Raw genomic sequence first — 115343 nt, 5'->3', positions numbered from 1 at the left:
CCGATGACGGCGACGCCGAGGGTTCCGCCGAGCAGGCGGGTGGAGTCGTTGACGGCGGATCCGACGCCGGCCTGGTCCGCTGCGACCGCGCCCATGATGGACTCGGTGGCGGGTGCGGACGTCAGGCCCATGCCCAGGCCGTAGACGACCATTTGAACGGCGATCACTTCATAGTCGAGCGTCGGGGAGACGTCGCTGGCGAACCAGAAGTAGAAGAGCGCCTGGAGGGCCAGTCCGGTTGTGACGACCAGCTTGGTGCCGACGCGGACCGCCAGCCGTGTGCCGATGGTCGATCCGACGGCAACGGAGACCGCGACCGGGAGCAGATGAACGCCGGCGGACAGTGGGCTGTATCCGCGGACGAACTGGAAGTACTGCGTGATCAGGAAGATAATTCCGAGCAGCGTGAAGTACGCGATGGTGACCGAGGCGCTCGCGGCGCTGAAACGCATGTCCTTGAACAACCTCACGTCGAGCATCGGTTCGAGAGCGCGGCGCTCGGCAGAGAGGAATGCGATCAGCAGGACCAGGGCGCCGGCGAAGCCGCCGAGCGACGCAGGGGATGCCCAACCGCGGTTCGGGGCCTCGATGATGGTGTAGACGAGCAGCCCCATGAAGCCGCTCGACAGGCCCAGACCCGCAGGATCCAGGGGGCGCGGGACCAGCTTCCGTGCCTCTGGGACGCACAGCGCCACCAGGACGACGACGACCGCGGCCACCGGGCCCAGCACGTAGAAGATGCTCGACCAGCTGTAGTGCTCGAGCAGGAACCCGCCCACGATCGGCCCGAGTGCGATGGCGATGCCGGCCGTGGCGCCCCACAGGCCGATGGCCAGCGCCCTGTCCTTGCGGCTGGTGAAGGTCGCGGTGAGAAGCGCGAGGGTGGCCGGGAAGACCATTGCGGCGCCCAGTCCCATCACCGCTCTGGCCGCGATGAGCTGCGCCGAGGAGCCGGCAAAGCCGCCGGTGAAGCTCGCCGCGCCGAACACCAGCAGGCCGGCCATGAGCATGCCCGTGCGGCCGAACCGGTCCGAAAGGCTCCCTGAAGTCAGCAGCAGCGCGGCGAAGACGAGGTTATAAGCGTCCACCACCCACTGCAGTTGCGTGTTGGAGGCTTCCAACTCCCGGGACAGCGTGGGGAGCGCGACATTGACCAACGTGGTGTCGAGGTTGATCAGGAAGGAGGCCAGGAGGAGCGCGACCAGCATCAGCGCTCTCGAGGGTGTACGAGTCGTGTACCTGTGTCGCTTCATCGGGCCGGGTGTCCCGCGATCGTCTCGTGATAGGTCTTCCCGCTGCTCATCCTGAGCAGCCTGGCGATGCGTCGCTTGGTCAGAGCGGTTGCGATCAGGTCGCCGATGCGGGGTGACAACGCCTCCCCGAGGAGCAGCATGTTCGCCATGCGTGGCAGCACGACTCGCCGCTTCCCCTGCCGGACCGCGGCCACCACGGCTCGGGCCACTTCGTCCGCCGACAGCGGCGTCATGTGCCGGAACGGGGGCGGCATCTCCGCCTCCTTCGCCTCCCGCAGCAGGTCTGTGGCGGTGAGCGCCGGACAGATCACCGATACGCCGATCCCACCGCCTGCCACCTCCTGACGGAGGCTGTCCGAGAAGGCGGAAACCCCGTGCATCACGATCGCGTACGAGCCGAATCGAGCGAACGCCTTGCGCCCCATCACGGACGACATGTTCACGATCGCTCCAGAACCCTGCCGCCGCAGCACCGGCAGCACGGCCTGCGTCACGTTGATCATCCCGAAGAGGCTCGCCCGCATCGTCTGACGAACGTTGTCTTCGAATGCCGCCGACTCGACAAGGCCCACCTTCCCGATCCCGGCGTTGTTCACCAGCACGTCGATCCGACCGAACCGAGCCACTGCGGCGTCCACCAGGGCCGTCACCGCTTCAGGTGAGGTCACGTCCGTCGGGACGGACAGGGCTTCCGACCCGAGAGCGCGAACTTCATCCTGGACCCGGGCCAGCTCCTCGGCCGAGCGGGCCGCAAGAACCAGCAGAGCTCCCTCCCGGGCGAACGCCAGCGCAACGGCTCGGCCGATTCCCCTGGATGCACCCGTGATCAGTACGACCCGGTTCACGAAGGAGTCACTCATGACAATCCCTCTCTTGATGTATATACAACAAAGGTGGACAAGGCGAGGCCAAGGGCCGGCCCGCAGGCGTCATGCGCCTGGCGGGTAACCCATTCCGCTCGCAATTTCCTGGACAGCCGACACGCCGGACCCCAGAAGCTGGGCGGCCTGTTCCTGGGCCTGCCGCCAGTCCGGCATCACGGATTCGATCTTGGTTCGGCCTGCGCCGGTCAGGACCACTTCGCGCATGCCCTTCGCGTCGGACGCCGCAGCCTCGATCCAGCCCTGTTTCAGCAGCAGTTGCAGGTTCCGGCTGACCGTGGACCTCTCCAGCTGGAGCACCTCACCCAGCCTTCCCGGCGGGCAGGGGCCGACCTTCCCCAGTGCGGCAAGCAGGTTGACCTGGGCAATCGTCACCCCGTGACGCTCAAGGGCGCCGTCGTAGAGGCTGGTGACTGCCCGGCCTATCAACCGGATACGCACCGCCAGGCAGTCCTGCACGATTTCATCGACCGAGGTACTCACCCCTCCAATGTTGTACCTACATCAATCCCGCGTCAAGCGCTCCGGGGTGAGGACCCTCGTGGCCGGGAAGGCCATCCGCCCCCATCAGAGTCCCGAAGGATGACGGGAGAGCCGTCGGCATCACTCGCTGCGCCAGGACTCCAGCCGCTGCGCGATCGTGCGCAGGTCGGCTTCCTGGGCGCGGACCGCTTGGGCGAGTTCGTACAGGTCGTCGTCCTTGGCCTGCAGTGGCTGGCTGGAGACGTGCATGTACTGGCTGGTGCAGGCCCAGCCGATGACCAGGTTGTAGTCGGTGAAGGGCCGCAGCAGCAGCGCGGTGTGCAGAAAGGTCGCCGCCCGGGCGGCGGGCTCCTCGTAGTACAGGATCCCGCGTTCCCGCTCGAACTTGTGCCGGTCGGCCATGAACCCCAGGGCGCCCCAGTCCGCGATCGGCACGTTCAGCGGGGAGATCGCGGACTGGATCTGCAGCACCCAGCCGACATCGACCCGGATGACAGGGCTCACCGCAGTCCTTCAGGGAAGTGTGCCGCGACGCCGGGCAGGATGCGTGCGGCTTCGGCGACCGCTCCTTCGACGAAGGCAAGCCTGTCGGCCTCCTCCACCGTCACGTCGTGCACGTGCTGCTTCAGGCTCCGCCCCGTCAGAGCCGCTCGCGCACGCAGGCGGGCCATCTCTTCTTCGCTGAATTCCACGTTGAGTGCAGGCATGCCCCCAAGGTACCTGCCTCGGTACCACCACGGGTACCCGATCGCGAAGGACCGGGACACGGGTGTGCGGAACTGGTCGATTGCCGCCGAGGCCGAACAGGGCAACCCTGCAGGGGGCGGGCGTGGGAGTGACCGAACCCGTGGTGCCGAGGAAGTGTGCAGCGTTGCGGACGCGGCTCGGCCGGCCGACTGGGGACCTGTCAGTGAGAGGCGGTCCATCGAGGGGCGACACGGGCCCAGGCGGAGTCCCACTGGGCGAGGTTGTGGCGCTCCAGCCTGCGGCGGACGTAGGCGTATGCGGCTGTGCCGAGGAGGGGGACGGCCATGGCGCCAAGGACGGCGCAGCCGACGGTGCTGTCACGGACCTGTCGGGTGGTCAGGGGCGCGTCGGTGATCCTTCCTTCGGTGTCGACCCATACGCGGATGGTGCTGCCGACGGCGAGAGCGGGGGCCACGTCCGTCTTGGCCGTGCGGCTGCGGCCATGAGGGTCGGTGAAGCGGACGGTGACCGGGTACAACGCCTTCTTCGCCTCGTCCGAGCCCGGTTCCGGGTGACGGGGGGCATCGTGCACGAGAACGGCGGAGGTGTCGTGCCGGGTGGCGTGCTGGTGCCGAGCGGAATCCTCGTAGTGGCGGTACGCGATGTCGCCCACGAGGAACGTGGCCAAGGGAGTGGCGGCCAGGACGGTGAGGAAGAGTCCGACGGCGATCCACGCCTGTGCGATGTCGGTGCGGCGGCGCAGGGGGTTGCGCCGCCATCGCCACCACAGCACGCGCGGGAGCTGTTCGGGAGGGTCTGCCGGGGGTACTGCGCGGGCCACCGTGTCTCTCCTTCCGTAGGACGTGGCCACCTCGCCTGACGTTTGCCGGGGGGGGCTAGAGGTAGTGCGCCGCGTCAGCATCGGCGCCGGTGACGGCGATGGCGATGGCGGAGGGGTGGGCGTGGGCGGCCTGCAGGAGGCGCGCGGCGCCGCGGACGGCCGCGGTGTGCGGGGCGAGGACGGGGTGGAGGGAAGCGTGCAGCCGGTCGGTGAGGTGGCCGGTGATGTCGGGTTCTAGCGCACCGCCGCCGGCGAGGAGCGGGCCCCGTCGGAGGGCGTCGAGCGTCTGGGAGGTGTGGTCCTGGTCCAGCATGCCGCTCACCATGACGGCGACGGCGTCGATGATCCGGGCGGGCGGGGTGTGGCTGTCCAGGTCGCTCGTGCCCAGGGCGGTGCAGCGGGCGTCGGTCACCGCGCCGTCGACGAGGAGCGTGACCTCGGTGAGGTGAGCGCCGATGTCCACGACGAGCAGGGGGCGGCCCAGGTCGGCGCCTGCGGCCACGGCCACGGCACGTGCGGTGGGCACGGTCAGTGCCTCTGCGCGGTAGGCGACGCCGCCCAGTACGGGCGTGGTCAGGATGAGCAGGGGGCGGCCGGCCCGGGGCAGGCGGTGCCCGAGCAGCCGGTCGAGCATCCGGGCCGTTCCGGGGGTGTCGACGATCGCGCCGCGCTGAACGGGGCAGGTGGCGTGGACGCCGGGCAGGGTGATCGTGGGCACGTCGAGGATCGTTCGCCGTCCGGACGTCCAGACACGGGTGCGGGCGCTGCCCAGGTCGAGGGCGATGCCGGAGCAGCGCAGGCACCAGGGCCACGAACGGTGCCGGGCGGCGGCCACCGAACGGCTGGGCGGGGTGGTCATCGGCCGGCCTCCCTGACCTGTCGGCACCGGGCGCAGTAGCGGGCTTGCGGCACGATCATGAGGAGTTCGCGGGCGATGGGTCCGCGGCACAGATGGCAGGTGCCGTAGCGGCCCTGGTCCATCCGCTGGAGGGCGGCTTCCACGTCGGTCAGGACCAGGCGGGCGGAGGCGGCGAGCTTGTCGCGCACCTCGAGTTGGGAGGCCGTCGGTCGGGCGTTCGGGGTGTCGGCGCGGGATGTGGCGGCGGCCGAGAGCTGGTGGAGCTGTTCCTGGCGGAACAGGCGTTGCTCGTGCAGGTTCTCGCGCAGTGCGGCGAAGTCCTCGATCGACAGAGTCGTGGCATGGTCGTCGATGGTCCGGTGGTTCACCAAGTCACCCCCTGGGCAGGGCGTAGGAGAGAGGTCGGAGGGCTGCCGGTCAGGCGGCGTCGCGCTGGCAGGGGACGCAGTACGGCGTGTAGGGCAGGATTTCCAGGCGCTCGACAGGGATGGGCTCGGCGCAGGCGCGACAGATGCCATAGCTGCCGTCCCGGACGCGGGCGACGGCGGCCTCGACCTCGGTGAGAACACGCCGGACGGTGTCTTTCTGCGCGGAGATCACCTGTTCCTCCGCGTTGGGCCGGGCTTCCTCGATGGCCCGTAGCTGAGTGAGACGTGAGGCGCGTTCCAGTTCGAGGCGCTGGAGGGCCTCGTGCGCCGTCAGCCGTTCGCGACATGTCTCGGCCTGAGGAGTTTCGGCCCGGGGAGTTTCGAGCGACATGGTCGTTCCTTCTTCCAGTGACAGGTGGGTGTCTCCACCGTGGCCGCAACGGACCGTGAAACCCATCGGGCGCGATACCCATCTACGGCCTCGCCCAGGGCCCATCCCGGAGTGGCGGGGCGGACCGGGAAATGGGCATTGGAGCCCATCGACGCCGGCAAGGCCAGGAGGCAGCCTGGACAACAGGCCGGTCAGAACCAGAGAACGCAGCTCACGCTCGGAGTGCGCGGTGACCGACAGTAGATGCACAGCCGCGTCCCCATGGAAAGGCGTCAACCCGGTGTCCCTGTTCTGGCGGATCTTCGCGCTCAACGCGGTCGTGCTGGGAAGCGCCACCGCGCTGCTGCTGTGGGCCCCGGTAACCGTCTCCGTGCCGGTGTTGCTGACCGAGGCGGTCATCCTCCTGGCGGGTCTGGTCGTCATGCTGGTCGCCAACGCGGCCCTGCTGCGGATCGGCCTGGCCCCGCTCGACCGGCTCACGCGGCTGATGACCACCGTCGATCTGCTACGCCCCGGGCACCGGCTGCCGGAAGGGGGCCGTGGCGAGACCGCTGAACTGATCCGCACCTTCAACGCCATGCTTGAGCGCCTTGAGCACGAACGGGCCTCCAGCAGCGCCCGCGCCCTGTTCGCGCAGGAAGCGGAACGACGCCGTATCGCCCAGGAACTCCACGACGAGGTGGGCCAGAGCATGACCGCGATCCTGCTGTCCCTGGAGCGAGCTGCCGACGAGGCGGACGAGCCGCTGCGCGGTGAGCTGAGGCAGGTGCAGGAGATCACCCGGGGGAGCCTCGACGAGGTGCGCCGTCTGGTACGCCGGCTGCGGCCGGGCGTGCTGGAGGACCTCGGGCTGGTCAGCGCCCTGACCTCGCTGACCAGCGAGTTCGCCACCCACGTGGGGCTGCGGGTGGTGCGCCGCTTCGACACCGGCCTGCCCGTGCTGGACCAGCAGACGGAACTGGTGCTGTACCGCGTGGCCCAGGAAGCCCTGACCAACGCGGCCCGCCATGCCGAGGCGGCCCGGGTCGAGGTGAGCCTGCACCACACCGGTGAGGCGGTGGTGCTGGCCGTAGCCGACGACGGCCGCGGCACCGAAGTCGCCCGCGAGGGGGCGGGGATCCGCGGAATGCGCGAGCGGGCCCTGCTGATCGGAGCCACGCTGGACGTCACCTCCCACCCGCGGGCCGGTACGACGGTCCGGCTTGTCGTGCCCCTCAGGAAGCAGCCATGACCATGCCCGACACATCCGTGATCCGAATCCTCCTCGCCGACGACCACGCGCTGGTACGTCGTGGCGTGCGGCTCATCCTCGACCGGGAGCCGGACCTCGAGGTCGTCGCCGAGGCGGGGGACGGGGCAGAGGCCATCGAACTGGCCCGGACCCACGAGGTCGACCTGGCGGTGATGGACATCGCCATGCCCCGGATGACAGGTCTGCAGGCCACCCGTGAGCTCGTCGCGCTGAACCCCGGTGTGCGCGTTCTGATGCTGACGATGCACGACAACGAGCAGTACTTCTTCCAGGCGCTGAAGGCCGGAGCCAGCGGATACGTGCTGAAGTCCGTGGCCGACCGCGACCTTGTGGCGGCCTGCCGGGCCGCGATGCGTGACGAGCCCTTCCTGTATCCGGGCGCGGTCAGTGCGCTGATCCGCAGCTACCTCGACCGGGTCCGCAACGGCGAGGAGCCGCCCGAGCAGGTGCTGACCGTGCGTGAGGAGGAGGTCCTCAAGCTCGTGGCCGAGGGCCACTCCTCCAAGGAGATCGCCGAGTTGCTCTTCATCAGCATCAAGACCGTCCACCGGCATCGGGAGAACCTGCTGCGCAAGCTCGGTCTGCGGGACCGGCTGGAGCTCACCCGCTATGCGATCCGCGCCGGCCTCGTCGAACCCTGAGCGCACCCGAGGGGAAGGGGGGAGGGGGATGGCCCTGCGCTCAGAGCACTGCTTCGAGCCGTACCGCTTCGAGCCGCATCGGTTCGAGCAACACGGGGCCGAGCACCGCTTCGCGCCTGCCGTGTCCCGCGTGCGCGGCCGGGTCCCGGTTGTGCTCGCTCTCCTGCTCGCCGTCGCCGTCACACTGTTGGGTCCGGTCGGCCTGGGCGGTTCGGAACCCAGTGCAGTCGGCGGCGGGGCGCTCGCGGCCGACGCGCGGTCGGCGAACGGCGAGTCTCCCGCGGAGAACGCGGAGAACGTGGATCCGGCTCTTACGACTGCCGCGGTCCGCCATCTTGGGGAAGCCACCGGCGAGCGACATGCACCGCCGGTCCCCTTCCAGGGCGCAGGGCCTCGCCCGGAGGTCGGTTCGCTCCGGCCCGCGCGGCCCCCGGTCGCGGCCGAAGACCCGCCCGTGTCCGGACACCCGGCACACCGGCACGGGGTGCGCGCACCCCCTTCGCCCTCCGGCATCTGAGTCCTGCTCTCTTCCCTTTCCTTTCCCGACCGCAGCCCTGTAACGGCCGCGGTGTGCCTGCCGGAGGCCGTTGTGACCCGCTCCGCGCGCATCAGAGGCGTGATCGCCCTGGTTGCCGTTGCCCTGTCCCTCTACGTCGCTCTCACCGTGCCCGTCCACCTCGGACTCGATCTGCGGGGCGGCACCCAGATCGTGCTGGAAACCCGCCCCACCGCCACAGCGGATGCCGACGGTGATGCCACGGACCGCACCGTGGAGGTGCTGCGCGGCCGGATCGACGCACTCGGGGTCAGCGAACCCACCATCGCCCGCTCCGGCAGCGACCGGATCATCGTCGAACTGCCCGGCGTGCAGGATCCCCGGGAGGCGGCCGATGTGCTCGGCCGCACCGCCCAGCTCACCTTCCACCAGGTGCTCGGTACGGCGGCCACCGCCGACGACCAGCCGAATCCCCTGCCCAAGCGGCCCCGCGAGCAGGTGATGGCCGACGAGTCCGGCCGGCTTCTGCGCCTAGGGACGGCCTCGTTGACCGGCAAGGACGTCGAGAAGGCGGCCGCCCGCTTCGACCAGCAGGGCGGTGCGGGATGGCACGTCAACGTCGACTTCAGGGGATCAGGCGAAACGGGGTGGGCTCGTCTGACGGGCGAGGCAGCCTGCCACGCGGCAGGAGACCCGGGCCGCCGCGTCGCCATCGTCCTGGACGGGAAGGTGATCTCCTCGCCGCAGGTCGATCCGTCCGTCGCCTGCGGGTCCGGCATCAGCGGCGGTGCCACCCAGATCACCGGTACCTTCGACGACCGCGAGGCCAAGGAGCTGGCCCTGCTCATCAACGGCGGCGCCCTTCCGGTGCCGGTCGAGACCGTCGAGCAGCGCACTGTCGGCCCCACCCTGGGAGCCGAGGCCATCAAGGCCAGCGCCTGGGCCGCCGGCATCGGCACGGTGGTGACCGCGCTGTTCATCATCGCCGTCTACCGTCTTCTCGGCGCCCTGGCCACCGTAGCGCTGGCCTGCTACGGCCTCATCTCCTACGCGGCTCTCGCGGCCCTCGGTGCCACCCTCACCCTGCCCGGCCTCGCCGGCTTCGTGCTGGCCATCGGCATGGCGGTCGACGCCAACGTGCTCGTCTTCGAACGCGCCCGCGAGGAGTACGCCTCCGGTCACCGTCCCACCCCCCGGTCGTCGCTGACCTCGGGATTCCGCAGCGCCTTCAGTGCCATCGCCGACTCCAACATCACCACTCTCATCGCCGCCGGCCTGCTCTTCTTCCTCGCCTCCGGCCCGGTCCGCGGCTTCGGCGTCACCCTGGGCATCGGCGTACTCGCCTCCATGCTGAGCGCTCTGGTCATCACCCGCGCCCTCGCCGAACACGCCGTCGGCCGCCCCGGGTTGCGCCGCCGCCCCCACCTGACGGGCATCGCCCACACCGGCGCCGTCCGCAAGCGCCTCGACCGCACCAGCCCCCATCTGATGCGCCACCCACGCCGCTGGTTGGCCGCCTCGGCCGCCGCCCTCGCCCTGGCCGCCTCCGGTATCGCCGTGCGCGGCCTGGACCTCGGCGTCGAGTTCACCGGTGGCCGCCTCATCGCCTACACGACGCCCACCCCCGTCGACGCCGACCGGGCCCGTGGCGCCCTCGCCGACGCAGGGTTCCCCCGTGCCGTCGTCCAGACCTCCGGCGCACACCAGCTCACCGTCCGCACGCCTCACCTGAGCAACGACCAAGCGGCGGCCGTCACCTCCGCTGTCACCGACCTGGCGCCCGGGACCGACAAGGTCCGCGACGAGGCGATCGGGCCCAGCCTCGGCAAGGAGCTGCGCCACAGCGCCCTCATCGCCCTCGCCGTCGCCCTCGGCGCCCAACTCGTCTATCTCACGGCACGCTTCCGCCTCCTGCTGGGGGCCTCGGCAGTAGCCGCCCTCGCCCACGACGTCGTGATCCTCCTCGGCGTCTTCGCCTGGCTGGGCAAGCCCGTCGACGGCGTGTTCCTGGCGGCGCTGCTGACCGTCATCGGCTACTCCGTCAACGACTCCGTGGTCGTCTTCGACCGGATCAGGGACATGGCCCGCCGCGTGAGCCCAGGTGCCTTCGCCCGCGTCGCCAACCAGGCCCTTCTGCAGACCCTGCCCCGTACCGTCAACACGGGTATGGGCGCCGCGTTCATTCTCACCGCACTGGCCGTCCTCGGCGGCGACTCCCTGACCGACTTCGCCCTCGCCCTCCTCATCGGCTGCGCGGTGGGCACGTATTCCTCGATGTTCACAGCCACCCCGCTGGCCGTCGAGCTGCACAAGCGTCGTACGTAGGAGCCGGTGCCGAGCGGAATTTGGTGCTGTCGCGTGAGGCACCGTTTCGATCTCCCAGTGCCGTCCGCCGTGTGCGCAGGCCCCGTTCCAGCAGCCGGGCAAGACGATCTCAAGGCGACGCGTCGAAATTCTTTTGGATCTCGCGGCAACCCTGTGCGGTTCCTGTGGCCACAAGGAGGTGGATTCGATCACCGCGGTGATCGAGCCGGCTCTTTCTGATGAACGGCTGCAAGGAGAACACCCCCCATGAGAAACCCCACGAACGGCGGGCGGCACCGTCGGCGATGGACCGCGACCGGACTGGTGCTCGGTGTGCCGGCCATCCTCGTGCCGTATCTGCTGTTCGCGCAGGAGGACTCGCAGGCGGCGACGGTTGACGACGACGCCTACTACCGGCTGGTGTCGGTGCGCAGTGGCAAGGTGCTGGACGTCGACGGGTACTCCACGGCCGACGGCACCAGGATCCAGCAGTGGACGGACCAGAACACCGCCAACCAGCAGTGGCGGCTCAAGCCTGCCGGGGGCGGCTACTACGAGCTGGTGAACCGAAACAGCGGAAAGGTGCTGGGTATCAAGGGTGGTTCGACGGCCAAGTCGGCCGCCGCCGAGCAGCAGACCGACAGTTCGGCCACCTCACAGGAGTGGCGGATCGATCAGCCGGGCGCATCGGGTGCCGTGACCCTCACCTCCCGCAGGAGCGCCCAGGTTCTGAGCGTCGAGGGCGACTCGACGGCCGAGGGCGCGGCGGTTGTCCAGGCACCCGGCACGGGTGGTGCCGGGCAGCGGTGGAAGCTGGTGAAGGTGGCTGGGAGCGGGGCGCGGGCGGCGGCAGCGGGCGCCTCGTATGTGTGGAAGAACGCCCAGGTGGTGGGCGGGGGTTATGTCACGGGACTGGTGTTCAACCCTCGGGAGAAGGGGCTGTTGTACGCGCGCACCGACATGGGTGGCGCCTATCGCTGGGACACCGGGGCGCAGCAGTGGATCCCGTTGACCGACTGGGTGGGGGAGGAGGACTGGAACCTGCTGGGCATCGACTCGCTCGCCACCGACCCCGTCGATCCCAGACGGCTCTACCTCGGGGCGGGCACCTACACCAACGACTGGGCCGGCAACGGCGCGATCCTGCGCTCCACGGACCGGGGCCGCACCTTCCAGCGCACCGATCTGCCCTTCAAGGTAGGCGGCAACGAGGACGGCCGCGGAGCCGGCGAACGGCTCGTGATCGACCCGGCGGACCACCGCACGCTGCTGCTCGGCACCCGCAGGAACGGACTGTGGCGCAGCAATGACTACGGGGTGACATGGGGTCAGGTCTCGTCCTTCCCCGTCAAGGACGGGGCCGGCAGCGGCGGCGGCATCTCTTTCGTGACGTATGGCACGGCCGGCAGCAGGACGATCTACGTCGGTGTCGGCGACAAGTCCACGTCCCTGTACCGCTCCACCGACGGCGGCACCAGCTGGAAGGCGGTCGCGGGACAGCCCACGGGCGAACTGCCGCAGCACGGCGTGATCTCCGGTGACGGTTCGCTGTACGTGACGTACACCAATGCCCTTGGGCCCAACGGCGTGACCGCGGGTTCGGTGTGGAAGTACACGCCGGCCCGCGGGACGTGGAAGAACGTCTCCCCCTCCAGTGGCTCCTACGGGTTCTCCGGTCTGGCCGTCGATCCACGCAAGCCTTCGACGGTGATGGTCACCACCCTCGACCGCTGGTGGCCACAGGACGAGATCTACCGGACCACCGACGGCGGTGCGACCTGGAAGGCACTGGCCGACAAGTCGGTGCGCAACGCCTCCGCCGCTCCCTACGTCGGCACCCACACGGGGCACTGGATGACCGCCTTGGCCATCGATCCCTTCAACTCCGGGCATGTGCTGTACGGCACCGGCAACGGCATCCTGCGCAGCAAGGACGCGGACGCCTCCGACAGGGGAGGCACCAGCCACTGGAGCATGGGCGCCCGAGGCCTGGAGGAGACCGCGCTGATGGACGCGATCGCCCCTCCGGGCGGCGCCACCGTCATCACCGCCATGGGCGACCAGGGTGGCTTCCGGCACGACGACCTGACCAAGGTGCCCGCCGGGCGGCTGAACAACCCGCTGATGACCAACAGCACCGACATCGACTTCGCCCAGGCCAAGCCGTCGACGATGGTCCGCGTCGGAAAGGGTGGTGAACAGGACGGCGCCTACTCCACCGACGGCGGACGCACCTGGCACGGCTTCAAGGCGGAGCCGGTGGCCGGCGCTGACAGCGGCCGCATAGCGCTCGCCGCGGACGGCTCCGTCATGGTGTGGACCGAGGCCGGCCAGGCCCCGTATCGCTCGACCGACAAGGGGGCGAGCTGGTCGCGGGTCGGGGGGCTGGACACCGAAGCCGTGATGGTCGCAGACCGTTCTGCGGCGAAGACCTTCTACTCACTGTCCGGCGGCACGCTCCACGCCAGCACCGACGGCGGTGCGACCTTCACTGCCCGCGCCTCCCACCTGCCCAACGGCCGACTCACGGCGGCCCCCGGGGCCGCCGGAGACCTGTGGATCTCCGGCGGCGACAAGGGCCTGCTGCACTCCACCGACGGCGGCCGCACGTTCACCACGCTGAGGTCGGTGACGTCCGCCTCCGCCCTCGGCTTCGGCAAGGCCAAGCCGGGCACCGGCTACCAGGCCCTCTACCTGATCGGCACCGTCAAGAACGTCACGGGAGTCTTCCGCTCCACCGACAAGGGCGCCACCTGGGTCCGCGTCAACGACAAGGCCCACCAGTGGGGCGCCATCGGCGCGGTCGGTGTCATCACCGGTGACCCCGACATGTTCGGCCGGGTGTATGTCGGCACCAACGGCCGCGGCCTTCAGTACGGCACCCCGTCCTCCTGACCCACGGGCCGCCGCCGCCCCCCGGGCACGACAATCGAGGGTTGACGCCGACGGCTCTGCCCCGACCGCACGACCTCACACAGGCGTCGCGGTCGGGGCCGAGGGACGCAATCAGCGCATCGCACCGAACACGGAACGGGCTCGTGAGCCCGGACCGCACTCCATGCCGCTGTCTACAGCGGCATGGCACCTCGCCACGCGAAAGTCCCGCGCCGCGGCGGGCGTTGGACTCTCGCGCCGAGGACCGCCGACGCTGTTGCCGACCATCGGCGACGGCCGCCCCTGTTCGCTGCGCGTCGGGGGTATTCGTGCGTCTGCGCTGCGCGGACACACCACTGGCGCTTGGCCCGTCGGCCCCGGCCGCAGCCACGGCGGTACCGACTCCGCCGTGGCTGCCCCGGCGGGCGCCGTGCGGAAGGTTTTGCCCAGGAGTCGGGCCCCGGCTTTCGCCCAGGAGTCGGGCCCCGGCTCTCGTCCTCGCGACAGCTCAAGCCGGGACGAACTGCCGCACGGCGGCCCGCGCAGTGGCATCTGTGGCCAATACCCGGCTGCATGCCGCGCGCTTGTTCGGTGCGAGGAGCACTCGTGGAGTCCGTTGTGCGGCTCACCAGCGGATTTCGTCCGGGCGTGCGAGATGATCACTCGATCGTGAGTTCTTCCCTGCAGGAGCCGGGTGCGGCGCGATTCTGGGCCGGACGGCGTGTGACCGACGCCGCTCGGACGTGGAGGGGAGAAGGACGGGCATGACGCAGGCAGCGGGTGGCCGTGAGGGCCTGGACGAGCAGGTGGTGCTGCTGGCGGCCGGAGCGGCCGATCTGGCGGTGAGCACGCTGGGGTCGGTTCTGGGGACGGTACGGGGACTGCTGCGCCGCTCGGACGTCGCGGATCTGGCCGCAGACGCCGAGCAGGACCTGAAGGCGCGCGGCCGGATCGCCCTGGATCGGTGCGCCACCGTTCCTACGGCCTACTTGGAGATCCTCGCCCAGCGTGCCCTGTCCCGGCGGGCCGCTGGTGATGTCTGAGCAGTGGGAGCCGGCCGCGTTCAAGAGCCGCGTCGATGCGATGGTGCGGGATTTCGTCGCGCGGGAAGCCGATCACCTGACGGACATCGACCCTGCCCTGGCGCCGGTGGCCGAACAACTGGAGGCGGCGGTCGCGGAGGGCAAGCGACTGCGGGCGGCGTTTTGCTACTGGGGCTGGCGGGCGGCAGGGCAGCCGGACAGTGACGCGTTGGTGCGGGCCGCGACCTCCATGGAGCTGGTGCATGCCGCAGCGATCGTGCACGACGATCTCATCGACGACAGCCCGTTGCGGCACGGCCGGCCCACCGCGCATGTCGCGCTGCGCAGGGCGGTTCGTCGACGCCCGCGTGCCGTCTCGGCCGCCAGGTCGCTGGCGATGCTGGTCGGGGACCTGCTGATGTCGCTGGCCGGGCAGATGTTCGCCACCAGCGGTGTGCCCGCGGCGTACCTGACCCGGGCTCGACCCTTGTGGTCGGTACTGGCCCGCGAACTCGTCGCGGGTGAGTGCCTGGAGATCCTGCACACCGGAGCCGATCCGGACACCGCGAGGTCGCTGAAGGTCATTCGGTACAAGACCGCCAAGTACACCGTCGAACAGCCTCTGCTGATCGGCGGCTTGCTGGGCGGGGCCGGCGAGCGGCTGCGCGAGGGCTACTCCGCCTACGGGCTGCCGTTGGGCGAGGCGTTCCAACTGCGGGACGACCTGCTCGGCCTGTTCGGCGATCCGGGACAGACCGGCAAGGCCAACGCCGACGACGTGCGCGCACATCGCCCCACCGCCCTGTTGTCGGAGACCTGGCGTATCGCCGACAAGGACGAGAGGGAGCAGATGCGGGCTGTGCTCGGCCGACGCGACCTGGACACCGGCGGCTTGGACACGGTCCGGGAGCTGATGCGCCGGCTGAAGACACCCAACCGCATCGAGGACATGATCTCCGCTCGGGTCGAGACAGCGCTGGGCGCTCTGCACGAGCTCGACGTTCCCGCGCACGCTGTCTCCGCCCTGACCGCACTGGCGCACACCGTGGCGCTCCGCCGGTCCTGACCTCCCGCACGGGGGCGGACAGTCCGCGGCCCGCGGTGACCGACGCCCCGCCTCGCAAGTGACGCCACGTATCCACGTATCCAAGGAGTTCCGCCATGACCTGCACCGAGGCCTCGATGGACGTCCTGCGGCAGGCCGGTGACGACCTCGCCGATGCCGTCGTCGCCGAGCTGTTCGAGCGCGGGGAAGTGGGCAAGTTCAACACCCTGATGCGCTACGTCTCCACCGCCGGCGCCCCCCTGCCCGACGGACTGCCCGACGTCGCACGCGAGTACCTTCAGGTCACCAGCGTGCCACCGGCCTGGGTGGACTGGGCCGAGATGGAGAAGGCCCGGCTGTTCTTCATCGACAACAACGTGCACATCTCCACCGCGCTGTCCTTCGCCTCCATGCCCGCCTGCTACGTCGTCCCACACGTCGCGAAACTGCTGTCAGCCACCCACGGGCTGAGCTACCCGTCCAAACGGATGGCGGAGACCGGGCAGTTCACCGTGTACCTCATGCAGCCCGACGCCTTCGAGGTAGGAAGCCGGTTCATCCCCGCTGCACAGAAAGTCCGTCTGCTGCACGCCTCCATCCGCCACCACCTCAAACGGGAGAACCGCTGGGACACCGCAGCAATGGGGACGCCGATCTGCCAGGAGGACATGATCGGCGGGCAGATGTTCTTCTCTCTCCTGGTGCTGGACAGCATGCACCGGCTCGGCATCCACATGAGCGTCGAGGGAGCCGAAGCGTACTTCTACGCCTGGCGTGTGGTCGGCGCGATCCTGGGGATCGACCAGGACGCTGTCCCCAAGTCCCTGGAAGAGGCCCGGCAGTTCCTCGACCTGTACATGGTCCGGCACATGGGACCCTCCGACGAGGGCGCCCGCCTGACCCGGCAACTGATCGACCTCTACGAGGAGGTCGTGCCCGGCACTCTCTTCGACCCCCTCGTCTCCGCCCTGATCCGCTACCTGATCGGCGACACCTGCGCCGACTGGCTGCAGGTCCCCCGTACCTCATGGGACACCGTCGTCAAGACCGTGCCCCACCTGCTCGGCGTGCTGGAGACCATCGAGGACCGCTCTCCCCTCGGAGCCTGGGCGCTGGACCGCCTGGGCCACCTCACCAGCATCTTCGAGTTGTCCTCACTCACCCGCGGACGCGTCATGCACTACGCCATCCCCGAACAACTGAAGCAGGACTTCGGCGTCCGCGGCACCCTGCGACGAACAGACCGGTGGACACCGCCCACGGCCACCGTCTGACCAGAGCTGCAATGTCCGAGCGGAGATTCGCTCTCTTTCGCCGCCGACGCCGAGCGTGGTGTCGATATGTCGAACCCGCCTGCGGCGTCCGGCGTTCAGCCTGCAGCAGGCTGCTCTGCTCCCGGCTCCGAAACCCGTGGCCATGTGCAGCGGCACCCGAAGGACGTGTGAGCGGGGGAGCTCCAATGGTGGCCGGCCAAGCAGCCGACGTTACCAGGCTGCCGTGGCTGCAACGCCCCGGTGAGCCATGAACTGGACACCTCACCGATGGCGCTGTGCGGCGCGTACGAGCGCGGCTACATGCGGGCGGAGGGGGAGGGGGGAGGAGTCACCACGCTGCGGTTGCCGGCCGCCGAATGAGCCACCGTGGGGCGCGATGCTGGTGAGAAGCAGCCGCGTTGCCACACAGCGGCTGGTGCTCAAGGGCTGACGGACTACCCTGGCCAACCCGTGATCAGCCGCTTCTCGTCGAGGAGGACACAGTCCTCACGCTAACGTGAACGGGTGAATCAGCTCTGGGCGTCGTTGATCGGTGTCGTAATCGGCGGAGGCATGTCCTACCTGGGCCAATTCACCACTGCACGCCAGGCCGCCCGCACCGAGGACAAGCGCCAGGCCACGCAACTGGCCGAGGCCCGCCGTGCCGAACGACTCGACGTGCTAAGGGAATTCATCGAGCTGACACAGCAGGGCATCCGCCTCGCCGAGGACCGCTACGAGGCACCCGACTGGTCTTCCGGCGGCACACCCGAGTGGCTCACCGCCGCGCGGGCCCTCATTGAACGCCTCTGGATCTGCGAGCGGATGATCCTGGTCCTCATCGGCCCGGAGCTCTATCAACTCGCCTGGAATTACGCGGGTGCGGTGAACCACGTCCTCTGGGAGGACCTCGGCGGGCCCGAAAGGGCATGGGACCACTTGCGCGGGCCCATGAACGTCTTCCTCAACGCCGCCCACGCGAAGCTGGGTTGACCCGGCCTCAAAGCGGTTTCTTCCTCCCTCTCATCCCGCCCCCCCCAACTGTCAGCAGCTTGAGCTGCCCCAGTCCCTCACCTGCGCCCGGCCGTACGCACCTGTGCTCGGCTGGGGGCATCAAAGATTGAGGCTCAGGACGCGGTCGACAGCAATCTCGATGACGACCAAGTCCAGTGGTTCGGGCGGCTGCGCGCGGTAGCGGTGGGTGTAGCGACGGACCGCCTCGGCAAGGTGCACGGGATCGTCGGTGACGGTGGCCCGCCCTTCGAGGGTGACCCAGCGGAAGTCGTCCGCCTGGCAGAGCGCGGTCCGGGCCTCCGGGCCGCCGGCCAGCACGTTGCGCGCCTTGCGGGCTCCCGCCCGGGTGGTCACCCGGGCCAGGCCGGTGGCGGTGTCGAAGGTGAAGCGGACGGGGGTGACGTGTGGGGTGCCGTCGGGGCGAAGGGTGGTGAAGGAGGCGGTGTGGGGACGAGTGAGGAACGCCCTAGCGGCGGCCGGGAGTTCGACTGTCGCCCGGTTCACTTCTTCTTCACGCCTTCGTTCCAGATCAGCTTGGCGATGTTCGGTTTCACGGCCGTGGTGATGACGCCCATAGCCGTGCGGACGTACTTGCGTTCCTCCAACTCGCGCAGCATGCTCGCGGCGAGGTCGGAACGGGCGGTGAAGACACCGTCAGCGCTGGTCTCGCAGGCGTGGTAGTCCGTGACGACAGGATGCTCAAAGAGGCCCGAGGGCCGGACGAGGGTCCAATCGAGGTCTGCCTGGCGGATGACGGCCTCCATACGGCGCATGTCCTCGTGGAGGGTGCGGCCCAGGCGTCGGTTCACCAGCGGGTCGAGCACATGATTGAAGAAGTGCGCGCCGGTGGGACGCCAGTTCGGGTCGGCGATGCTCGAACTGACGGCGAGGAGCCGCTTGATGCCGTGTCGGGTCATGGCTCCGGTGATGGCTGTGGCACTCGTCGAGTACATGGTGATGGGCTCCTTGCTGAACCGGGTGCCGAGCGCGGACAGGACGGCGTCCGTCCCGCCGATCGCGGCGTCGACCGCTGCCGGATCGGTGGCGTCGGCGACGGCCACGGCAAGACCGGGCCGCGGGGAGAGGGAACCCGGCCGGCGAGTCACGGCGACGACCTCGTGGCCGGCGGCGAGGGCCTGGTCGGTGAGGTGGCGGCCGGTCGGTCCGTTGGCGCCGAAGACTGCGATACGCATGATGTCTGGTCGTCCTTTCACATGACACTGGGAACGCCCTTGACTGTGCCGATCACGCAACGCAGGCTCAACGCTGATGAATAACGCCGCCCCCGCCCCTGCCCGCACCCGAGGCCGACCCCGCGGCAACCCGCCGACCCGCGAGTCGATCGTCTCGGCGGCCCGCACGCTGTTCCTCGAGCGCGGATACCGGGGCACCACGGTGCGCGCGGTGGCCGCGGTCGCCGGCGTCGACCCGGCGCTGATCGCCTACCACTTCGGCTCGAAGAAGGGCCTGTTCGCAGACGTGATGCAGTTCCAGTGCGCCAATGCGCTGGCGGTGGACGACGTCCTGGGCGGAGACCCGGCCACCCTTCCCGACCGCCTCATCGACGCGGTGACGGGCTTGTGGGAAGACGCCGACTTCCTGCAGCTCACTGCTCAGGGCGACGAGGCCGCCGAAGTGATCCGTGAATACCTGGAACGCGAGCTGCTGGCCCGGCTTGTTGAATTTCTCGGCGGCCGGGACGCGACTGCCCGTGCCACGGCCGTGGTGACGATCCTGGGCGGCCTCATCTACACCCGCTACCTCAATCCCCTCCCCACCCTCGCCGCCCTCAGACCGTCCGAGACCCGCCGCGTCCTCACCCCTGCGCTGCGCGCGGCACTGGCCCCCAGGCCGCACACCGCGGCGCCCACCGGACCAGGTCGTCGAGGCTCGGCGCACCCCGTCTGAGGTCCCCGTCCCTGACAGACCCAGCCCATAGGATCGACGGGTGATCAATCTGGTGGTGCGTGGAGACAGCGGAAAGGCCGTGGCCCGCGCCGAGGCCGGTGTGGACTGGATATTCGGCTTCCCGGACTTGAGCGCGACGGAGTTCCCGATGCTCTGGCGCTGACTCCGTATGGGGGCGCGGTCTTCAACCAGCGGCAGATTCCGCTGCTGCTGGCCGAGCTCGACCGGCTTCCCGCTGCCTGCGCTGGCGAATGGGTCGGGCAGGCCCGCGAGTTGTGTACCTGTATGTGTGGTTCGTCGGCGACTGATCACGGTAGATCTGCCATCAACGCCCTTTTCAGCATTGCTGGTTGGCCCAGTGACTGCCAGGCGCTGTGCCGCTCTGGAGCCACGCTCGCGCGTACGACCTCTTCTGACGGTTTGCTGGCCGCGCGCTGCTTCAAGAGGGAGACCAGATCGTCATCGGCGAAGCGCCTGGCGGAGGCTGCCAGGCAGAGGGCATGGTCGACCTGGTCGAAGCCCGAGGACGGTGGCGAGTTCGTCGGTCCGCCCGTCGTGGGGCGTATGGGACGCGGCCGCCTCATCGGCTGGGCCAACCCCGCCCCCACCGCCAAACCTCGCACCTCGCCCACCTTCCGCTGCCGCGTCTTCTGGCTGATGCCCCACGACCGCGACAGCCGGCTTGACAGCGAAACCGCCAAGAGCGCCCCCTCTGCGACCATCGACCCCTGCACCCTTGAACCCCGCGTGCAGGGCTGCAAAACCGAACGCGCTTCCCAGGTAGCCACCCTCCCGCCGGTGACGCGTTCCAATCTCAACATGGCGATGCGTTGTACCCGTCAGGTTTGCATTTCACGTGTCGGCATCATTCGTCGACGTCGCACGGTCTTTCGCCGCGGGTGACGTGCCTGCTCACACTGCTCAGATAGGTGCGCTTCAGGGTTTCGAGATCGGCCGTCGTCTTGGTGACCGTCGCCGCCAACAGCCCGCCGAGACCCAGGCATGTGCTGATCAGCACGTACCAGGCGAGCCAGCGCGCCGGGCCGTGGCCCTCGATGGCCGCCCAGAGAAAAATCAGGACCAAGGCGGACACCATCAACACAGTTCCAGTCAGCCAGACCAGGAGAACAGCCACTCCCAGCCTGACGCCGGCTCTGGTTTCAGGTGCCAGTACCGTCTGCGTCTCAGGCAGGGGGACGCCGGACTCGGCGGCGGCGAGCTGCGCATCGGCCATGCCCTGCGCTTTCCGCACGGAACGTTCCATCTCCAGGAACCCGAGGGTGAGCAGCAGGGCAAGCGCGGCCGAGGTCATAGCCGCGTAGTCGTCTGACATGCGCAACCGGTCCTCGTCGAAGACGGCGAAGACCAACGAAATGCCAGTGGTCAGCGCGCAAACCCCCGCCGTGATCCACCACCGGGTCCGGAGCACGCATTTCAAGAGGTTGAGCACCGGCCCATGCTCTTTGCGCAGTTCGCTGATCGGCAGGGATCGGATCCCTGCCCGTCGTCGAGGGGACAAGTCCGTCATCGGTTCTCTCCGGAGAGTGTGTTCGAGCGCTGGCGGGTGCACTGAGCGAGGACGAAGAAGGCATACGAGAGAGCTCACCACGGGTCAGTAGCGTGGACGAACAGAGCCATCGACTTCCCGGCAGAACCGCCGTAATTGTTCTCCACCTGCGGCATCCCCGACCCGTGCTCGTAGCGGCGACAGTTCTATAAGCGCCCAGGGATAACCGTAGTTGGAGGCTTGCAGGGCAGACTGCTCGGCTCCGTCCCGGCCCCCCTTCGTACCCTGGTCGCCCATCAGGCTGCGCAGTACGTCGGTTCTCCAGCCCGGACCGCTTCCCAAATGCTTCCTGCCTCGGCTGCCTCAAGAAGCAGAACCTTGGCCCCCTCATCGTCCCCGTGGGCGCCGACCAGCTTGCCGGTGTGGTCGAAGACCTCGCCGTGGACGGGCTGCCGGCCGTGGACGACCGCGCCCGGGGGAGGAGGAGCTGTGCGAGGCCCTCGCCCGCCTCATTGGCCAGCGGCCTGCCGTCCCCCTGATGCCTGGTGCCTGGCCAGCACGCCCACGCCGCGCCCGCATCGCGTTCCCCGACGCTGCTGCCAAACAGCTCCAGAACCTCACAGCGAGGCGGAGCTTCATGTCCTGGACCGCGCCCTGATCGTCCTCTCCATCGCCCACGACGCCACCATCAATCCAGGGGTGGTCATCGGAGTTCGGCGATTGCGGTGAGAGGGCCGGGTAAGGGTTCGTGGGGTCCGGGACCGGCCTCACCCTCGACATTCCCACATCTTCCTGATCAGCCGAAGCCAGATAATGCGGCGCAGTCGGCCGGATGACAGGACACGCTGTTGCAGTGAATCAGGTTCAGGAGATCGTGGGACTGGTCGGCGGTGTGCTGCGCCAAGATGTCATCGGCACATACCTTCACGGCTCCTCTGTGCTCGGTGGACTCAGGCCGGCCAGCGACGTGGATGTGCTGGTCGTCTCCCGGCGGAGAATGGACGAGGAGGAGCGACGGGCACTCCTCGGTGGACTGCTGCGCATTTCCGGCTCCCGAAACAAGGTCCGCCCAGTCGAGCTCACCGTGGTCGTCCAGTCCGAGGTCAGGCCATGGCGGTATCCACCGACCGGCGACTTCCTCTACGGGGAGTGGCTGCGCGCCGAGTACGAGGCCGGTCAGGTCCCTCCCGGAGCCGATGCCCGATCTGGCCCTGCTGATGACCATGACTCTGTCCGGTGACCACCCCCTCACCGGTCCGCGCCCCGCCCAGGTCCTCGACCCGGTGCCGCAAGACGACCTGGTCCGGGCGAGTGTGTCGGGTATCCCGGGCCTGCTCGACGACCTGGACAGCGACACCCGCAACGTTCTGCTGACCTTCGCCCGCATCTGGACCACGCTCGCCACGGGCCAGATCAAGTCGAAGAACGCCGCCGCCGACTGGGCCCTCGCGCGGCTACCCGTCGAACACCGCCCCGCCCTCGAGCACGCCAGGCGGCTCTATCTCAACAGCCACTACTCCGAAGAGAGTTGGAGTGACGCATTGCGGGCGCAGGTGCGTCCGCTTGCGGACCGGGTGCTCGATGAGATCGACCGGCTGCTCACCCCCACCCCACGGGCGTGAAGGCCGCTGCCCGCAGTCCCTCAAGATGACCCTGACCGCTATCCACCTGGATTCGACCGAGCCCTCCATCATCCTCTTTCACGACGTGACCACCTGCCCCCGGGAACGTAAACGGCTTCAGTCGGGCAGTCCCAGCTACGCCGAGGACCTTGTCCGGTACGCCGAGGACCTTCTCCGGCGCAATCCGGTCGCCGGCATGACCGTTGCGCTTCCTTTCGCCCATGCCTTGGCTCGAGTTCGCGCATCGTGTTACGCGTCGGTTCCCCGCAGCCCCGCGTGAAGATGCACTTGACCGCACCGAACGTCGACCCTTCACGGCCTGGCGACGGCTGTGAGGGTTTCTTAGCCCAACTGTGACGTTGAGAATGCGATTTGGGGGCATGCGAATCCGGCACAGTCCATGCGGGCGTCCGGCAGGAGGAGCCAGTGGCCGGTCATGAGGTGTACGTCGCCAGCGCGGTGTCGGCGGTGGCAGCGATTCTGCTCGCGCGGTGGTGCCTGGCGGGCCGAGACAGAAGCCCACGTACTGTCGCCGCGTACCGCCGTGCCTCACGTCGGGCGACGCTGAGGGCTGCGTGGCGCATGGGCTCCGGCGCCCCGGCCGGGCGGGGCCTGTCGGCGGCTGCGCCGTGCGCTCAGCGGGCGGTGCAGGAGGCCGAAGACCTGATGCACGGCTATTGGCGTCAGATCAGTCCCCTCTACCTGTCCCAGCACGACGGGCATCAGCACTGATACTCCGGAGTCCGACCGCGCAAACGGGAGCGTCCCGGGACAAGCGGACGCCCCCGGGCGGGGTTGCGCGGCGGGCCGGAACGGGTATCCGTCGGCGGTTCGGGCACCCGAGATGTCATGCACGGACAACATGCGCGTCCCGCCAGCAGCAGTCTCTTCGGCCAGTCCACAGTTGGGACAGCGCCGCCCGGTCACGAGGGCGCGAAGCACTCACGCCGAGGCCGGCGCACCGGCCGCCTGCGTCGCCGCGTCCTCGCCTACCGGGCAATCGATTTCCTGTCCACGCACATCCCGGACACCCCCGGCCCTGGCGACGAATGCCTTCTCCTCGTGCACACCCGCCAGGTCGTCGGCCAGGTCCGCTACCGAATCTGTACTGACTGCGCCCGGGCCGTCATCAACACCGTAGCCATCGATGAGCGCTTCCACAGCACCGGCCTGGGCACTCGCGCGCTGTCACATCTACGGTCCCGGCACCCGGGACTGACCTGGCGCAGCACACTGCGCAAGCGCACCACCCGTGATCTCCTGCGGCGGATGCGCATTCCCACAACCACTTCTGCCACGCCCTGCACCCACGCTCACCAGACACTCTCTGCCCCCGCAGGCCCGACACTCGCCGACGGCTGACCCCAACGCTCAAGGGTCACAGCGCACGGTGGGGAAGGGAACCCCTCACCGGGGCCCGCCTTTGCGGGCAGCAAATGAGCCAAGGCCTGTTTCGGAGTGCAGCTCAGGCTGAGCGACCGGTCGAGAGCTTGACGTACAGCACCACGCCATGTGGCGGGAGCCGGCATGGGGGAGGGGTGGCAGGGCATCCGAGGTCAATGGGTGGGCTGACCGCGCTTTCGGTGCCGCCCGTCGACGTCGAGACCCTCTGAGGAGTGAGAAGGTGAAGGGCTTCCGCAGCTTCATCTTGCGCGGCAACGTGGTCGACCTGGCCGTAGGCATCGTCATCGGGGCAGCGTTCACGGCCGTGGTGAACGGCTTCGTCAGCGCCTTCCTGACGCCACTCGTCGGGCTGGCCACGGGCGCCACCGGCGACATGAGTCACAAGACCTTCACCGTAGGCGCCATCAAGTTCCCCTACGGCACCTTCATCAACGCGGCGATCAGCTTCCTCCTCCTCGCCGGCGCCCTGTACTTCCTGGTCGTCCTCCCGATCAACAAACTCCACGAACGCCTCGCCCCGCACCAAGACGTCCAAGCCCCCAAACGGGACTGCCCCGAATGCCTCAGCCCCGTACCCGCCCAGGCCCGACGCTGCGCCTCCTGCACGGTCTCCCTGCCTGCCCTACCCGTTCAGGCCGGAGAGACGACGCAGCGCGCAGGGTGATCCGACCTCCATGGCTCGGCCTGGGGTGCCGGGCCCCGTCGCGAGCACGCCTGTGGTGACCGTACGCCGATTCCTTCCAGCAATTCGCCGACCGTGGCCCCCCGGGCACAGCGGAACCCCCGACCAGGCAACCGACCACGGCCGATCAGCGCACTGGCACGCCCTGGGGTCGCTGACGATGGGGTGGCGGTTGCTGCCCGGGAGCTCGGGCGGATGGCGCTTTCGCGCGGGGATGGCTCGGGGCGTACTGACTGTCTGCCATGCCCGAACGCCGGGGTTCGCACGCGGACCGGGCGGGGCCGGATCGGACAGCGATCCACGAGTTCTTCGATGCCGGCATCCTCAGGGAATCCGTCCAGGCCCGCTGTCGAACGTAGAAGTCACCGCTTCACCGGTCCGTTTCCTGTCGGCGAAGGCCATCGAGGATGACGTTCATCAGGGGCCGTGCCGTTGATCCCCATGTCTCCTGGTCGAGCCGGCCGAGGTAGGCGATGAGGAGGAGGACCCCGTGGGCGTCCACGTCCGTGCGGAGGGAACCGTCCACTTTCCCGGCGTCCAGCAGGTGAGCGAGGGCGCCTTCGATGGGGTTGTGGCTGTGGGTGACGAGGTCCTGCCACGCCGTCGGCTCGAGCGCTGCCAGGACGCCGCGCTTGACCTCGGCGTAGTCGATCACTTGGTCGAGCCAGCGGCGCAAGGCCTCTACGGGTTCATGTTCCGCCAGCAGAGCGGGGGCGGCGGTCACGAGTTCTTCGACGTCGCGCTGGTAGACCTCGGCGAGGAGCGCTTCGCGGTTGGGGAAGTGCCGGTAGAGCGTTCCCTGCCCCACTCCTGCGCGCTTGGCGATCTCGTTGAAGTGGACGTGGTGGGACTCGGTGAGGGCTGCGCGAGCGGCCTCCACGATGCGGGTCCGGTTCTGCGCAGCGTCCGAACGGCGTGCCGGCGCGTTCATAGGCCTCTCCTGACGTTCCGCCCCTGACAAGTGGACACGTGTCCGGTACGGTGGTCACGTAGCGGACACGTGTCCACTTTACTTGGAGGCAGTTGTGCTCTCTCTTCAGGGCAAGATCGTCGCTATCACCGGTGCGAGTGGCGGCATCGGCGCAGCCACGGCCCGCCTGCTGGCCCAGCGTGGCGCCGCGGTCGTTCTCGCAGCGCGCAGCAGCGACCGCATCAACGCCATAGCGCAGGACATCCGGGAGGCGGGAGGCCGTGCTGGCACGTGCGTCATCGACGTCACCAAGGCCGAGGACCTGCAACGTCTGGTATCCAGCACCGTCGAACACTACGGCCGTATCGATGTACTGGTGAACAACGCCGGCATCGCTCCGATCAGCCCGCTGGCCGCTCTCGACACCGAAGGCTGGTCGGCCATGATCGATGTCAACCTTCGGGGCGTGCTCAACGGCGTCGCTGCCGCGCTGCCCGTCTTCCGCGAGCAAGGGTCGGGCCACCTGGTCAGCATCGTCTCCGTGGCGGGCCTGTCCGGCGTGTCCCCTTCGATGGCTGTCTACGCCGCGACCAAGAACGCGGTGCGCACCGTCCACGAGGGACTGCGCACGGAGTCCACCGACGGGGTGGTGCGCACGACAGCCATCTCGCCGGGATACGTCCGCACCGATCTCGCCGACTCCATGCCGGACCCGGACATCCGCGAGCAGACCCGCAAGACCATGGACGCGGTGGGCATTCCTGCGGCGGCGGTCGCCCGCGCGGTGGCCTTCGCAATCGAGCAGCCCGACGATGTCGAGATCGGCGAGATCAACGTTCGCCCCACCGTCCAGGCATGACACGTGCTGTCACTGGTCACGTGAGACGGCTCCCAGGCGCCGACGCAATGCCCTGTCCGGCGGCCCGCGGTTTCGTAGGCGTGCGGGGACATCCAACGTTCGCAGGCGTCAACGGCCAATGCCGCAGCACGTTTGCGTGGCGTCCGGCCTCTTCTAGAGGGTGCTCTGTGCCGGTTCCCAGACCGAGCAGTCGTGCGCGAAGAGAACGCGCCGTGGGTCGAAGTCGGCGAGTCGCTCCAGCCAGTGCGGATAGGCGGGCAGCGGCTGCTCCACGCCGTGAAGCGCCGCTTGGCGGGCCAGTTGGTCGGACGCGAAGTGGGAGGCGAAGTCGTGCGCCTGGCCGGCGAGGACTATCGTGCCGTCGGCTTGCCGCAGGACCAGCGACTGATGGCCTTGGGCGTGCCCTGGTGTTGGAATGATCCAGACGTCCGGCCAGACCTCGGCCTCACCGGCGAGTTGCTCGTAGGACGCGGCAGGGAAGTCGATCAACTCGTCGAAGGTGTAGTCGCCGTTGCGGGCGGTGGCCAGCTCGACGTCCTGGACCAGGATGGGCCTGCCGCCCAGGAGGGGGTTTCCGCCGCAGTGGTCGAAGTGGAGGTGGCAGTTCGCGACGAGGGAGATGTCGCCGAGAGCGACTCCGGCCGCAGACAGGGCATCCTGCAAGTCCCGGCGTCGGGGACGGTAGTGGGCTTCGGTCTCGGCGTCCGCCTGGCCGATGCCAGTGTCGAAGAGGATCAGGCCGCGCTCGTGGTGCACCAGGTAGGCGAGCACAGGCTCGACCCGTGGCTGCTGGCCGCCGGTTTCCGACGCGGGCCGGATGAAATACCCCAGATCGAGCCGACGCACCGACATGTTTTTCCCCATGCGGTCAGCCTGCCAGGTTCGGGTGTCACGGTCGGCCAGTCTGCCGAGAACAGAACTACGACCGACGTCACCGGCTGAATTACACGCCTTACGATCACCTGGCGGTGCGTGATGCCAAGGCCGCCGCCTATACCGCGGCAGTGGCGGTGAACTCGGCGTCCGCAACTGTCTGCCCCGGCCCGAGGAACGGCCCGCGAGCGCCATCGTCTGAGGAAATTGGGCTACGGCCACAAAACTTAAGGCGTGTGCCGGTACGCCGGGTGTGACCGGCCAAGTCGGACCGGTTTGTCACTCGGGAGGCTGAATTGCAGGTCGGGTGTGAGCGGATGGCGCATGGGGTGGGACGGGCCGGGAGATGCAACGGGAGGGTTGACAGCAGGGAGGGTGCATGTGAGTGCCGTCGCGTTCAGCGCGGACTTTTCCTCGGAACGCCAGTGGGTCGCGGGCCGGTCCTGGGCCTATCCGGACGGAGGGCCGACCAATCGGGGCGACGACAAACTCGATCACCTCACGGCGGACCCCGGCTACTCCCGGCCGGGGACGTTCAGGGCCCGGCGCAGGACGGACGGCCTGTGGGACGCCGGGCTGCTGACCACCGAGGGGAGCGCCGAGGCGTTCTTGGTGCGCACCGGGGACCACCTGGAGACCACGGTACGGCTGCCCACCGGGCTCGGTGCCTGGCCTGCCATCTGGACCTGGCGGGACGGCGGCAACGAGGTCGACGTCTTTGAGTACCACCCCGACAACCCTGACCTCCTGGAGCTGACCAACCATGTCCGGCAGGGCCAGGGTTACGTCCGCCACCAGGCGGTGCGTCCGGGGGCCGTGATCGATCTGGGCGTGACCTTCGGCAGGCGCAGTGTGGTGTGGACCCTCGGCGGCGAGCGGATCTTCTCTGACGGACGGGGCGTGGGCTCCGGTTGGCACGCTCACCTCATCGTCAACCTGTCGGTGTGCGCGGGCCGTTACCATCCCGCTCCCGAACCCGAGACCGCGGAACTGTCTTACGAGGTGCGCCGGCTCGTGGTCACCAGGCCGTTCGGAGGTTGTCCGACGGACAACCCGTCGGAAGTGGACCGGCCCGCGGACGGCCCGGGTGAAGAAGCCTGACGTGGATCGCGCCCAAGTGGGGTCACGGCGTGAAGCGGCGAAAAGACGGGAAGATCACAGCACCGTCGGCGTCGGCCGCCCCGAGCCGTAATGTCAGCCCGCGCGCAGCAGCCCATGTCTGATACCACCCGATCCCGGATTCCACTCCTCTCAAGGCTGCTGGGGATAACCGAGGCACTGTATGCGTGCGCCGGGCTCGAGGCGCTGACGCACGCGGCCACACGACACAGCGCGAAGCAACGTTCCCCGCCAGTCGGAGGGCGTCGGTCGGCCGACCGGCGGGGCGCCTCCCGAAGTCCGGCGGATGGTCGACCGCCCACCGCCTCGGTGTTGTCGGTGGCCTCTCCCTCGCCCCACTGGCGGGACGGCAACAGTGAGGCCGCGGCCCTGGACCAGGGCATGTGAGCCGCTGCCCAACGCGGCCAGCAGCGCATCGCGGCCGGTGATCCGCTCACGTCGCCCATCCGGCCACACCGCCCCGTACATCATCGTCGCCGCATCCGGGGCGAAGCAGTGCACACGCAGGTTCTTCGCCGAGCCGTCCACGACGGAATCGACCAGCCGTCAGCGGTAGACGACATCGGCGTCGATCGGCTTGCCGTCCAAACGGTCTAAGCACGCCGACATCTGGTCGCGGCTGCGGGGCTGCGGCACGTCCGGCAGCGTCAACTCCCTCTTGGCGGTGCCGGCCATGGCTGCCGGCGGTGCTCCGCACGGCGGGGTCGGCGAGGGCATCCTCGACACGTGCACGAACGAACGGCATTTGGTCTTGACGCGACGACCACCGGCTCGGCGGCACCCTGTGCCCGGACATGAAGTTGCACCTGGAGCGGTCCGCCCCGGACGTCGTCACTGGGGTGACCCGGTCGGCGGACCTACTGCGTGAGGGGCGTGTACTCCTGCTGGACCTCGTCGTGCGGAGGTCCGCGATGCCGCGGCCGGGTGGACCCGACGGGGCACCGTACGCACGGACAGGCCGCGCGTCGACGCCACCACGCTGGTGCGTGCGCTGGGCACATGGTCCGGCCAACCGGCCTGAGCACCGCATTAACAGTCGTCTCAGGTTCGCTCAGTAGGAAGTAGGCATCCAGATAAGCGATGCACCCCGTATGCAGGAGGCGAGTGATGGCAGTCGACGCAGCGCCGTCAGGGAAAGCGCCGGCCGGGCGGTTGAGGTTCGAGGCGGCCGCGCGCCGGTGAGCCGTTCCTCGACCTGAGGATGGCCGAAAGTTCCTCGACCTGAGGATGACCGAGGCTTGCATGCCCGCGCCGCCGGAGGGCGGTGCCTCGGACGAGCCCGGTGCCCGAATCGATCCGGGCCCTGACCAAACGGCGTTCGTCACCGGGACTCAGTTTCGCACCGGAGAACGGTGCCATTGCGCACCACACCATCGTGTAAGGGTGCCGCCGGGCAGCGCTGCCGCGGTGAGCGAGCAGGACGCGAAGACCCTTGGTCTCGGCTGGCAGTGTTTCGGCAGACCGGCGTGGGTTGACACATGTGCGCGCCTGGTTACGGCGAAGGGTCGATCCGAAGTGTTTTGCAGACGGATACCGCACCACACAAACAGCTGAGGAGAAAAAGACATGAAGTCCAGCACAAACCCTCTGAAGCAGCTCACTATGGGACGCCGCGGCTTTCTAGCCGGCACAGCACTTGGCATTGGTGCCGGCTTGTCCACGCATGCCATTGCCTTGGCAGTGGACGAGGACGAGACTTCGGACAAGACTTCGGACATTTCACTGCGAGACCAGGACCTGCCCTTCATCGGCACGGAGGAGACCTTTTCCACCCATGAGCTGATGGTACTGAACGACAGGCTGTTCCTGGAGGATACTGGTCTTGCCGAGCTCGGCCCGCGCCGCATCGGTGCGATGGATGAGGCAGGGCTCAACGTTCAAATCCTCTCCGCACATACGCCAGGTGTGCAGAATGTCCCAGGTCGGAAGGGTATCGATTTTGCGTATCGTCTCAACAAGATGCTCGTCGATGGGCCGATGGCCACCCATCCTAAGCGTTTTCAGGCATTTGCAACCTTGCCGCTGCAGAGTCCGGAGGCCTCGGCAGACGAACTGGAACGCACAGTTCGGGAAGACGGCTTCCTGGGATGTCTGACCAATGGAATCATCGGGAAGAAGTTCCTTGATCATCCCGACTTCGAGCCCCTCCTGGAGCGCGCAGAAGGCCTTGATGTGCCGATATACATACATCCGGGCCTGCCGCCTGACGAGGTGTTCCAGATCTACTACAGCAATATGCGGCCGGAATATCAGAAGGAGTTCCAGGATCAGGTTCTCAGCATCTCTGCATATGGATGGCACCAAGAAGTCGTTACTCAGTGCCTCCGAATGATCACCTCAGGGGTGTTCGACAGGCATCCCAAGCTCCAGATCATCATCGGCCACATGGGCGAGGGCCTTCCGTTCTTCTACGAACGCATCGTGGAGAAAATGAGCGAGGTAACCGAGAAAAGCCTGGACAAGCCGTTCGAGCAGTATTTCCATGACAATTTCTGGTTCACAACCAGCGCATTCCCCCAGACTGAACTGCTCGACCTCCTGCTGAAGTACATAAGCGTGGATCGAGTAATGTTTGCAACCGATTACCCGTTTGCGAACATGAAAACTCAGACCGACTGGTTCCGGGCAGTCGCTTTGCCGCGCGAAGCGAAGGAAAAAATCGCGTTCCGAAATGCGGAACGACTGTTCGGAATAAAGGCCTGACTCATCCCCACGGGCAGAAGCGTCAGAAGGCCCCCGACTCTGCTGAGATCCGGCGGGCACCCCAGCGGGGATGCCGGCGACGCAGATCGCAGATCTCGGCTTAGCTCACCGTTCGGACACCCACCCAGCACCGCGCGGTCAGCCCGGTTACGTTACTCGGCAACTGCTGAACATCCGTGTCACCGACGGAAGAGGCCCTGCAACATCGGTGGCCGGGAGATGGTGGACGTTCAGCCGAACGTGTCAACCATGTCCAGAGCGCGAGCGGTCAAGCATCTCCTGAGACCTGCCACCGACACGAGCTCGAGGAGCCTGGAACAGGCTGAGGGCCCGGACTGCGCGCGATGGAGGCCGAACTGCGCGGCACAGGGGAGGGAATGGCCGGGCTGATCGAGGCGGACGAGGCTCACCATGTCGAGATGGGTGACGACTACGGGGACGATTCCTACGTCGCGGGCGCTTACCGCGTGCCGGGCGAGAACGGCGACTGGACCCTCGTGCTCGGCTTCGACGGCGGGCTGGGGATCGCCACGCCGTGCGTCGAGACGCTGTCGAAGGGTGGCAGGGTCGTGGCGCCATCGACCAACGGCGGCAAGCCCATCCACCTCTTCCACTGGTTCGAGGACGGTGAGCTCCGCACGACGTTCGAGAGCCCCTCGGCGCGCCACGGCAGCACACCCGATGAACTGGTCCATCTGCTGCGAGAGAGCGGCTTCCCTCTGACCTCCGAGGGAGAGCACGACGACAGCGCCCCGGACGTCGACCGGAAGGCGGCGGGCCTCGCTATGGCCGATCGACTCACCGGCATACGTGTCACTGATTCCCTCCTCCAGGACGCCGCCTACGAGTTGGGACTCGTCCCCGAACAGCCCGCCGAGGAGTGGACGAGCGTGGTCATCGACATCACCGATGCCCACGGGGAGCGCCTGTACAGGGAATGGACCTACGAAAAGATCGCAGCGGCGTCGGACCGCACCCGCGCGGAGGCCAACGCACCGGTCGTCATCACCTCCAACGAGCCGCCTGCCGTGGATCGTTCAGCGCACGGACCAGGCGAGTAGCGCGCGCGCAGAGTCCGCGCGCCGAAACCCGCAACACCCGGACGAGGGAGGCCACTACGCTGGGACAAGGACGGTAAGCCATTCCGCTTCACGTGGCCGGTACCCGCAGCGGTCCCACAGCCCCGACACGATCGCCGGGACGTGGCCGGCTCCGTACACGATGGCCACCCGTATCGGCTCGGCGCCGCGCTCCGCGTAGATCTCGTCGAGCGCGTCAAGCAACCGCTGGTCGCGCCGACCGGTCATCGCGTGCTCAACAGGACTGTCGGCCATCATCTCCGCTCGCAGCGTCGAAGGCAGGTCCTCGACGACCAGGTCTTCATCGAGGAAGGCGCGCGGACCGCGCAGCGCAAACACCAGGCCCATCACCGGGGCCCCGGCCATGAGCAGTACGTACATCCACCGCGGCAGTGTCCTCAGATCCTCGATCGCCTCTGCCGCGGTCACATCGGGGTTGACAACCGGCACGTCATCGGGAAGCAACAGATCATCGCGCTGCTCCTGCAACCCGTTGCGCCGCCGACGGGGGGCGAACCGGTACGCAAGCGTGAGGACACTCACGCCGACCGACTTCCCCCGAATTCCCTCGATGACGATGAGGTCGCATTCCCTGAGCCTGAGGCGGACTTGGGAGTAGAACGTCGGTGAAGCGACGTGCAGCATTGGGAAGATCACGAACTCAAGTGGCGTACCTGTCCGCCTCATCGTGATCACGGCAGATCGGACGGCAAACCCTGTCGCTTCGATGATCTGCATGATTCCCCCCGAACCTTGCCCGGTCTCCCCCTGAGAACTGAGCCGGGACAGCCGCCCGCCTTACGTGGTTGCGGGGCTCGGCCGTGCCCGCGGCAGGCCACGTCAGCGTATGTCAACGATGGCACGCTGCTCGTCTACGACGCTATGCCGATGCTGCCCTGCAGTGATTCCCTACGGCGCCGGCGAGGCCGTATTCAGCCTCGTTCACGCGCTGGTGAAACCTGATGGGGCCGGTGGGCCGGGAGGGGGTGCGGGCTGTGCGGCGCGGACCGAGCCAGCACGCCGTCGGTGCCGCGCTGCCAGCGAATGCAAGCACGGGCCCACGGGGCCGGCCTCACCCAGACCCTGGTCCTGATCGACGGCCTCCCTCCCGTCGCAGGCAAGCCCAGACGCACTGCTTGGCAACAAGGGCAACGACAGCTACCCCAACTGCCGTGTGCTGCGCAGCCGTCGCATCCTGCCGTTCATCTCCCGCAACGGCAGCCTCAACATCAAGGGCCTGGGCAAGCTCCCCCCCCCAAAAAAGTCGCTTGGTGAAGGTGATGCACCCCGGCTATGAAACTCTCATGACCTGGCATCTGGCCCCCGAAGCCTTCGACACAGCGGACGCGACCAGCCTGCGCCGCGACTACTACGACGAGGTCGCCAGCCGCTACTGGAAGCGGCCCGCGACCCCTGAGGAGATCGACCAGGGCCTGGCCGACGACGGCGCCGAACTGCTCACGCCGCCCACGGGCCAATTCGTCGTGGGTCGTTGCTCTGGCGAGGCCGCCGCCTGCGGCGGGCTGCTGATGCTGAACTCCGAGCGTGCCGAGCTCACCCGCGTCTACCTGCGTCCCGCCTTCCGAGGCAAGAAGGGCGCCAGCCTCCTGCTGGAGTTGCTGGAGAGCGAGGCACGCCTGCTCGGCGCCTCCCACATGGTCCTCAACACCCGCCTCGACCTGGTCGAGGCCCGCTCGCTGTACGTCCGCCACGGCTACCGCGAGATCCCGGCATACTGCACGGGTCCGTACGTCGACATCTGCTACGGCAAGGATCTCGGCCAGGCCGACTGACCAGCTCGCGCCTCTTCGGATGTATCGCTTCCACTCAAATCCGGGGCGATGGTGGCGACTGCGGCGGTTGCCGGCGTCACGCTGATGGACCAGGCCCGCCTCGCGGAGCACGCGCCAGTGATGGGTGCGGCTCGACTTGCTGACCGACAGTTCGAAGGAGGCACAGAATCGCTCCTCGTCCGGTCGTGCGGCGAGTTCGGCAATGACCCTGCGGCGGTTGTCGTCAGCGAGAGCCAGAAGGATCGGCCCGACTTCCAGATCGTCCACACCAGGATGCGGCAACTCACTCGGCGCCATTACTTCCCCTCGCGACCCCGACCGGTCGCCCCGTCCGACCCACCGTTGACCACCGTCCGTGAAACCCCAGCTCACACTGGGTTTCCCGATCGGCCCCAAGCGGGCATCAGGAAACCCGTCGACCCCGACAATCCCCATGAACAGGCTGACCCCGTCAACTCGAAGCTCGTCGGCCTGCGACGACGCCGGCCACCCGCTCGGGGTAACCGAACGACGCGCGCCTTGTACCCCTCAGCGGCCACATCAGGGACGTGTTCTCGGTGGCCTTCTCGCCGGACTTCCGCACCCTCACCTCTGCGGGCGCCGACCATACGGTCCGCCTCTGGAGCGTCGTGACCCGCCGTCAACTCCCCGTTCTGGCCGGCCACACGGACTACGCCAACGATGTCGCGGCCACTGGTCGGGCGCCTTCCCAGGTGAACATGGTGTCGGCGGCCTCTTCCAGCAGGTCGGTCAAGAGTTCACCGAATGGCACTACCGAGACGCGTTGTCCTCGATGAGTTCCTGAGTACGGCGCAGCAGGGCCTGTCGTACGGCCTCCGGTGACAGGACGCGCAGGGGTGTGGCCAGGCTGAGGAGGTAGCCGGCGAGCCCTTCTGCGTCGGGACCGCCGACGTCGACGATCGTGGCGTCAGGGCCTTCGGGACGGTGGGAACCGACGGTCGACGGGATCAACCGCAACGCTTGATCCATGGACACCGGGAGGCGGATCGTCGCGGAGAGCGGGTAGGGGCCGGTCGCGATGGAGCGGGAGACGAGCAACGCAGGGTCGGGTGGGTCGATGAGCTTTACCGGGTGCCCGGTTGCCTGCAGTCGGACGACCCTGTCGGCCCGGAAGGTCCGCCATTGGTCGCGGGTCACGTCGCGGGCGACGAAGTACCACCGGCGGCCTGTGTGGACGAGGCGGTACGGGTCGATGTCCCGGACCGTGGCTTTCCCTTCCCCGTCGCGGTATGAGAGTCGGGCGCGTTCGCCCCGGCGGCATGCGGCGGCCAGTTCCAGCAGCGTGCCGGGCGTGATCTGCGGCTCGTCGGATCTGGGGGTGTGCACGAAGGAGGCGTCCATCTCGCCCAGCCGGTCCGCGATCCGCTGCGGCAGAACCTGCCGCAGTTTCAGCAAGGCCGACAGCGCGGCCTGGTCGCTGCCGAGAGCGCCGCTCAGCGCCGCCTCGCGCAACCCGACCGCCACGGCCAGTGCTTCTTCGTCATCGAGGATCAGCGGCGGGACCCGAGTTCCGGCGCGGAGGCGGTAACCGCCATATGGCCCGGGATCGGACTCGACGGCGTAGCCGAGTTCACGGAGTTTGGCGATGTCCCGCCGCACCGTGCGCTCGGTGACCGCTATCCGGTCGGCCAGTTCACCGCAGGTCCACGACGGACGGGCGGCCAGCAAGGAGACCAGTCGCAGCAGGCGGGCGGATGCACTGATCACATGTTGAAGTGTTCCACATGACCAGGACCGAATCTGTCCTGGTTCCGCCGTAGCGTCTTCTCCATGAGCACGAGAGACGCTTCCGCACCCACCTTCCGCTACGCGGCAGTCACTTTCGACTGCCCGGACCCTGCCGAAATGGCCCGCTATGGCGAGGCTCTCGGCCTGCCTGTCGTCTTCTCCACCGAGGACTTCGTTCTGCTCGGCCAGGAGGGCGCCGCCGGACTGGGATTCAACCGGCTGTCCGACTACCGCCGCCCCACCTGGCCGGACCCGGCCCAGGAGAAGCAGGCCCACATCGAAGTGGGCGTCGACGATTTGGATGCCGCCCAGGCCCGGCTTCTCGCTCTGGGGGCCGTCAAGCCCGACTTCCAGCCGGACCCCGACCGATGGCGAGTACTGCTGGACCCCGCAGGCCACCCGTTCTGCATCTCCACCCTGGCCTGAGGACGACCTGCAAACCGATGACTCCGAGCGCGCCCCGGTCAGGGGCTGCGCATCCGCGCCGTCCCGCCAAGCGCACAGAGCACCGGTCTTGAGCTGCATCAGCCTCAGCATCCTGCCACCACAACAGGCCGAAACCCCGGAGAAGAGGTGTTCTCGAGTTGGCGAATGGCGACGATCGGCATGCGCTTGGCGGCGATCCGTCTGATCACCAGGAAAATGGCGTGCACCCATTAGTGAGGTCGGCTGGTCCAAGAGCGGTAGTGGCGTTTGCCTGTTGAGCGCGCGGCCGCACACGCGTCAACCAGGACGACGAGCCCACGTCCGGTGCTGCCATTCAGTAGGTCCCTGACGCCTGCGGCCGCTCCCCCGTCGCACCACATCTCCGTTCTCGGTCGATGGTCGATCATTCGGCACTGCCCGGGGTGGCTCTGAGGGCCGGCGCAGCCTACTTTTTGTGGACCGTGAGGAGGAACCCGAACCCATGACACTTGCTGCGCTCATGCCGAACTCCGCGTCCGCCCTGCCGCTCTGGGGGATTGTCGCGATAATCGTGGCGTTCCTTGCTGCCCTCCTCGTCGTTTTCAGTCGACGACGATGACCGAGGGTAGGATTGCCGGCCTTGAGGCCTGCCGACTGGCCGAGCGGGCCCGTATCACTTGCGACCTGCACGACTGTCTGGCCGAGGAACGCGCCGGGAGCCGTATGCTGCAGGATCGGCGTACCGGCTGCTGAACTTCCCGAGCGTCCTCGCTCCGGCGACCGACTCTTCCCCGACAGCGGTCGGCACCCGAAGCTGGAGTGCCGGTGGGCGGACCGAATCGGCGCCGCCGCCTTCACCCCGCCACGGCAGGACACCGCGACGACCGCTTGTCCACGGCGCCCCGGGCGGCAACGCCGACGGTTCAGCGCAGAGTGCGGACGAACACGTCCCCGATCAGGTTCGTGTCCTCGGGTACCAGCCCCGGGTAGTAGGAGTCGAACACGGCCGTCGACTCGTCCGCGCTCAGCGCCGCGCGCCCCACGGTGACGGGCTTGCCGTCCTGTCCCGGTGACAGCAACTCCTCGTGGCCGGTCCGCAGATCGCGCAGGACCAGCCCCAGCGTCCTGCCATCGGCGTCCGCGGTGTTCAGCAGCAGCTTCGAGCCGTGCACCGACAGGTCCGACACCAAGGTGAGATCCGTGGGGGAGTGGCCGTCGTACCGCTGGAGCGTGCCGGTGCGCAGGTCACGGACGAAGGCGTTCCAGCCGCCGTTCGGATCGGCCTGCGGCACCAGGTTGGTGGCCCGTGAGTTGAAACCGACCTTGGAGCCGTCGGGACTCAGCACCGGACCGACGGCCGACATGTCGGCCGTCGCACCGTCATGGGTGGCATCGGCCTGTACGGTTCGTCCGGTCACGCGGTCGTACACCAGGATGTCGCCCTGGTCGTCATCGGCCGGCCCGGAGTAACCCTCCAGGTAGGCGACCTTGCGGCCGTCGGCGCTCATCGAGACCTGCTGGCACTGGTGGAAGTTCTTCGAGCCGTCCGAGGGACGGCTGACCCGACGGACCTGCTGTGTCCGGCGGTCCAGGAGCATGACCCGGCAGGCGTAGGCACCGTTCTCGTCGACGGTGGGCCGGGCGACGAAGGCAACGTAGCGGCCACCGGCGCTGATCGGGGCGACACCGTAGGAGACCTGATAGCCCTCGTCCATCGTGGGTGCCAGGCGTTCGGTCTGGCCGGTCTTCAGGTCCATGACGTGCACGGATGACGTCCCGGTCGAGGTCGAGTACGAGTTGAAGGTCAGGTAGCGCCCCGACTCGGACAGTTGGGGCGTCGACGTGGTGTCACCCGGCACCACGACACGCTGCAGCGGTGCGCCGGGAGCCGTCCGGTAGAAGATGCTGTTCGGCACGTCCGTACCGGGCACCAGGTTGCTCGCCGATGACTGGAAGGCCACCACGCGTCCGTCCGCGCTGACCACCGGCTGCACGGAGTGGTGGTTGCCGCCGGTGCCGTCAGGGGCCACGCTGATCCGTTCGGTGCGCGGGACCTGATCGGCGTCGGCCGCCTCGGCAGGCCAGGAGAGACAGGCCGCAGCGACCGTCAGGACAGCGGTCATGGACATGCGTAAGGAAGGTCTCATCAGGTGGCTCCCCCTTCGGCCGGGGACGGCCACCGCCGCCCCGCGTACCCCGTGCCACTGGCCAGGCGCGCAGAAGGCTCACGGGGATGCACGGATGAAAGCGCGTCGTCCGCCAGGGGTCAATGGGTGCGTACCGGTCTGTCATCGGTGGCTCGGTAAGTTGACCGCCCGGTGCGGCCCTGCCGGGCGCCGGGCACCGAAGCCCAAAGGACCGCGTGGTGTTCGCGCTCCGTGTGCACCGGCAGCACTGGTAGCGGGCCGGCTGCGTCATCGCCACCCGACTACACGCTGCGGTCCGGGTTCCGGGCATCCAGCTCCAGCTTGAACACGAGGCGCTTACCAGTCGTTGCCAGTACCGGAGGCTTCAAGCCGGAGCCGGCGCTGGACGCCCCGTGCCACGACGAGCTGGTGCCTACCGTGGGCCTGACCGACCGGACGGGCCCCGGCGTCCGGGCGCCCCCGCACGAAGGCCGTCCATGACGATGTCAAGCAGGCGCGTTGCCTGCGGCTGCCAGTCATCGTGCGGGGCGAGCTGCCACAGGCCGGCGATGGCCAGCATGAAGTCGTCGGCCGTGATGCCGGGGCGGATTGCGCCGACCTCCTCGCAGGCGTGAAGCAGGAGGCCGGCGGCGTCGGTCACGGGGGTGTGGCCTGGTTTCGCTGCCTTCCCGGACGGGGTGCTCAGGGCCTGGCGGATGGCCTCCGCCAGGCCGGCCTTGGTCATCGCGAACCGGGCGAGGTGGTCCATCCACGCCCGCAGCGCGCGGTCGGGTTCCATGGTCTCCAGCAGCTCGGACGCGGTGTCGGCGATCTGCTGAACTCCGTGACGGTAGAGCTCGAGGACGAGCGTCTCGCGGTTGGGGAAGTTCCGGTAGAACGTGCCCTGGCCGACGCCCGCCTTCTTGGCGATCGTGCTCAGCGGGGTGTCGGCCGCCCGGGAAAGCTCGGTGAGGGCCACTTCCAGAATGCGTTCGCGGTTGCGTTGTGCGTCCGAGCGCAGGTGCGCGTCGTTCTTCTGCCGCACTCGTCCTCCTCGCCGGCTCGTGTCCGAAAGCGGTCCTTGAGAACCGGACAGTTGTCCACTACGTTCGACCGGTAGCGGACAACTGTCCGTTTGAGCTCACTCTAGCGTCGGACTGACGCCCCGACATGTCCGGGACCCGTGAAAGAAGGCTGAACATGGCCCCAGCCCCCTCGTCAACGTCCAGCGACATCACCCTGAACATCAACGGCGAGAAGCACAGTCTGCCCGTCGACCACCGCACCACCCTGCTCGACGCCCTGCGCGAGCGCCTCGACCTGACCGGTACCAAGAAGGGCTGCGACCAGGGGCAGTGCGGCGCCTGCACGGTACTGCTCGACGGACGCCGGGCGGTGTCCTGTCTGCAACTCGCCGTGGCCGCCGACGGACGCGAGATCACCACCGTCGAGGGCCTGGCCGAGGGCGACCGACTGCACCCGGTGCAGCAGGCGTTCCTCGACCTGGACGGCTACCAGTGCGGCTACTGCACCCCCGGCCAGATCTGCTCGGCGATCGCGGTGATCGAGGAACACGCGGCCGGCTGGCCCAGTGCCGTCACCGACGACGTCCGCCCCGAGGCCGGACCACCACCCCTGAGCGCCCAGGAGATCCGGGAACGGATGAGCGGGAACCTGTGCCGCTGCGGCGCGTACGTGTCGATCGTCCAGGCCGTGGCCCAGGCGGCGGAAGCGACAAGCGAGGAGACGGCAGCGTGAGGGAGTTCGCATACGACCGGGCCCTCGACGTCTCCGGGGCCCTGGCCCTGCTGGACGCCGACCCCGACGCCCGCTTCCTCGGCGGCGGCACCAACCTCGTCGACCTGATGAAGACCGGCGTCGAGCGGCCCACCCGCCTGGTCGACGTCCGCGAACTGCCCCTGGACGGCACAGAGGTGACGGCGGACGGCGGCCTGCGCATCGGCGCCACGGTCACCAACAGCGACCTCGCCGCCCACCCCGAGGTCCGCCGCCGCTACCCGGCGTTGGCACAGGCGGTACTGGCCGGCGCCTCCGGCCAGCTCCGCAACATGGCCACCGTCGGCGGCAACCTGCTCCAGCGCACCCGATGCGGCTACTTCACCGACGTGACCAAGCCCTGCAACAAGCGTGTGCCCGGCAGCGGTTGCCCCGCGATCGAGGGCGAGCACCACAACCACGCCATCCTGGGTGCCTCCCAGCACTGCGTGGCCATCCACCCCTCGGACATGGGCGTCGCGCTGACCGCCTTCGACGCGGTCGTGTCGTACGAAACCGCCGACGGCCCCGGCGCATTGCCCCTCGCCGACTTCTACCTGCCGGCCGGTGACACCCCGCACCGCGAGACCGCGCTGCCGCCGGGCGCGCTGATCACCGGTGTCACCCTGCCGCCCGCCCCGGTGGCCGCCCGATCCCGCTACCGCAAGGTGCGCGAGCGTGCCTCGTACGCCTTCGCCATCGGCTCCGTCGCCGCCGCGCTCGACGTCCGGGACGGCGTCGTACGCGACGTACGCCTCGCCTTCGGGGCGGTCGCATCCCGGCCGTGGCGGGCGACGGCGGCCGAACGCGTCCTCACCGGCGCGCCCGCCGACGCCGAGACCTTCGCCGCCGCCGCGGACGCCGAACTCGCCGCGGCGAAACCGCTGCCGCACAACGCCTACAAGGTGACCCTCATGCGCAACCTCGTCGTGGCCGTGCTGACCGAACTGACCGAGGAGGCCGCCCGATGACCACCAGCCCCACGGCACGCAAGAACGCCGTCGGCACCGCGCACACCCGCGTGGAGGGCCGCGACAAGGTCACCGGAGCCGCCCGCTACGCCGGTGAGATCCCCTTCGCCGACCTCGCGCACGGCTGGCTGGTGCTGTCCACGGTCACCCGCGGCCGCATCCGCTCCATCGACACCGCCGACGTCCTCGCCATGCCCGGCGTGGTTGCCGTCCTGCACCACGGCAACGCCCCGCGGATCGAGACGGAGTACGTCGGTGTGCTGGGCGTTCCGGACCCGACCGCGACCGTTTTCCAGAACGACAGGGTGCCGCACGCCGGCTGGCCGGTGGCGCTGGTCGTCGCCGACACCTCCGAACAGGCCCGGGAGGCCGCCGAAGCCCTGGTGGTTCACTACGAACAGGAGCCGCACGACGTCGACTTCACCGGCGAGCACCCCGACGCGTACCCGCTCGACAGCCATGGGCCGGCCGTGATCGAGAACGGCGACCTGGAGGCCGAACTCGCCGCGTCCGCAGTGGTCGTGGACGCCGAGTACACCACCCCGGAAGAGCACCACACCATGATGGAGCCGCACGCGGCCACCGCCCGCTGGGACGGCGGCCGTCTCGAAGTCGTCGACTCCAACCAGGGCACCTTCTGGGTCGCGAGCGAACTCGCGCAGATGTTCTCGCTCGACCCGTCCGCTGTCCGGGTGCGCTCCGAACACGTCGGCGGCGGCTTCGGCAGCAAGGGCCTCCGCGCACACCAGGTGGCCGCCGTCATGGCCGCGACCGAACTGCAGCGCCCGGTCCGAGTGGTCATGACCCGCCGTCAGATGTTCTCCCTCACCGGCTACCGCAGCCCCACCCGGCAGCGCCTGCGGCTCGGCGCCGATGCCGACGGCCGGCTGCGCGCGTTGGAGCACCGTTCCCTCAGCGCCACCTCCACCGTGCACGAGTTCATCGAAACGGCCGCCGGCCCCGCCCGGACCATGTACGGCGCCGACGCCCACCACACCGCCAACCGGCTCGTCCGGCTCGACGTGCCGACCCCGACGTACATGCGCGCGCCGGGCGAGGCACCGGGATCGTTCGCACTGGAGTCGGCGATCGACGAACTCGCCGAGAAGTGCGGTCTCGACCCGATCGAACTGCGCGCCCGCAACGACCCCGCGACGGGCCCGGTGTCCGGGCTGCCGTTCAGCGGGCGCAACCTGATCGCCTGTTTCCGGGAAGGCGCCCGCAGGTTCGGCTGGGCCGACCGCGACCCGCGCCCCGGCCTGCGCCGCGAGGGGCGCTGGCTGCTCGGCACCGGCACGGCGGCCGCCTCCTTCCCGGCGGGTGCCGGCCCGTCCACCGCGACCGTGACCGCGGAGGCGGACGGCACCTTCACCGTGGGGGTCAACGCCGCCGACATCGGCACCGGCGCCCGGACCGCACTCACCCTGATCGCCGCCGACGCCCTTCAGACCGCGACGGAAAACGTCCGGGTGCGCATCGGCGACAGCGACCTCGGCCCCGCGTTCATCGCCGGCGGCTCCATGGGCACCCGCTCCTGGGCATGGGCGGTCATGGCCGCCGCACAGGAGCTGCGGGAGAAGCTCGCCCTCGGCGCCGACATCCCGCCGCAGGGGGTCACCGTACGATCCGACACCACGGAGGCCCTCGGCGCCCTCGCCAACACGGAACGACACTCCTTCGGCACCCAGTTCGCCGAGGTCGCCGTCGACCCCGCCACCGGCGAGGTCCGGGTGCGCCGCATGCTCGGCATCTTCGCGGCCGGCCGAATCGTCAACCCGCTCACCGCCCGCAACCAGTTCGTCGGCGGCATGACCTGGGGCATCTCCATGGCCCTGCACGAGGAGGCGATCCGCGACCGTGCCCTGGGCAGCCACTACGGCGCCGACCTCGCCGGCTACCACGTCGCCTCCCACGCCGACGTGCCGGCCATCGAGGCGGACTGGATCGACGACCCGGACCCCGACGACCCGGTCGGCATCAAGGGCATCGGCGAGATCGGCGTCGTGGGCGCCGCCGCGGCCGTCGCCAATGCGGTCTGGCACGCGACCGGCGTACGCCACCGCGACCTGCCGATCCGCCCCGACCGCGTTCTGACGGCAGGCGTCCATGCTTGACCTCGCCGAGGACCTGCACCGCTGGATGGAGGAGGGCCGCGCGTTCGCCGTCGCCACCGTCGTGGCCGTCGGCGGCAGCGCCCCGCGCGGCCCCGGTGCTGCCCTCGCCGTCGACAGCGAGGGCGCGGTGATCGGCTCCGTCTCCGGCGGCTGCGTGGAGGGAGCGGTGTACGACCTCTGCGTCCAAGCGCTGGAGCACGGCGAGACGGTCGTCGAACGGTTCGGATACAGCGACGAAGACGCCTTCGCGGTGGGTCTGACCTGCGGCGGGATCATCGACGTCATGGTCACCCCGGTCGGCACCCAGGCCCCTGGGAGACCGGTGCTCCGGTCGGCCCTGGCGGCTGCGGTCCGGGACGAGCCGGCAGCCCTCGCCCGCGTCGTACGAGGCCCCGCCGATCTCCTCGGCACGGCCCTGTTGGTGCGGCCGAGCGAAGCGGTGGGGGAGCCATCTGGGCCCTCCCGGGCGAGCTCGTACGAAGGCGGACTCGGCGGGCACACGGAACTGGACCGTACGGCGGCCGGTGAAGCCCGCGCCATGCTGGACGCCGGCCGCACCGGCACGGTCGAGCTGTCGGCGGACGGCTCGCGCTGCCCCGGCGGACTGACCTTGCTCGTCGAGTCGAGTGTGCCCCCGCCCCGCCTGATCGTCTTCGGGGCGACCGACTTCGCCGCGGCAGTCGTATGGGTGGGCAAGTTCCTCGGCTACCACGTCACCGTGTGCGACGCCCGCCCCGTATTCGCCACCACGACCCGCTTCCCCGAGGCCGACGATGTCGTCGTCGACTGGCCGCACCGCTACCTGCGCGGCACCGCGACCGACGCGCGCACGGTGCTGTGCGTGCTCACCCACGACGCCAAGTTCGACGTGCCCCTGTTGGAAGCGGCCCTGCGAATGCCGGCCGCGTTCGTCGGCGCGCTGGGCTCACGGCGTACGCACGCAGACCGGGAAAGGCGGCTGCGGGAAGTGGGCCTGACCGACGGGGAGTTGGCCCGGCTGAGGTCGCCGATCGGGCTCGATCTCGGTGCCCGCACACCCGAGGAGACGGCCCTGTCCATAGCGGCGGAGATCATCGCCACCCAACGGGGCGGTACGGGCGCGCCCCTGACCGGGACGGGAAGACCGATCCACCACGAGGAGGAGACGCATGACGCGGGGGCGAGCTCCGACCCCTGGACGCGGAGCGCCGCACTGATGCGAACGTCCAGTTGAGCTTGCGGTAGTGGTCGGCCGTGCGCCGTGAGGTAGGTGTGGACTGCAGGGTCCGTGCAGCCCTGACGGTGCACGGCCGACGTGCGGTCCTGACGTCGCCGTCCCCGGAGCGGGCGACGCGCCCTGAGCGCACGGCTCGGCGTCCTTCGTGACCGCGACCTGCTCGTCACGGCTGCTCCGGGATGGGGCGGTGGCGTCAGCGAAGGACGAAGGCCTGCCGACTCCGCCGACGTCTCCCTGAGGCAGGCGGCAATGAACCTTGCTCCTTGTCTGGGCGATGTCTCGTTGGTGATCTCTGCCGCGCTGGGTGACGTGCTTGTTTGCGCGTTGCTCCACGAGTGCGAGGTTGTGCGGGCGGAGATGCCGAGCAGGGCGTGGTGGACGCCGTCGCCCTTCAGTCGGCAGTCGCGGACGGGCTCTAGGCTCTCACTCCCTGGCCGCCGGGACAGAGTGCTGCCGGTCGCTCAGCTGTAGTCCCCGACGGCGGTGCGTGGGCCGTCCGCCGCGTCGAGGTCGACCGATTGCGCTACTCGGTAGTGCGCCGCCGACACCGCGGGGCAGCGAGGGGACTCCCCGCAGTTCGAGGTTGGCCTGGGCCGTGTCCGGGTTCCTCGCCTGGGGGCGGGTCGGCCCCGCACTCGGCCGCGGCGGGTTCGCGCGGGCAAGGCGTACGCCTCTCGCAAGAACCGCGCCTACCTGCGGCGACGCGGAATCCGCTGCACCATCCCGGACAAGGTTCGCCAGGCCCGCAACCGCAAGAAACCCGGCTCTCGTGGCGGTCGGCCTCCGAAGTTCGACGCGGTCGAATATCGCGAGCGGCACGTGGTCTAGTACGCCGTCATCCGTCTCAAAAGACACCGGGCCGTGGCCACGAGGTACGACACGCTCGCGGTTCGCTAAGAGGCGACCGTCCTTGTCGCGGCCATCAACGAATGGCTGTGACCAGGCGACTCAAGACGGGAAGCACGCCCCGCAGGTCGTTGTCGTCCACCGTGACGGTCGCCGCCTCACGCGCTCCTGCCGATGCGTTGAACGCCACGCTCAACCCGACGGACGCGAACAGTGGCAGGTCGGAGCGGCTGTCTCCGATTGCCCCGCACGAGCGGGGAGCCAGCCCCAGCTCTCGCGCCTGCGTGAGGGCGAAATCTCGTTTGTCGTACTCGTCGAAGTGACGGGCCACCCGGCCTGTGAACCGGCCGTCGGTGGTCTCCAGCCGAGGTCCGCTGAACGTGTGGAATCCGAAGCGGTCAGTCAGGTAGCTGCCGACAGGAGACCAGGCGAGGGTTGCCAGCACGGGTACCAACCCGTTCTGCCAGCACCAGGCCACGGTCTCTGTGATGCCTGTGACCAGGGGAAGCCCGTCGAGCCAGCCACAGACCTGGTCTTCGGGGACCCCCGCCCAGCCCGCGGCATCCAGCTCGGAGACCTGCCGGTTGTCCACGACGCCAGAGGCGTAGGCGTCCTCGGCCTTGGCCAACTCGTCCCCATGGCCAAGGAAGCCAGCCAGAAAGACCGACGAACTCGTACCTGGGACGAGGGTGCCATCGACATCGAAGAACACGGCGCCCGCGTGATCGGATGAGAACACCGGCCAAGGATGCCACTATCACGCGAAACACCAGGTCGAGGGGTACCCCGCCTACTTGCGATACACGCCCTGGACGGGTCTTCGACCTTAAGATCCTTCTCCTCCAGTGGCTTTGTGTGCTTGCGTACCCGCCGGCGTCGACGTGTCCAGCTCTGCGGCGCACGCCCAGTACACGAACCGGCCGTTGAATTGCAGCTCGCTGGGCGAGCACGCCGATCGGACGTCGTCGTCGACGGCGGCGGCCGTCGAGCCGATTACGGCTCATTGACAGGTGCCCGGAGGTGGACGTCATTGAGGACGGGCAGCCACTGCTTGCGCAGGGTCTCCTCGCCGGGTGTCTGCTTACCGATCCCGTGCAGCGCCACCACACGCGCCATGCCCCACGCCCCGGACTCGCCCAGGTCTGCCGTGATCAGCATGTAGGGCCGCGGAGCGGCACAATCTGCAAGCTCCGGCCGATACTTGGCGTCCGGCGATCAGCGGCCGGGCACATCAGGCCAGCAGCGCGGCAGTGAACGTCTCGCGGTGGTCGGCCAGCCAGGTCTGCATGCGGTCCCAGCGTTCCCATCCGCCGCGGTCCTGCAGCGCTTGGAGGTAGACAGCGTCACCGTCAGCCACGCGGCGGGTGACGAAAGCCCGGCAGACCTCCGTGGCCTGTTCGATCACGCCGGGCAACACAGTGCGCTCTCCCGCAGAGAGGCCGTAGCTCTCGGCGAGGATCCGTAGCCGTGCGGGTGCATCCAGTGCGGCGGGATACAGGGCAGCCGCGGACACCGGATCAAGCATGGGTACCCAGTAGCGCGCAGCCATGGCGACGTCCCAGACAGGACGGCCCGGAGCGGCCAGGTCGAAATCAATCAAGGCGGCGGCGCGGCCGTCGCGGAAGACGACGTTGTCCGGGCACACGTCGTTGTGGCACAACATCGTTCCTCCCTCCGGGTCGGCGAGGTCTTGGGGCCACTTGACGTCTGGGTCGACAGTGATGGTTGCGCTGGCCGCGTGCAGGCGGCGTAGGAGAAGCCCCACCGATTCGAGAGCGGTTGTCGTCAAGACCCAGGGCGGGAACGGTGGCAGAGCCACGTCGCCAGGAATGAAGGTCAGCTCTTCACGACCGTCAGCGGTCAGGCCCACGGGAGTCGGGGCCGCGTCGAAGCCGTGGTCTTTCAGCCCGAGGAGGTGTGCGTGGAGGGCGTGTGCGTTGGGCGGGGCCGGGCGTTCTACCAGCGCACCCCGGCGGAAGACCGACCCCGCGTTCACCATGCCTCCGACCAGCGCCTCGCGGTCCGCCTCGTCCTCGGTCGTCATGTCAAGCACGCTACCGCCGAGCAGCCTCGTACAGAGTGGGGCATACAGAACCCTCCATCCGGCGCCAGGCCGATCAGGGTCGTGTGCGTCAGGTGAGTCAGCCTTGGGTGGGGTGTTCGGTGGCTTTGGGGTGACTGGCCTGAATTGCCAGCAGAAGAGAAAGTGAATTCTGCGTTCTTTCTGGGCTCTTTCTGTTTCCCTTTGTCAGGTTTTTCACGGAAACAGGGGAGGAGAGGGCGGTCGAGGGTGAAATAGCTTCTCCCCGAGAACCTCACGTTCCGGGAGCGCGCCATGTCCCTCGTTCGATCCGCCGGCTTACCCGTCCCGCCCACCGCGGAACGCCATCGCGCCCGTCTGCTGCGTCATGCGAAACGGCTCACCTCGGGTGATCTGCACCGCGCCGAGGACATCGTCCAGGAGACGATGCTGCGGGCCTGGCTGACCGATCTCGACGCGTACGACGAGGAGCGCCGACTCGCCTGGCTCCTGCGGGTCGCCCGCAACCTGGCCGTGGACGCCCACCGGCGCGAACGGGCCGTACCCGTAGGCGTGTTGCCCGAGGACATGCTGCATCGTCCGGACGGCGCCGGGGACCTGGCCGACGCCGTTGTGGACCGGCAGGTGGTCCGGCGGGCCCTGGCGCGGTTGTCCCTCGAGCACCGCGAGGTCCTCTTTCACGTGCATCTGCGCGACCGCACCCGGGCCGAGGCGGCCCGGGTGATCGGCGTGCCGCAGGGGACGGTGAAGTCGCGTAACCATTACGCGCTGGAGGCCATGCGGCGTGAGATTCCGGCCGCTTGAGATGTGGCCGAAAAGATGTGGACGGCTGGAAAAGCACGAGTAAAGCAGGGCGCGAAGCAGTATGTGCGGAACGGCAAGTGAGAACGTCAAGCAGGACAGCGAGTGAGGAACGCCGCGTGAGGAACACCGACCCCTTCGTCTGGTTCCATGAGCACAGCGATGCCGTCTTCCGATGGCTGGGAATCGCCGGTCTGGCCTTGCTCCTGTACTTGCTGCTGCGTTGGTGGGCCATGCGGTGGGGCGGCTGGCGGGCCGCCTGGGCGCGGATGCGGCGGGAAGTGGCCGTCACGGCCCACGCGTTCGCGCAGCCCCTGCGGGCCTGGCTGGGACACCGGCGCGCGCTGCGGCTGCTCGTCCGGCGGCTGCGCGACCAGGCGACCTGGCGGGACGCCGAGCGGGCCCTGGCCGCGGCCCGGACGGCGGTGGCGCCGGCCCGCCCGTACGCCGCGCTGGTGGGCGCCCGCACGGTGACCGTGCTGCTCGCGGAACGCGGCGAGCCGGCCCCCTGGACCGTGAACCGCGCCGAGCTGCCCACGGTGACACCGGAAGCCGCCGATGTGCGCCCCATTGTCGTGGCCGTCGGCACCGCGGACCACCAGGGCGAGCAGCACTGTGCCTTCCTCGACCTGGCCGTGGGGCCGCCCGTGCTCTCCGTGACCGGTGACGACCGGGCTACCCGGGCCCTGCTCCAGACGCTCGCCGCCCAACTGGACGCACGGCTGCCCGGCCCTCTGGTCGTCGTCGCCGCGGGGGTGCACCGGGACCACCCGGGGGAGCCGGTGCGCGAGGCATATCGGGCCGCTCGCGAGACGCCTCCCCGGCTCGGCATCGCCCCCGTGCTGGTCGCGGCCGAACTGCCGGATCCGCTACCCCCGGAGCTGGCCGACCCGCCCGGGGACTCCCCGGCCCTGCGGGTTCTCGTCCTTGGCCCCGGACGCGGCTACGTACGGACCCTGCTGACCGACCGGCACGGCAGGGTCGCCGTCACCGGCACCCCGCTGCTGGCCCGTTGCGCCACGCTGGGCCGGGCCGTCGCCCGGGTACTGCCCACCATCCCGCCGGTGCTGCCACCGGCACCGTCCGCCGAGGCGGCTCCCGGACTCGCCGGAACGGACCTGTTCGAGGAGGGCGAGGAACCGGCCCGGGTGTTCCGCACCGGCCCACCACGGCCCGCCCACGCCACCACGGCCACCGACCCCGCCGCGGCCACCGCCCCCGCCGCCCGCGCGCTCCAGACCACCGAGCCGGGCTCGACAGCGAACCGGAGCGCCCCGTGAATCTCGCCGCCACGAGGGTGGGGGCGGCCCGCGTTTCAGTCCGTGGAGCCGTACGTGGAGCCGTACGCGGTGAGTGTCGAGAACGCCCGTTCAGCCTGTGGGGGAGGGCGGCTGGACGGTGCGTCGGACTGACCCGTGGCCTCCGCCTCGACCGCCGTCTGGGCCACCCTCGCCCTTCAACCCGTGGGGCTGGACTCGGCGGTGCGTCGGAGTGTCCCGTGACCTTCGCCCTCGCTGCCGTCGAGGCCGCCTTTTTCCCACCCTCCGAGCCCACGCCGCCCGTTGGACGGGAGCGTCCCGTGAAACGCACCCTCACCCTCACCCTCACTCTCATCGGCGTCGATGCCGCCCGCCTCCATCAGCCCGCCGGGCTGGGCTCAGCCGTGCGTCGGAGCGCTCCGTGACCTTCGCCCCCACCCCCAACCCCCCTCCCGCCCCCAACCCCCCTCCCACCCCCACCCCCAACCCCGCTCCCATCCCCGCCGCCCTCCCGTCCCAGCCCTCCGAGTCAACCCCGCCCGTGAAACGGAGCGCCCCGTGAAACTCACCCTCACCACCGCCGATGCCGGCGGACAGCGCAGGGATCATCTGCTCGATCTTCCCGAGGACGCCACCGTCGCCGATCTCGGCGTGGCTCTGGAGAGTCCGCGGCTCTACCTCGGGGAGCGGGCCGTCAGTCCCGACCTGGCCGTGGCTGCCAGCGGCATCCGCGCCGGGGCGGTCCTCGGACTGGGCGTCCCCGTCGTCTCGCGCAGCGCCACCCGGGCCTGGGCACCGCCCTCCACCGACCCGGTGCTCGTGGAGATACGGCATGTGGGCGGCCCCGGAGCCGGCCGGTCCTGGTGGCTCGGCCCCGGCGACCACGAGGTCGGCACCGATCGCGGCTGTGCCCTGAGAGTGCGGGGCGGTGACGCTCCCGAGCAGGGCGTCTGGCTCACCGTCGGCACCGACGGAGAGGTGGCCTTCCGGCTGCCGGAGGACGTCGACCCCGCCCGGCACGGGCTGCGCAGCCTCACCCCGCCGCCCCCCGTCGACCCGGAGACCGGCACCCCGCTCACCACGGAGGAACCCGCGGGCCCCGTCGACGGCGGACCCGGAGGACACACGGCGCGTCCCGCCCCGCCCGGCCCCGACGGCCTGCCCGCGGAGCCCGTGCCGCCCCCGGCCGGGCAACTGCCGCCCCCGGACGACGGCTTCGAACCCTGGCCCGCCTACGCCGACCTCGCCCTCGGCGACCATCTGCTGCGCCGCGTCGCGCCCTTCGAACCGGACGCCGCCGTCAACCCCTCGGCCGACGGACACGGCATCGAGTACAACCGGCCCCCGCGCATCGCCCCGCACCTCGACACCGAGTCGATCCGGATGCAGGGTCCGCCCGGTGAACGCCGGGGCAGGCCCTTCCCGTTCATGATGATGATGGCCCCGCTGGTCATGGGCCTGGTCATGATGAGTCTGTTCCGCACCTTCTACTTCGTCGTCTTCATCTTCTTCACACCGATGATGGCGGTCAGCAACTGGATCATGGGCCGCCGCTCGGGCCGCAAGGCACAGGAGGAGGCGCTCCGGCTGTACCGGCTGCGCCGGGCCGCCCTGGAGCTGGAGATGCGGGACGCCACCGTCGAGGAACGCGACCTGCGCAACGCGACCTTCCCCGACCCGGCCACCGTGCTGCTCACCGCCACCGGTCCCGGCAGCCTGCTCTGGCAGCGCCGCCGCCGCGACCCCGACCACCTCACCCTGCGGCTCGGCACGGTCACCCGCCCCTCTCTCAAGCGCATCGACGACCAGGCCCGCGAGTCCAACCACCGCCATGTCCACTGGCGCCTGGCCGACGCGCCGTTCGGCGTCGAACTCGCCGACCTCGGCGTCGTCGGTCTCGCCGGGCCCGGCGACACCCCCCGCACGGTGGCCTGCTGGGCCGTCGCCCAGGCGGCCGTGCTGCACAGTCCGCGCGACCTCAGGATCGTCGTGCTGACCGGCGACGAACACGCGGACGCTTGGATCTGGGTGCGCTGGCTGCCGCACCTCAGGCCCGGCCGCCCCGGGAGCGTCATCGCGCTCGGCAACGACCCCGAGTCCATCGCCCACCGCGTCAACGAACTCGTCGCCGACATCCAGGCCCGCGCCGGCGCCCAGGCCTCCTCCGCCCTCGGCCACACACTGCTCAGCGAGCCCGACGTCCTGGTCGTGCTCGACGGCGCCAGGCGCCTGAGGGACGTGCCCGGCGTGGTCCAACTCCTCACCCAGGGACCGCGGGTGCGCATCTTCAGCCTGTGCGTGGACGAACGCGAGCGGCTGCTGCCCGAGGAATGCACCGCGGTCGTCACGGCCGAGGGCAACCGGCTCACCGTACGCACCTCGGGTGCCCCCGCCGTCGAGGGCGTCCGGGCCGACCTCGTGGACGCCGACTGGTGCGAGGAGGTCGCCCGGGCACTCGCCCCGATACGCGATGTGACCGTCGACAGCGAGTCCGGGCTGCCCACCGAGGTACGGCTGCTGCCCCTGCTCGGCCAGGAGCCGCCCGACCCCGCCGCGCTGGCCGCGCAGTGGGCCCGCCGGCCGGCGTCCACGGCGTTCGTGCTCGGCACCGGCTACGAGGGGACCCTCCGCCTCGACCTGGTGCGGGACGGGCCGCACGGCCTCATCGGCGGCACCACCGGGTCCGGCAAGTCCGAGCTGCTGCAGACGATGATCGCCTCGCTGGCCGCGGCCAACCGGCCCGACGAACTGACCTTCGTCCTGGTCGACTACAAGGGCGGCAGCGCCTTCCGCGAGTGCGCCGAACTCCCGCACACCCTCGGCATGATCACCGACCTCGACGGCCATCTCGTCGAGCGCGCCCTCGCCTCCCTCGACGCGGAACTGCGCCGCCGCGAAAGAGTGCTGGCCGAGGTCGAGGCGAAGGACCATCCCGAGTACCGGGCGAAGCGGGCCCGTGACCCACAACTGCCGCCGCTGCCACGCCTGTTGCTCGTCATCGACGAGTTCGCCACCCTTGTGCGCGAACTCCCCGAGTTCGTACCGGGGTTGATCAGCCTCGCCCAGCGCGGGCGCTCTCTCGGCCTGCATCTCATCCTGGCCACCCAGCGGCCCGGCGGCTCGGTCAGCAACGAGATCCGCGCCAACACCAACCTGCGGATCGCGCTGCGCGTCACGGACCGCGCCGAGAGCCAGGACATCATCAACGCACCTGACGCCGTCAGCATCTCGCCCGCCAACCCGGGACGGGCCCTGATCAGGCGCGGTTCCGGGGCGCCCACGCCCTTCCAGAGCGCCTGGGTCGGAGCGGAACGCGGTGGCGCGACCTCCGCGGAACGGGGCGCGTCCGCCCGGCCCGTGCGCGGTGTCGAGCTGACCTGGGCCCGGCTCGGCCGCCCCGCCGACGTCGGTGCCCACGAGGAGGACGAGGCCGCCACGGCGGTGGTCCCGGGGGAGGAGCCCCTCACCGATCTGCGGGCCCTGGTCGACGCCATCGGCCGGGCCGCCGAGCTGCTCGACGACTACCAGCCGCAGCCCAGCCCCTGGCTGCCCGCGATGGCCGACAGCGTCGGCGTGGGGGAGTTGCCGCCGGTTCCGAAGAACCCGCCCGGCGCCCTCCCGCTCGTCCCGTACGCCCTGCTCGACATCCCGCAGCTCCAGGAACAGCGGCTCGGCACCATTGACTTCGCCACCTTCGGCCACCTCTACGTCATCGGCTCACCGCGCACCGGCCGCACCCAGGTCCTCCGGACCGTCGCGGGCACCGCAGCCCTCGCGATCTCCAGCTCCGACCTGCACATCTACGGCATCGACGCGGCCGGCGGCGGGCTCGGCCCCCTGGAATCCCTGCCGCACTGCGGGGCTGTCGTCCCCCGCCACGACACCGAGCGGCTTGAGCGGCTCATCGCCCGCCTGAGCGCCGAGTTGACGGTACGTCAGCGCTTGCTCTCGCAGCACGACTGCGCCGGGCTCGGCGAACTGCGCACCAAGCTCTCCAAGGACCGCCGCCCCGCCCGGATACTGCTCCTGATCGACGGCTGGGACGCGCTCAGCGCCCTGCTCGACGACTACGACGGGGGACGCGTCTACACCGAGATCGTCCGTCTGCTCCGGGAGGGCGCGGCGGCCGGCGTCCACGTCATCGCCACCTCCGAACGCCTGCTGCTCGGTGGCCGACTCGCCGCCCACAACGACCAGCGGCTGCTGCTGCGGCAGGCCGACCCCAGTGACTACAACCTCGCCGGCATGAGCCGTCACAAGGTGCCCAAGCACATCCCCGCCGGCCGCGGCTGGCTCGCCCCCAGCGGCATCGAGGCCCAGATCGCGCTCCTCCCGGCCGAGGACGGCGCCGACCAGGGCGACGCGCTGCGCGAGATCGGACGCCGTACGACCGCCCGGGACGCCGCGGTCCCCGAGGTCCGGCGACCGTTCGGCGTCGCGGAACTGCCCGCGCTGATCGGCTTCCAGGAGGCCGTCGACCAGGTCCCCGAGGCGGACCGGCGCCCGCTGTACGCCCTCCTCGGCGTCGGCGGCGACACCGGGACGCCCCTCGGCTACGACTTCGCGGCCGGCGGCGGCTCGTTCATGGTCGCGGGCCCGCCGCGCACCGGGCGCAGCACGACGCTCGCCTCCATGTGTGTCTCCCTGCTCCTCGGCGGCACCTCGCTGGTCGTGATCACACCTCGCGAGTCCCAGCTCCGCCAGCTCGCCGCGCACGACCTCGCCCAGGTCCTCACGGACCCCGACCCCTCCGCGGAGGCCGTCACCGCGGCGCTCGACGCGGTCGCGGGCAAGCCGACCGTGGTCGTCGTGGACGACGCCGACCTGCTCCTGAGCTGCAAGGCCGACAAGGTCCTGCGCCAGGTCGCCGCCGCCGGACGCGACCGCCGCCAGGGCCTGCTGCTGGCCGGGCTGCCCGAGTCGATGAGTTCCCTGGGCTGGGTCGGCATGGCCCGCCGCTCCCGTCGCGGCATCCTGCTGGGTCCCAAGAGCATCGCCGAGGGCGACCTCATCGGCGTCCGCATCGCGACGGAGCAGGTCCGCACTCCGCTCCCGGCGGGCCGCGGCTGGACGGCGAGCGAGTCGGGCACGCCCATCATGGTCCAGGTGCCGCTGACGGTCCTGGGCGGATAGCCGGACACGGGAACGAGGGGTGACGCGAGACCGCGTCACCCCTCGTCGCCGTAGGGCGGGCCGGGTCTAGCCCTCCTGCGCCGCGGTCACATCGTTCGCGATCGTCTGGTCCGACTCCGCGATCGCCTCGGCGATGTCGTTGAAACTGTCCGCGTACGCCTTGATGTTGGCCGCGGACTCGTGCATCTGCTTGCTGAAGTTCTCGTACGCCGACTGGAGCGCCGGGCTCGCCTTCTCGAAGACCAGGCCGTCCTGGAGGAGGTTGCTGACCGTGGTCTCCAGGTTGGTCAACTCCGTGCTGATGTCGGTGAGTTTGGTGCCCATGTTCGTCGCGGTCCGGGCGATCTCGTCGTAGTCGAAGACGACGTCCTGGTTGCCGCTCAGGGTTGCTGCCATGCTGTGTGCCTCCTGCTGCCCGTGTGCTGCTCAGCCGTTGCTGTTGACCTTGTCGGCGATGTCCTGGTCCATGTCCTGGACGGACTGCATGATCTGGCGGAACTGCTCCGCGAAGCCCTTGATGCTGTCGGTGGCGTCCTTCAGGGACTGGGTGAACTTCTCGTACTGCCCCTGCAGCGCCGGGCTGGCCTTGGTGAGGACCAGGGCGTTGTCCAGAAGCGTGTCGACCTCCGTCTTGGCCTCGTCCATGCGCGGGACCAGGGTCTCCTCGACGCTCGTGTCGAGGAGGTTGGAGACGCGTTCGATCTCGGAGTACGACAGGGAGATGTTGGCTGCCATGCGTGACTGACCTTTCTCATGGGTCCTGCGGGCCGGCCCGGTCGGGGGACTACTCCTCGTCCTCCTCGGGTTCGGACCAGTCGTCGTACGGGCCGGGGCGTGTGGAGACGGTCGTGTTGCCGTCGGCGTCGGTGGTGGTCATGGTCCCGGAGCCGTCCTCGTCGATCACGACCTGCGTGGTGGTCTTCGAACCGTCCGCGTAGGTGGTCTCCATCGTGTAGTCGCGGACGTCGAAGGAGTCGCCGTTGGCCGGCTGGATGACCTGCGGCGCGGAGTCGTAGGTGGTGACGGACGTGTAGGACTGGCCGTCCGGGGTGGTGATGGTGGATGTCTCCTTCATCACGTTGTAGTCGTCGTCCAGTTCGACCGTGACGTCGACCTTGCCTTGTTCGTCCTCGTAGGTGTACGAGGTCGGCGGGTCGTCGGCGGGCTTGTCCGGGGGAGCGCCGGGATCGGTGGGCGCGTCGTCGTCGTTGATCCACGTCTCGCACCAGCCCGGCGCGTCGTCGGCGCTGCAGACCGTGCCGATGTCCGCGTCCGGGTGTTCGGCGAAGTAGTCGGAGGCGCCGATGTCCTGGAGATAGGCGTCCCAGGCGGCCTTGTCGTTCTGCCAGCTCTCGTAGGCCTCCTTGTCGTTCTTCCACTCGTCCAGGCCGATGCTGCCGCTCATCAGTCCGGCGGCGGAGGAGAGCTGGGCGTCGGCGTTGAAGAAGGCGTCCGCGACCCCGCTGAAGGTGTCGGCGAGTTCGGTGAGCCCGTCCTTGGCCTGTTGCGTGCGTGAACTGGACCGTGTGTAGAAGAGGTTGAAGGCGTACGACAGGTCGGAGGAGCCGAACAGCGCCTTGCGCTCGGAGCTGGTGGCCTCGCCGACCTCCTTGAACACCCCGGTCGCGCCACCGGAGTCGGCGGCGTCCGCGAGGTCGCGCATCTGTGCCTGCACGTTGTGCAGGGCGCCGTAGTCGATGGAGAAGTCGGGCACCGCGCCTCCCGCTCGGTCCTGTCCCGGCGGCCCCGGGATCCCTTCCGGTCCCTCCACGCACCGGCAGCCCCGAAAGGTTCAACGTCCTCAACCGGAAATCACGACGCGTTGGTTGAACCTTTTGACCGCCGCGAAGCGTGGACGGTGCGGCAGTCCCCGACCGAAGGAGCGTGTGAACCGATGGCCCGTCCCGCCGACTGGAGCGCGCTCGGCCTGGACAGCGACCCGACACCGGGCGACGCGGACCGGATCGACGCGCTGATCACCTCCCAGGACGACCTGGTCGAGCTGGCGGACACCATCGACTCGGGCCTGAACGACATCCTCGACACCACCGACGGGGCCTTCGTCGGCAAGACGGCCGACGCGCTGCGCGAGGTGATCGACGGCGATCTGCGCAACTACGTGTCCACCTTCCGGCAGGCACACGTGGACGTGCAGACCGCGCTGCGCACCTACGCAGGCGTGATGCGTGAACAACAGCGGCGTGCGGACGCAGCGTTGGAGGCGGCGGCCGCACTCGCGGAGGACGACGAGGCGGGCCGAGAGACCCACAGGTCCACCGCCGAGGACGCCAGGGACACGCTCCAGGACGCGGCGAGCACGGCCGCGTCGACGATCCGCGACGCGGCGGACAGCATCGCCTCGCCCATCGACGAGTGCGAGGAGATCTGGAAGGCACTCGGCTGGCTGGCGCTGATCCTCGTCATCCCGGCGATGATCGTCGGCGGTCCGCTCGCCCTGTTCACCATCGCGCTCAACGTGGCCCTGCTGATCAAGACCGCGGTGGACTTCTCGCAGGGCAAGGCGAGCATCACCGACCTGGTGCTGTCGATCATCGGGGTCATCGCGCCCACCACCAAGGGCATCAACCTCGCCAACGTCTGGAAGGGCCTGAAGGGTGCCGGGATCGACGCCTGGGCAGGGGGCAGGAACCTCTTCCTCGGCGGTCCCAACGCGCTCGGCCTCTTCGGCCGTCTCGGTCTCGGCGTCGACGACGCCTTCCGGGCCACCAATGTGTGGCTGAACAACGGGTTGAAGGGCATCGGCGGACTGCACGTCCCGAACCTGGCGTTCATGCCGGGCATCAAGGGCTTCACGATGACCGGCGGTTCCTTCGGCAAGGGCTTCGGTGTCATCCCCGCCTCCGCCGAGCTGACCGTGATCAACCTGATGGGCGCGAAGACCTTCTTCGGCCTGCGGTCCGTGATCGGCGGTCTCAACGGCATCCGGGGCCTCGGCAGTTCACTCGGCACCACGATGATCAACGGCGTACGCGGCCTGAACGGGCTGCGGTTCTTCCTGCCCGTGGCCGCCGACGAGCTGGGACACGGCCTGGGCTTCGCGCTGAAGATCGGCGTCATCGACCGCGGTGTCTTCGGCCTGTACCGCTACGGCGCCTTCGCAGGCGGCCAGTTCCTCGGCGCGACGAGCAAGATCAGCGGCGGCATCGCGGCCGGCCTCGACGTGCTGCGGCCCGGCGCGGGCCTCGGTTCCCTGCCCAGCATCAGCACCGGGCAGTTCACGCCGAACGTGACGGGCGGCGGTATCGCCTCGGGCCTCGGGAACATGTCGCCGACCTCGCTGTCCGGCTCGATCGGCACGATCAACCTCAGCGGCTTCAACGGCCTCGGCGGCAAGCTCTCCGTCTCGGTGCCCGGCATCGACGCCCGCGTCGTCGACATCCCCTCGACGGGCGGGTTCGGCAGCGTCGGCCGGATCGACCTGCCGACGCTGGGCCCGGTGTCCTCCGTGACCGCGCCGGGGACGGGCGGTATCCACGTGCCGTCGATCAGCACGGGTGCCGGGGCGCCGGTCGGCGGACCGGTCAACGTGCCGAGCCTGGGTTCCGTCGGAGCAGGGGGCGCGCGGATCTCCCCGCCCTCGGTGGGCGTCGGCCACCTCGACGGCCTGCCGTCGGTGTCGACACCGTCGGTGGGGCACATCGACCTCCCGGCGACCGGGCAGGTCGACGTCCCCTCCGTCGGGCAGGTCAACGTGCCGAGCCTGGGCTCGGTGTCGTCCGGCTCCCACGCCGTGCACATCGACATGCCGAGCGTGGACGCGCGGATCACCGACATCCCGGCGGCGGGCACCATCGCCCGTGTCGACATGCCGTCGGCGGGGCGGCTGGACCTGCCGTCGGTGAACCTGTCCCGCTTCGACACACCGTCGGTGCACACCGGGCGCGCGGACCTGCCCTCCGTGAACATCGCCCGGGCCGACGTGCCGTCGGTCGACGTGCGGGGGGTGAGCGGTGCCGACGTCAACGTCGGCCGGGTGGAGGTGCCTTCGGTGGGGACGGGCGGGGCGAACGGCGCCGACCTGCACCTCACCCACGCCGACGTACCCTCCGGGGCGTCCGCCGCGCACGTCGACGTCCCGGCGGCCATCGCCGACACCCCCGCCGTGAACCTCGCCCACGTGGACGTCCCGGCCCTCGGCACCGCCGCCGCCCATGTCACCACCCCCACCCCGGCCCCGGCCCGCGTCGACACCCCCACCGCCGACGTCACCCATGTCGCCCCGACCCCGACACCGACCCCCGCCAACACCGGCGGCCTTAGCGCGCCGACGCCCGGCTCCTACGCAGTGGACCTGCCGAAGCTCGGCCGGGTGGACCTGGCGGTGCTGGCCTCCCGGACCATCGAGGTTCGGATGATGACCGGTCAGCAGTTCAACTTCCTGCACACGTTCACGAACATCGACTCCTCGCTGCCGGGCGTCAGCGTCCGTGTCACCCCGGGAACGGGCCCCCACGGCACGAACGTCCACGTCGACACGGGCGGTGTGCAGGGCGTCACCGCCTGGCACGCCGTCCAGAACAGCCAGGACGTCCTCGTCGTCCAGCGCGCCCTGCCGAACAACGGCGGCACCGACCAGTGGACGTACCACCTGAGCGCGGCGGACAACTGGGCGCCGGCCGGCGGCATGCAGCACTTCCCGCCGGGCACCCTGGCCAACTCCCACGTCCTCGGCTCGATGCCGCCCCACAGCCAAGGTCAGGCCGGCCTGCTCACCCCGCCGCCGGTCAACCAGCCGGTCCAGGGCCCGCCCAACGCCCCCACCACCGTGAACGTGCCCGGTGTCACCAACGCCCAGCTCCAGGTCCAGTTCGGCGCCGCCCCCGGTCGGATCACCGGCGTCACCCCCGTCCACGCGGTGGGCGCGCCGCCGATCACCGTGCAGCACCTCCCCGGAGCGGGCCCGGACAACACCGACCTCGTCCGCGTCGACCACACCGTGAGCGCCGTCGAGATCCGCCGGATCGACCTCGCCCCGGACGCCACGGGCACCCTCACCCCGATCCGCGACGAGCGACTCATCACCCTCGCGGGCGGCCCCCACCAGGGCACTCGGATCGCCGTCGACCTGATCGACGCCAACGCCGTACGGCAGGTGTCCGGGCCCCCGCTCCCGCCCGGCCAGGCGCTCTACACGGGCGGCGAGCTCAACCTCCCCACCCCCGGCGGCTTCCAGCTGTACGACCCGGCGACCGGCCTCCCGGGCCGCACCGGCACCCAACTGACCGGCGGCACCGCCGGCAACAACCTGTACGTGCTCACCGGCGGCGGCCGCCCACAGCTCACCGACGCGCTCGCCGTCCCGCATCCCGGCGCCACGGTCACCCAGGTGCAGGGCATGTTCCACGTCCGCACACCGCAGACTCCGGCCGGCGTCGTCGCCGTCCACACCGCTGACGGCGCCTTCTCCCACGAGGCGATCAGAATCGAGGGCGGCGGCTACCTCCGCGGCCAACACCTGGTCGACGCCGCCGGAAACCGGATCGCCGGCGCCACCGTCACCCCCCAGCACCCCGCGGTACCGCCCACCCCGCAGCCGCCGACCGCGTTCCGCATCGAGAACGGCAACCGGCACCTCGTGGTCGGCCTCGACGGCGCCCGGACCCACGACGTGCTCACTCTCCGGGGCACGAACGACTTCGTGCACATCCCGGCCGGTCAGGGGACCCCGGTGCGGGTGGACGCGGCCGGCGTTAACCAGGGTGCGATCACGTCGGTCGGCGGCGAGTTCCACGTCCCCGCCCTCGGCAACCGCACCACCGTCTTCGACGCGGCCAACGGCACCCACACCCACGACCTGCTCGACGTCCAGGGCGGCCCGCTCGCCGGCAGCCGCCTCCACGTCGACCTGGGCGGCACCCCCGGCCACGTGCTCGACGGCTCCGGGACCCGCACCCACATCGTGGTCCCGCTCCAGGGCACCGGCCACGTGGCACTCGTACCGGTCACGCCGGGCGGCGCTCTGGCACGCACCGATCTGGCGGGTGTCGACCAGGGAGCGATCACGCGGGTCGGCGACGAATTCCACGTACCGGCCCCGAACAACCGGACCACCGTGTACGGCCTCGACGGCACCCACACCCACGACCTGCTCACCCTCCAGGGCGGCCCCCTCGCCGGCAGCGAGATCCGGATCGGGCTCGGCGGCACCCCGCCCCGCCTGGACGGTGCCGTCGTCGTCCCGCAGCAGGGCGGCGGCTTCCGGATCCAGCACGGCGACACCCACGTCGCCGTCGACGCCCAGGGCGTGCACACCGACGACATCGCCACCCTCACCCCGGCCCAGGGGAGCGGCCTCGTCCACACTCCGGCGACCGGCGCCAACCCGGTCCCGGTGCTGAAGGACATGAACGGCGCCCCCGTACCGCACGCCTCCGTCACCGCCGGCCCCGGCGGCACGTTCACCGTCACCCGGGGCGTGGTCGACGGCGGCGGCGCCCCCATCGGCCGCTTCCTGGAGTTCCACCCGGCGGGCGCCGTCAACCTGCTCGACGCCGACCTGGCCCGGCTGGACGACGTACGGGTCGCCGCCCGGCCGTCAGGAGCGGGCTTCCGGATCACCCAGGACGGCGAGATCCTCCTCGTCGACGCGGGCGGCCGGGTCGACCTCGCGGCCGCGGACACGGCCGGGACCGGCGTGTTCCGCGTCCACGACGGCCAGGGCGCCCACCAGTTCGACGCCGTTCAGCTCACCGACTCGGTCGGCACCCGCTTCATCCGCACCGACACCCACACGCTCCTCGACGGTGAGCTGAGCCCGGTCCCGCCCGGCGGACACACTGTCACCCCCCAGCCGGGCGGCGGCTACCGCGTCGACGGCTTCCCGGGCGTCCGGGCGGGCGAGTACAAGCTGTACGACAACCTCGGCAGGATCACCGAGCAGCGGATCGACGTCGTCACCAAGGGCACTGTCAAGCCGAACGAGTACCTCAAGGTCACCCACCCCAGCGACGGCGTCACCAAGCCGACCTGGGAGCGCGTGCGCCTGGACGCGGCCGGCACCCCGCGGCCGCTCACCGGGGCCCGGGGGTGGTACGACGGCGGCACCCTGGACACCAAGGGCCTGGGCCAGGGCCGGGTCCACCTCGTCAGCCACTCCGGTGGCACCGTCTTCGAGCGCAGGACGCTGCCGGGCGGCCACGTCCTCGACGCCTACCACTCGTCGGCCGGGGTGGGTGACTTCGGCCGGTTCAACCAGCGCGGCGGCTGGAGCGAGTACGACGCGAACGGCGCCGTCGTCCGCCACGGCACCCGGCACTGGGGCGAGAGCGGCCGCAGCTGGTTCGACGTGACCACGACCATGGGGATCGACACCCGGGTCCGGCACTTCCAGGCCACCCCCGACGGCGGACACGTCCTGGCCCAACTGGACAACAAGCCGCTCACCCAGTCCTTCGCGAAGACGACCTGGACCCGCTACGACGGTGACCACCGGCCGATCGCCCACGGCACCCGCGACTGGGGCCCCGGCCGGGGCTTCACCGACACCATGCTCCATCCCAGGACCGGCGAGAGCGTCGTCGTCCACGAGAAGTGGGGCCGCTTCACCTGGTCCCCGCACGACGTGCGCCGCTTCCACCAGACGAAGATCGGCGCGGACGGCGTGCCGAAGGCGGAGTACACGTCCTGGTCCGCGCACGGCAAGGAGAACGGCGCCGGAGTGACGCTGAAGAACGGCGACTTCCTGGAGACCCGCCGCTTCGCCGAGCAGCGGCCCCCGGTCTCCTGGCAGTGGCTGACGAGCGGCGAGTACCGGGCCATGAACCTCGACCAGGTGCCCTGGCTGAAGCGGGACAACAACCTCCAGGTGCACCACTTCACCCAGACCCCGGCGGGCGGCGGCGCCCCCGTCCACGGGATGCGGTTCGTCAGCGCCGACACCACGACCGACGTCCTGCGCACCGGCGTCGTCGTCCGCGAGAGCCGCAAGCTGCTGAACGGCGACACCCTCACCGTCGGCGACGTGAAGCTGCCCGCCGGCGTGACCCGCCATGACGGTTACCTGCCCTGGTCGCAGGGTGCCGGCAAGCCGCAGGGCCACCGCACCTACAACGGCGCCGACTTCACCTCGCCGACGATCGACGGCCGCCGGGTGATCTGGCAGGACCGGGTCGCCGTCGGCCCCGCAGGCGGCGACTGGTACACGCCGAACATCCCGGGGCGGCAGTGGAACGTCGTCCGGTCCGGTCTCGACGACGGCACGGTCGTCGAGTACCGCCCGGCCCCCGGCCAGGCGCCCCCGGCCCACCTGAACAACGGCGACTGGACCCGCTACGACCACCACGGCCTCGTCGTCGCCCGCCAGGACACCTGGCCCGACCCCGCGGGCACCGGCAACCACATCCAGGTCACCTCCACCGGCATGCTCGACGGCACGGTGCGCTGGACGGACAGCCTGGGCAACAGCGGCGTCCGCAAGCTCAACCACCACCGCGGCGACGTCACGCCCTGGGGCTGGGACCGGGAGACCTTCCAGGACTTCGACCTGAGCGGACAGCTCGTCCGCGACCACCGGCTCCTCGCCAAGGGCACCACGGTCGACGCCTGGTCCGTCCCCGACCCGGCCGGCGGCCGGACCTGGCACTGGAACAAGGTCGGCGCCGACGGCATGGTCAAGGCCTTCGGCACCGGTCCCGGCGACCGCGTCCGCCGGTGGTTCGACGCCGACGGCACCCAGCTCCCCGACTGGCGCCCCGGCGCCCGCTGGCAGGACCAGGTCCCCGGCACGAACCAGATCGTCCAGGAGATCCCGGCCAAGCCGGCGGGCACCTCCTGGTTCACCGACGCCCCCCACCGGGTGCGCGAGTACACCGTGGACCCGGCGGGCCTCGGCACGATCGATCCGCACGTGTGGAAGGAGTACGAGAACGGCGTCGAGATCGGCCGCAAGGTCGAACTCCGGGACGGCACCTACCTGGAGAGCGAGGACTGGCACAAGCAGTGGCGCCGCTACGGCACCGACGGTGTCACCATGATCGACCAGCGGACCGTCGCGGGACTCGTCTGGCACACCGACACCTTCGGCCGGGTCTCCCTCGTCGGCCGGGAGACCAACTTCACCGGCGCCCTGGCCGAGTTCCGCGGCTTCAGCCGGACCTGGAAGGAAGCCAACATCTGGCAGTGGGGCGCCAGCGTCGACGGCGCGTCCACCGTCACCCCGTTCGCCTACCGGGCCGGGCGGCAGCTCCTCGTCGAGTTCGTCCAGGAGTGGATCCTCGACTTCACCATGAACCTGGCGGTCTACGGCATCGTCGCGGCCGCCACCGGCACGCCGTTCGGTGTGACGGACGTGGCCAAGGCCGCGTTCGGCGCGACCGTCAGCGCGGGCGTCAAGGGCACCTTCTCCGCCGGGCACCTCGCCGCCTACCGCGGTGGCCCGTGGCGGACCGGGCTCGGTCAGGTCGACGAGGGCAACCCGTACAACCGCCGTCCCAACGACAAGAACTGGGGCGACGAGTGGGCCGGCAACGAGAAGGTGCTCCGCTGGCGGACGGGCAGTTACGACTTCGGTGTGGGCCTGGCCAGTGGCATGGTGGCCGGCTTCGTCGGCGGGGCGGCAACGGCGGCGGTCTTCGGTGTGAAGGACAAGGACGGCAACACCGTCAAACTCTCGGGCACGGACGCCTTGTTGGCGGGTGCGATCGGCATGGCGGGCGGTGCGATCGGCGGCATCAGCACCGGCCTCGGGCGGACGCTGCTCACCAACAACCTGGCCGGGCGCTGGTTCCACCGCGGCGGCTTCCTGGACACCATCGCGATCGGCGCCACCGGCAAGCTGATCGACAAGACCTTCTACCAGTTGTTCCTCATGAAGGAGCTCACCGTGTCGATCGGCCCCGGCTACTACACCCACCCGGCCGACGGCTCGAACGGAGGCACCACCGCATGACGGTGATACGCGTGGCCGCCAGGGGCAGGGGAGCCCACCGGACCATCGCGGCCGCACTGGCCGCCGCCCCCGCGGGCGCGGTCGTCGGTGTCGAGCCCGGCGAGTACCCGGAGACCCTCCGGCTCACCCGACGGGTCGTCCTGGAACCCGAGGGCGGCGTCGGCTCCGTCGTCGTGTGCCCGCCCGCGGGGCCCGCCGTCACCGTCACCGCCCCGGACTGCGTGCTCACCGGCCTGGTGCTGCGGGGCACCGACCCCGCGGAACCCCTCGCACGGGTCGAGGACGCGGCCGCGCTGACCCTCCAGGAGTGCGAGCTCGGCGGCGGCCGCATCGAGGTGCTCGGCTCGTCCGCGGGCTCCTCCGCCGCGGCCAACGCGGCACTCGGCCCCGACGCCGACCTCGCGGCCGAACTGGCCGACCCGGTCGACGGCGGCGGCGTCCTGCTGCTGCGCCGCACCGCACTGCGCGGCGCCCGCAACACCGCCCTGCACCTGACGGGCGATGCCCGCGCGCGAGCCGAGGACACGCTGATCGAGGAGGTCGACGGCATCGGCGTGGTGCTCTCCGGCACCGCCGTGCTGCTCGCCGAGCGGCTGCGGGTGCGAGGCGTCTCCGGGTCCGCGCTGCGGGTGCGGGGCGAGGCCCGTCTGCTGGCGGGGGACTGCGTGCTGACCGGCGCCGGCCGCAACGGGGTGCTCGTGCAGGACGACGCCGCGGCCGTGCTGACCGGATGCCGGATCGACGCGGCCGTACGGTCCGGGGTGCGGGTCTCCCACACCGCCCGGGCGGAGCTCACCGACTGCCGGATCACCGAGCCCGGCGGCAACGGGCTGGAGGCCGCCGACACGGCCCGGCTCAACACCCGCGGCTGCCGTATCGGGACACCCGGCGGGCACGGGGTGCTGGCGGTGGGCGGTACGACCGTGCTGCTGGAGGAGACAGTGGTCGACCACGCGGGCGGCACTGCCCTGCACTTCGGCGAGCGCGCCGTCGCCGTGATCGACGGCAGCCGGGTGCGCGGCGGTGACGACCACGCGCTCGCCACGGTCGACGGCGCCCAGGCCGAGGTGGCGCACAGCACCCTGGAGGGCTTCCGAAACTGCGGAGTGCACGTCGAGGACGAGGCGAGGGTCGTTCTGGACGCGGTGCGCGTCACCGGCGGCGAGACCGGCGTGCGCCTGCGGTCCACGGCCGCCCGGCCCAGCGAACTGCGCGACTGCACGGCCCTCGGCCAGCGCCGCAGCGGCGTCGAGATCGGCACCGGCTCCGCCGCCGTGCTCCAGGGCACCCGGATCGCCGGGGCGGGCGCCGCCGGGGTCGCCGTCGACGCGGGCGGCCGGCTCACGATGACCGGCGGCGGGATCGCGGAAGCCGCCGGCAGCGGCCTGGTACTGGGCCGGGGAGCCACGGCGGAGGTGGACGGCGTCCGCATCGACCGGAGCGGCAAGAACGGCATCCTGGTCGGCGACTCGGCCCACGGCACCTTCGACCACTGCGACCTGACCGGCTCCGCCTTCCCCGCCCTGCACATCGGCGCCGGCGCCGATGTGCGCTTCCGGGGCTGCCGTGTCTTCGACTGCGGCCAGGACGTGGGTCTCGCCGAGGGGGCGGAACCGGTCTTCGAGGACTGCGCGGCGATCCGCGTCCGCACGGCCGTACTCCCGACGCTGACGGACCGGCCGGGCACACCGCCGTCACGGCCCGCCGGACCCGGCGCCCCGACCCGGCCGTCCGAACCCGCGCCCACCCCGGTCGGCGCGGAGCTGTACGAGCAGGGCGAACCGGAGCCGGAGCCGGAGACGCTGGAGGACCTCCTCGCCGAACTGGGCGAGCTGGTCGGGCTCGACGGCGTCAAGCGGGACGTCGGCGGCATGGTCAAGCTCATGCAGACCGTACGGCTGCGCGAACAGGCCGGTCTGCCCGCCCCGCCGCTCAGCCGCCACCTGGTCTTCGCCGGCAACCCCGGCACCGGGAAGACGACCGTCGCCCGCCTCTACGGCCGCCTCCTCAAGGCCCTCGGCCTGCTCTCCCGGGGGCACCTGGTCGAGGTGGACCGCAGCGCCCTCGTCGGCGAGTACGTCGGCCACACCGGTCCCAAGACCACCGAGGCCTTCCTGCGCGCCCGCGGCGGTGTGCTGTTCATCGACGAGGCCTACGCGCTCGTCCCCGCCGGGGCCGCCAACGACTTCGGTGCCGAGGCCATCGCCACCCTCGTCAAGCTCATGGAGGACCACCGCGACGAGGTCGTCGTCATCGCCGCCGGATACCCCGACGACATGAACCGCTTCGTCGGCTCGAACCCGGGTCTGTCCTCCCGTTTCACCCGCAGTCTGACCTTCGCCGACTACAGCTCGTCCGAGCTCGTCAGCATCGTCGAGCACCACGCCCAGCGGCACCGCTACGAACTGACCACCGCGGCCCGCAAGGCGCTGGCCGAGTACGTCGAACGCATCCCCCGCAACGCGCAGTTCGGCAACGGCCGCACCGCCCGCCAGATCTTCCAGCAGATGACCGAACGGCAGGCGTTGCGGATGTCCGATCTCATCGCGCCCGACCCGGCCCAGCTGATGCAGCTGGACGAACAGGACCTGCCGTGACCCACCCCCCGGAGCCCGATCCCATGTCTGAGCCCAGCCCGCACCTGTCCAAGTCCGAACGGTCCCCCTCGGAGCCCGGGACGGGCAGGAGTTTCGCGGACACCTTCCGGCGCCGTCCGGCCCGCGGACCCCGGGGCCTGACCCCCGGCCCCCGCGTCTGGGCCGTCACCGCGTGGACGGCCGCCGTGAGCGCCGCCGCGGCCACCGCGGTCCTGACCGTCCCGCCGCTCCTGGCCGACCGGGACGAGGACGACGAGCAGGACACGGGCCGGACCGTGGTGGCGGCGCCCGCGCCCGTCGAGCCCTCCCCGTCGCCCAGCCCCGAGGCATCGAAGAGAACCGCCGAGCCGAGCCCCACCGAGAAGGAGACCGAGCGCGAGGAACCCGCCCCCGTGGTCATCACGAAGACCGCTCAGGCCGCCCCCACCACCAAGGAGCCGAAGCCGGTCACCCAGACCAAGAAGGCGACGAGGAAGCCCAGCGCACCGCAGTGGACGCAGACCGTCGTCTCGGCCACGAACGTGCTCTCCACCGGAGAGTCCTGGAAGACCAACCGCATCCGGATGACCATGCAGGCGGACGGCAACCTGGTCGTCTACAACGAGCACGGCAAGCCGACCTGGGCCGCCATGAGCTTCGGCGAGGGCTACACGGCCCGCTTCCAGACGGACGGCAACCTCTGTGTCTACAACGGCGACGACCAGCCCGTATGGGCCACGAACACCTTCGGGCACCCGGGCGCGCAGCTCGTCCTGCGCAAGGACGGCAAGGTGGTGATCGTGCAGAACGGCACCGTGCTGTGGAGCACGTGATCCGGACGCCTGGCGGACCCCCGCCGCGGTGACCGACGGCGCACGACGTCTGAGCCCCACCGCCTGGCCGGCGGCCGGGTCGAGGAACGGCACGGCGGCCTACGTGCCGGGCCGCCCGTTGGGCAGCGGCGGTGGCCGCCGTGCGATCGCTGTGATGGGCGAGACCAGGGAGAGAGCGTGCTCGGTTGCCGTGTCCGCTGACGCCTACGTCTGCCGCGGGCCCTCTGGGGTCGGGCCCGCTCGGGCAGCGCCGAGAGGGGAGCGGCGGCGCTCCGTGCGACCGGGACGGAGTCGAAGTTGTTGCTGGGAGTGCAGGGCGTCGCGAGGCATCCCCGCGGTAGTCGGCATGGGACTGCTCACGGCACTCTCTTGCTGTGGGAACGAGGCCGCGGTGTGCGGCTCTGAGGGGCGTGGCCATCGCGCCGACGAGGACGGGTGTGTCGTGCGCGTCGGCGCGCGGTTCACGCGTGGGGGCCGTTGCGGTCTGTCAGCCGGGAGAGCCCGCGGGCCTGATGCCGCGCAGCAGCCGCTCTCCGGACTCGCACAGCTGGTCCCTGACCTCGTCGAGGCCGGATGCGAGCAGGACGTGATCGCGTTTGCGCCAGGTGCCGGCGACCATCACCGCTTCGATGTTGGCGATGTCGGCGTGCAGGACCGTGGCGACCGGGTCGTGCGCCGGCCACAGGTTGAGCGCCCGGGCGTCGACGGCGACCAGGTCCGCCTGCATGCCCGCCTCGATCCGCCCCACCCTGTCCGCCAGGCCCAGTGCCTTGGCGCCTTCGACCGTGGCCCAGGCAAGTGCCTGTTTGCCGGTGACAGATGGTGTGTTGGCGTACGTGCCGGTCGTCTGCCGGTGGTGGGCGTGGTCCAGGCTGCGCTGGTGGGCCAGGGCGATCCGGGCGGCGGTGAGGACCCTGCCGGGTACGACGGTGTCGATGTCCGTTCCCAGGGAGGGTGCCGCGCCGAGGCTCAGCAGGGATCCGGTGACGGGTGTGCCGTGTCCCTGGCCCAGTTCGTTCTCCGGGGTGGTGGTGAAGGTGACGCCCGCTTCGACGAGGGTCTTGATCCAGTCGTCGGGCAGGTCGGCTCCGTGCACGACGTTGGTCAGAGGGCTGAACAGCCCGGCGTTGCGCACGGCTTCCCAGCCGGGTGAGGGTTCTCCGCCGCTCTGGTGCATCGAGACGACGAGGCCGCGTTCCGCGCCGGCCCGGAAGTCGGCCAGCGCGGTCTCGGCGGAGGAGTACTGCGGCCCCTGGAGGGCCATGCCCAGGGTGAGGAGGGCGTGCTCGCGCACGGGCCCGTCGAGCAGCCGGTCGATCTCGGCGAGCGGGTGAGGTGTGTCCGGCGAGCGGTAGGGCGTGCCGTGCAGGAAGACGGCGCGGATCCCGGCCTGGACCAGTCCCTCGACGGCCGCGTCGGCGTGCTCGGGCGACAGGGCGTTGTGACACCAGTCGCCGACCGTGGTCGTACCGCAGTTGATCTGGTTCAGGGCGCCGGCGAGATTGCTGATGTGCATGTCGGCCGGGGTGTACTGCCCGACGCACTCGCCGTGCAGGTGGGTGAGGTACTCCATCAGCGTCCAGTCGGCGCCCGCGGAGCGCAGCGCGGTCTGCCAGATGTGCAGATGGGCGTTGACCAGGCCGGGGATGATGACGCGGCCGGAGAAGTCGACGACCTCGGCGTCGGGTACCTCGATGGTTTCGCCGACGGCGGCGATGGTGTCGCCGTCGATGAGGATGTCGACCTGCTCGGCGTCCGGCCGGTCCGGCGTCATCGTGATGACGTGCGCTCCGCGCAGCAGTATGCGGCTCATTCAGTGGCCCCCGAACCGGGGGAGGTGTGGCTCTGCCAGGACATGGTGCGGCTCCTTGCCAGCGGCGTCATTGCCCGCACGGCGGTTTGTGTGGTGGTGAGGAAATCCCGAGTGGCGATGTGCCCGATGTAGCCGTCGGGACGGATCAGCAGCAGCGTGTCGCCCGTCAGGCCGTAGGCACTCCGCAGCGTGTTCTTGGGGTCGGAGAAGGTGCGGCCGTCGCCCGCGGCCGATCCGCCGGTGAGCCGCTTCAGCCGGGCGCCCGTCGTCGGCCAGTCGAGGAGTTCGAGGTCCCGGACGGCTCCTGGGCCGTAGGCGATGGCGGTGAAGTGCGGTCCCTGGAAGAGCTCGAACAGGCGGGTCTCGACGCCGTCGGCGCCGAGCAGTCGGGCGTCCGGGGCGCGGTCGCCCACGTGCAGCGTGCTGGTGCCGCCGCTGTCGGCGGGGGCGAGCGGGCCGCCGTAGTAGGTCAGGGCGAGCTGCTGCTCGTCCTTGCCGCGCTTCATGCTGGAGGGGTCGAGCTTGGCGAGGCCGCCCCACTTCTCCGTGGACAGTCCCAGGACCCCGGCGGCGATCGGCTGCCGCTCGGCCTGGTAGGTGTCCAGCAGGGCCGGGTCCGCTCCGGCGAGGACCTGGCCGAGCTTCCAGCCGAGGTTGTAGCCGTCCTGCATGCCGGTGTTCAGGCCCTGCGCACCGGCCGGGGTGTGGACGTGCGCGGCGTCGCCGACGAGGAAGACACGTCCGCGGCCATAGTGCTCCGCGAGACGGATGTTGGGCCGGAACACGGACGTCCAGTGGATCTCGTGCAGCTGGATGTGCCGGTTGCGGGTGTGGGAGTGGATCCGGTCGATGATGGCGCCGATCTCCTGGGGCGGCTTCTCGTCGGGCGTGAGACGGATCATCCACTGGAACATGTCGCTGTCGGGGAGCGGGCAGGCGCCGATGAGCTTGCCGCCGAGGCCGGGCCACATGTGCCACCGGTTGCGGGCCAGGCCACTGACGGAGGCATCCACGATCAACACGCGCTCGGCCTCGTCCGTCGTCCCGGCGAAACCGATGTCGAGCTGCTTGCGCACCACACTGGAGCCGCCGTCGGCCCCCACGGCATAGCGGGCGACGATCTCCTCGACCCCGTCCGCGCCCACCACCTTGGCGACCACCGTGTTCTCGTCCTGCGTCAGCTCGGTCAGTTCCTTGCCGAACTCGACCTCGCGGCCGAGCGCACTGAGCCGGGCGTGCAGGGCGCGGTCCGTGCGGAACTGCGGGATCAGCCAGGTGTTCGGGTACGGGACGTCCGGGGTCGCGTCTTTGTGGGGGAACATCTTCCACGGCACACCGATGGGCCCTGCATGGATCCCGAGCTTGGGATAGATGTCGCCGCCGGCCAGCACGTCGTCGAGAGCACCGAGGTCTTCGAGGACTTCGAGGCTGCGGGGCTGGATGCCCTTGGCGCGCGAGCCCTCGAAAGCGTGGGGGGACCTGTCGACGATCCGGACGTCGAGTCCGCGGCGTACGAGGTCGATCGCCAAGGCGGAGCCCGAGGGGCCGGCACCGATGATCAGTACGTCGATGGCCTGCGGGCTGTTCATGTGTCGAGCCTTTCGGTGCGTGCGGACACGAACGGGACGAGCTGATCGGCGACGTCGCGAGGCCGTTCGTATGGGGCCATATGGCCGCAGTTGTCAATTACGTGATACTTCTGCGGCTTCAGCAGAGCGCGCGCCGTGTCGAACTGCGCCAGTGGCGTGACGTTGTCCTCGTCGCCCCACAGCAGCAGCGTCGGAATGCCCAGTGCCCCCGTCTGCCGGAAGAGGTCGTCCCGGCCGGAGACCGGCAGGTGCTGCAGGGTGTCGAAGACCGCGTACAGCGAACCCTCGAAGCGGAAGGCGTCGAGGACCATCTCGGTCAGTTTCGCGCCGAGCTCGGGGTCGCGGACATTGTGTCCGAGGTGCCCCTGGAGTAGCTGAAGGCCGCGACGGCGGGCGACCACTCCGGCCAGCAGATCGCTGCGCAGCAGCCGGTTGGGGGAGGTCAACCGCGGCTTCGCGAGACCGGCGGGTCCGACGATGGTGAGGGTCGACACCGACGAGCGGTACTGGGCGGCGTACGTCATGCTGACGAGCGCGCCCATGGAGGTGCCGACCAGGTGCAGGGGCCGCGCCGTCAGGCCGAGCCGGTCCGTCAGCTCGGCGAGCTGCCGCGTGAACAGCGTCTCGTCGTATCGCGCCTGTACTCGGTCGGAGTAGCCGCGGCCGTAGGCGCTACAGGTCAGAGTGCGCAGCCCGCGGGCGTGCAGCTCGCCGACGAGGCCGTCCCAGTAGAACAGCGGGATGGTCAGGCCGCCCGCCATCAGGACCACGTCCCCGTCCTCGGGCCCCGTCAGCTCGTAGTGGGTGACGCCGTCGGACAGCTCGATGAAGCTGCCGCGCAGGGCCCTGCGCGAGTCGGCGGTGAGCTTGCGGTCCTCACCCGAGGCGACGAAGTACTTCATGGAACGGGCCTCCTTGCCCTTCAGTGCGTGGGGGTGTCGGCGCAGGAGCCGAGGAACTTGGCGATCGCGTCCGCGACCCACTGCGGTTCTTCCTCCGGCAGCAGATGTCCGCCGTGGGGGTGGACGAGCTCCTGGGCGCCGGGGATGTCGCGGGCGAAGTGCTGGCCGTCGATGCTCGCGCTGCGCAGCACCAGCGTGGGCACCGTGATGCGGGGGATCTGCGGACTGCGGTCCGGCTGGTCGGTGTTGCAGAAGTCGACGAAGGCCGAGCGGTTGCCGGGGCGGCTCATGAGTTGATGAGCGCGGTCCACCATGGCGTCGTCCACGATCTGCGCATACGGCCCGACGGCCTCGCGCAGGCTGCGCTCGATGGCCCCGCGCGGCATCACCCGCCTCAGCAGGGGGCGCAGCAGCGGGTTGCGGGTCAGGCGCATGCCTGCCGGCACCTCCTTCTCCGGGTAGCCCGTGGCATTGACGAGCACCAGGCCGGTCAGCCGCTCCGGATGATCCAGCGCGAGGTTCCAGGCGATGTTGCCGCCCAGGGAATTGCCACCCAATGCGTAGCGCGGCACGCCCAGCGCCTCCACGAAGCCGGCCACCGTCGCGGCGTACGCCGGGACGCGGTAGTCGCGGTCCTTGCGCGGGCCCGTCAGTCCGAACGCCGGCAGGTCGGGACGGATGACGTCGAACGCATCCGACAGCAGATCCGTCGTGCGGTCGAAGTGCTGCAGGGATGAGGCACTGCCGTGCAGCAGCACGAGAGCCGGGCCGCGCCCAGCACGCTTGTAGTGGATCCGCAGGCCGTCCACCTCGACGAACCGGGAATCGGGCTGGGGCTCAGACCAGGAACTCATAATGGATACACTGTTACCGATAAGGTGGTCGTGTCAAGAGGAAGTCCCCGCGGTTAGGGCCACGGTGGTCCTGAGCAAGGAGATGGCTCAGTTGGTGCGCCGCGCTGCCGGTCGTCCGCCGGTCCCACCGGACCGGATCCTCGCCATGGCGCTGCAGATCGTCGACGAGGAGGGAGCGAAGGCGCTGTCGATGAGGACCTTGGCCGAGCGCCTGGACTCGGGTACGGCGACGCTGTACCGGCATTTCGGCAACCGGTCAGAGCTCGTGGCGCAGGTCGTGGACCACATGTACGGCCTCGTCGAGCTGGACGACCGGGAACTTGCCTCGGCGAGCCGGCAGCAGTCTCTGAGGGATGTGGCACACGCCATGTTCCGCGCCCTGGGCAGGCACGGGAACGCAGCCCGGCTGCTGGCCGAGCAGATTCCCGTCGGCCCCAACGCGATGGCGCTGCGGGAACGCTGTGTCGCGGTCCTGCTTGAAGCGGGATTCGAGGGCTCACTGGCCACGCGGGCGTAAGTGACGCTGGCTCGCTACGTATGTGGCCTGGCGATACAGCTCAACCGTGAGAACGGCGCCGGTCAGCGGAGCAACGAGGTGTCGGTCGCTGCGCTGCGGGGCGTCGATCCGGCACAGTTCCCCGCTGTCCACTCGATCGCGGACGCGTTGCCGGTGCCTGTCGAAGAGGCCTTCTCCTTTGGGCTGGATCTCATCATCAGGGGACTGGGGGCCTTCCATGATGGCGGCTGACCAGGGCAGCAGCTGCGTTGGGCGTCAGGTCGTGCCAGTGGCTGCGTCTGTCGAGCGCGATCTTGTCCATCTCGGGAGCGGGGCCGGAGCTTGCTGCTGCCGCCGCTCACGCCCGACGGGCCAGAAAGACGTCCCGGCCAATGCCTCCATCCGCCTTGAGTTCAGGTGCTCCTGCCCTCGCGGTGCGCCGATGGCCGCTACGTGGCAAGCCTGTTCTACAAGACCCTGTTCGGTCGCCTCGCGCGGTGAGCTGCCCCGCATGGCCCGTGCATAGGGAAAACCCTGGAAAGGCGAGCGTGCTCTTGTCGCTGCCGTCTTCAGGGCGCTTCACTGGCGCTGCTGCACCCCCCACAGGAGAACACCCGTCCCGTCAGTAGAAGGGTTTCTCTTGACCGCCCTACGCGCCTCCGCCGTCACCGCCGCGGCCTGTGCCGCCGTCCTAGCGACCGCGCTGCCGTCCTCGGCCATCAACTCGTACAACGCGACACCCGCACCCGAGCGCACCGAGGTCGGCGCGCTCGTCGCGACCTGGGACAACGACGGCGACCCCACGACACCCGACCGGGTCGACTGGGTCTGCTCCGGCACCATGATCGACGCGGACACGTTTCTGACCGCCGCGCACTGCACCACCGACTGGCCCGACAACGTGAAGTTCTACGTGTCCCTGGACCAGGACGTGCAGGCCGGCCTCGACGCCGCCGCGAAGAAGTACCCCGGCGATCCGGCCGCGCAGGCAGGCGCCGTCGCCGTCGAGGGCACCGCACACAGCCATCCCGACTACCCCGGGCCCGCGTCCGACCCGCACGACATCTCGGTGATCGAGCTGCCCGCGACCAAGATGAAGGCCCGCTGGACTTTCACCCCGGCCACGCTGCCCACCGCCAACCAACTCGGCGCGCTCGGCCCGCAGTCGCTGAACTCCACCGACTGGTTCGTCGCCGGATACGGCACCCAGGAGGCCCAGCGCGGCCCCGGCGGCCAGACCCACCCCGGCGGCGGCGTCCGGATGAAAGCGCCCGTCACCTTCGACGCCCTCAACAACGCGTGGGTCCGCCTGGCGATGACCGCACCCCAGGGCAACGGCGGCGCCTGCTACGGCGACTCCGGCGGCCCCAACTTCGCCGTGATCGGCGGCCGTAACGTGCTCGCGGCCACCACGATCACCGGCGACGGCCCGTGCTACGCGACGAACGTGTCGTACCGCCTGGACGCCCCGGGCGCCCGCGCCTTCCTGGCGCCGTTCGTGAAGCTGCCGTAGCGGCCCCGGACGGGCGAAGAGCGCCGTCTTCGCAGCGCCTCACCGCGCTGCCCGGCCCGCCGTCGACATGGCTCCAACGAGCCGTCGGCGGCGGGCTGATCTGTGACGGTCAGTTCGGCGGGCTGGGCTCCGGCTATGGCCCCGGGTGTACGTCCGGGGGCTGGGGGAGAGCCGGTCGCAGACGGCGCCGCAGGACTTGGCGGGGGCCAACTGCCCTTTTGCCTGTCGCCGGTTGGCCTCTCGCGAGCCACACCTGTCGCGTTGTCCCCCTTGCGAGCTACGGGGGAGTGTCCACTGCACGGTGACGATTCCCGAGCGTCGGCTCCGTAGCGTTCGGTGCACCGCGGAGCGTCGCACCGCGGGCCGGGGAAGGCACCGGACGGGACTGGCCAAGGGAGCCCACGTCGTGAAGGTCATGAAGATCGTCCTGCAGATAGTCGCCGTGTTCGCGGTCTACGCGATCTGCGGCGGCGTCATCAGCGGGGTGAAGGACAATCCGTGGCTGTCGCTGCTGGCGGGCGCCCTCACCGTGGCCGCCATGGTGTTCGTCTACCGGTGGGTGGTGAAACGCACCGAGAACCGTGAGGTCACCGAGCTGCAGGGGAAGGGCGCGACGAGAGCGGCCTCGTGGGGCCTGCTGTTCGGCACGCTGATGTTCCTCTGTGTCATCAGCAACATCTACCTCCTTGGTGATTACGAGGTTGACGGCATCGACTCGGTGAGCGGGGCCATCGGCCTGATCGGCTTCATGGCCGGTGCTGCCGTGACCGAGGAGATCGTCTTCCGCGGTCTGTTGTTCCGGCTCGTGGAACGGGGCGCGGGTACGTACATCGCGCTGGTACTGTCCGGCCTCGTGTTCGGCGGCATGCATCTCCTCAATGACGACGCCACTCTCGCCGGTGCCCTCGCCATCTCCGTCGAGGCCGGCGCCATGCTCGCCGCCGGGTACGCCGCCACCCGCAATCTGTGGCTGCCGATGGGCGTGCACTTCGCCTGGAACTACATGGAGGCCGGCATCTTCAGCACCCAGGTCTCGGGCAGCGGCGACAGCCACGGTCTGCTGGAGGCCAGCCTGTCCGGCAACAAGCTCGTCACAGGCGGCGAGTTCGGCCCCGAGGCGAGCCTGTACGCGGTGCTCTTCGGCACGCTGCTGACGGTCTGCTTCCTGATCGTGGCCCACCGCCGCGGCAACATCGTCCCTCTGCGCCGCGCCGAGCGCGCTGACACCCCCGCCGCACTCGTCCGGTGATGAGGGAACAGGGATCCGCCGGGACGCCGGAGCACCGGACGAACGGTGGCGGGCACTGCGAGGGCGGAGCCGGGCACCGGTCGGCCGGGGCCCGGCTCCGGCCGTTTGCGCGCACGGGAGGGCAGGTGGCGATCCGCCGCCGGCTGGGCGGGATCCAGCGCCGGCTGGGCGCAGTACAGAAGAGACTGAGGGGCGCCTGGTACCGGCTGGACGTCGTCGTGCGGGACCTTCCCTTCGGGCTGTTTCTGCTGACCGGTTCGTTCGTGCCGGCGCTGCGCAGCAACGGGACGGTTCTCGGGGGCGTCTCCGACCGCCCGCACGACGCACTGGCCGTCGTGGTGATCCTGCTGGAGTCCCTGCCGCTCGCGGTGCGGCGGCGGTTGCCGTTCCTCTCCTTGGCTCTGGTGTCCTGCGCGTTCGCCGTCGACCAGCTTCGCGGCTACCACACCTTCGCGGCCACCGCGATGCCCGTCATGCTGGTGAGCACCGGCTCGCACCTGGAACGGCACCGCCGGATCTGCGTGTTGGGCCTGACCGCAGCGTACGTGGCACTGGCAGTGACCCTTGCTCAGGCCGGATCCGGGGAGGACGTCACGGGATTCGTGACGTTCTACCTGGCGCTGGCTCTGGCGTGGGGCGCCGGGGGCTGGCTGCGCACCACCCGGCGGGCGGAGGCCGAGCGGCGCAGGCGGATCGCGGTGGAGACCCGGACTGACGAACGCACGCGGATCGCGCGGGAGTTGCACGACGTCGTGACCCATCACGTGACGGCGATGGTGGTGCAGGCGGAGGCCGCCCGCTATCTGACCGCCGCGCCGGAACGGCTGGACCAGTGCCTGAGTGCCGTGTCCGACACCGGCCGGCGAGCGATCACCGATCTGCGGCACCTTTTGGACCTGCTCAACCCCGATCACGGCACCGGGAGCGCCGGTGACGGCCCGGGGGAGCCCAGGTCACCGGCGGTCGGCCGCCTCCTCACCCTGGTGGAGCAGACCCGCCGGGCGGGCCAGCCGGTGGCGTTCACCGAGGAGGGCACCCCGCCGGTGTCCACCGGCAGCGCCGACCTCGTGGCCTACCGGGTGGTGCAGGAAGCACTGACCAACGCGCTCAAGTACGCTCACGGCAGCCGCACTTCGGTCACCGTGCGGCACGGGGAGAGGGAGATCACCGTGGAGGTCAGCACGGACGGTGCCGGCTCACGGGCCGCCGCCGTCGGTGGCAGCGGGCGGGGTCTGGCCGGTCTGCGCGAGCGGGTCGACGTCCTCGGCGGCGACTTCAGCGCGGGCGCCGGTGCGGGCGGCGGCTTCGTTGTCCGGGCGCGGATTCCGGCCAGGAGCCGCTCGTGAGCACCTCTTCACCGTCCGGGACCGCACCGACCCGGGTCCTCGTCTGCGACGACCAGGCGCTCATCCGCATGGGCCTGGTCACCATCATCGACGCACAGCCCGACATGGAGGTGGTCGGCGAGTGCGGCGACGGGCAGACCGGCGTCGAACTCGCGCGCGAACTCACGCCGGACGTCGTGGTCATGGATATCCGCATGCCAATCCTCGACGGCCTCGAAGCCACTCGCCTGCTGGCGGGGGCCGGGGTCGCCCACCCCGTCAAGGTCCTCGTGATCACCACGTTCAACCTGGACGAGTACGTCTACGAGGCACTGCGCGCCGGAGCGAGCGGCTTCCTGCTCAAGGACGCCCCGCCCGACCGCCTGCTGCACGGAATCCGCACGGTGGCCATGGGGGCGGCGCTGCTGGACCCCGACGTCACCCGCCAGCTCGTCGGCCGGTACGCGGCCCGCATCCGCCCCGCCCACGGCGCCCCCACCGACATCCCGCTCACCCCGCGCGAGTTGGAGGTGCTGCGGCTGATCTCGGACGGCCTGTCCAACAGCGAGATCGCCGCCGCCCTGGTCATCAGCCAGGAGACGGTGAAGACGTTCGTCTCCCGCATCCTCACCAAGTTGAACCTTCGCGACCGCGTCCAGGCGGTCGTCTACGCATACCGGCACGGCCTGGCGAGCTGAGCGCCCCGCAAGCCGGGAGGTCCGCAGGCCGGACTCCAGCGGCCGACGGGGTCGACCGCTTTGAGTGAAGCTCACAGGTGCACCGGAACGTTAAGACTGCGGCGACCGCATCCTGGGACGGCCGCAGGCTGACCGCGTAGGTGCGCCGGGCTGGCGGTTGGAGCGGTTGGGCGGGCGGTAACGTCCGGTGCGACGTCTGGGCCGTCTTCTGACACGCCTGAAAAGAAAGTTGGGGGCCGCGGTCGATCCAGCCACGTCCCGTTCGACGTCATGATGTGCGGCGCCTCGCCGCACGATGGCGCGACAGGACTGACGAGGACACACGTGGATCAACTGCTGAGAGTCATGAACTTCAACGTCTCGAGTGACGGAATCGGTGCCGGTGAGCACCAGAGTCTCGAGCAGCCGTTCGGCCTTGACCATCCCGAGAGGCTGTTCGCCTGGGCCGGAGCCACAGCGAGCTGGCCCATGCGCACGGATCCTGGGGGGAGCCGGGGTCTCGACGACTACTTCACACGGGACTTCGCGCGCAACATCGGCGCCGAGATCATGGGCCGCAACAAGTTCGGGCCCCTGCGCGGGCCCTGGCCGGACCATGAGTGGCGCGGCTGGTGGGGACAGGAGCCCCCGTTCCGCACGCCGGTGTTCGTCCTGACCCACCACACGCGTCCGTCGTTCACGCTCTCCGACACCACGTTCCACTTCGTCGACGGTGACCCGGCCATGGTCCTCGAACGGGCGCGGGAAGCGGCGCAGGGCAAGGACATCCGGCTCGGCGGCGGGGTCACCACCATCCGGCAGTTCCTTGACGCCGGCCTCGTCGAAACCATGCATGTGGCGGTCTCGCCGGTGAAGCTCGGGTCCGGACTACGCCTGTGGGAGTCCCCCGACGAGCTGCTCGACCGGTTCCACCTGGAGGTCGTGCCCAGCTCAAGTGGTGTGACGCACCACCTGTTCTGGCGAAGGTGACGCGAGGGCTCACTTGAGTTCAGGCTGCGGCTGCGAGGGGGCGTCCACCCCAGAGGATGCCCTTCTCGCCGCGGATGCGGGCGCGTTCCCTGCGTTCGGCAGCCAGGATGTCACGGTGGCGGGTGTTGGCGTTGCGCCGGCGCAGGTAGGCATGCAGGGCCCGGGTCTGCACGCTGTGGTTGGGGTGGTTCGATTGGGCGATGGTGAACTGCCTCAGCGGTCCGACCTGCGCCTCGATCGGGTACGCCCACGAGGCGTAGGTCGGGGTGAAGCACAGCTCGGCCTTGTGCCTCTTCGGCCAGCCGCGGATGTCGGCGCCTTTACGGGCGGACAGGTTGTCCAGGATGACGTAGACCGGCACCGTCGGGTCGTGCGGCGCGGATCGACGAAGTCCTCGTCGTCAGACTTGAGCAGGCGGGACGGCTTCCCACCCACTTGGGGTCACAGGCAGGCCAGGCCGATCCCGTTGCACCGGTGGATCAGGTCCCGAACGGTGACTTCATCGGCCTGTACCAGCTGGGCGATCACCGGCACACGGTTCCCGCCGGCCGAGGCCCAAGGCGGGTTCACCTCATGGGGTGTACGGCGTGTGGGTGATGGAGGAGATCTTGAGGTAGCGGGCGCCGTCAGCGGTGGCCCAGGTGGAGGAGTCCGGGTTGCCGGGCCAGTCACCGCCGACGGCGATGTTGGCGATGAAGCGCAGTCCCGTTCCGGCCGGGGTCCTGTACCAGGTGGTGCCCGTGATGTTGCCGTCCACGGCGAAGTCGATGTGGTCCGGGAACCAGCTGAACGAGTAGGTGTGGTACGAGTTCGTCCAGCCGGAGGAGTTCGTCCTCGAGAACTGCTGCTGGGCGTTGTTGACGTCGTGGGACGTTTGGTAGACGACCCCCGGGTTCTGTCCCACGATCTCAGCGGCGTCGAACTCGGGCAGCCACGGATTCAGGTACGCCGCCCACACCGCCGGCAACAGCCCCCTTCCGTTGGGCATGTTGGCGGTGAAGCTGTATGTGCCGTACCCGTACCGCGCCGTCGACTCCACACGGCCTGAGTAGTAGGCCCCGCCGCCGGCGTTGTACGCCTTGATCACCAGTGTGTTGCCCTCGTACCAGACGCAGTCCGGCCGGTACGTCTGCAGCTCGTTGTTGGCGGTCCATCTCGCGTTGATCTTGGTCCAGGAGTTGACGGTCACCGGGCTGCCCCAGGATGCGGCCCGTGCTGTCTGCGCACCCAGCATCAGCGAGGGAGGCACGGCCAGTGCGGCACCGAGTATGCGCCTGCGGCTCGGTCGGCGAGACGGAACGGTCATCGCAGCTCCATTGCTTGGATGAACGAAGAGTGGTGGGAGCGGTCCCACGCTCCACTTGTCGCTGGACTGTAGGAGTCCGTTTGACCTTTGACAAGATGTGCCGCAGAGATCGAAGTATTCCTTTGGTAATTGAATGAGCCAGCTGGACAACCGGCCTGCTGGTCCTCGCAAGCCAACGGTCGATGCGGGTGGAGCCAAGGTCGGCCACGTCGGCCTGCCCTCCACCTGTCCGTTCGCCCTTCAGGACGCGGGCATCTTGGGTTGGGGCTCGTGCTCGGCCTCGGGCTTCGCGTCCGGAGCCGTATGCGTGAGCGGACGTGCGTCGTCGTCAACGGGCTGCCGTAGCCGATGCCGACACGGTCATGGCCGGTTCGGTGGGCCTTGGCTGACGCCGGCGGCGGCTAAGGCCTGCTCATGCAGGGGGTGCGGTCGGTCAGGATGCCGGGGCGGTTAGGACGGCCTCGGCGGCGAACCGGAGATTCCTGATCATCGGATTCGGGTCGCCCTTTCGGCTGACCAGGACGACCCGGCTGGGGGGAGCGCCCTCGACCGGGACAGTGACGAGATCGGGACGCAGTGAGCTACGCCGATCGCCGACCGGCAGTACGGCGATGGCCCTGCCGCTCGCGACGAGTTCGAGCTTGTCCTCGTAGCTCTCGATCGGCGGCACGCCGGCTCCGAGGATCCGGTAGGACACCCAGTCCGCGGTCTCGAACGCGCACGGCGCCACCTCTTCCCCGGCCAGTTCCTCCGCGGTCACCGACGCGCGGTCGGCCAGGGGATGGCCGTCCGGGACCACGAGCATCCGGGGCTCCTCGTACAGCGGAGCGGTGAGGACATCGTCTGCGGCGAGCGGCAGCGGGGCCCGCGCGATCAGGGCGTCGACGCGCTTGTCGGACAGTGCCCCGACGTCGCGGCAGTGCAGATGCCGGGTGGCGATCTCGGCGTCGGGGTGACGGCGGCGCAGTTCCCGCACGGCGGGAGTGATCACCAGGTCCTCGACATAGCCGATGGTGATGCGTGCGGTTCGGGCTTGTTCCCGCACGGCCAGCTCTGCCTGGCGGGCGGCCTGGAGCAGGGCTTGGGCCCGGGGGAGGAACGTCTGGCCGGCCGGAGTGAGCCGGGTGCCCTGAGGGGTGCGGTCCAGCAGCCGTGTGCCGAGGTATTTCTCGAGTCGTTGGATCTGACGGCTCAGTGCCGGCTGGGCCACGTGGAGGTCCGCGGCGGCCCGGCCGAAGTGCTGGTGCGCCGCCACCACGGTGAAGTAGCGCACGAGCCGCAGTTCCAGGTCCTGTCCGAGATCGTTCACCCTTGCAGGGTACGCGTCATGCCGTTTCGGAATGATCCGGTTGCCGAACCGGTCTTGGACGGCCGTGCCGTCCCGGGCTTTGACTCAAGGAGCAACGTTTCCCGAAGAAAGCGACAGGCGCGATGAAGGCGATCCAGATCCAGGCAGCGGGCGGGCCGGAGGTTCTGCGGTACGACGAGGTGCCGGTTCCCGAGATCGGTCCGGGCGAGGTGCTGGTCCGGGTGCACGCGGTGGGCATCAACCCGCCGGACTGGTACCTGCGTGAGGGGATGAAGGTCATGCCGGCCGAGATGAGGCCGGCGCTGGAGTTCCCTCTGATCCCCGGCACGGACATGTCCGGCGTGGTCGAGGCTGTCGCTCCGGACGTGCGGGGGTTCGCCGTCGGTGACGAGGTCTTCGGCATGCTGCGGTTCCCCGGCTTCGACGGCCGGACGTACGCCCAGTACGTGGCCGCGCCGACTGCCGACCTGGCTCACAAGCCGGCCGACATCGACCACGTGCAGGCGGCCGGTGCGCCGATGGCCGTGCTGACAGCATGGCAGTACCTGGTTGATCTCGGCCATGACGTGCCGTCTCCGTTCACCGGCCAGGTGCACCGGCCGGTGCCGATCACGCCAGGGATGACCGTGCTGGTCAACGGGGCCGCCGGGGGAGTGGGCCACTTCGCGGTGCAGTTGGCGAAGTGGAAGGGGGCACACGTCATCGCGGTGGCCTCGAGCCGGCACGAGGAGTTCCTGCGCAAGCTCGGCGCCGACGAGTTCATCGACTACACCACGACGAAGGCCGCGGACGTCGTCAGTGGTGTCGACCTGGTGATCGACACCGTCGGCGGCCCGGACAGCGCACGCTTCCTGAACGTGCTCAAGCGCGGAGGGACGATGCTTCCGGTGTTCTTCGCCCAGTACGACCCGGAAGAGACAGCGCGTCTGGGCATCACCGTCTCGAACATTCAGGTGCGCTCCAACGGTCCCCAACTCGCCGAGATCGGCCGCCTGTTCGACGAGGGCGCACTCACGGTCGGGGTGGACAGCACCTACCCGCTGTCCGAAGCGGCCGACGCACACACGCGAGCCGCGCAGGGCCACATCCAGGGCAAGATCGTGCTGACGGTGACCTCGTGATCACCGAACTCCAGCAGACGGTGGCGCACTACGCCCACGCCCTGGACGAGCTGAACGTGCGCGAGCTGGAATCGGTCCTGACCGAAGACACCGTCTGGACCTTCACGATGCCCGGACAGGGGTTGCTCGGCCCGGTCGCCGGACGCGCGGCGGTGCTCGACTTCATCCGTGACGGGCACACGGCCCAGATGGGAAGGGTGCGGCACCACCTCGGCAACGTCGTGGCCACGGCGACGGACGCCGACACCGCCCAGGTGCGGGCCTGTCTGCTGCAGACGAGGAACACCGGCGAGAGCATCCAGATGATCTCGACCGGCGTCTACACCTTCAGCCTGCGACGCTCCGACGGCAGGTGGCGTATCGCCGAACTCGCCCTGACCCTGGACAACTCCTTGTAGGACGAGGCCAGGCACTGCGCCCCCGCGATCATCGGAGACCTGCCGACGGCGCCCGGCTACCGCCCCGCCTGTTCGACGAGGGCACACTCACGGGCGGCCTGGTCATCCGCTACGCGCCGGTCGAGACGGAGCGTGACCCGGCCTTGTGGGCCGCCCCATGGCGCGCTGCCGTTTCAGTCGGCGGCCTCGGCACGGTCGGGCCGGCGCAGGCCGTGGAGGTTGCGGTAGGCGGCCCTGGCGGATGGGGTCCAGCCGTCCGGCAGGGCGGAAAGCCGTTGCGTGACCGGACGTGCGGCGTCGTGAGTCCCGGGACGAAAACCACCTGTGCTGGGACAGGGCCGCCAGGTGTTGATCGGGGAGCCTCTGGCGTCCTGGGAGGCGCCGGTCAGCGCTGCCTTCCTGGTTCCGTCGCGCTCAACCCCCTCGGGTGGCGTGACCTCGGTGACGCTCAGGTCCTGGGTTCCTGTGACGGACAGCAGTTCCAGCTACTCGGCTGCCCGACTTGGCGGACGATCTGCTGGCGGCGCCTCATGAACAGTGCAGATCTGCGCTCAGCCCGAACCGGCGACCAGTGCCTCGCCGAGCGGGGTGCGCCGGTAGAGCACCGACCGTCCGGACCGGGCGCGGACGAGTAGCCCCGCGCCTCGCAGGATGGCGAGGTGGTCTCCTACCGCGCCGGGTGCCATGGCGAGGCTTCGGGCGAGTTGACTGGTACTGGCCGGGGCATCCAGCGCCAACAGCAGTCGCGCTCGTGACCGGCCGACCAGAGTGGTCAGCGCGTCCGGTTGGGGGACGGTCTCCTGTTCGTCCCACAGGGCGGCGGTGCCGCGGGCGCGATAGACCAAGGTTCTGGGCCAGGGATCTTCCAGGTGGGCGGCGATGTTCCCGACGAAGACCGAAGGGATCAGCAGGAGCCCGTCGCCGGCGAGGTGAACCGTTCCCACTTGGGGAAAGTGGCCGATCTCGATACCGCCGGCGTGCCAGGCGATGCTCGGGTGCAGGCTCTCGATCGCCGTGGCCCAGCCGTGTTCGCCGATCACACCCACCCGGTGCACGACATCGCGCTCACAGATCGCGCGCAGTTGCGGCCAGTCCGCGGCGAGCAGCTCGTGCCATGCCTGGTCCATCGCCTCGGCAATCCTGGCGACGGCGTCCGGTGACTCCAGTACTGCGCGTACGCGGGGTTCACGGGCCGAAGGGCCGGTCGCGGTGGCGGCGAACTCGCGGCGGGCCGCTTCAAGTGGTGTGGCCCGGATCATGGCCAGGTCGTCTGCCCAGGTCTGGTTGAGGCCGCGCGGGGGAGGGGCGACGAAGTTCGGTCCGCCCCGCGGGGCCTGCAGGGCGAGGGCGGCGTCCAGTTCGGTCTCGCGGCGAAGCCGTTCAAAGGCCGGCCTGAGCCGGGAGGCCCAGGCTCGCGGCAGCGGCCGGTCGTGACCGGCGAGTGAGCGCAGCAGCAAGCAGAGGTCCAGCGCGGGCGACAGTGCGAAGCGGCTGCGCAGCAGGTCCTCGACGGAGACTTTGAAACGCAGCACCCGGCCATGCTACCGCCGGAAGTCCGCTCCGATTCGTCCAGTGACGAATCATTGGTGCGGGGTGTGGGCCCACGGCGAGGCTGCGCGTCATGACCCGAGCCGCCGAGCCCGCGCAGGGCAACCACCGTGCCACCTACAGGGAGGTGCTGGCCGAGCCGCGATTCCGGCTGCTCTTCTCAACCCGCGCCGTCGCGATCACTGCGGACGCGCTGCGGATCACCACCTTCTCGGTTCTGGTCTTCTCGACCACCGGCTCCCCGCTGCTGAGCGCAGTGGCCTTCGGCATCGGCTTCATCCCGCAGCTGTTCGGCACGATGTTGCTGGGTTCACTGGCCGACCGACTGCCGCCTCGCGCGCTCATTACCGGTGGCTACGCCTTGACGTGCGCCGCCGCCCTGCTGACCGCCTTCGTGCGGATGCCGATCGCGGCAAGCCTCGGTGTCGTGGCGCTGGTCTCCCTCGCCACACCGGTGTTTCAGGGCGCGTCGAGTCGGCTGGTCGCGCAGTCGCTGGAAGGCGACGCCTATGTACTGGGCCGCTCACTGAACAACATCGCCGGCGCCGGCGCGCAATTGTTCGGCCTGGCGCTGGGAGGCGGGGTCGTCGCGGCACTCGGCCCACGCCGGGCGCTCGCGGTCAGCGCCGTCCTTTACCTCGGCTGCGCGCTTGCCGTCCGCATCCGGCTACCCCGGCTGCACCCGGGCGGCGGCGCACCCGGCAGCGCCGGGGGCGACAGCGGGGCCGTCCGTGCAAGCCTGCACGGTGCAGGCGTGCTGCTGCGCGGACGCACAGTGCGACGACTGATGCTGGCCCAGTGGCTGCCCGTCGCGTTCGTAGCGGGCGCGGAAGGCCTCATGGTCGCCTACGCGGGAGAACGCCACTTCGCGCCCGGCTGGTACGCGGTGCTGATGGGCTGTCTGCCGGTTGGCATGCTGGTCGGTGACCTGCTGGTGGGTCGACTGCTACGGCCACGCGCCCGAGAGCGACTGGTAGTCCCGCTGGTTGCGCTGGCGGGGTTGCCGCTGATCGGCTTTGCTGCCGAGCCCGGAGTGGGCGTCTCGTCCGGTCTGCTGCTGCTCAGCGGCCTCGGATACGCCTACGGTCTCGGCCTGCAACGCCCGTTCCTGGACGCCCTGCCGCAGGATGGCCAAGGCCAGGCCTTCGGCTTGCTCGGCTCCGGCAGCATGACGCTACAGGGCGTCGGGCCGGTTTGCCTGGGCTCAGTGGCCGCAGGCATGGGAACAGGCGGCGCAATCGCCCTGGCAGGCGGCGCGGTGGCGCTCACCACCGGCTGGATTCTCACCTGGCATCCGTCCCCCTCCCCGGTCCCCGTCCCGAACGACTCGGCGGGATCAGAGAACAGCATGGAACAGCATGCGTGCAGTCCTCCTGCGCGGTAACCGTCGCAAGTCGGGTCGGCCACGAGCCGTCGCGCACCCCACCCCCACGTACCTCTGACAGACAGTGTCATTCCCGCTGGCTCATTGTTCTAGGAGTCCCAAGCCTCGGCTCTGCCAGCCGTTGCGGACCACGTACGGGATCTTGAGACCACGAACAGCCCATGGAAGGTTCAAGCCACATGATCGATGAATTCGCGAAGGACAACCTGCTCGGGAGACTGCGGCGGGACCGCACGGCGCTGCTCTGGAAGCTCGACGGCCTGTCCGAGTACGACGCCCGCCGCCCTCTCACAGCGACCGGGACCAACCTCCTCGGCCTGGTCAAACACGTGGCCAGCGTCGAGGCCCGCTATTTCGGCGAGGTCTTCGGCCGACCGTCCCCGGAACCGCTGCCCCGATGGCAGGACCACGACGGCAGCGACCTGTGGGCGACCGAGAACGAGACCCGCGAGCAGATCATCGGGTTCTACCGGCGCACGTGGGAACACTCGGACGCGACGATCGACGAACTTCCCCTCGACGCACCCGGCCACGTGCCGTGGTGGCCGGAACCCCGTCCCAACACGAACCTGTTCGACGTCATGGTCCATGTCCTCGGCGAGACCATCCGGCATGCCGGACACGCCGACATCCTGCGTGAGGGTCTCGACGGCCGGACCGGGATGCGCCCCGAACACGAGCAGCGGATCGACGAGGAAGCGCGTGCGGCGCACTGCGCGAAGATCGAGCAGGCCGCCAGGGTGGCCGCATCAATCAAGGCTTGAGAGTTCTGGGAGGTTTTTGTGTCGTCCGAACCGCAGTGACGTGTCCGACGCCCGTTGGGCCTTGATCGAGCCGGTCTTCACCGCCTGGCGAGCGAGACGGACCGGGCCCGGAACGGCAGTGCGGGTGCACGACCTGCGAGAGATCGTCAACGCGATCCTCTACGTCAAGCGCACCGGCATCCCGTGGGAGTACCTGCCGCACGACTTCCCGCCGTACAAGACGGTCAGATCTACGGCGAGCGACGCCTGACTCCATCGGCCGTCATTCGGCCAAGACAGCACCTTGAAGCCGAGGGCCGCCTCCGATCACACCCGGCGGCCCTCGGCCGGGCCCGGCCGAGCCAGACCACAGTGCGTATGTGGTCGCGCGCGGTGCCTTCGCGGTCGACGTGGCCCGCATCAGGTCGAGCAGGCGCTACGCCACAACTCGATATCTCACTCCAGGGTTTGGGGTTCAGGAGTCGGAGACCATAGGCGAGACCGTACAAGGGGCCACTGACACGAGCGGGTTGATGTTCGAGGAATGCTCAATCGCACCTGAAATGAAAAGCTGTTCCGCCATCCGCCCGGCCGCGAGGGCTCATCATGAGGTGAGCACGCGCTGGTGCAACTCGGTGACGACCTTGCGGGCGGAGGAGATCGCGCCATGCTGCCAGGCATCCAGGTAGCTGAGGTAGTCACCGGCGAAGTACACGTGCCCCTGGGCCGTGTTGAGCGGTGCGTACGCCGGTGAGTCGGGGCCGCCGGGCATGGAGTGCCATGCGCCTTCGAGGTAGGGGACGAGCTTCCACTGGTGGGAGTACGACGCGGTGAGTTCGCTGCGGTACTTGCGGCCGTGGATCTTGACGCCCTGGTCGAGGGCGCGTTCCAGGCGCTGGGCCGGGGTGAGCGCCGAGTAGACCTCGGAGTGGGCGCCCGTGTTGTAGTAGCCGATGATCAGGCCGCGTTCGCCCAGGTGTCCGTAGGACGGGTACCAGATGTGATCGAGGTCCAGGTCGGTCTCGGTGATGCCGCCGAAGATCCTGAGATCCCTCTCCCACCAGCGGCTCTTGTACTCGAGGCCGATCTTGGAGGCGTAGGAGGGCTTCACCGCCTTGAGGGCGGTCTGCACCGCCGTGCCGAGGTTGTGCGAGGTCTTGGCCAGGATGTGCGGGGCAAGGGTGGCGATGCAGTAGTCGGCCGTGATGGTGCGGGTGCGGCCCTTCTGGGTGTAGGTGATCTGCACGCCGTTGGAGGTGTTCTTGATGTCGGTGACGACTGCGCCGGTGCGGATCCTCTCCTCGCCTATGGCGCGGGCGAACGCCATCGGTATGCGGTCCATGCCGCCGACGGGCTGGAACATCAGCATCGCCTGGTCGTAGCCGAACTCGAAGGAGAAGGTGCGGCCTACGTTGGAGGCGAACACCTCGGAGAGGGAGGGCACGTCGCCGAGTTCCTCGCCGGGGCTGCCGGCGGCACCCGGGTCGACGCTGAAGCCCCGGTGTTCGGTCCCCGTATACGTGTAGTCGGAACCGAGCGAGCCGTAGCTCTTGAGGAACGTCAGCAGCCGCTCCTTGTCGTCCGCCGTCAGTTCGGCGTCCAGCGCACCGGAGTTCGCGGCCTTGGACAGCAACTCGGAGATGTAGCCGTAGACGTCGGCCTTGGCGGTGCGGTACTGAACCGGCGCCTTCATGCCGGTGGTCTCGTTGTAGATGAGCGCGCTGGCATTGGTGTTCGTGAAAACCTCGACGGGAACGCCGAGTTCGCGGCAGTAGTCGAGCGTGACCATCCATTGGGCGATGCGTGCGGGGCCGGCGTTCATGTACTGGCCCTTGCTGAACCCTGCGGTCTGGGTGACACCGTTGATGTCGGTGAGCCGGTCGCCGCCGCGGACGGTGAGGTTGCGGCCTCCTACGCGATCGCGTGCTTCGAGGACCGTACAGTCATAGCCGGCCTTGCCGAGTTCGTAGGCAGAGGTGAGGCCGGCGATACCGCCGCCGATGACGACGACCCTGGCGGGCCTGCCCTTGCGACCCTGCAGTGTGAAATCGCTGTGCCTGGGGGCGCGGAACGGCGCTTCCTTCTCCGCTGCGTAGGCGGCGGTGGGGGCGAGGCCGAGCGCCCCCATCGTGGCGAACATGGCACCGGCCCCACCGGTCACACCCACTCTGCGAAGGAACGCGCGTCGGCTCGTTCCCGTTCCGGCCTCGAACTCTGCCATGAGGATCTCCCCTTCCGATCTTGAACGAGAAGGGAAGCGTGCCAAGGGGCGGTTACGGCGTACCGCGCATTCGTGTATCCCGCACGTTTCTGTGGGAGGCGAACCGGAGAAACACCGGGCTGGACCAGACGCACCCGCTGCGGAGGGTCCGCTCGACCGCGCCGAGGTTACGCGTCCTTGGCACAGGGACTGCCCACCGCCCGCCGTGCGATCGTGCAAGCGGACCGTACTGTCTGCCGAGTTGGGCGAGCTGACCCAATCCAGCATCCGACTGCGCCACTTGTCGGACGTCGGCGAACGGCATGCAGGGGGCGCGACAGCAGCGAGCGCACCCTTCAGGCGGCTCACGGCATCGTTCTCACCGCCCGCCGGGAGCCGGCGGTTTGCCGGTCGTTCAGGGCAGGATCGAGTCGACGTAGCCGCCGTCGACGCGCAGGGCGCCGCCGGTGGTCGCTGACGCGTAGGACGAGGCGAGGTAGACGACCATGTGGGCGATCTCCTCCGGCTCGATGAGGCGCTGGATCAGGGACTGCGGGCGGTACTTGATCATGAACTCGCGCTGTGCCTCGTCCCAGGGCGACTCGTCACCGATCAACTCACGGACGAAGTCTTCGACGCCACCCGTGTGCGTCGGGCCGGCGATGACGGAGTTGACGGTCACACCTGTGCCGGCGGCCTCCTTGGCGAAGCCGCGGCTGACGGCGAGCAGCGAGGTCTTGGTCATGCCGTAATGGATCATCTCGGCGGGGATGACCACGGCCGAGTCGCTGGCGAGATTGAGGATGCGGCCCCAGCCCTGTGCCGTCATGGCGGGCAGGTAGGCGCGGATGAGCCGGATGGCGGAGAGGACGTTCACCTCGAAGTAGCGGCGCCACTCGGCGTCATCGATCTCCAGCGGCGCGGCGGAGCCGAAGATGCCGAGGTTGTTGACCAGGATGTCGACCGAGGGGACGGCCTCCAGCACGGCTGCGGCGCCTTCTTCGGTCGCCAGGTCGCCCACGGCAGCGATCACGTCGTCGCTTCCGGAGTCGGCCCGTACCTTGTCCACCGCGGCTGTGACGCGCTCGGCGCTGCGGCCGTTGACGGCGACCCGTGCTCCGGCGCGGCTGAGGCCGACGGCGATGGCGTATCCGATGCCCTGGGTGGAGCCGGTGACCAGGGCGGTGCGGCCGGAAAGGTCGATGTGCACGATGGGTTCTCCTCGTCGCGGGTGTGGGGCTGTACATCGTTGCCGGTACACGGCAGGCGCTCCGAGCGCCTCTTCCCGTGACAGGAGGGAGGGGTCGGGCGCTCGGGGCGGTGGGTTCAGTTCAGGGTGGCGGGTTCGGGGCCGGTGCGCAGCCCGCGGTCCAGTCCTGCGATGGCGTCCATGTCGGCGTCGCTCAGCTCGAAGCCGAAGACGTCGAGGTTCTGCCGGATCCGCTCGGGAGTGACGGACTTCGGGATCACGACATTGCCGCTCTGCAGGTGCCAGCGCAGCACCACCTGTGCCGGGGAGACACCGTGCGATCCGGCGATCTGCACGATCGGCTCGTCCTTGAGGACCGCGCCCTGGGCCAGTGGACTCCATGCCTCGGTGGCGATGCCGTGCTCGGCGTGGAAGGCGCGCAGCTCGTTCTGCTGGAGGGCGGGGTGCAGCTCGATCTGGTTGACGGCCGGGGTGACTCCGGTGCTCTCCTGGAGCCGCCGCAGGTCGGAGACGCGAAAGTTCGAGACGCCGATGGCCCGGGTGCGCCCGCTCGCCAGGATCTCCTCCAGCACCTTGTAGGTCTCCACGTACAGATCACGGGCCGGGGTGGGCCAGTGGATCAGGTAGAGGTCGACGTGGTCGAGACCGAGTTTTTCCAGGGAGGCGTCGAACGCGGCCAGCGCCTTGTCCTTGCCCTGGTCGTCGTTCCACAGCTTGGTCGTGACGAAGAGTGCCTCGCGAGGGAGGCCGGAGGCGGTGAGCGCCTTGCCGACGCCCCGCTCGTTGCCGTAGACCGCGGCGGTGTCGATGCTGCGGTATCCGGCCTCAAGGGCGCTGGCGACGGCGCGGGTGGTCTCCTCGTCGGGGACCTGGAAGACGCCGAAGCCGAGCTGGGGCATGACGACGCCGTTGTTGAGTGTCACGTTCGGGATGGCGGTCACGAGGAGGCCTTTCAGTGTGCCGTCGGTGCTTTTCGGTGGGGGTCACAGGGCCTGGAGCGCGGTCTGGGCGAAGCCGTGGTCCTGTTCGGGGGCACCGCCGCCGACCCCGAGGGCGCCGACGAGCTGACCGTCGCGGTGCACGGGCACTCCGCCCGCGATGAACAGCAGGGGCTTGTTCAGCGCGGTGGGCAGCGAGTGGAAGGGGCCCTCCGGCTTGACCAGGTCGGCGACCTCGGCGGTGGCCGCGTTGAGCTGAAGGGCGGTGTAGGCCTTGGCGGTGCTGGTCTCGCCGGATATGAGTACGGCGCGCTCGTCGCGGCGGAAGGTCAGCAGGTGTCCTCCGGCGTCGAGAACGGTGATGCTGACGGGCACTCCCGCCTCGTCGGCGGCGCGGCGTACCGCGGCGGTGAGGGTCTCGGCGTCGGCTGTGGTCAGTGGGATCACGGTGTTGCTCATGGGTCACTTTCCTACGGTGGGGGATGGACGGCCACGTGTCGCGGCCGCCAGGGGCTTCCAAGGCCTCGGATGCTGCAAGAGGACGCGGCGACACCCCTCCGGCGGGAGGTGCGGCTTGCGCCTCGCAAGTGAACAATAATTGCAGGCGCCGTATAGTTGCAAGCGCGGGTATAGTGAGCTGAGATGTACTGGGGCGCGCACCACTGGTCGGCCCTCTCACTGCTCCATGGCTGCAGAGAGAGTCGCGTCGAACGCGCACTTCAGGCGGGGCGCAAGCCGTGTGCGCGCGAGTACTCGCTCCTGGATGTGCTCGGCAGGCAACGCGACGGCGTGGGCGGTCATCTGCAATGCGGCAGGTCGCCGATGCCGTCACGGTCAGCCAGAGCGTCACCACGCAGCTGGAAAAGGGTGTGGGGGCCCGCGGCTACCTGTGCCCCATGATCGTCCCTGGTGAGGGGACGGGGGCGTAGGCGGCGACCGAGACAAACGCGAGGCATGCCTGGCCTCGGCGCAGCTGCAGGACCTCCTCGACGAGTGGCTCGTCCACTGCCACCACCGCCCCCACCAAGGAGGCGCCATCCCCTGCCGCCCAGGGCCGCACTGACACCCAACCAGATGTGGACTGCCCCTCGACGATGCCCGTGGCGGTGGGTGCGGGTGAAGCGCAGGGCGTCGGGCCAAGGGCATTCGGCGGAGTGGGGGACGGTCATCTCCGCCAGCAGTGAGGCCGCGTCCACGGCTTGGGTGCCGCTCGTCTTCGGCGACGAGGTGCTGGCCACTGCCATCCTCGACCGGCTTCTCCATCGACGTGATCTTGATCACGGGCGAGCCGCCGGGCCGGGTATCACCCCTGATCGAATGACAACGCGTTCCTCGACCATCGATCAGCGTTCCGCGCACCGCTCATCGCGCTGAGAACGGCATCGATCTCCCGCAAGTCAGGCAGGACACCGCCATCGAGGTGCCCTGCATCCCCCAGGGCTTCAACGATGCCAAAGGCGTGATCGAAGTCCGGAGCAATCTCATCCGTCACCACACCGCGCCTGTCGAGCCAGGCGATCTGTGACTGGGCGTCAGCCGCCAACACGGTCAGAGACTCGATCAGCAGGCGTCGATGGAAACGAAGCATCGCGTGTCTCCGCACTCCGATCGTCGAACGCGCTCATCTGTCCGAGCCACAGGCGAACATCCGAGCGGCCCCGTCCGTGAAGCTGCCGTAGCACCCCCGGCCGGGCAAAGAGCTCCGTCTCCGCGACGGCTTACCGCGCTGACGGGACCGCCGCCGACGGCGGGCCGATCTCGGGCGGTGACGGTGCAGTGCGGCGTGCTGGTCTGGGAGCGCCGTTTTGCTGCGGGCGCGAGGGCCGGTACGGGCTGCTGGTGCCAGGTACGTATGCGAAGTCCGCGGTGTTCGTGAGTGACCAGGGCCCCTGGGCGGGGTCCTGCTCGGCTGGCTGGGTTTAGTTCTGGCAGCCGCAGCCCGAGGCGGTCTTTGCGTCGGTGACGGTCAGGTCGGGATCGGCGGAGGTTTCGCCGGAAGTGCAGCAGGCGTCGACGCCGCAGCAGGTGCCGGCGGACGCGGTCATCTCGATCGGGGCTTCGGCGGCTACCGGCTTGGTGGCGCGGACGATGGCGGAGTGCATGCCGTCGGCGACCGGGTGGGTCGGGGTGATCTCGATGTCGGTGAACCCGGCGGCTTCGAGGCCGGTGCGGTATTCGGCGAAGGAGAGGGCGCCGGCGATGCAGCCGACGTAGTCGCCGCGTTCGGCGCGCTGTTCGGGGGTGAGGGTGTCGTCGGCGACGACGTCCGAGACGCCGATCCGGCCGCCGGGCCTCAGGACGCGGAAGGTTTCGGCGAATACCGCGGGCTTGTCCGTGGACAGGTTGATCACACAGTTGGAGATGACGACGTCGATGGTGTTCGCGGGCAACGGGACCGCCTCGATGGTGCCCTTCAGGAACTCGACGTTCGTGGCGCCCGCCTTCGCCGTGTTGGCGAGGGCCAGGGCGAGCATCTCCTCGGTCATGTCCAGGCCGTAGGCCTTGCCCGTCGGCCCGACGCGGCGGGCGGAGAGCAGGACGTCGATGCCACCACCGGAGCCGAGGTCCAGGACACGCTCCCCTTTGCGGAGTTCGGCGACGGCGGTGGGGTTGCCGCAGCCAAGGGAAGCGGCGACAGCCTCCGCGGGCAGCGCGTCGCGGTCGTCGGTGGCGTAGAGGGTGGAGCCGAAGCTGTCGTCGACCTCAATGGGCTCGGGTCCGCAGCAGGCGGCGGAGCCCTCGGTGACCTTCATGGCTGCGGCGGCGTACCGCTGGCGGACGGTTTCGCGCAGGTCGGCGGTGGTCTGCTCGCTCATGACTTCACTCCTGGAGGACGGGCACGGCGGTACCCGGAACGGTCTGTATCGACGTTCGTTGATGCAACCTTGCGCCTTGAATCGAAAAACGTCAACATAGAGGCATGTCAAAACAAGAGTCGGCGGTGGTCGGCCAGGACGCCTCCTGCTGCCCGGGCCTGTCCGCCGCGCCGCTGGACGAGGACCAGGCCGTCGACCTGGCGAAGGTCTTCAAAGCGCTGGGCGACCCGGTGCGGCTGCGCCTGATGTCGATAATCGCCTCGCGCGGTGAGAGCGGCGAGGTGTGCGTGTGCGAGCTGACCCCGGCCTTCGACCTGTCCCAGCCGACGATCTCCCACCACCTCAAACTGCTGCGCCAGGCCGGGCTGATCGACTGCGAGCGCCGCGGGACCTGGGTGTACTACTGGGTGCTGCCCGGCGTCCTGGACAAGCTCGCCGCGTTTCTGACCACCACGCGGCCCGCCGGGGCCGCGGCGTGAGGAAACCGCTCATCCGCCGGGTCGCCTCTGAGGGCATCGGCACCGCCTGGATGCCGGAGCCGACCACCACCGCCACCAGCAGCCACCGAACCGTCGCACGACGTCGGTGTGCAACTGCTCGCCAACTCCCTCGCCACGGTCTTCGGTCTGGGCGTTCTCATCCTGCTGCTCGGGACTGTGTCCGGCGCGCACTTCAACCCGGTCGTCACGCTCGCCGCCTGACCCACCGGCCGTCGTGACCCGGAGTGCCTGGCCCTGCGGGACGTTGGGGCGTACGTGTTGGCCCAGATCGTGGGCGCGATCGGCGGGGCGGTCCTGGCCGATGCGATGTTCGCCAAGCCGCTGGTCAAGGTCTCCGCGCATGACAGGTCCGCCGGGCACCTGCTGCTGGGCGAGGTCGTTGCGACGGCCGGGCTGATCCTGCTGATCTTCGGCCTGAACCGCATCGGCCGTGCCGCGTTCGCCCCGGCCGCCGTAGCCGCCTACATCGGAGCCGCATACTGGTTCACCTCCTCCAAGTCCTTCGCGAACCCGGCGGTCACCATCGGCCGAGCCTTCACCGACACCTTCGCCGGGATCTCCCCTGCATCCGTCGCCCCGTTCATCGCGGCCCAGCTCCTTGGGGCCGTGCTCGGGCTGGGGGCCGTCGCCCTTGTCCACGGCCGTCCCGCTCCCGTCCCCGATGAGGTCGCCGTCCCGCACGGCGAGCCCGAGTCCGCCATCTCCTGACCGATCCGTTCCCCCCAGAAAGCCCCGCTCATGAGGTCTCCCGCCACGCCGCGACCGTCGGTGCTGTTCGTCTGCGTCCACAACGCTGGCCGCTCCCAGATGGCCGCCGCCTTCCTCACCCACCTCGCAGGCAACAGCATCGAGGTCCGCTCCGCCGGTTCGGCTCCCGCAGACACCGTCAACCCGGCCGTCGTGGAAGCGATGAAGGAGGTCGGCATCGACATCTCCGCTCAACGCCCCAAGATCCTCACGGCGGAGGCCGTCCAGGCATCCGACGTCGTGATCACCATGGGGTGCGGTGGCACCTGCCCCGTCTTCCCCTGCAAGCGGTACCTCGACTGGCAGCTCGACGATCCGGCCGGACAGGGCGTGGAGGCCGTCCGCCCCATCCGTGACGCGATCGAGGAACGCGTGCGGACTCTGCTCGATGACATGGACGTCCCGACCAGCATCTGAGGACTGCACGGGACCACGTGCCGAAGAACGCGCCTTGCTGCGGAGCGGCGTGGCCGGGCAGGGCTCAGGCGTCGGTGGCCGGACAGCCATGACATCGTCCGCTCGACGACCCGGCGACGGCGGCCCAATCGTTCGCTGGAGCCGATGCCTTTGCGCGCGCCCCGTACCCCGATGCGTTTGCCACGTAGCCATTTCCGCAGGTCGGCGTGATCGAAGGCTTTGTCCGCGTGGAGGCGCTGGGGCTTGAAGAAGCGGCCGCGGTGGGGGCCGTGTCTCGTTGGTGCCCCTCGATCATGGGCGCCAGCCCTGCGCTGTCGTGGGTTGGCGGCCGAGAGGCCGACAGGAGGGGCAGTCCGTTCGCGTCCGACAGGACGTGCATCTTGGAAGCCGGCTTGCCCCGGTCCACGGGGCGCGGACCTGTGTGTTCGCCTCCGGGCTGTTCCCGTTCATGGCCCCTTTGGGGTCTGGTGGTTGCCCGAGACGGCGGCAACCACTCAGGCGAACCGGGCGGCGACAAGCGTCAGCACCTCCTGCCGTACGCGCGTCAGTGTCGCCGTGTCCGTCGCTTCCACATTGAGCCGGAGCAGCGGTTCGGTGTTGGAGGGGCGCAGGTTGAACCACCAGTCAGGGGTGGAGACGGTCAGGCCGTCGAGTTCGTCGACGGTGGCCTCGGTGCGTTCGGCGAAGTGGGCGCGGACGGCCGCCAGGGTGGAGGCGGGGTCCGTGACCGCGGTGTTGATCTCACCTGATGCCGGGTAGCGCTGGTAGCGGGCGACCAGCCGGGACAGGGGCTCCGGCCCGCCACCGAGGGCGGCGACGACATGGAGTGCGGCGAGCATGCCGGTGTCCGCGTTGTAGAAGTCGCGGAAGTAGTAGTGCGCCGAGTGCTCGCCGCCGAACACTGCCTGAGTGCGGGCCATTTCGGCCTTGATGAAGGAGTGGCCCACCCGCGTGCGCACCGGGGTGCCGCCGAGTTCGCGGACCACCTCTGGCACGGCCCGCGAAGTGATCAGGTTGTGCAGGACGGTGCTTCCCGGGTGGTCGGCGAGCAGCCGTGCGGCGATCAGCGCGGTGATGGCGGACGGGCTCACCGCTTCGCCGCGTTCGTCGACGACGAAACAGCGGTCGGCGTCACCGTCGAAGGCCAGGCCCAGGTCGGCCCGCGTCTCACGTACGGTGCGCTGCAGGTCGACGATGTTGGCGGGGTCGAGCGGGTTGGCCTCGTGGTGCGGGAAGGTTCCGTCCAGCTCGAAGTACAGCGGGACGATTTCCACCGGCACGTCATGGAAGACGGCCGGCACGGTGAGTCCGCTCATGCCGTTGCCGGCGTCCACCACGACGCGCAGTGGCCGGACGGCACTGACGTCGACCAGGTTCAGCAGATGCGCCGCGTACTCCTTGAGCATGTCGCGCTGGGTGAGTGAGCCCGTGGGCCGGCGCGGGGTGGGGGGACGTTCGCCGGACGCCCAGCGTTCGACGAGGGTACGAATGGCGTGCAGCCCGGTGTCCTGGCCGATCGGTGCCGCGCCGGCCCGGCACATCTTGATGCCGTTGTAGCGGGCCGGATTGTGGCTGGCGGTGAACATCGCGCCCGGCAGGTGCAGGACGCCGCTGGCGAAGTACAGCTCGTCCGTCGAGCACAGACCGATCTCGGTGACGTCGGCACCCTGCCCGGCGGCGCCCTGCGCGAAGGCGCGGGCCAGCGCGGGTGAGCTGGGCCGCATGTCGTGGCCGGTCACGACGGCGTCCGCGCCGGTCGTCTCGACGAAGGCGGCGCCGAACAGCCGGGCGAGCTCCTCGTCGAGCTGGTCCGGGACGAGGCCGCGGACGTCGTAGGCCTTCACCAGGGCGGACAGGTCGACGCCTGGTCTGGTGTTCATCGCGGGTACTCCTCGGAGGTCATCCATACGGTGGTGTCCTGGGGGACGGTGCGGCCCTCGAGCGGTGCGCTGGACAGCAGTACCCGGGCGCCGTCGTCCAGGGGGACCGGACGCGGCCCGAAGTTGACCAGGCAGCGCAGCCGGGACGATCGGTCGAAGGCGAACCACTCGCCGTTCGCCGGGCCTTGGACGCGCAGCACGGTGTCCGAGGCGGGATGGTCGTGGCGCAGGCGCAGGGCCGTGCGGTACAGCGTGAGCATCGAGTGCGCGTCGTGCTGCTGCGCCGCAACGGTGAGGCCGGCCCAGTCGGTGGGCTGCGGAAACCAGCAGTCCTCGGGCGCGGCCTCGCTGAAACCGTAGGGCGGCGCCGTGCCGGACCAGGGGAGGGGCACCCGGCAACCGTCGCGTCCGCGGTGGCGGTGCTCGGAGCGTTCCCACAGCGGATCGCGGATCAGGTGGTCAGGGATGTGGGCCTGGGGCAGGCCCAGTTCCTCGCCTTGGTACACGTACGCGGCGCCGGGCAGGGCCAGCATCAGCAGGGCCGCCGCTCGGGCACGCCGCTCACCGAGAACGCCGCCGCCGTAGCGGGTGACCGGTCGGATCGCGTCATGGCTGGAGAGGACCCAGGTGACGGGCGCGCCCACCGACTGCATGCCGCGCGCCGACTGCTCGACCACCTCGCGCATCGCCGCTCCGTCCCAAGGACACTCCAGGAAGGCGAAGTTGAACGTCTGCTGCATCTCGCCGGGGGCGACGTAACGCGCGAGCCGCTCGCGGTCGAAGATGCCCGCCTCGGCCACCATCACCCGCTCGGGCGGAGCCACCGCCCCGACGGGGGCGGGGTGTCGGTCCAGCAGGGTGCGCCAGTGGCGAAAGAGCGGGTGCAGTTCCTCCTGGTCGTAGTAGGGCATCCGGTGGTTCTGGTGGACGTCCTGGTGCTGACCGGGGCCGGCGTCGGGCAGGCCGTCGGCCTTGAACAGGGTGTGGGCCACGTCGACGCGGAAGCCGTCGACACCGCGGTCCAGCCAGTGCCTGAGGATCCGTTCGAACTCGGCGACCACCTCGGGGTGGTGCCAGTCGAGGTCGGGCTGTTCGGGCGCGTGCAGGTGCAGGTACCACTGCCCGGGCAGGCCGTCCGTCTCGTCGACGCGGGTCCACGCGGGGCCGCCGAACGCGGACTGCCAGTCGTTGGGCGGCAGTTCGCCCTTCTCGCCGCGCCCGTCCCGGAACAGGTACCGCCGACGGGCCGGGGAGCCGGGTGCGGCGGCGAGGGCCTTGCGGAACCAGGGATGCCGGTGGGAGGTGTGGTTGGGGACCACGTCCACGAGGACCTTGAGGCCGAGGACGTGTGCCTTCGCCACCAGTGCGTCGAAGTCGGCGGGTGTGCCGAGGTCTGCCGCGACGCCGGTGTGGTCGGCGATGTCGTAGCCGCCGTCCGCCAGCGGCGAGGGGTAGAAGGGGGTGATCCACACGGCGTCGACGCCCAGCTGCGCCAGGTGGTCGAGGCGGGCGGTGGCGCCGGGCAGGTCGCCGGTGCCGTCGCCGTTGCCGTCGGCGAAGGCGCGTGGGTGTATCTCGTAGCAGACCGCCTCTCGCCACCAGGGGGCGGGAGCGGCCGGTGCGGACATCGTTGTCATCAGGTGTCTCCGGCGGGAACTTGGGCCGTGAGCAGGACCGTCCGGCCGCTGTGCGCGGAGCGGGTCGCCGCCCGGGCGACGGCCACCGCGGTCAGTCCGGCGGTGGCGTCGGCCTGTGGGGTGCCGCCGTGCACCGCGCAGTGCAGCAGGTCCGACATGGCCGCCCGCACGCTCTCGGTGTACACGTGCTGCTTGCGCTCCTCCCCGCCCAGGTCCACGACACAGTCGACCCGGTGCGGGACGTGGCGGGTGACACCCCGGCCGCGGGCGGGCGCTGCGGAACCGGCATCTCGCGTCACGGACACCGCGATGCGCTCCTGGCCGTGCGGGCGCAGCCCGGGAACCGAGAGCAGTTCCGCGGCCCGTGCGGGCACCGCCTCCCAACGGACGGCGCCAGCCTCGTCGGTCCACGCGGTGATCGTGGCGGACGTCGGGATCCAGCCGCTGACGCGGGCCTCGGCGAAGCCGTAGTCGAGCCGCATGAGTTGACGTTCGGCGCGGTGGGCGTGAGTGAAGGAGTGGGTGTGGGTGGCGACCGTGCCGCCGGGGTGGACGGCGGTGGCCACCACGATGTCCACCGGCCCGTCCTCTCGCCGCACCTCGGTGCCCTGCACCTGGAGCGGCTCGCTGCCCATCAGGGCGTTGGCGGCGTCGAAGAAGTGCACGCCGTGCTCGACGTGGACGCCACCGCTGTGCGCCTCGTCCCAGAACCAGTGGTCGTCACCGAGATCCTCGTCGGAGGCGTCGTTCTCGAAGGCGAACCGCCGCAGCGGGTCCAGGAGTTGCTCCTGGCCGAGCCGTTTCAGAAGCCGCAGGACCGGGTTGTAGCGCAGCACGTGGTCGACCACAAACACGCCCCGTGAACGGCGGCTCTCCGCCGCGACGCGCGCGGCGTCCTCGACGGTGAGCGCCATGGGCTTCTCGCAGAAGACGTGCTTGCCCGCCCGGAGCGCGGCCACCGCGGCGTCCGCGTGCGCGGCCGGCGGGGTGGCCAGGACGACGACGTCGACATCGTCCAGCGCGGCCACGTCCTCGACACTCGTGTGGACGGTGGCGCCGTACCGGCCCGCGAGTGTCCGCGCCCGCTGCCGGTCGGCGTCGGCGCACGCGGCGACGCGGACACCGGGGAGGTCGTGTATCGCGTCCAGCACGAAGGTGCCGAAGGCTCCGCAGCCGACCAGGGCGACGCGGTGCGCGGTGTGGCCGGTGGTCATTCGGCCCGGTCCAGGCGGGCCACGCCGATGTGCGCGTCGGCCATGCCGTAGAAGACGTAGCGCACGCCGTCGATCTCCTCGATCGCGGTCGGGAAGACCACGTTGGGCACGGTGCCGGAGCGCTCCTCCTCGGTCTCGGGGGCCATCAGCGGCTCGGAGGTGCGCGCGATGACGCGGCTCGGGTCGGCGGGGTCCAGGATCATCGCCCCGGCGGCGTAGTTGACGGTCTGCGCCTGCGCGAAGGGATCCTCGATGGTTCCGGAGACGCCGTGGTGGATGAGCAGCCACCCCTCGTCGACGCGGATCGGAGCCGGGCCCGCGCCGATCTTGAGCTCTTCCCAGGCGTACTCGGACAGGGCGACCAGGCGGTGGTGGCGCGGCCGGGTCAGGGCGCTCAGGTCCTGCTTGACCTCGTCGACAGGTACGTAGGAGATCCAGATGCCGGGGCGCTCGTCGGTCACGCCGGCGGGCAGGTGCACGCCCTCACCGGGCCGGAACCAGCCGAGGTCCCACATCGGGCGGTGCAGCATGGCGTAGCACATGGTGCCGTCCGGGCCCGGCACGGGCTCGGGGAAGTGCACGACGTCCTTGTTGGGGAAGAGATTGAGGTCGGTGTCCAGGTCGGGCTGGTAGGCGAACTGCAGAGGGCCCAGGCGTTCCCAGTCGACCAGGTTCTCGGAGACGGCGAGGGCGGGCTTGGGTCCGAGCGGTCCGTAGGCCACGTACGACATGACGTGCCGGCCCAGGTCCTCGATCCAGGTGGTGCGGGGGTCCTCCACACCGGCGTTGTTCTTGCCGCGTTCCCAGCCGGCGTCGGGTGCGAGGACCACGCCGCGGCGCTCGACGCCGGTGGGCACGCCGTTGGCGAGGGTGACCTCGGCCAGGCCCACGCGGGAGACGTTGCCCTCGGAGACGAGCCGGGGCAGCAGGTGCAGCCGGCCGTCGGGCGTGCGGCCGGAGGCGGGGTTGAGTACCCCCTCGGCCTCGGCGGCCTCGCCGGGCAGCGGGGACATCACGACGCCGACTCGGGTCAGGGTGTAGGGGACGGAGGCGGTGGTGCTGTGGGACACGAAAGTTCAGCCCTTCGTTGCTGAGTCGATGTCGGTGGAGTTGAAGCGGCTCTGGAAGACGAGGTAGAGGGCGACCGCCGGTGCGGCCAGGACGCAGGCTCCGGCGAGGATGGCGCCGTAGGGGTTGGCGGCCGCGGAGGCGACGGTGCTGATGTAGTTGGCCAGGGAGACGGCCAGGGGCTGCATGTCCTGTTGCTTGGTCACCAGGAACGGCCAGAGGAACTCGTTCCAGGGCCCGGTGAAGCTGAGCAGCACCACCGACATCACGGCCGGTTTGCACAGGGGCACCGCGATGCGGAACAGGATCTGCAGCTCGCCGGCGCCGTCGATGCGGGCCGCCTCGAACATGGCTGCCGGCAGTTGCAGGAAGAACTGGCGGAAGATGAACACGGCGCTGGTGTTGATCGCGAACGGCAGGATCATGCCGAGGTAGGAGTCGGCGAGACCGTAGTTGCGGACGATGAGCACGTACAGGGGGATCAGCAGCAGTTGGAACGGTACGACCTGGACCAGCAGGACCAGGGCGAACGTCGAGCCGCGGCCGCGGAAGTGCAGCCGGGCCAGTGCGTAGCCCGCGAGCAGGCCGAACACGGTGGTGCAGATGATCACGCCGCCGGTGAAGATGCCTGAGTTCACCAGCGAACGGCCCAGCGAGATCGCCGAGTCGATCGCCGCGTAGTTGTGCAGGCTCAGGTTGGACGGGTCGGGGAACGCCCCGGAGGGGCTGGAGTCGGGCTCCTTCTGAAGGGAGCCGATGATCATGTAGTAGAAGGGGAAGAGGAAGGCGAACGCGCCGATGAGCAGCGCGATGCGGGAGCCGGTCGACCGGCTGCGGGGCCGCGCAGGGTGCTCGCCGGTGCGGCGTTCGCCGGTGGGGCCGGGTGCGGCGTCGACGCTCATCTCAGTCCCTCTCCACGAGTCGCCGATAGCCGAGCGAGACGGCGCTGATCAGCACGACGAGGATCACGCCGATGGCCGCCGCCTCGTCCGGATGGCCCTGTTGCAGACCCCGCTGGTACATCAGCAGCACGGGCGAGGTCGTCGCGCCGTCGGGGCCGCCGCCACTGGTGAGCAGATAGGGCTCGGTGAAGAGGTTGGCGCCGGTGATGGTGGCCAGGATCAGCACCAGGAGGGTGGCCGGCCGGACCGCGGGAACGGTGATGGAGCGGAAGATGCGCATGCGTCCGGCGCCGTCGATGGCCGCCGACTCGTACAGCTCCTGGGGCACGTTCTGGAGCGCCGACAGGTACAGCACCACGAAGAAGCCCAGTTGCTTCCAGGCGACGAAGACGGCCACGACCGGCATGGCGAGGTGGGAGTTGACCAGCCAGGACGGGTCCGGTGCCAGCGGACCGAGTGCCTGGTTGACGAGGCCGTCGCTGTTGAACAGGAACAGCCACACACCGACGACCGCGACGCTGGCGGTGATGTAGGGGATGTAGTAGGCGGTGCGGAAGAAGGACCGGAACGGCAGCTTCTTGTTCAGCGCGTTGGCCAGGACCAGGGAGCCGACGGTGGTCAGCGGCACGTTGATGACCAGGAAGACGGCGATGTTGAGGAACGAGCGCCAGACCTCGGGGTCGGTGAGCACGGTCGTGTAGTTGTCCAGGCCGACGAAGGGCCGGTCGACCTGGACGCCGGGTGCGGTGAAGAAGTAGTCGTGGAAGGACATCCACACCGCGAAACCGAGGGGATACACGAAGATCGCGGCGAGGTAGACCAGGTACGGGGAGACGAACAGCATGCCGATGGGCTGATGGCCGCCCAGCCGCAACCGCCACCGCGGGCGGGGCGTCGGTGCCTTCGTCGTCGTCCCGGCGGAGGGCCGGGGCCGGTGGACGTCAGAGGCGGTGGAGGACATGGCAGGTCCTCACTGGCCCTGCGCGAGCTCGTTCACCTTCGCCGCGGCGTCCTTGAGAGCCGTGGCGAGGTCACCCTTGCCGAAGATGACGGCCTTGGTGTACGCGTCGCGGAACGTCTGCCAGATCTCCACGGAGTTCGGCACGTTGGGCGCCTCGATGGTGTGCTCCGCCTGCCGCGCGAAGACCTCGTAGTCCTTGTGCGAGGCGAAGTAGGACGGGTAGGCGCTGGTCAGGTCGCTGCGCATGGGCATCTGCCCGGTCGCCTCCAGCAGCTTGCCGTCCTGGTCCTTGCTGGTGGCGAACTTCATGACGTCCCAGGCCGTCCCGCGGTTCTTGCAGGAGGTGTACATGCCGATGGACTTCTCGTCGCTGAAGGTGCCCTTGCCGGCAGCGCCGTCGGAAGTGGGGACCGGTACCGCGCCCCACTTGACCTTGTCGCCGTAGACGGAGATCGCCCACGGGCCGACAGTGGCCATGGCGGCCTTGCCGTCGGCGAAGGCGTCGCCGTTGTACTTCTCGTTGGGCGCCAGATGCTCGGCGTACATCGTCTTCCACAGCTGGGCGGCCTTGAGGCCGTCGGCGGAGGCGAACTGGGCCTTGCCGTCCTCGACCAGCTGCTTGCCGGTCTGCGCCGCGAACATCGGGTAGTAGTCGAACCAGGACTGGTAGAACTCCGAGGACGGAGCGGGCCAGATCGCGGCCTTGGCCGCCTTGGCGGCCACCAGCTTGCGCGAGGTGTCGAGGAAGTCCTGGTAACTGGCGAGCTTGGGGTTCTCCGGGTTCAGCCCGGCCTTCTTGAACAGCTCCTTGTTGTAGAAGATCATCACCGGGTTGCTCTTCCACGGCATCTGGTAGTACTTGCCGTCCGGCGACGCGTACTGCGACAACCTGCCGCCCACGCGCTCCTGCAGGTACCTCCTGCCGTCGGGGAAGTCGTCGAGCGCGACGAGACCGCCCTGCTTCTGGAACCCGGGCACGGCGGCCGGCGCGGTGTTCAGGATCAGGCAGGGCGCGTTGCCGGCGGTGATCGCCGCGCCGATGACCTCTTCGGAGCTCTTGCCCGCGGGGATCTCCTGGGCGGTGATCTTCTCCTTGGGGTGGCCGGCGTTCCACTGCGCCACCATCTTCTTGCCCCACGCGACTTCCTGCGCGTTGTTGGAGTACCAGATCGTGATCGGGCCGTGGGAGCTGTTGGAGGCGCTGGAGTCGGATCCGCTGCTGCCGCACGCGCTGAGCGTGAGGGCGGCCACCGGCAGCAGGGCGAAGAGGGCCTTCTTCATGGAGGGTTCCGTTTCTTGCTGGGGAATCGCTTGCGGTACGGCTCGTCCGGCGCGTGCGTTGTCCCGCCCCGTCCCGGGGGTGGGGCGCACCGGATGCCGCAGGTCTCAGCGGACCGGCGCAGGGCCACTGGAGGCGCGCACCACCAGGGCGGCGGGCTCCAGTTCCACATCGGCGGTGGTGCCGGTCTCGATCAGTTCCACCAGTGCCTGGGCTGAGGCCCGGCCCCATGAGACGGGGTTGGCGCGGCAGGTGGTCAGCGGGGGGTTGGTGTAGGAGGCGAGGGGTACGTCGTCGAAGCCGACCACCGACAGGTCTTCCGGCAGTCGCAGCCCGGCGTCCTGGGCCACCGCCATTCCGGCCGTGGCCGAGAGGTCGTTGCCGTAGACGATGGCCGTCGGCGGCACCGGCCGGTCGAGCAGCATCCGGGTGGCCCGCGCTCCGCCCTCGGCGGTGAAACCGCCCGGCAGTAACGTCCCCTCGGGCAGGCCGGCTTCGGCGAGTGCGGCGCTCCACGCCTGGCGGCGGCGCCGGGCGTGCACGAACTCCTCGGGCCCGGCCACGTAGGCGATGTCGCGGTGCCCCAGGCCGGCGAGGTGGTGCACGGCCTCGCGCACGGCGGGACGGTCGTCGAGGTTGACCGTCGGCAGACCCGTGCCGGCGCCGGCCCCCACGGCCACGGCCGGCAGACCCAGTTCGCCGATCAGCGCCGGACGGGGATCGTCGGTCCGCAGGTCGGTCAGGAGCACGCCGTCCACGCGACGGTCGGCGGCGAGCCGGCGGTAGGTGTCGACCTCGTTCTCGGGGCGGCTCATCTGCAGCATGAGACCGTCGCCGGTTTCCGATATGACCGTCTCGATGCCTGCCATGAAGGCGGGGAAGAACGGGTCGGTGCCGATGAGCTCGGGCTCACGTGCCAGGACCAGGCCGACCGCGCGGACACGGCCCGTGGACAGCGCCCGGGCGCTGGAGCTCGGCGTCCACCCCAGCTCCTCGGCTGCGGAGCGGACGCGGTGCTGGGTGTCGGCCGCCACGCCGGGACGGTTGTTGAGGACGAAGGAGACGGTCGCACGGGAGACCCCGGCCAGCTTCGCCACGTCGGCGATCGTGGGACGTCGGGCCATGCGCGCACCGCTTTCTTCCGAACGCCCGGGCGCGGTCCCCTCCAGGGCGGCCGAGCAGGCCCGGCACCTCGCGACCACGCTCCACGGCACCGGCGAGAGGGCCGGGACCGGGTGCGGAGGCGGGGTGCCGTGAGGGGCACCGAGCCGGCGTTTAAACCGGTTTGAATGGACGTCCCGTAGCCTCTGCGCTCGAGCCGCAGAAAGTCAATAGCTCGCCGGAAGATGCCCGACTTGTTATGCTTTCGTACAGATTGATGGTCGGATCTGGGTGGGGGAGGCCGGGGGCGGCCAGAGCGTCTGCGGCGGGCGAGGGCATCGATTCGGAGTATGAGACGCCTGCCGAGCGATGCGGAAACGATTCTGCGGGCTGCCGGGGGAAGTCAGCGGGCTGTCACGCAAATCGGCAGGCGTCCATTTTCCGGCGACATTTCCGCGTCAGTGAAAAGGCCGCGGCCGAGGTAATCCCGGTCCGGTTGCGAGACTGTCGGAGCGTTTCCACTCCCGTTTTCCTCTGTATCTCCGGTGGCTCGTCCGCCGGCTCGACGGCGGCTGCCCGTCCGTCCGTCTCAGGCCGACACGGGGAACAGTTCCGGACGGAAGTCCGCCGGCATCGCGTCCCACTTCCCGCTGATGATCTCCACGGCATGCAGCCCGCCGATGACCGGGCTGAGCGTGATGCTGCTGTGGGGTACGGCCTCGTAGTGGTCCGGCACCGAGGGCACCGCCCCCACCGGGGAATCCGTCGGCTGGGATGGGCCGGTGCGCTGTCTGTGTCTCCGCGATGGGAGAGTCGCCGAGCTCGGGAACGACGTTCCACGCCGATTCATGACCCGGTGATGGGCCGCAGTCGGCCGTGCCTCCTGGCGCACATGTCGGCCATTCCTACGGCAACGTGTCTCGGGGCACCTGAACCCCCTCGTGCCACACTTGTCCGCAAGCGTGATCTGAAGGGAAACCTATGACGAGCTCACAAGGTGATACAAGCATCCTTAAGACGATCGACGGCCTCGTGGCTGAGGAACATGAGCTGCGCTCGCGGTCCCTCACGGAACACGGACTCGATGAAGAGGGGCGCAACCGCCTCAAGTCCGTGGAAACACAGCTCGACCAGTGCTGGGACTTGCTGCGGCAGCGGCGCGCCAAGTCGGAGTTCGGCCAGAATCCCGACGAGGCACACGTGCGCCCGGCAGGCGAGGTCGAAGGTTACCTGGGCTGACCACAGGGTGCGGTCCCGTCCGGCTCAGCGAGACCGCACCCCGGGCAGAAGCCCCGGCAGTCCGGCGCCGGCCCGGCAGTCTCTCCTGTAGCGGGAGCGGTGCCGGTCAGGGCGATGAACGCGTCGCTGCCCCTCGCCCTGTGACGCTGAGTTGGGGGAGAGGTGCTGCCGAGAGCATGGCGCGGTGAGCGCCTTCCTCCTTGAGGTGGTGGTCGCGAGGGGTCTTGCACGGTCCGTGCGTGCGCAGGCGAAGGCAGGCGGGTTCCGTGAATTCCGAGCGCTGCTGTAGCGGTGCCGGCCCGGTTGACGCGCAGCAGCTGTTGGAGGGTGTGCCCGGGCCCGACGGCGGGCGCATTGGGGTCGCGGCACCGGGCGAGGCAGGCTCTGTGACCACTCTGCTGAGTAGGTGTTCTTCGACTTCCCGCTCCTGATCAGCAAAACAGTGCCACTAGAGTGGTGCGTGGGCCGTGACTGGCGCTGAGGTGGAGCACCACCGGGGAGCGGTCTGACGAATCGGTCGATGCCGTGCGCCTGGGCGAGTGGTCAGCGACGCCTGGAGGCGACCATGTCCCAGACACAGACAGCCCGGCTCATGGATGGCGTTGGTCTTGCCCGACGCATTGTTGAGGAGGCGTCAAGCAAGGCGGCAGAGCTTGCGCGACGCGTCGGCGTGACGCCGTGCCTCGCAACGGTGCTGGTAGGTGAGGATCCGGCTTCGGTGACGTACGTCCGGATGAAGCGGGCGCGTTGCGCGAAGGCGGGCATCGAGTCCCGGCTTGTCAGCCTGCCGGCCACTGCGACAACCGCTGAGCTGGTGGAGACCCTCCAGTCCCTCTCGCGGGACGCCAAAGTGCACGGCATCTTGCTTCAGCACCCCGTGGGCCCTCACATCGATGAGCGGGCAGCGTTCGAGGCCATCGTGCCGGAGAAGGACGTCGACGCGGTCACGATGAGCTCCTTCGGGGCGATGAGCTTCGGGCTGCCTGGATTTGCATCGTGCACCCCGGGCGGGATCATGCGGCTCCTGGACGAGTACGAGGTCGATCTTGCAGGTCAGCACGCCGTTGTCGTGGGTCGCAGTGCGATCCTCGGCAAGCCCGTCGGAATGCTCCTGCTCGCCCGGGACGCCACGGTCACCTACTGTCACTCCCGTACGACGGATCTGGCCGCGATCGTGCGGGAAGCGGACGTTGTGGTGGCGGCCGTGGGACGGCCTCGGCTGATTCGCGGCGAAGACGTCAAGCCGGGGGCTGTCGTGATCGATGCCGGATACAACCCCGGCAACGTGGGCGACGTCGACTTCGACACGGCCCGCACTCGTGCCCGCTTGATCACGCCGGTCCCCGGCGGGGTCGGCCCCATGACCATTGCGGTCCTGCTGGCGCAGACGGTCGAAGCGGCATCCAGCCAGCTCGGGCGGGTCGGCCGATGAGGAGGCCACCCGTGATCTTGGCGTGGACGACAAGCGGCTGGCCTGCGACGGTTTCGGGCGCGCCTGGGCAAGGCTGACCGCTCACACCCGCCGCGCACTCGCCCGCGCCGGCCGCCCCCGCGTCGACCAGGAGGTGCTGCGCTGGTCCTTCAGCGGCCTGGCTTGGGGCTCGCCGTCATGGCGCTTGGCCAATTGCAGTGAGGGCAGGTGGTTGATGTAGGCAGGGGCCACGGTGCGGATGGTGTCCTCGGGGATGCCGTCGGTATGGGTTTCGACGGCCAGGTTGACGCCGGGAGTGGCGAGGCCTCCGAAGAGTTCGCGGAGGTGCTTGAATGCGCCACCCTGTCGCCGGCCTTAGCGGTTGCGCCGGCAGCAGTGCCGCCGCGGGCGCCCCTGAACCAGAGTGACGCCCGGCACGCGGCGTGAACGCAGCGGCGGGCGGGACAGACGGGGCCGAGCCGCTGCCGGATCCCCGATGTCATAAAACTGCGCTTCGACGACACCTTCTATCAGAGCGAGGGCGAGCGCCCTTGCCGGAGGAAGAGGAACCAAGCGTCGTGGACAGCGCAGTTGTGAGTGCGGCAGTGACCGTGGCCGCGTGCGCGGCCGGGTGTGCCACCCGGGTGCTGATGGCCCGGATCACCACCGGGGCCCTGGTGAGGACGGCCCGGATCGAGGAGGAGGCTCGCACCGCTCGCATCAACGCCCTCGCAGAGGGCGGTACGTTGCAGGAACGGGACCGCAGGGGACGGCAACTGGCCGTGCGCCAGGGGGCAGTGACGAGGGGGAAACACCGTGGACCGCATGGCGGATGACACCGCGGCCGCGGCACGGCAGCTGTCCATGGCGGCGGCCGATGTCGGCTGCTCCTATCAGGAAGACCAGCCCTACCTCATCCGGTTCCTGCTGCGGCACGGGGCCACCTTCCCGGAGGCCGAGGACGCGGTGCACAGCGCGTTCGTGGAGCTGATGCGCACACGGCAGCCGGTCCGCACCCCGCGGGCCTGGCTGCGGACGGTCGCCCTGCGGTCCTTCCTGCGGCAGATCGTGCCCGAAGACCCTGAACAGGACCTCGCGGCCCGTTTGGCAGAAACAAGCGCGGACTGGCACACCCCCCTGCAGGCGGCCGAACTGGGGGAGCAGCACCGTCAGGTGCTGCAGGTGCTCATCCAACTGCCTTTCAAGCAGCGCACCGTGATGGCCTGGCACCTCGACGGGTTCTCCGCCGCGGAGATCGCGGAGGCGATGAGGCTGGAGAAGGCCGCAGTCCTGCAGAACCTGTCGAGGGCCCGCCGCACGCTCAAGGAGCAGCTCGGGATCACCAACCGAAGGAGTGCGCAGTGAGCGACGTCCGGCGCAGCCCCGACGACGAACTGGGCCTGCTCCTCGGCGACATGGATGCAGCCCTTCTGGCGGCCGTCCGCACACGGCTGGCTCCCGCACGCCCGGAGGCCGGCACCGATGCCGGACAGGACATGCCGCCGTACTCCCACCGTGCCGGTGAGGAGCCGGCCCGCAGCGAGGACGACGAGGCGCTTGATCACCTGCTGGGGACGGCCGACGACGCCCTGCTGGCGGCTATCGAGAACCGTCCCCGCCCTCTCGCCCCGACACCCGGGCAGCCCGCATCCCGTACCACTGGCGACAGCCCGGAATCCGGACGGGACGACCCTTCTGTACACAGCGCCAGGCGCGACGGTGTGAGCACGGGGACGGTCAAGTGGTTCAACGCGGAGAAGGGATACGGGTTCATCTCCGTCGACGGCGATCCGCCCGTCGACGTCTTCGTCCATTACAGCGCGATCCAAATGGACGGATACCCGGTCCTCGAGGAAGGACAGCGGGTCGAATTCTGCATCTCGCAGGGACAGAAGGGGCTCCAGGCCGACGAGGTGAGGTACATGAACGGATAGATCAGATGTATTCGGCACCCGCCCAGCCCGGACGAGGCGTGTGCTTGTCGCCGTTGGATGGCTCAAATGACTTGGCCGCCCGGAGCCCCGCGACGACTCGACCGCTCATTGGGATACGCGACTCGATCGCTGTGTAGGACAACGTCGGCGAGGTCGTCTGCGGGACTACTGTGACGACGAGCTGGCGGAGGTGACCGTGCCCGAGATCTGGGCCGGTGTGGACATAGGCAAGGAACACCACCACCGCGTGGTGATCGACGCGCAAGGCGAACGCGTGCTGTCGCGGCGGGTCCTGAACGACGAGAGCGCACTGCTGGAGCTGTTCGGCGACGTACTCGCTCTCTCCGAGGACGCGCTGTGGGCGGTGGACATCAACCACGGCGGAGCCGCCTTGCTCATCGGCCTGCTGCTCGGCCACGACCAGCCGATGGTCTACCTCACCGGCCTCGCCGTTCACCAGGCGTCAGCCGCCTATCGCGGCCAGGGCAGGACGGATGCCAAGGACGCCTTCGTCATCGCCGACCAGGCCCGCATGCGCAAGGACCTCGGCATGCTCCGCTCCGGCGACGAGACAGCCGTCGACCTCAAGATTTTGGTCAGGCGCCGCACAGACCTCGTCAACGACCGCACCGGCATCGATGCAACAGCCGAGGATTCGGTGACCTGGGGAGCGGATGGCAGTGCCGACCTGCACTGCTGACGCGCTGAGGTCCCGGACGCCGAGGTCGGGCAGGAGTCGAGTCAACGGTCAACCAGCCGTGGACGCGGGGCCTCACCAGGGGATTCCGCGTCGGTGTCGTCGGTGTCGTCGGTGTCGTCGGTGTCGTCGGTGCCGACCGGGCCGCGGGGAAGCATGCGGTCCAGCCACCTCGGCAGCCACCAGTTGGTCCGGCCGAGGAGTGTCATGGTCGCCGGTACGAGCACCATGCGTACGACCGTGGCGTCGATGAAGATCGCGGTGGCCAGGCCGAGCCCGAACATTTTGGTGGAGGGATCCTCGGCGACGGCGAAGGACAGGAAGACCGCCACCATGATGAGGGCGGCCGAGGTGATGATCCGGGCGGTGCCCGAGACGCCCTCGACGATCGCCGTGCCGTTGTCGCCGGTGCGCAGGTACTCCTCGCGTACGCGGGAGAGGAGGAACACCTCGTAGTCCATCGACAGGCCGAACAGGATGGCGAAGAGGAACATCGGGATGAACGACACGATCGGAACCGTCGCTTCCAGCCCGATAAGTGCGCCTCCCCAGCCCCACTGGAAGACCGCGACCATGATGCCGTAAGCCGCGCCGATGCTCAGCAGGTTCAGCAGTACCGCCTTGAGCGGTACGAGTACCGAGCGGAAGACCAGCATCAGTAGCAGGTACGACATCGCCAGCACGGCGGCGACGAACACCGGCAGGCGCTGGCTGGTGCGTTGGCCCACATCGGACAGGCTCGCGGCGGCGCCGCCGACGTGGGCCCTGGCCGGGCCGTGCCCGATCGCCGTGGGCAGCACGTCCGTGCGCAGCCGGGCGATGGTGTCGGCCGTGGCCTTGTCCTGAGGGCTGGTGGTCGGGAACACCACGAGGGTCGCGATGCCAGTGACCCGATCGATATGCGTCGGCGCGACGGACGCGATGCCCGGATCCGCCGCGACCGCTCCGACGAGTCGGTCCAGCACTCGCGGATCACCGGCGGGGTCCGCGGCGATGACGAAGGGACCGTTGGTGCCCGGACCGAACCCCTCGGCGACGAGTTCGTAGGCCCGGCGCTCGGTACGGCTGTGGGGCAGTGAGCCGTCGTCGGGCAGCCCGACGCGCAGGCCGAGCACGGGCAGCGTCGCGGTCAGCAGCAGCCCCGCCGCGCCGACCGCGTAGGGCACCGGGTGCCTGCTGACGTGCCCGATCCAGCGCCGCCACCCTGTGCTGGGGGCGGCGGCCGCCACCGGGTCCCGCCGCCGTGCGAGTCGGCCCACTTTCCTGGCCCGCAGAGCGCGGCTGACCCGGCCGGCCCGGGCCAGGCGTGGGCCGGCGGCGCCGAGGAAGGCCGGCAGCAGCGTCACCGACGCGACCACCATGATCAGGACGACGATCGAGACGGCGAACCCGCCCACCGTCATGAACGGCACGTTCGCGACCGCCAGGCCGAGGATCGATACGACGACGGTGCCGCCGGCGAAGACCACGGGCCTCCCCGCCGTGGCCACCGCTCGCCCCGCCGCCTCGTGCGGATCGAGCCCGCGCGCGAGGTACTCCCGGTGCCTGGCGAGTACGAACAGCGCGTAGTCGATGCCCACTCCGAGCCCGACCATGCTGCCCAGGACCGGTGCGAAGGTGGGGACGTCCGTCACCCCCGCCAGTACCGTCATCGTGGCGACCCCGATGGTCAGCCCGAAGACCGCCATGCCGATCGGCAGTGCGGCGGCGACGAGCGAACCGAACGCCAGGAACAGGATCGCGGCCGCGGCAAGGAGGCCGATCAGTTCGCTTACGCCGCCGTCGGCGTCGGAGAAGGCGTAGAAGAGGTTCCCGCCCATCTCGATGCGCAGGGGCAGTTCGGAGCGCAGCCGGTCGCCGAGATCGACGAGGGCGTCCAGGTCTTCGGTCGACAGTCGGCTCTGGTCGGGGTACTGCACCCGGACGACCGCGATCCGTCCGTCGGCCGAGACCAGGCCTTCGCGCACGGCGGTGTCCCCGCCTGCGTCGAGCGTCCCCGCCGGGTCGCTCGTGCCGAGCACGTGCGGCAGCCGCCGCACCTCGGTCTGCAGCCGCGCCAGAGCGGTGCGCGCGCTGGGGTGGTCGAAGAACGTCGCACCCTCGTCGAGGGGGGTGACGACCACTTGCGCGGTCATCCCCTCCTGGCCGGTGCCGGCCCGCTCGATCAGTTGCGCGGCCCGTTGGGAGTCCAGTCCCGGAGCGGTCATCGAGTCCGCGGTCCGCCCACCGATGGTGAGCGCGGCGAGGACGGCGAGCGTGGCGGCGATGAGCCATGCCGCGATCACCCGCCAGGGATGGCGGGCGGCGCTTGCGCCCAGGCGCAACAGGGCTTTCGAGAGCATCGGTTCCTCCAAACACCGCGACGGCCGTCCTTGTACGGCCGCCGATGCCGAGGCTCGTCGCCACGGCGCTCCGCGGCATCGGCCCGCGGGCCGTGGATGCGTCGGCCCCGGGACGGAGTGACGAACCGTCCTTTCGGCCGATGCGCGCCGCGCCGCGGTCCCTAGGCTGAGAACCGTGCTGCGAGACGACCTGCGAAACCTGTGGACCGAGCCCCGGCCGCCCGCCGCGCCTGCCCGGTTGTGGCGGGACTGGGCGCTGCTCACCGCGGGCCTGGGCGGGGTGCTGCTGGAGGCCACCCTGCGCGAGAACGTCGTGTGGCGGCCGGTGGCGGTGGTGTTCGCCGTATGGCTGTGCCTGCTGTCCCTGTGGCGCCGGACCCGCCCTCTGGCGATGGTGACGTTGGCTTTCGGCTCGGTGGTCCTGCTTCAGATGGCCTCGCTGGTCGGCGCTGCGCGCGAGCCCGTCGGCCTGTACACCGGCACGGTCGTGCTCGTGCTGGTGTACGCGCTGCCCCGGTGGGGATCGGGACGCGAGATCGTGCTGGGCGGCGCGGTGATCCTCACGGCCGGCGTGCTGTGTTCCGTCACGGACGAGACGCCGGTCGTCGAGAACGTCGTGGGCATCGTCTTCCTGCTGCTGCCAGGCGTGGTCGGGGCTGCCGTGCGGTTCTGGGTGACCGCTCGCGAGCGGCAGGTGGAGCAGGTGCGCTCCCGCGAGCGCGAGCAGCTCGCCCGGGAACTGCACGACACGGTGGCCCACCACGTGTCGGCCATGGTGATCATCGCCCAGGCGGGCGGGGTGCTCGCGGGCGCCGACCCGTCCGCCGCCGTCAAGGCGCTGGAGGAGGTCGAGGAGGAAGGAGCGCGCACGCTGGAGGAAATGCGCGCCATGGTCGCCACTCTGCGCGACCGCGGGGTCGGCGCCGAGCTGGCACCCCCTGCCGGAGTCGCGGATCTGGAGCGCCTGGTGCGCACCCCGGGGGGTCGCCTCAGGGTCGACCTGGGGCTCGAGGGCGAACTGGACGCGCTGCCCCCGGCCGTGGACGCGGCCGTCTACCGCATCGTGCAGGAGTCGGTGACCAACGCGCTGCGCCATGCGGTCGACGCGACCGAGCTCGTCGTCCGGGTCGCCGCGGAACGGCACACGGTACGGGTGAGCGTGCGCGACAACGGTCGGCGCACCGGCCGGGGTCGCGACGGATACGGACTTACCGGACTGCGCGAGCGCGCGACCCTGCTCGGCGGCACACTACGAGCCGGCCCTGGTGCCGACCGGGGCTGGCATGTCGAAGCCGAACTGCCGAGAGCGAGGAACGAGAGCGGTGCCCATTCGCGTCCTCGTCGCTGACGACCAGACGATCATCCGCACCGGGTTGCGGATCATGCTGAACGCCCAGCCCGGCATCGAGGTGGTCGGCGAGGCCGCCGATGGACGGACAGCGGTAGGTCTGGCCCGCGAACTACGCCCCGACGTCTGCCTGTTCGACATCCGCATGCCCGTGATCGACGGGCTCGAGGCCACCCGGCTGATCGCCGGCCCGGGCGTCGCCGACCCGCTGGCCGTGGTCGTCATCACCACGTTCGACCTTGACGAGTACGTCTACGGCGCGCGCTGCGTGCCGGCGCCCGCGGATTCCTCCTCAAGGACACGGGACCGGACCTCCTGGCCCAGGCCGTACGCTCGGCGTCCGACGGTGAGGCGCTCATCGCGCCCAGCGTCACCGTCCGTCTGCTCCAGGCATTCGCAGACCTGCCCG

Annotated in this window: 96 protein-coding genes, 10 pseudogenes and 1 riboswitch (2 of these 107 cut by a window edge); of the genes and pseudogenes, 53 read left to right on the top strand and 53 right to left on the bottom strand. The window is 69.8% G+C overall.

The window, feature by feature from the left end; all coding sequences use genetic code 11:
- The 9 genes from M2163_RS06465 to M2163_RS06425 all read right to left on the bottom strand — a co-directional run.
- Positions 1-1208, bottom strand: partial view of an MFS transporter gene (locus M2163_RS06465; RefSeq protein WP_280893396.1) — the 5' portion only. Its footprint begins 349 nt before the window's first position; 1208 of the gene's 1557 nt are visible here — the first part of the coding sequence; it begins with the start codon at positions 1206-1208; its stop codon lies beyond the left edge, outside the window.
- 41 nt (positions 1209-1249) lie between these two features.
- Positions 1250-2098: an SDR family oxidoreductase gene (locus M2163_RS06460; RefSeq protein WP_280853832.1), complete on the bottom strand. Its 849-nt coding sequence runs from the start codon at positions 2096-2098 to the stop codon at positions 1250-1252.
- An 84-nt stretch (positions 2099-2182) separates the two neighbouring features.
- Positions 2183-2617: a MarR family winged helix-turn-helix transcriptional regulator gene (locus M2163_RS06455; protein WP_280853833.1), complete on the bottom strand. Its 435-nt coding sequence runs from the start codon at positions 2615-2617 to the stop codon at positions 2183-2185.
- Between the two features lie 120 nt (positions 2618-2737).
- Positions 2738-3121: a hypothetical protein gene (locus tag M2163_RS06450; RefSeq protein WP_280853834.1), complete on the bottom strand. Its 384-nt coding sequence runs from the start codon at positions 3119-3121 to the stop codon at positions 2738-2740.
- Positions 3118-3324 (bottom strand): hypothetical protein, encoded by a 207-nt coding sequence (locus M2163_RS06445; protein ID WP_280853835.1) that lies wholly within the window; start codon positions 3322-3324, stop codon positions 3118-3120. Before M2163_RS06445 ends, M2163_RS06450 begins: the two co-directional genes overlap by 4 nt.
- 200 nt (positions 3325-3524) lie before the next feature.
- Positions 3525-4145 (bottom strand): hypothetical protein, encoded by a 621-nt coding sequence (locus M2163_RS06440; RefSeq protein WP_280893395.1) that lies wholly within the window; start codon positions 4143-4145, stop codon positions 3525-3527.
- A 55-nt stretch (positions 4146-4200) separates the two neighbouring features.
- Complete coding sequence (locus M2163_RS06435) at positions 4201-5004, bottom strand: hypothetical protein (protein WP_280893394.1); 804 nt, start codon at positions 5002-5004, stop codon at positions 4201-4203.
- The gene (locus tag M2163_RS06430) at positions 5001-5375 is read right to left on the bottom strand and encodes a TraR/DksA C4-type zinc finger protein (protein WP_280893393.1); all 375 of its coding nucleotides are present in this window, start codon (positions 5373-5375) and stop codon (positions 5001-5003) included. Before M2163_RS06430 ends, M2163_RS06435 begins: the two co-directional genes overlap by 4 nt.
- 46 nt (positions 5376-5421) lie before the next feature.
- The gene (locus tag M2163_RS06425) at positions 5422-5763 is read right to left on the bottom strand and encodes a TraR/DksA C4-type zinc finger protein (protein ID WP_280893392.1); all 342 of its coding nucleotides are present in this window, start codon (positions 5761-5763) and stop codon (positions 5422-5424) included.
- Positions 5764-6043: 280 nt separating this feature from the next.
- Between M2163_RS06425 and M2163_RS06420 the strand changes: the two genes are divergently transcribed.
- Both M2163_RS06420 and M2163_RS06415 read left to right on the top strand, forming a co-directional pair.
- Positions 6044-6994 (top strand): sensor histidine kinase, encoded by a 951-nt coding sequence (locus tag M2163_RS06420; RefSeq protein WP_280897217.1) that lies wholly within the window; start codon positions 6044-6046, stop codon positions 6992-6994.
- Positions 6991-7656 (top strand): response regulator transcription factor, encoded by a 666-nt coding sequence (locus M2163_RS06415; RefSeq protein ID WP_280893391.1) that lies wholly within the window; start codon positions 6991-6993, stop codon positions 7654-7656. The genes M2163_RS06420 and M2163_RS06415 overlap by 4 nt, the downstream gene beginning before the upstream one ends.
- Before the next feature lie 40 nt (positions 7657-7696).
- Here M2163_RS06415 and M2163_RS06410 read toward each other — a convergent pair whose 3' ends face one another.
- Positions 7697-8017, bottom strand: a complete 321-nt coding sequence (locus M2163_RS06410) for a hypothetical protein (protein ID WP_280893390.1) — start codon at positions 8015-8017, stop codon at positions 7697-7699.
- Positions 8018-8245: 228 nt separating this feature from the next.
- Here M2163_RS06410 and secD point away from each other — a divergent pair, with 228 nt between their 5' ends.
- The 6 genes from secD (at position 8246) to M2163_RS06380 (ending at position 17643) form a co-directional block, all read left to right on the top strand.
- Positions 8246-10477, top strand: a complete 2232-nt coding sequence (gene secD / locus M2163_RS06405) for a protein translocase subunit SecD (RefSeq protein WP_280893389.1) — start codon at positions 8246-8248, stop codon at positions 10475-10477.
- A 246-nt stretch (positions 10478-10723) separates the two neighbouring features.
- On the top strand, positions 10724-13351 hold the full coding sequence (locus M2163_RS06400; protein ID WP_280893388.1) for an RICIN domain-containing protein: 2628 nt from the start codon (positions 10724-10726) through the stop codon (positions 13349-13351).
- A 743-nt stretch (positions 13352-14094) separates the two neighbouring features.
- The gene (locus M2163_RS06395) at positions 14095-14373 is read left to right on the top strand and encodes a polyprenyl synthetase (protein WP_280893387.1); all 279 of its coding nucleotides are present in this window, start codon (positions 14095-14097) and stop codon (positions 14371-14373) included.
- Entirely contained in the window at positions 14366-15418 is a 1053-nt protein-coding gene (locus M2163_RS06390) for a polyprenyl synthetase family protein (protein ID WP_280893386.1), read from the top strand. The genes M2163_RS06395 and M2163_RS06390 overlap by 8 nt, the downstream gene beginning before the upstream one ends.
- Before the next feature lie 95 nt (positions 15419-15513).
- A complete protein-coding gene (locus M2163_RS06385) occupies positions 15514-16671 on the top strand; it encodes an oxygenase MpaB family protein (protein WP_280893385.1) in 1158 nt (385 codons plus the stop codon).
- A 504-nt stretch (positions 16672-17175) separates the two neighbouring features.
- Entirely contained in the window at positions 17176-17643 is a 468-nt protein-coding gene (locus M2163_RS06380) for a hypothetical protein (protein ID WP_280893384.1), read from the top strand.
- 120 nt (positions 17644-17763) lie between these two features.
- Here M2163_RS06380 and M2163_RS06375 read toward each other — a convergent pair whose 3' ends face one another.
- Both M2163_RS06375 and M2163_RS06370 read right to left on the bottom strand, forming a co-directional pair.
- Positions 17764-18168 carry a TIGR03618 family F420-dependent PPOX class oxidoreductase gene (locus M2163_RS06375; RefSeq protein ID WP_280893383.1) on the bottom strand — a complete coding sequence of 135 codons (405 nt, stop codon included), beginning with the start codon at positions 18166-18168 and terminating at the stop codon, positions 17764-17766.
- On the bottom strand, positions 18165-18857 hold the full coding sequence (locus tag M2163_RS06370; RefSeq protein ID WP_280893382.1) for an NAD(P)H-binding protein: 693 nt from the start codon (positions 18855-18857) through the stop codon (positions 18165-18167). The genes M2163_RS06375 and M2163_RS06370 overlap by 4 nt, the downstream gene beginning before the upstream one ends.
- Before the next feature lie 76 nt (positions 18858-18933).
- Here M2163_RS06370 and M2163_RS06365 point away from each other — a divergent pair, with 76 nt between their 5' ends.
- The 3 genes from M2163_RS06365 to M2163_RS46595 all read left to right on the top strand — a co-directional run bounded on the left by M2163_RS06365 (position 18934) and on the right by M2163_RS46595 (position 20475).
- Positions 18934-19572 (top strand): TetR/AcrR family transcriptional regulator, encoded by a 639-nt coding sequence (locus M2163_RS06365; protein ID WP_280893381.1) that lies wholly within the window; start codon positions 18934-18936, stop codon positions 19570-19572.
- A gap of 40 nt (positions 19573-19612) precedes the next feature.
- Positions 19613-19735 carry a hypothetical protein gene (locus M2163_RS06360; protein ID WP_280853851.1) on the top strand — a complete coding sequence of 41 codons (123 nt, stop codon included), beginning with the start codon at positions 19613-19615 and terminating at the stop codon, positions 19733-19735.
- A 122-nt stretch (positions 19736-19857) separates the two neighbouring features.
- Positions 19858-20475 carry a DUF6009 family protein gene (locus M2163_RS46595; RefSeq protein WP_348542157.1) on the top strand — a complete coding sequence of 206 codons (618 nt, stop codon included), beginning with the start codon at positions 19858-19860 and terminating at the stop codon, positions 20473-20475.
- Here the strand turns inward: M2163_RS46595 and M2163_RS06350 are convergent.
- On the bottom strand, positions 20438-21100 hold the full coding sequence (locus tag M2163_RS06350) for a hypothetical protein (protein ID WP_280893380.1): 663 nt from the start codon (positions 21098-21100) through the stop codon (positions 20438-20440). The two genes, M2163_RS46595 and M2163_RS06350, sit on opposite strands and share 38 nt — an antisense overlap.
- Before the next feature lie 832 nt (positions 21101-21932).
- Here M2163_RS06350 and M2163_RS06345 point away from each other — a divergent pair.
- A pseudogene (locus M2163_RS06345) lies at positions 21933-22701 on the top strand (aminoglycoside adenylyltransferase family protein).
- Positions 22702-23643: 942 nt separating this feature from the next.
- Here M2163_RS06345 and M2163_RS06340 read toward each other — a convergent pair.
- A complete protein-coding gene (locus M2163_RS06340) occupies positions 23644-23862 on the bottom strand; it encodes a hypothetical protein (RefSeq protein ID WP_280853856.1) in 219 nt (72 codons plus the stop codon).
- A gap of 463 nt (positions 23863-24325) precedes the next feature.
- On the opposite strand from M2163_RS06340, the gene mscL reads away from it, so the two are divergent.
- Positions 24326-24769 carry a large conductance mechanosensitive channel protein MscL gene (mscL, locus tag M2163_RS06335; RefSeq protein ID WP_280893379.1) on the top strand — a complete coding sequence of 148 codons (444 nt, stop codon included), beginning with the start codon at positions 24326-24328 and terminating at the stop codon, positions 24767-24769.
- 388 nt (positions 24770-25157) lie between these two features.
- Here mscL and M2163_RS06330 read toward each other — a convergent pair whose 3' ends face one another.
- Positions 25158-25718: a TetR/AcrR family transcriptional regulator gene (locus tag M2163_RS06330; protein ID WP_280893378.1), complete on the bottom strand. Its 561-nt coding sequence runs from the start codon at positions 25716-25718 to the stop codon at positions 25158-25160.
- Positions 25719-25812: 94 nt separating this feature from the next.
- Here M2163_RS06330 and M2163_RS06325 point away from each other — a divergent pair, with 94 nt between their 5' ends.
- On the top strand, positions 25813-26556 hold the full coding sequence (locus M2163_RS06325; RefSeq protein ID WP_280893377.1) for an SDR family oxidoreductase: 744 nt from the start codon (positions 25813-25815) through the stop codon (positions 26554-26556).
- 153 nt (positions 26557-26709) lie between these two features.
- Here the strand turns inward: M2163_RS06325 and M2163_RS06320 are convergent, their stop codons facing one another.
- Positions 26710-27420, bottom strand: a complete 711-nt coding sequence (locus M2163_RS06320; RefSeq protein ID WP_280893376.1) for an N-acyl homoserine lactonase family protein — start codon at positions 27418-27420, stop codon at positions 26710-26712.
- A gap of 390 nt (positions 27421-27810) precedes the next feature.
- Between M2163_RS06320 and M2163_RS06315 the strand changes: the two genes are divergently transcribed.
- Positions 27811-28530: a beta-glucanase gene (locus M2163_RS06315; RefSeq protein WP_280893375.1), complete on the top strand. Its 720-nt coding sequence runs from the start codon at positions 27811-27813 to the stop codon at positions 28528-28530.
- Positions 28531-29094: 564 nt separating this feature from the next.
- Here M2163_RS06315 and M2163_RS06310 read toward each other — a convergent pair.
- Complete coding sequence (locus tag M2163_RS06310) at positions 29095-29223, bottom strand: hypothetical protein (RefSeq protein WP_280893374.1); 129 nt, start codon at positions 29221-29223, stop codon at positions 29095-29097.
- 891 nt (positions 29224-30114) lie between these two features.
- Here M2163_RS06310 and M2163_RS06305 point away from each other — a divergent pair.
- Together M2163_RS06305 and M2163_RS06300 are read left to right on the top strand one after the other, a co-directional pair.
- Positions 30115-31251 carry an amidohydrolase family protein gene (locus tag M2163_RS06305; protein WP_280893373.1) on the top strand — a complete coding sequence of 379 codons (1137 nt, stop codon included), beginning with the start codon at positions 30115-30117 and terminating at the stop codon, positions 31249-31251.
- Positions 31252-31595: 344 nt separating this feature from the next.
- Complete coding sequence (locus tag M2163_RS06300; RefSeq protein ID WP_280893372.1) at positions 31596-32312, top strand: DUF6461 domain-containing protein; 717 nt, start codon at positions 31596-31598, stop codon at positions 32310-32312.
- Between the two features lie 54 nt (positions 32313-32366).
- Here the strand turns inward: M2163_RS06300 and M2163_RS06295 are convergent, their stop codons facing one another.
- Entirely contained in the window at positions 32367-33068 is a 702-nt protein-coding gene (locus M2163_RS06295) for a hypothetical protein (protein WP_280893371.1), read from the bottom strand.
- Positions 33069-33634: 566 nt separating this feature from the next.
- On the opposite strand from M2163_RS06295, the gene M2163_RS06290 reads away from it, so the two are divergent.
- Positions 33635-34123, top strand: coding sequence for a GNAT family N-acetyltransferase (locus tag M2163_RS06290; protein WP_280893370.1), 489 nt, complete (start codon positions 33635-33637; stop codon positions 34121-34123).
- A gap of 548 nt (positions 34124-34671) precedes the next feature.
- A complete protein-coding gene (locus tag M2163_RS06280; protein WP_348542156.1) occupies positions 34672-34920 on the top strand; it encodes a hypothetical protein in 249 nt (82 codons plus the stop codon).
- On the opposite strand, the gene M2163_RS06275 is transcribed toward M2163_RS06280, so the two are convergent.
- Positions 34895-35851 carry a YafY family protein gene (locus M2163_RS06275; RefSeq protein WP_280893369.1) on the bottom strand — a complete coding sequence of 319 codons (957 nt, stop codon included), beginning with the start codon at positions 35849-35851 and terminating at the stop codon, positions 34895-34897. The genes M2163_RS06280 and M2163_RS06275 overlap by 26 nt on opposite strands.
- 63 nt (positions 35852-35914) lie before the next feature.
- Between M2163_RS06275 and M2163_RS06270 the strand changes: the two genes are divergently transcribed.
- On the top strand, positions 35915-36298 hold the full coding sequence (locus tag M2163_RS06270; protein ID WP_280893368.1) for a VOC family protein: 384 nt from the start codon (positions 35915-35917) through the stop codon (positions 36296-36298).
- Between the two features lie 902 nt (positions 36299-37200).
- On the opposite strand, the gene M2163_RS06265 is transcribed toward M2163_RS06270, so the two are convergent.
- Both M2163_RS06265 and M2163_RS06260 read right to left on the bottom strand, forming a co-directional pair.
- Positions 37201-38406 (bottom strand): hypothetical protein, encoded by a 1206-nt coding sequence (locus M2163_RS06265; protein WP_280893367.1) that lies wholly within the window; start codon positions 38404-38406, stop codon positions 37201-37203.
- Positions 38407-38836: 430 nt separating this feature from the next.
- Entirely contained in the window at positions 38837-39448 is a 612-nt protein-coding gene (locus M2163_RS06260) for a TetR/AcrR family transcriptional regulator (protein WP_280893366.1), read from the bottom strand.
- A 155-nt stretch (positions 39449-39603) separates the two neighbouring features.
- Here M2163_RS06260 and M2163_RS06255 point away from each other — a divergent pair, with 155 nt between their 5' ends.
- From M2163_RS06255 to M2163_RS06235, 5 genes and pseudogenes are all read left to right on the top strand, one after another.
- Entirely contained in the window at positions 39604-40161 is a 558-nt protein-coding gene (locus M2163_RS06255; RefSeq protein ID WP_280893365.1) for a 2Fe-2S iron-sulfur cluster-binding protein, read from the top strand.
- Complete coding sequence (locus M2163_RS06250) at positions 40158-41150, top strand: xanthine dehydrogenase family protein subunit M (protein WP_280893364.1); 993 nt, start codon at positions 40158-40160, stop codon at positions 41148-41150. The genes M2163_RS06255 and M2163_RS06250 overlap by 4 nt, the downstream gene beginning before the upstream one ends.
- Entirely contained in the window at positions 41147-43264 is a 2118-nt protein-coding gene (locus tag M2163_RS06245) for a xanthine dehydrogenase family protein molybdopterin-binding subunit (protein WP_280893363.1), read from the top strand. Before M2163_RS06250 ends, M2163_RS06245 begins: the two co-directional genes overlap by 4 nt.
- Positions 43257-44477 carry an XdhC/CoxI family protein gene (locus tag M2163_RS06240; RefSeq protein WP_280893362.1) on the top strand — a complete coding sequence of 407 codons (1221 nt, stop codon included), beginning with the start codon at positions 43257-43259 and terminating at the stop codon, positions 44475-44477. Before M2163_RS06245 ends, M2163_RS06240 begins: the two co-directional genes overlap by 8 nt.
- Before the next feature lie 549 nt (positions 44478-45026).
- Positions 45027-45305, top strand: a pseudogene (locus M2163_RS06235) (IS5/IS1182 family transposase); the annotation flags it as partial.
- Positions 45306-45402: 97 nt separating this feature from the next.
- Here the strand turns inward: M2163_RS06235 and M2163_RS06230 are convergent.
- The 3 genes from M2163_RS06230 to M2163_RS06220 all read right to left on the bottom strand — a co-directional run bounded on the left by M2163_RS06230 (position 45403) and on the right by M2163_RS06220 (position 47538).
- Complete coding sequence (locus tag M2163_RS06230; protein ID WP_280893361.1) at positions 45403-46065, bottom strand: haloacid dehalogenase-like hydrolase; 663 nt, start codon at positions 46063-46065, stop codon at positions 45403-45405.
- Positions 46066-46319: 254 nt separating this feature from the next.
- Positions 46320-46484, bottom strand: coding sequence for a hypothetical protein (locus M2163_RS06225; RefSeq protein WP_280893360.1), 165 nt, complete (start codon positions 46482-46484; stop codon positions 46320-46322).
- 73 nt (positions 46485-46557) lie between these two features.
- Positions 46558-47538, bottom strand: a complete 981-nt coding sequence (locus M2163_RS06220; RefSeq protein WP_348541399.1) for a phosphotransferase — start codon at positions 47536-47538, stop codon at positions 46558-46560.
- Between the two features lie 123 nt (positions 47539-47661).
- On the opposite strand from M2163_RS06220, the gene M2163_RS06215 reads away from it, so the two are divergent.
- The 3 genes from M2163_RS06215 to M2163_RS06205 all read left to right on the top strand — a co-directional run bounded on the left by M2163_RS06215 (position 47662) and on the right by M2163_RS06205 (position 54560).
- Complete coding sequence (locus M2163_RS06215; protein WP_280893358.1) at positions 47662-48171, top strand: sigma-70 family RNA polymerase sigma factor; 510 nt, start codon at positions 47662-47664, stop codon at positions 48169-48171.
- 116 nt (positions 48172-48287) lie between these two features.
- On the top strand, positions 48288-49448 hold the full coding sequence (locus M2163_RS06210; protein ID WP_280893357.1) for a hypothetical protein: 1161 nt from the start codon (positions 48288-48290) through the stop codon (positions 49446-49448).
- A 537-nt stretch (positions 49449-49985) separates the two neighbouring features.
- Entirely contained in the window at positions 49986-54560 is a 4575-nt protein-coding gene (locus tag M2163_RS06205) for an FtsK/SpoIIIE domain-containing protein (RefSeq protein WP_280893356.1), read from the top strand.
- A 66-nt stretch (positions 54561-54626) separates the two neighbouring features.
- Here M2163_RS06205 and M2163_RS06200 read toward each other — a convergent pair whose 3' ends face one another.
- From M2163_RS06200 to M2163_RS06190, 3 genes are read right to left on the bottom strand one after another with little or no spacing between them, the layout of a single operon-like run.
- A complete protein-coding gene (locus M2163_RS06200) occupies positions 54627-54956 on the bottom strand; it encodes a hypothetical protein (protein ID WP_053851033.1) in 330 nt (109 codons plus the stop codon).
- Between the two features lie 30 nt (positions 54957-54986).
- Complete coding sequence (locus M2163_RS06195) at positions 54987-55295, bottom strand: hypothetical protein (RefSeq protein WP_280853883.1); 309 nt, start codon at positions 55293-55295, stop codon at positions 54987-54989.
- Between the two features lie 49 nt (positions 55296-55344).
- Positions 55345-56274, bottom strand: a complete 930-nt coding sequence (locus tag M2163_RS06190; protein ID WP_280893355.1) for a serine/arginine repetitive matrix protein 2 — start codon at positions 56272-56274, stop codon at positions 55345-55347.
- A 180-nt stretch (positions 56275-56454) separates the two neighbouring features.
- On the opposite strand from M2163_RS06190, the gene M2163_RS06185 reads away from it, so the two are divergent.
- From M2163_RS06185 to M2163_RS06175, 3 genes are read left to right on the top strand one after another with little or no spacing between them, the layout of a single operon-like run.
- Positions 56455-64467 carry a hypothetical protein gene (locus M2163_RS06185; protein ID WP_280893354.1) on the top strand — a complete coding sequence of 2671 codons (8013 nt, stop codon included), beginning with the start codon at positions 56455-56457 and terminating at the stop codon, positions 64465-64467.
- Positions 64464-67064, top strand: coding sequence for a right-handed parallel beta-helix repeat-containing protein (locus M2163_RS06180; RefSeq protein WP_280893353.1), 2601 nt, complete (start codon positions 64464-64466; stop codon positions 67062-67064). Before M2163_RS06185 ends, M2163_RS06180 begins: the two co-directional genes overlap by 4 nt.
- Before the next feature lie 23 nt (positions 67065-67087).
- Entirely contained in the window at positions 67088-67876 is a 789-nt protein-coding gene (locus M2163_RS06175) for a mannose-binding protein (protein WP_280893352.1), read from the top strand.
- Positions 67877-68363: 487 nt separating this feature from the next.
- On the opposite strand, the gene M2163_RS06170 is transcribed toward M2163_RS06175, so the two are convergent.
- The 4 genes from M2163_RS06170 to M2163_RS06155 are packed head-to-tail and all read right to left on the bottom strand — an operon-like array spanning position 68364 to position 73034.
- Positions 68364-69689, bottom strand: a complete 1326-nt coding sequence (locus tag M2163_RS06170) for an amidohydrolase family protein (RefSeq protein ID WP_280893351.1) — start codon at positions 69687-69689, stop codon at positions 68364-68366.
- Complete coding sequence (locus M2163_RS06165; RefSeq protein WP_280893350.1) at positions 69686-71278, bottom strand: FAD-dependent oxidoreductase; 1593 nt, start codon at positions 71276-71278, stop codon at positions 69686-69688. The genes M2163_RS06170 and M2163_RS06165 overlap by 4 nt, the downstream gene beginning before the upstream one ends.
- Positions 71275-72180 carry an alpha/beta hydrolase gene (locus tag M2163_RS06160; RefSeq protein ID WP_280893349.1) on the bottom strand — a complete coding sequence of 302 codons (906 nt, stop codon included), beginning with the start codon at positions 72178-72180 and terminating at the stop codon, positions 71275-71277. The genes M2163_RS06165 and M2163_RS06160 overlap by 4 nt, the downstream gene beginning before the upstream one ends.
- Positions 72181-72200: 20 nt before the next feature.
- Positions 72201-73034 (bottom strand): alpha/beta hydrolase, encoded by an 834-nt coding sequence (locus M2163_RS06155; RefSeq protein ID WP_280893348.1) that lies wholly within the window; start codon positions 73032-73034, stop codon positions 72201-72203.
- Position 73035: 1 nt separating this feature from the next.
- On the opposite strand from M2163_RS06155, the pseudogene M2163_RS06150 reads away from it, so the two are divergent.
- The 6 genes and pseudogenes from M2163_RS06150 (at position 73036) to M2163_RS06125 (ending at position 79284) form a co-directional block, all read left to right on the top strand.
- Positions 73036-73782, top strand: a pseudogene (locus M2163_RS06150) (TetR/AcrR family transcriptional regulator).
- Between the two features lie 388 nt (positions 73783-74170).
- Positions 74171-75043: a trypsin-like serine protease gene (locus M2163_RS06145; RefSeq protein WP_280893347.1), complete on the top strand. Its 873-nt coding sequence runs from the start codon at positions 74171-74173 to the stop codon at positions 75041-75043.
- Positions 75044-75458: 415 nt separating this feature from the next.
- Positions 75459-76292, top strand: coding sequence for a type II CAAX endopeptidase family protein (locus M2163_RS06140; RefSeq protein ID WP_280854315.1), 834 nt, complete (start codon positions 75459-75461; stop codon positions 76290-76292).
- A 125-nt stretch (positions 76293-76417) separates the two neighbouring features.
- Entirely contained in the window at positions 76418-77638 is a 1221-nt protein-coding gene (locus M2163_RS06135; protein ID WP_280893346.1) for a histidine kinase, read from the top strand.
- Positions 77635-78315, top strand: a complete 681-nt coding sequence (locus M2163_RS06130; RefSeq protein ID WP_280893345.1) for a response regulator transcription factor — start codon at positions 77635-77637, stop codon at positions 78313-78315. The genes M2163_RS06135 and M2163_RS06130 overlap by 4 nt, the downstream gene beginning before the upstream one ends.
- Before the next feature lie 324 nt (positions 78316-78639).
- Positions 78640-79284 carry a dihydrofolate reductase family protein gene (locus tag M2163_RS06125; RefSeq protein WP_280893344.1) on the top strand — a complete coding sequence of 215 codons (645 nt, stop codon included), beginning with the start codon at positions 78640-78642 and terminating at the stop codon, positions 79282-79284.
- Between the two features lie 19 nt (positions 79285-79303).
- Here M2163_RS06125 and M2163_RS46590 read toward each other — a convergent pair.
- From M2163_RS46590 to M2163_RS06110, 3 genes and pseudogenes are all read right to left on the bottom strand, one after another.
- A pseudogene (locus M2163_RS46590) lies at positions 79304-79854 on the bottom strand (hypothetical protein).
- A 1-nt stretch (position 79855) separates the two neighbouring features.
- Positions 79856-80590: a glycoside hydrolase family 16 protein gene (locus M2163_RS06115; RefSeq protein ID WP_280893342.1), complete on the bottom strand. Its 735-nt coding sequence runs from the start codon at positions 80588-80590 to the stop codon at positions 79856-79858.
- A 433-nt stretch (positions 80591-81023) separates the two neighbouring features.
- Entirely contained in the window at positions 81024-81899 is an 876-nt protein-coding gene (locus M2163_RS06110) for a LysR family transcriptional regulator (RefSeq protein ID WP_280893341.1), read from the bottom strand.
- A 122-nt stretch (positions 81900-82021) separates the two neighbouring features.
- Between M2163_RS06110 and M2163_RS06105 the strand changes: the two genes are divergently transcribed.
- Together M2163_RS06105 and M2163_RS06100 are read left to right on the top strand one after the other, a co-directional pair.
- Positions 82022-83020, top strand: coding sequence for an NADP-dependent oxidoreductase (locus tag M2163_RS06105; RefSeq protein ID WP_280893340.1), 999 nt, complete (start codon positions 82022-82024; stop codon positions 83018-83020).
- Positions 83017-83418: a nuclear transport factor 2 family protein gene (locus tag M2163_RS06100; protein WP_280893339.1), complete on the top strand. Its 402-nt coding sequence runs from the start codon at positions 83017-83019 to the stop codon at positions 83416-83418. The genes M2163_RS06105 and M2163_RS06100 overlap by 4 nt, the downstream gene beginning before the upstream one ends.
- 551 nt (positions 83419-83969) lie before the next feature.
- Here M2163_RS06100 and M2163_RS06095 read toward each other — a convergent pair.
- A complete protein-coding gene (locus M2163_RS06095; RefSeq protein WP_280853900.1) occupies positions 83970-84950 on the bottom strand; it encodes a winged helix-turn-helix domain-containing protein in 981 nt (326 codons plus the stop codon).
- A gap of 89 nt (positions 84951-85039) precedes the next feature.
- Here M2163_RS06095 and M2163_RS06090 point away from each other — a divergent pair, with 89 nt between their 5' ends.
- The 3 genes and pseudogenes from M2163_RS06090 to M2163_RS06080 form a co-directional block, all read left to right on the top strand.
- The gene (locus M2163_RS06090; protein WP_280893338.1) at positions 85040-86350 is read left to right on the top strand and encodes an MFS transporter; all 1311 of its coding nucleotides are present in this window, start codon (positions 85040-85042) and stop codon (positions 86348-86350) included.
- Positions 86351-86529: 179 nt separating this feature from the next.
- Positions 86530-87114 (top strand): DinB family protein, encoded by a 585-nt coding sequence (locus M2163_RS06085; RefSeq protein WP_280893337.1) that lies wholly within the window; start codon positions 86530-86532, stop codon positions 87112-87114.
- Between the two features lie 16 nt (positions 87115-87130).
- Positions 87131-87340 (top strand): annotated as a pseudogene (locus M2163_RS06080) (transposase); the annotation flags it as partial.
- A gap of 357 nt (positions 87341-87697) precedes the next feature.
- Here the strand turns inward: M2163_RS06080 and M2163_RS06075 are convergent.
- From M2163_RS06075 to M2163_RS06060, 4 genes are all read right to left on the bottom strand, one after another.
- On the bottom strand, positions 87698-89314 hold the full coding sequence (locus M2163_RS06075; RefSeq protein ID WP_280893336.1) for an FAD-dependent oxidoreductase: 1617 nt from the start codon (positions 89312-89314) through the stop codon (positions 87698-87700).
- A 394-nt stretch (positions 89315-89708) separates the two neighbouring features.
- Positions 89709-90503 (bottom strand): SDR family oxidoreductase, encoded by a 795-nt coding sequence (locus tag M2163_RS06070; protein ID WP_280893335.1) that lies wholly within the window; start codon positions 90501-90503, stop codon positions 89709-89711.
- 116 nt (positions 90504-90619) lie between these two features.
- Complete coding sequence (locus M2163_RS06065) at positions 90620-91444, bottom strand: aldo/keto reductase (protein ID WP_280893334.1); 825 nt, start codon at positions 91442-91444, stop codon at positions 90620-90622.
- Between the two features lie 42 nt (positions 91445-91486).
- Positions 91487-91900 (bottom strand): heme-binding protein, encoded by a 414-nt coding sequence (locus tag M2163_RS06060; protein ID WP_280893333.1) that lies wholly within the window; start codon positions 91898-91900, stop codon positions 91487-91489.
- Between the two features lie 183 nt (positions 91901-92083).
- On the opposite strand from M2163_RS06060, the pseudogene M2163_RS06055 reads away from it, so the two are divergent.
- Positions 92084-92301: pseudogene (locus tag M2163_RS06055) on the top strand (MarR family transcriptional regulator); the annotation flags it as partial.
- Between the two features lie 443 nt (positions 92302-92744).
- Here M2163_RS06055 and M2163_RS06050 read toward each other — a convergent pair.
- Both M2163_RS06050 and arsM read right to left on the bottom strand, forming a co-directional pair.
- Entirely contained in the window at positions 92745-93029 is a 285-nt protein-coding gene (locus tag M2163_RS06050; protein WP_280893332.1) for a hypothetical protein, read from the bottom strand.
- Positions 93030-93360: 331 nt separating this feature from the next.
- On the bottom strand, positions 93361-94257 hold the full coding sequence (arsM, locus tag M2163_RS06045; protein ID WP_280893331.1) for an arsenite methyltransferase: 897 nt from the start codon (positions 94255-94257) through the stop codon (positions 93361-93363).
- 104 nt (positions 94258-94361) lie between these two features.
- Between arsM and M2163_RS06040 the strand changes: the two genes are divergently transcribed.
- The 3 genes and pseudogenes from M2163_RS06040 to M2163_RS06030 all read left to right on the top strand — a co-directional run bounded on the left by M2163_RS06040 (position 94362) and on the right by M2163_RS06030 (position 95921).
- Positions 94362-94736 (top strand): metalloregulator ArsR/SmtB family transcription factor, encoded by a 375-nt coding sequence (locus M2163_RS06040; protein ID WP_280893330.1) that lies wholly within the window; start codon positions 94362-94364, stop codon positions 94734-94736.
- Between the two features lie 50 nt (positions 94737-94786).
- Positions 94787-95465, top strand: a pseudogene (locus tag M2163_RS06035) (aquaporin).
- A gap of 30 nt (positions 95466-95495) precedes the next feature.
- Positions 95496-95921 carry an arsenate reductase ArsC gene (locus M2163_RS06030; RefSeq protein ID WP_280893329.1) on the top strand — a complete coding sequence of 142 codons (426 nt, stop codon included), beginning with the start codon at positions 95496-95498 and terminating at the stop codon, positions 95919-95921.
- Between the two features lie 59 nt (positions 95922-95980).
- On the opposite strand, the pseudogene M2163_RS06025 reads toward M2163_RS06030, so the two are convergent.
- The 10 genes and pseudogenes from M2163_RS06025 to M2163_RS05980 form a co-directional block, all read right to left on the bottom strand.
- Positions 95981-96372: pseudogene (locus M2163_RS06025) on the bottom strand (transposase); the annotation flags it as partial.
- A gap of 43 nt (positions 96373-96415) precedes the next feature.
- Complete coding sequence (locus tag M2163_RS06020; protein WP_280893328.1) at positions 96416-97801, bottom strand: phosphomannomutase/phosphoglucomutase; 1386 nt, start codon at positions 97799-97801, stop codon at positions 96416-96418.
- Positions 97798-99438, bottom strand: coding sequence for a glycoside hydrolase family 13 protein (locus M2163_RS06015; protein ID WP_280893327.1), 1641 nt, complete (start codon positions 99436-99438; stop codon positions 97798-97800). The genes M2163_RS06020 and M2163_RS06015 overlap by 4 nt, the downstream gene beginning before the upstream one ends.
- Positions 99438-100652 carry a Gfo/Idh/MocA family oxidoreductase gene (locus M2163_RS06010; RefSeq protein WP_280893326.1) on the bottom strand — a complete coding sequence of 405 codons (1215 nt, stop codon included), beginning with the start codon at positions 100650-100652 and terminating at the stop codon, positions 99438-99440. Before M2163_RS06010 ends, M2163_RS06015 begins: the two co-directional genes overlap by 1 nt.
- Positions 100649-101722: a glycosidase gene (locus M2163_RS06005; protein ID WP_280893325.1), complete on the bottom strand. Its 1074-nt coding sequence runs from the start codon at positions 101720-101722 to the stop codon at positions 100649-100651. The genes M2163_RS06010 and M2163_RS06005 overlap by 4 nt, the downstream gene beginning before the upstream one ends.
- 6 nt (positions 101723-101728) lie before the next feature.
- Positions 101729-102622 carry a carbohydrate ABC transporter permease gene (locus M2163_RS06000; RefSeq protein WP_280893324.1) on the bottom strand — a complete coding sequence of 298 codons (894 nt, stop codon included), beginning with the start codon at positions 102620-102622 and terminating at the stop codon, positions 101729-101731.
- 1 nt (position 102623) lies between these two features.
- On the bottom strand, positions 102624-103583 hold the full coding sequence (locus M2163_RS05995) for a sugar ABC transporter permease (protein WP_280893323.1): 960 nt from the start codon (positions 103581-103583) through the stop codon (positions 102624-102626).
- Positions 103584-103592: 9 nt separating this feature from the next.
- Positions 103593-104864, bottom strand: coding sequence for an extracellular solute-binding protein (locus M2163_RS05990; protein WP_280893322.1), 1272 nt, complete (start codon positions 104862-104864; stop codon positions 103593-103595).
- 105 nt (positions 104865-104969) lie between these two features.
- Positions 104970-105986 (bottom strand): LacI family DNA-binding transcriptional regulator, encoded by a 1017-nt coding sequence (locus tag M2163_RS05985; protein ID WP_280853917.1) that lies wholly within the window; start codon positions 105984-105986, stop codon positions 104970-104972.
- Positions 105987-106552: 566 nt separating this feature from the next.
- Entirely contained in the window at positions 106553-106717 is a 165-nt protein-coding gene (locus M2163_RS05980) for a hypothetical protein (protein WP_280893321.1), read from the bottom strand.
- A gap of 227 nt (positions 106718-106944) precedes the next feature.
- Here M2163_RS05980 and M2163_RS05975 point away from each other — a divergent pair, with 227 nt between their 5' ends.
- Both M2163_RS05975 and M2163_RS05970 read left to right on the top strand, forming a co-directional pair.
- A complete protein-coding gene (locus M2163_RS05975) occupies positions 106945-107202 on the top strand; it encodes a DUF2630 family protein (RefSeq protein WP_280853920.1) in 258 nt (85 codons plus the stop codon).
- A 457-nt stretch (positions 107203-107659) separates the two neighbouring features.
- Positions 107660-107746: riboswitch (ZMP/ZTP riboswitch) on the top strand.
- A gap of 21 nt (positions 107747-107767) precedes the next feature.
- Positions 107768-108634 (top strand): bifunctional 5,10-methylenetetrahydrofolate dehydrogenase/5,10-methenyltetrahydrofolate cyclohydrolase, encoded by an 867-nt coding sequence (locus M2163_RS05970; RefSeq protein ID WP_280893320.1) that lies wholly within the window; start codon positions 107768-107770, stop codon positions 108632-108634.
- A gap of 81 nt (positions 108635-108715) precedes the next feature.
- Here M2163_RS05970 and M2163_RS05965 read toward each other — a convergent pair whose 3' ends face one another.
- The gene (locus M2163_RS05965; RefSeq protein WP_280893319.1) at positions 108716-108865 is read right to left on the bottom strand and encodes a hypothetical protein; all 150 of its coding nucleotides are present in this window, start codon (positions 108863-108865) and stop codon (positions 108716-108718) included.
- 573 nt (positions 108866-109438) lie between these two features.
- On the opposite strand from M2163_RS05965, the gene M2163_RS05960 reads away from it, so the two are divergent.
- The 3 genes and pseudogenes from M2163_RS05960 to M2163_RS05950 all read left to right on the top strand — a co-directional run.
- Entirely contained in the window at positions 109439-109978 is a 540-nt protein-coding gene (locus M2163_RS05960; protein WP_280893318.1) for a sigma-70 family RNA polymerase sigma factor, read from the top strand.
- 356 nt (positions 109979-110334) lie between these two features.
- A complete protein-coding gene (locus tag M2163_RS05955) occupies positions 110335-110547 on the top strand; it encodes a cold-shock protein (RefSeq protein WP_280854316.1) in 213 nt (70 codons plus the stop codon).
- 196 nt (positions 110548-110743) lie between these two features.
- Positions 110744-111178, top strand: a pseudogene (locus tag M2163_RS05950) (IS110 family transposase); the annotation flags it as partial.
- 110 nt (positions 111179-111288) lie between these two features.
- Here the strand turns inward: M2163_RS05950 and M2163_RS05945 are convergent.
- A complete protein-coding gene (locus tag M2163_RS05945; RefSeq protein WP_280893317.1) occupies positions 111289-113586 on the bottom strand; it encodes an MMPL family transporter in 2298 nt (765 codons plus the stop codon).
- Between the two features lie 175 nt (positions 113587-113761).
- Here M2163_RS05945 and M2163_RS05940 point away from each other — a divergent pair, with 175 nt between their 5' ends.
- A complete protein-coding gene (locus M2163_RS05940; RefSeq protein ID WP_280893316.1) occupies positions 113762-114934 on the top strand; it encodes a histidine kinase in 1173 nt (390 codons plus the stop codon).
- Positions 114909-115343, top strand: a pseudogene (locus M2163_RS05935) (response regulator transcription factor); it runs 230 nt beyond the window's last position. The gene M2163_RS05940 and the pseudogene M2163_RS05935 overlap by 26 nt, the downstream one beginning before the upstream one ends.

It is taken from the genome of Streptomyces sp. SAI-135 (assembly GCF_029893805.1).
Lineage (GTDB): Bacteria > Actinomycetota > Actinomycetes > Streptomycetales > Streptomycetaceae > Streptomyces.
This window is presented reverse-complemented; position numbering and strand designations above follow the sequence as displayed.

Coding starts and splice junctions, on each gene's coding strand:
- M2163_RS06445 (WP_280853835.1), bottom strand. CDS start 3,324: ATGCCTGCACTCAACGTGGAATTCAGCGAAGAAGAGATGGCCCGCCTG.
- M2163_RS06435 (WP_280893394.1), bottom strand. CDS start 5,004: ATGACCACCCCGCCCAGCCGTTCGGTGGCCGCCGCCCGGCACCGTTCG.
- M2163_RS06425 (WP_280893392.1), bottom strand. CDS start 5,763: ATGTCGCTCGAAACTCCCCGGGCCGAAACTCCTCAGGCCGAGACATGT.
- M2163_RS06415 (WP_280893391.1), top strand. CDS start 6,991: ATGACCATGCCCGACACATCCGTGATCCGAATCCTCCTCGCCGACGAC.
- M2163_RS06410 (WP_280893390.1), bottom strand. CDS start 8,017: ATGTCGCTCGCCGGTGGCTTCCCCAAGATGGCGGACCGCGGCAGTCGT.
- M2163_RS06400 (WP_280893388.1), top strand. CDS start 10,724: ATGAGAAACCCCACGAACGGCGGGCGGCACCGTCGGCGATGGACCGCG.
- M2163_RS06395 (WP_280893387.1), top strand. CDS start 14,095: ATGACGCAGGCAGCGGGTGGCCGTGAGGGCCTGGACGAGCAGGTGGTG.
- M2163_RS06390 (WP_280893386.1), top strand. CDS start 14,366: ATGTCTGAGCAGTGGGAGCCGGCCGCGTTCAAGAGCCGCGTCGATGCG.
- M2163_RS06385 (WP_280893385.1), top strand. CDS start 15,514: ATGACCTGCACCGAGGCCTCGATGGACGTCCTGCGGCAGGCCGGTGAC.
- M2163_RS06370 (WP_280893382.1), bottom strand. CDS start 18,857: ATGCGTATCGCAGTCTTCGGCGCCAACGGACCGACCGGCCGCCACCTC.
- M2163_RS06365 (WP_280893381.1), top strand. CDS start 18,934: ATGAATAACGCCGCCCCCGCCCCTGCCCGCACCCGAGGCCGACCCCGC.
- M2163_RS46595 (WP_348542157.1), top strand. CDS start 19,858: ATGTGTGGTTCGTCGGCGACTGATCACGGTAGATCTGCCATCAACGCC.
- M2163_RS06350 (WP_280893380.1), bottom strand. CDS start 21,100: ATGACGGACTTGTCCCCTCGACGACGGGCAGGGATCCGATCCCTGCCG.
- M2163_RS06330 (WP_280893378.1), bottom strand. CDS start 25,718: ATGAACGCGCCGGCACGCCGTTCGGACGCTGCGCAGAACCGGACCCGC.
- M2163_RS06320 (WP_280893376.1), bottom strand. CDS start 27,420: ATGGGGAAAAACATGTCGGTGCGTCGGCTCGATCTGGGGTATTTCATC.
- M2163_RS06310 (WP_280893374.1), bottom strand. CDS start 29,223: ATGGCCGGCACCGCCAAGAGGGAGTTGACGCTGCCGGACGTGCCGCAG.
- M2163_RS06305 (WP_280893373.1), top strand. CDS start 30,115: ATGAAGTCCAGCACAAACCCTCTGAAGCAGCTCACTATGGGACGCCGC.
- M2163_RS06300 (WP_280893372.1), top strand. CDS start 31,596: ATGGAGGCCGAACTGCGCGGCACAGGGGAGGGAATGGCCGGGCTGATC.
- M2163_RS06295 (WP_280893371.1), bottom strand. CDS start 33,068: ATGCAGATCATCGAAGCGACAGGGTTTGCCGTCCGATCTGCCGTGATC.
- M2163_RS06290 (WP_280893370.1), top strand. CDS start 33,635: ATGACCTGGCATCTGGCCCCCGAAGCCTTCGACACAGCGGACGCGACC.
- M2163_RS06270 (WP_280893368.1), top strand. CDS start 35,915: ATGAGCACGAGAGACGCTTCCGCACCCACCTTCCGCTACGCGGCAGTC.
- M2163_RS06265 (WP_280893367.1), bottom strand. CDS start 38,406: ATGTCCATGACCGCTGTCCTGACGGTCGCTGCGGCCTGTCTCTCCTGG.
- M2163_RS06255 (WP_280893365.1), top strand. CDS start 39,604: ATGGCCCCAGCCCCCTCGTCAACGTCCAGCGACATCACCCTGAACATC.
- M2163_RS06245 (WP_280893363.1), top strand. CDS start 41,147: ATGACCACCAGCCCCACGGCACGCAAGAACGCCGTCGGCACCGCGCAC.
- M2163_RS06240 (WP_280893362.1), top strand. CDS start 43,257: ATGCTTGACCTCGCCGAGGACCTGCACCGCTGGATGGAGGAGGGCCGC.
- M2163_RS06225 (WP_280893360.1), bottom strand. CDS start 46,484: ATGCTGATCACGGCAGACCTGGGCGAGTCCGGGGCGTGGGGCATGGCG.
- M2163_RS06215 (WP_280893358.1), top strand. CDS start 47,662: ATGTCCCTCGTTCGATCCGCCGGCTTACCCGTCCCGCCCACCGCGGAA.
- M2163_RS06200 (WP_053851033.1), bottom strand. CDS start 54,956: ATGGCAGCAACCCTGAGCGGCAACCAGGACGTCGTCTTCGACTACGAC.
- M2163_RS06195 (WP_280853883.1), bottom strand. CDS start 55,295: ATGGCAGCCAACATCTCCCTGTCGTACTCCGAGATCGAACGCGTCTCC.
- M2163_RS06185 (WP_280893354.1), top strand. CDS start 56,455: ATGGCCCGTCCCGCCGACTGGAGCGCGCTCGGCCTGGACAGCGACCCG.
- M2163_RS06180 (WP_280893353.1), top strand. CDS start 64,464: ATGACGGTGATACGCGTGGCCGCCAGGGGCAGGGGAGCCCACCGGACC.
- M2163_RS06175 (WP_280893352.1), top strand. CDS start 67,088: ATGTCTGAGCCCAGCCCGCACCTGTCCAAGTCCGAACGGTCCCCCTCG.
- M2163_RS06170 (WP_280893351.1), bottom strand. CDS start 69,689: ATGAGCCGCATACTGCTGCGCGGAGCGCACGTCATCACGATGACGCCG.
- M2163_RS06165 (WP_280893350.1), bottom strand. CDS start 71,278: ATGAACAGCCCGCAGGCCATCGACGTACTGATCATCGGTGCCGGCCCC.
- M2163_RS06160 (WP_280893349.1), bottom strand. CDS start 72,180: ATGAAGTACTTCGTCGCCTCGGGTGAGGACCGCAAGCTCACCGCCGAC.
- M2163_RS06155 (WP_280893348.1), bottom strand. CDS start 73,034: ATGAGTTCCTGGTCTGAGCCCCAGCCCGATTCCCGGTTCGTCGAGGTG.
- M2163_RS06140 (WP_280854315.1), top strand. CDS start 75,459: ATGAAGATCGTCCTGCAGATAGTCGCCGTGTTCGCGGTCTACGCGATC.
- M2163_RS06115 (WP_280893342.1), bottom strand. CDS start 80,590: ATGACCGTTCCGTCTCGCCGACCGAGCCGCAGGCGCATACTCGGTGCC.
- M2163_RS06105 (WP_280893340.1), top strand. CDS start 82,022: ATGAAGGCGATCCAGATCCAGGCAGCGGGCGGGCCGGAGGTTCTGCGG.
- M2163_RS06090 (WP_280893338.1), top strand. CDS start 85,040: ATGACCCGAGCCGCCGAGCCCGCGCAGGGCAACCACCGTGCCACCTAC.
- M2163_RS06085 (WP_280893337.1), top strand. CDS start 86,530: ATGATCGATGAATTCGCGAAGGACAACCTGCTCGGGAGACTGCGGCGG.
- M2163_RS06075 (WP_280893336.1), bottom strand. CDS start 89,314: ATGGCAGAGTTCGAGGCCGGAACGGGAACGAGCCGACGCGCGTTCCTT.
- M2163_RS06060 (WP_280893333.1), bottom strand. CDS start 91,900: ATGAGCAACACCGTGATCCCACTGACCACAGCCGACGCCGAGACCCTC.
- M2163_RS06050 (WP_280893332.1), bottom strand. CDS start 93,029: ATGCTTCGTTTCCATCGACGCCTGCTGATCGAGTCTCTGACCGTGTTG.
- arsM (WP_280893331.1), bottom strand. CDS start 94,257: ATGAGCGAGCAGACCACCGCCGACCTGCGCGAAACCGTCCGCCAGCGG.
- M2163_RS06040 (WP_280893330.1), top strand. CDS start 94,362: ATGTCAAAACAAGAGTCGGCGGTGGTCGGCCAGGACGCCTCCTGCTGC.
- M2163_RS06030 (WP_280893329.1), top strand. CDS start 95,496: ATGAGGTCTCCCGCCACGCCGCGACCGTCGGTGCTGTTCGTCTGCGTC.
- M2163_RS06020 (WP_280893328.1), bottom strand. CDS start 97,801: ATGAACACCAGACCAGGCGTCGACCTGTCCGCCCTGGTGAAGGCCTAC.
- M2163_RS06015 (WP_280893327.1), bottom strand. CDS start 99,438: ATGACAACGATGTCCGCACCGGCCGCTCCCGCCCCCTGGTGGCGAGAG.
- M2163_RS06010 (WP_280893326.1), bottom strand. CDS start 100,652: ATGACCACCGGCCACACCGCGCACCGCGTCGCCCTGGTCGGCTGCGGA.
- M2163_RS06000 (WP_280893324.1), bottom strand. CDS start 102,622: ATGAGCGTCGACGCCGCACCCGGCCCCACCGGCGAACGCCGCACCGGC.
- M2163_RS05995 (WP_280893323.1), bottom strand. CDS start 103,583: ATGTCCTCCACCGCCTCTGACGTCCACCGGCCCCGGCCCTCCGCCGGG.
- M2163_RS05990 (WP_280893322.1), bottom strand. CDS start 104,864: ATGAAGAAGGCCCTCTTCGCCCTGCTGCCGGTGGCCGCCCTCACGCTC.
- M2163_RS05985 (WP_280853917.1), bottom strand. CDS start 105,986: ATGGCCCGACGTCCCACGATCGCCGACGTGGCGAAGCTGGCCGGGGTC.
- M2163_RS05975 (WP_280853920.1), top strand. CDS start 106,945: ATGACGAGCTCACAAGGTGATACAAGCATCCTTAAGACGATCGACGGC.
- M2163_RS05970 (WP_280893320.1), top strand. CDS start 107,768: ATGTCCCAGACACAGACAGCCCGGCTCATGGATGGCGTTGGTCTTGCC.
- M2163_RS05960 (WP_280893318.1), top strand. CDS start 109,439: ATGGCGGATGACACCGCGGCCGCGGCACGGCAGCTGTCCATGGCGGCG.
- M2163_RS05945 (WP_280893317.1), bottom strand. CDS start 113,586: ATGCTCTCGAAAGCCCTGTTGCGCCTGGGCGCAAGCGCCGCCCGCCAT.